This window comes from Aurantimonas sp. E1-2-R+4, from assembly GCF_036549515.1.
Classification (GTDB): domain Bacteria; phylum Pseudomonadota; class Alphaproteobacteria; order Rhizobiales; family Rhizobiaceae; genus Aurantimonas; species Aurantimonas coralicida_A.
In genome coordinates, this window is record NZ_JAZHLK010000009.1 from 1 (window position 1) to 101204 (window position 101204).

Annotated in this window: 92 protein-coding genes and 1 pseudogene; 62 read left to right on the plus strand and 31 right to left on the minus strand. The window is 64.8% G+C overall.

The features are described from left to right. The first annotated feature begins 204 nt into the window (after positions 1-204). From VQ045_RS06205 to VQ045_RS06295, 19 genes and pseudogenes are all read left to right on the plus strand, one after another. Positions 205-519: a hypothetical protein gene (locus VQ045_RS06205; protein ID WP_331829488.1), complete on the plus strand. Its 315-nt coding sequence runs from the start codon at positions 205-207 to the stop codon at positions 517-519. A gap of 134 nt (positions 520-653) precedes the next feature. Beyond that, a complete protein-coding gene (locus VQ045_RS06210; RefSeq protein WP_442879827.1) occupies positions 654-1874 on the plus strand; it encodes a DNA-packaging protein in 1221 nt (406 codons plus the stop codon). A 46-nt stretch (positions 1875-1920) separates the two neighbouring features. Further along, entirely contained in the window at positions 1921-3129 is a 1209-nt protein-coding gene (locus tag VQ045_RS06215) for a phage portal protein (protein ID WP_442879828.1), read from the plus strand. A gap of 157 nt (positions 3130-3286) precedes the next feature. Further along, positions 3287-3628: a DUF6107 family protein gene (locus VQ045_RS06220; protein ID WP_327625140.1), complete on the plus strand. Its 342-nt coding sequence runs from the start codon at positions 3287-3289 to the stop codon at positions 3626-3628. Next, a complete protein-coding gene (locus tag VQ045_RS06225; RefSeq protein WP_327625139.1) occupies positions 3625-4116 on the plus strand; it encodes an HK97 family phage prohead protease in 492 nt (163 codons plus the stop codon). Before VQ045_RS06220 ends, VQ045_RS06225 begins: the two co-directional genes overlap by 4 nt. A 59-nt stretch (positions 4117-4175) precedes the next feature. Continuing rightward, positions 4176-5426, plus strand: a complete 1251-nt coding sequence (locus VQ045_RS06230; RefSeq protein WP_331829490.1) for a phage major capsid protein — start codon at positions 4176-4178, stop codon at positions 5424-5426. A 65-nt stretch (positions 5427-5491) separates the two neighbouring features. Next, a complete protein-coding gene (locus VQ045_RS06235; RefSeq protein ID WP_331829491.1) occupies positions 5492-6049 on the plus strand; it encodes a head-tail connector protein in 558 nt (185 codons plus the stop codon). Then, positions 6049-6381, plus strand: a complete 333-nt coding sequence (locus tag VQ045_RS06240) for a phage head closure protein (RefSeq protein ID WP_327625135.1) — start codon at positions 6049-6051, stop codon at positions 6379-6381. The genes VQ045_RS06235 and VQ045_RS06240 overlap by 1 nt, the downstream gene beginning before the upstream one ends. Then, entirely contained in the window at positions 6381-6635 is a 255-nt protein-coding gene (locus VQ045_RS06245; RefSeq protein WP_327625134.1) for a hypothetical protein, read from the plus strand. The genes VQ045_RS06240 and VQ045_RS06245 overlap by 1 nt, the downstream gene beginning before the upstream one ends. Before the next feature lie 86 nt (positions 6636-6721). Next, positions 6722-7132, plus strand: a complete 411-nt coding sequence (locus VQ045_RS06250; protein ID WP_327625133.1) for a DUF3168 domain-containing protein — start codon at positions 6722-6724, stop codon at positions 7130-7132. A gap of 129 nt (positions 7133-7261) precedes the next feature. Then, a complete protein-coding gene (locus VQ045_RS06255; protein WP_327625132.1) occupies positions 7262-7675 on the plus strand; it encodes a phage major tail protein, TP901-1 family in 414 nt (137 codons plus the stop codon). Between the two features lie 2 nt (positions 7676-7677). Then, entirely contained in the window at positions 7678-8022 is a 345-nt protein-coding gene (locus VQ045_RS06260) for a gene transfer agent family protein (RefSeq protein WP_327625131.1), read from the plus strand. Between the two features lie 5 nt (positions 8023-8027). Beyond that, on the plus strand, positions 8028-8264 hold the full coding sequence (locus tag VQ045_RS06265; protein WP_442879829.1) for a rcc01693 family protein: 237 nt from the start codon (positions 8028-8030) through the stop codon (positions 8262-8264). Positions 8265-8268: 4 nt separating this feature from the next. Next, positions 8269-8841 (plus strand): phage tail tape measure protein, encoded by a 573-nt coding sequence (locus VQ045_RS06270; protein WP_442872886.1) that lies wholly within the window; start codon positions 8269-8271, stop codon positions 8839-8841. 3 nt (positions 8842-8844) lie between these two features. Continuing rightward, entirely contained in the window at positions 8845-9486 is a 642-nt protein-coding gene (locus tag VQ045_RS06275) for a DUF2460 domain-containing protein (protein ID WP_331829493.1), read from the plus strand. Beyond that, complete coding sequence (locus VQ045_RS06280; RefSeq protein ID WP_331829494.1) at positions 9483-10373, plus strand: DUF2163 domain-containing protein; 891 nt, start codon at positions 9483-9485, stop codon at positions 10371-10373. Before VQ045_RS06275 ends, VQ045_RS06280 begins: the two co-directional genes overlap by 4 nt. Then, positions 10370-10801: an NlpC/P60 family protein gene (locus VQ045_RS06285; protein ID WP_331829495.1), complete on the plus strand. Its 432-nt coding sequence runs from the start codon at positions 10370-10372 to the stop codon at positions 10799-10801. The genes VQ045_RS06280 and VQ045_RS06285 overlap by 4 nt, the downstream gene beginning before the upstream one ends. 3 nt (positions 10802-10804) lie before the next feature. Continuing rightward, positions 10805-12958: pseudogene (locus tag VQ045_RS21960) on the plus strand (baseplate multidomain protein megatron); the annotation flags it as partial. Positions 12959-13174: 216 nt separating this feature from the next. After that, positions 13175-13756, plus strand: coding sequence for a hypothetical protein (locus VQ045_RS06295; RefSeq protein WP_331829496.1), 582 nt, complete (start codon positions 13175-13177; stop codon positions 13754-13756). Here the strand turns inward: VQ045_RS06295 and VQ045_RS06300 are convergent. Next, positions 13739-13972, minus strand: a complete 234-nt coding sequence (locus VQ045_RS06300) for a DUF6471 domain-containing protein (protein WP_331829497.1) — start codon at positions 13970-13972, stop codon at positions 13739-13741. The genes VQ045_RS06295 and VQ045_RS06300 overlap by 18 nt on opposite strands. A 137-nt stretch (positions 13973-14109) precedes the next feature. On the opposite strand from VQ045_RS06300, the gene VQ045_RS06305 reads away from it, so the two are divergent. Both VQ045_RS06305 and VQ045_RS06310 read left to right on the plus strand, forming a co-directional pair. After that, positions 14110-15066: an IS1595 family transposase gene (locus VQ045_RS06305; RefSeq protein WP_331829498.1), complete on the plus strand. Its 957-nt coding sequence runs from the start codon at positions 14110-14112 to the stop codon at positions 15064-15066. Between the two features lie 111 nt (positions 15067-15177). After that, the gene (locus tag VQ045_RS06310; protein ID WP_331829499.1) at positions 15178-15450 is read left to right on the plus strand and encodes a hypothetical protein; all 273 of its coding nucleotides are present in this window, start codon (positions 15178-15180) and stop codon (positions 15448-15450) included. 231 nt (positions 15451-15681) lie between these two features. Here VQ045_RS06310 and VQ045_RS06315 read toward each other — a convergent pair whose 3' ends face one another. Then, positions 15682-16191 (minus strand): hypothetical protein, encoded by a 510-nt coding sequence (locus VQ045_RS06315; RefSeq protein WP_331829500.1) that lies wholly within the window; start codon positions 16189-16191, stop codon positions 15682-15684. Positions 16192-16263: 72 nt separating this feature from the next. On the opposite strand from VQ045_RS06315, the gene VQ045_RS06320 reads away from it, so the two are divergent. From VQ045_RS06320 to VQ045_RS06380, 13 genes are all read left to right on the plus strand, one after another. After that, a complete protein-coding gene (locus VQ045_RS06320; protein WP_331829501.1) occupies positions 16264-18003 on the plus strand; it encodes a phage tail protein in 1740 nt (579 codons plus the stop codon). A 33-nt stretch (positions 18004-18036) separates the two neighbouring features. Next, on the plus strand, positions 18037-18243 hold the full coding sequence (locus VQ045_RS06325; RefSeq protein ID WP_327625125.1) for a hypothetical protein: 207 nt from the start codon (positions 18037-18039) through the stop codon (positions 18241-18243). A gap of 617 nt (positions 18244-18860) precedes the next feature. Next, a complete protein-coding gene (locus VQ045_RS06330; protein ID WP_253963704.1) occupies positions 18861-19532 on the plus strand; it encodes a response regulator transcription factor in 672 nt (223 codons plus the stop codon). Then, the gene (locus tag VQ045_RS06335; RefSeq protein WP_331829502.1) at positions 19513-20898 is read left to right on the plus strand and encodes an ATP-binding protein; all 1386 of its coding nucleotides are present in this window, start codon (positions 19513-19515) and stop codon (positions 20896-20898) included. The genes VQ045_RS06330 and VQ045_RS06335 overlap by 20 nt, the downstream gene beginning before the upstream one ends. Before the next feature lie 101 nt (positions 20899-20999). After that, positions 21000-21404: a hypothetical protein gene (locus VQ045_RS06340; protein WP_331829503.1), complete on the plus strand. Its 405-nt coding sequence runs from the start codon at positions 21000-21002 to the stop codon at positions 21402-21404. Between the two features lie 142 nt (positions 21405-21546). Continuing rightward, positions 21547-23043, plus strand: a complete 1497-nt coding sequence (gene ccmI / locus VQ045_RS06345) for a c-type cytochrome biogenesis protein CcmI (RefSeq protein ID WP_331829504.1) — start codon at positions 21547-21549, stop codon at positions 23041-23043. Further along, entirely contained in the window at positions 23040-23537 is a 498-nt protein-coding gene (gene ccmE / locus VQ045_RS06350; RefSeq protein ID WP_327625121.1) for a cytochrome c maturation protein CcmE, read from the plus strand. The genes ccmI and ccmE overlap by 4 nt, the downstream gene beginning before the upstream one ends. Beyond that, positions 23534-25519, plus strand: a complete 1986-nt coding sequence (locus tag VQ045_RS06355; RefSeq protein WP_327625120.1) for a heme lyase CcmF/NrfE family subunit — start codon at positions 23534-23536, stop codon at positions 25517-25519. The genes ccmE and VQ045_RS06355 overlap by 4 nt, the downstream gene beginning before the upstream one ends. 3 nt (positions 25520-25522) lie before the next feature. After that, entirely contained in the window at positions 25523-26017 is a 495-nt protein-coding gene (locus VQ045_RS06360; RefSeq protein WP_327625119.1) for a cytochrome c-type biogenesis protein, read from the plus strand. A gap of 189 nt (positions 26018-26206) precedes the next feature. Next, complete coding sequence (locus VQ045_RS06365) at positions 26207-27727, plus strand: Do family serine endopeptidase (protein WP_327625118.1); 1521 nt, start codon at positions 26207-26209, stop codon at positions 27725-27727. Positions 27728-27869: 142 nt separating this feature from the next. Next, complete coding sequence (locus VQ045_RS06370) at positions 27870-28586, plus strand: response regulator transcription factor (protein ID WP_327625117.1); 717 nt, start codon at positions 27870-27872, stop codon at positions 28584-28586. Positions 28587-28608: 22 nt separating this feature from the next. Continuing rightward, positions 28609-30021 carry a sensor histidine kinase gene (locus VQ045_RS06375; protein WP_331829505.1) on the plus strand — a complete coding sequence of 471 codons (1413 nt, stop codon included), beginning with the start codon at positions 28609-28611 and terminating at the stop codon, positions 30019-30021. After that, a complete protein-coding gene (locus VQ045_RS06380) occupies positions 30008-33010 on the plus strand; it encodes a bifunctional [glutamine synthetase] adenylyltransferase/[glutamine synthetase]-adenylyl-L-tyrosine phosphorylase (RefSeq protein ID WP_327646543.1) in 3003 nt (1000 codons plus the stop codon). Before VQ045_RS06375 ends, VQ045_RS06380 begins: the two co-directional genes overlap by 14 nt. Positions 33011-33035: 25 nt before the next feature. Here the strand turns inward: VQ045_RS06380 and VQ045_RS06385 are convergent, their stop codons facing one another. Further along, positions 33036-35399: a PAS domain-containing sensor histidine kinase gene (locus VQ045_RS06385; protein WP_327646545.1), complete on the minus strand. Its 2364-nt coding sequence runs from the start codon at positions 35397-35399 to the stop codon at positions 33036-33038. Between the two features lie 132 nt (positions 35400-35531). Next, positions 35532-38180, minus strand: a complete 2649-nt coding sequence (gene pepN / locus VQ045_RS06390; RefSeq protein ID WP_327625113.1) for an aminopeptidase N — start codon at positions 38178-38180, stop codon at positions 35532-35534. A gap of 228 nt (positions 38181-38408) precedes the next feature. On the opposite strand from pepN, the gene VQ045_RS06395 reads away from it, so the two are divergent. The 3 genes from VQ045_RS06395 (at position 38409) to VQ045_RS06405 (ending at position 43834) form a co-directional block, all read left to right on the plus strand. Continuing rightward, positions 38409-40709 carry a xanthine dehydrogenase family protein molybdopterin-binding subunit gene (locus VQ045_RS06395; protein ID WP_331829506.1) on the plus strand — a complete coding sequence of 767 codons (2301 nt, stop codon included), beginning with the start codon at positions 38409-38411 and terminating at the stop codon, positions 40707-40709. Positions 40710-40791: 82 nt separating this feature from the next. Then, complete coding sequence (locus tag VQ045_RS06400) at positions 40792-41736, plus strand: DMT family transporter (RefSeq protein WP_331829507.1); 945 nt, start codon at positions 40792-40794, stop codon at positions 41734-41736. A gap of 109 nt (positions 41737-41845) precedes the next feature. Continuing rightward, on the plus strand, positions 41846-43834 hold the full coding sequence (locus tag VQ045_RS06405; protein WP_331829508.1) for a PhoX family protein: 1989 nt from the start codon (positions 41846-41848) through the stop codon (positions 43832-43834). A 51-nt stretch (positions 43835-43885) separates the two neighbouring features. Here VQ045_RS06405 and VQ045_RS06410 read toward each other — a convergent pair whose 3' ends face one another. Then, a complete protein-coding gene (locus tag VQ045_RS06410) occupies positions 43886-45166 on the minus strand; it encodes an MFS transporter (RefSeq protein WP_331829509.1) in 1281 nt (426 codons plus the stop codon). Positions 45167-45399: 233 nt separating this feature from the next. Between VQ045_RS06410 and VQ045_RS06415 the strand changes: the two genes are divergently transcribed. Beyond that, positions 45400-46053 (plus strand): hypothetical protein, encoded by a 654-nt coding sequence (locus VQ045_RS06415; RefSeq protein WP_331829510.1) that lies wholly within the window; start codon positions 45400-45402, stop codon positions 46051-46053. 255 nt (positions 46054-46308) lie between these two features. Here the strand turns inward: VQ045_RS06415 and VQ045_RS06420 are convergent, their stop codons facing one another. Beyond that, on the minus strand, positions 46309-47208 hold the full coding sequence (locus VQ045_RS06420; RefSeq protein WP_331829511.1) for a uracil-DNA glycosylase: 900 nt from the start codon (positions 47206-47208) through the stop codon (positions 46309-46311). Positions 47209-47273: 65 nt separating this feature from the next. Continuing rightward, complete coding sequence (locus VQ045_RS06425; protein ID WP_327625052.1) at positions 47274-47603, minus strand: DMT family transporter; 330 nt, start codon at positions 47601-47603, stop codon at positions 47274-47276. 220 nt (positions 47604-47823) lie between these two features. Here VQ045_RS06425 and VQ045_RS06430 point away from each other — a divergent pair, with 220 nt between their 5' ends. Then, positions 47824-49485 (plus strand): electron transfer flavoprotein-ubiquinone oxidoreductase, encoded by a 1662-nt coding sequence (locus VQ045_RS06430; RefSeq protein WP_331829512.1) that lies wholly within the window; start codon positions 47824-47826, stop codon positions 49483-49485. 46 nt (positions 49486-49531) lie between these two features. Here VQ045_RS06430 and VQ045_RS06435 read toward each other — a convergent pair whose 3' ends face one another. From VQ045_RS06435 to VQ045_RS06455, 5 genes are all read right to left on the minus strand, one after another. Then, positions 49532-49870 carry a type II toxin-antitoxin system HicB family antitoxin gene (locus VQ045_RS06435; protein WP_327625055.1) on the minus strand — a complete coding sequence of 113 codons (339 nt, stop codon included), beginning with the start codon at positions 49868-49870 and terminating at the stop codon, positions 49532-49534. Then, entirely contained in the window at positions 49867-50121 is a 255-nt protein-coding gene (locus VQ045_RS06440) for a type II toxin-antitoxin system HicA family toxin (protein WP_327625057.1), read from the minus strand. The genes VQ045_RS06435 and VQ045_RS06440 overlap by 4 nt, the downstream gene beginning before the upstream one ends. 98 nt (positions 50122-50219) lie before the next feature. Then, complete coding sequence (locus tag VQ045_RS06445; RefSeq protein ID WP_327646547.1) at positions 50220-51260, minus strand: endonuclease/exonuclease/phosphatase family protein; 1041 nt, start codon at positions 51258-51260, stop codon at positions 50220-50222. A 7-nt stretch (positions 51261-51267) separates the two neighbouring features. Then, positions 51268-52770, minus strand: a complete 1503-nt coding sequence (locus tag VQ045_RS06450) for an AMP nucleosidase (protein ID WP_327625059.1) — start codon at positions 52768-52770, stop codon at positions 51268-51270. A gap of 44 nt (positions 52771-52814) precedes the next feature. Continuing rightward, on the minus strand, positions 52815-53003 hold the full coding sequence (locus tag VQ045_RS06455) for a hypothetical protein (RefSeq protein WP_327625060.1): 189 nt from the start codon (positions 53001-53003) through the stop codon (positions 52815-52817). A gap of 183 nt (positions 53004-53186) precedes the next feature. Between VQ045_RS06455 and VQ045_RS06460 the strand changes: the two genes are divergently transcribed. Beyond that, on the plus strand, positions 53187-53900 hold the full coding sequence (locus tag VQ045_RS06460; protein WP_327625061.1) for a glutathione S-transferase N-terminal domain-containing protein: 714 nt from the start codon (positions 53187-53189) through the stop codon (positions 53898-53900). A 92-nt stretch (positions 53901-53992) separates the two neighbouring features. Here VQ045_RS06460 and VQ045_RS06465 read toward each other — a convergent pair whose 3' ends face one another. Both VQ045_RS06465 and VQ045_RS06470 read right to left on the minus strand, forming a co-directional pair. Further along, the gene (locus VQ045_RS06465) at positions 53993-54331 is read right to left on the minus strand and encodes a DUF2147 domain-containing protein (RefSeq protein ID WP_327625062.1); all 339 of its coding nucleotides are present in this window, start codon (positions 54329-54331) and stop codon (positions 53993-53995) included. A 133-nt stretch (positions 54332-54464) separates the two neighbouring features. Then, the gene (locus tag VQ045_RS06470) at positions 54465-54812 is read right to left on the minus strand and encodes a DUF2147 domain-containing protein (protein WP_327625063.1); all 348 of its coding nucleotides are present in this window, start codon (positions 54810-54812) and stop codon (positions 54465-54467) included. Positions 54813-55178: 366 nt separating this feature from the next. Here VQ045_RS06470 and VQ045_RS06475 point away from each other — a divergent pair, with 366 nt between their 5' ends. Further along, positions 55179-55451, plus strand: coding sequence for a sel1 repeat family protein (locus VQ045_RS06475; RefSeq protein ID WP_327625064.1), 273 nt, complete (start codon positions 55179-55181; stop codon positions 55449-55451). 9 nt (positions 55452-55460) lie between these two features. Here VQ045_RS06475 and VQ045_RS06480 read toward each other — a convergent pair whose 3' ends face one another. From VQ045_RS06480 to ku, 4 genes are all read right to left on the minus strand, one after another. Continuing rightward, positions 55461-56576, minus strand: a complete 1116-nt coding sequence (locus VQ045_RS06480) for a pyridoxal phosphate-dependent aminotransferase (protein ID WP_331829513.1) — start codon at positions 56574-56576, stop codon at positions 55461-55463. Between the two features lie 121 nt (positions 56577-56697). After that, positions 56698-57234 (minus strand): gamma carbonic anhydrase family protein, encoded by a 537-nt coding sequence (locus tag VQ045_RS06485; protein WP_331829514.1) that lies wholly within the window; start codon positions 57232-57234, stop codon positions 56698-56700. A gap of 72 nt (positions 57235-57306) precedes the next feature. Continuing rightward, positions 57307-59892, minus strand: coding sequence for a DNA ligase D (ligD, locus tag VQ045_RS06490; protein WP_331829515.1), 2586 nt, complete (start codon positions 59890-59892; stop codon positions 57307-57309). 11 nt (positions 59893-59903) lie between these two features. After that, positions 59904-60854: a non-homologous end joining protein Ku gene (gene ku, locus VQ045_RS06495; RefSeq protein WP_327625068.1), complete on the minus strand. Its 951-nt coding sequence runs from the start codon at positions 60852-60854 to the stop codon at positions 59904-59906. Between the two features lie 207 nt (positions 60855-61061). Between ku and VQ045_RS06500 the strand changes: the two genes are divergently transcribed. The 3 genes from VQ045_RS06500 to VQ045_RS06510 all read left to right on the plus strand — a co-directional run bounded on the left by VQ045_RS06500 (position 61062) and on the right by VQ045_RS06510 (position 66396). Continuing rightward, a complete protein-coding gene (locus VQ045_RS06500; RefSeq protein WP_327646551.1) occupies positions 61062-62183 on the plus strand; it encodes a metallophosphoesterase family protein in 1122 nt (373 codons plus the stop codon). A 3-nt stretch (positions 62184-62186) separates the two neighbouring features. Beyond that, positions 62187-64829, plus strand: a complete 2643-nt coding sequence (locus tag VQ045_RS06505) for an AAA family ATPase (RefSeq protein WP_327625070.1) — start codon at positions 62187-62189, stop codon at positions 64827-64829. A 319-nt stretch (positions 64830-65148) separates the two neighbouring features. Next, the gene (locus VQ045_RS06510; protein ID WP_327625071.1) at positions 65149-66396 is read left to right on the plus strand and encodes a porin; all 1248 of its coding nucleotides are present in this window, start codon (positions 65149-65151) and stop codon (positions 66394-66396) included. Positions 66397-67118: 722 nt separating this feature from the next. Here the strand turns inward: VQ045_RS06510 and VQ045_RS06515 are convergent. Then, positions 67119-69299 (minus strand): lytic transglycosylase domain-containing protein, encoded by a 2181-nt coding sequence (locus VQ045_RS06515; RefSeq protein WP_331829516.1) that lies wholly within the window; start codon positions 69297-69299, stop codon positions 67119-67121. 326 nt (positions 69300-69625) lie between these two features. Between VQ045_RS06515 and dapA the strand changes: the two genes are divergently transcribed. The 3 genes from dapA to VQ045_RS06530 all read left to right on the plus strand — a co-directional run bounded on the left by dapA (position 69626) and on the right by VQ045_RS06530 (position 71642). Beyond that, on the plus strand, positions 69626-70507 hold the full coding sequence (gene dapA, locus VQ045_RS06520) for a 4-hydroxy-tetrahydrodipicolinate synthase (RefSeq protein WP_331829538.1): 882 nt from the start codon (positions 69626-69628) through the stop codon (positions 70505-70507). Between the two features lie 88 nt (positions 70508-70595). Then, a complete protein-coding gene (gene smpB / locus VQ045_RS06525) occupies positions 70596-71069 on the plus strand; it encodes an SsrA-binding protein SmpB (RefSeq protein WP_327625073.1) in 474 nt (157 codons plus the stop codon). A 12-nt stretch (positions 71070-71081) separates the two neighbouring features. Next, on the plus strand, positions 71082-71642 hold the full coding sequence (locus VQ045_RS06530) for a peroxiredoxin (protein ID WP_331829517.1): 561 nt from the start codon (positions 71082-71084) through the stop codon (positions 71640-71642). A 37-nt stretch (positions 71643-71679) separates the two neighbouring features. Here the strand turns inward: VQ045_RS06530 and VQ045_RS06535 are convergent, their stop codons facing one another. Together VQ045_RS06535 and VQ045_RS06540 are read right to left on the minus strand one after the other, a co-directional pair. After that, on the minus strand, positions 71680-72333 hold the full coding sequence (locus VQ045_RS06535; protein WP_331829518.1) for a uracil-DNA glycosylase: 654 nt from the start codon (positions 72331-72333) through the stop codon (positions 71680-71682). Between the two features lie 35 nt (positions 72334-72368). Further along, entirely contained in the window at positions 72369-72965 is a 597-nt protein-coding gene (locus VQ045_RS06540) for a LabA-like NYN domain-containing protein (RefSeq protein ID WP_327625076.1), read from the minus strand. Positions 72966-73221: 256 nt separating this feature from the next. Here VQ045_RS06540 and rpoZ point away from each other — a divergent pair, with 256 nt between their 5' ends. Then, positions 73222-73632 (plus strand): DNA-directed RNA polymerase subunit omega, encoded by a 411-nt coding sequence (gene rpoZ, locus VQ045_RS06545; RefSeq protein ID WP_331829519.1) that lies wholly within the window; start codon positions 73222-73224, stop codon positions 73630-73632. Between the two features lie 109 nt (positions 73633-73741). After that, entirely contained in the window at positions 73742-75961 is a 2220-nt protein-coding gene (locus VQ045_RS06550) for a RelA/SpoT family protein (RefSeq protein WP_327625080.1), read from the plus strand. A gap of 98 nt (positions 75962-76059) precedes the next feature. Here VQ045_RS06550 and VQ045_RS06555 read toward each other — a convergent pair whose 3' ends face one another. Further along, a complete protein-coding gene (locus tag VQ045_RS06555; RefSeq protein ID WP_327625082.1) occupies positions 76060-76758 on the minus strand; it encodes a CBS domain-containing protein in 699 nt (232 codons plus the stop codon). A gap of 436 nt (positions 76759-77194) precedes the next feature. On the opposite strand from VQ045_RS06555, the gene VQ045_RS06560 reads away from it, so the two are divergent. The 13 genes from VQ045_RS06560 (at position 77195) to VQ045_RS06620 (ending at position 93115) form a co-directional block, all read left to right on the plus strand. After that, positions 77195-77920 carry a hypothetical protein gene (locus VQ045_RS06560; protein ID WP_331829520.1) on the plus strand — a complete coding sequence of 242 codons (726 nt, stop codon included), beginning with the start codon at positions 77195-77197 and terminating at the stop codon, positions 77918-77920. After that, entirely contained in the window at positions 77910-78305 is a 396-nt protein-coding gene (locus VQ045_RS06565) for a phage holin family protein (RefSeq protein ID WP_327625085.1), read from the plus strand. The genes VQ045_RS06560 and VQ045_RS06565 overlap by 11 nt, the downstream gene beginning before the upstream one ends. Beyond that, positions 78302-79375 (plus strand): DUF3618 domain-containing protein, encoded by a 1074-nt coding sequence (locus tag VQ045_RS06570; protein WP_331829521.1) that lies wholly within the window; start codon positions 78302-78304, stop codon positions 79373-79375. Before VQ045_RS06565 ends, VQ045_RS06570 begins: the two co-directional genes overlap by 4 nt. Before the next feature lie 171 nt (positions 79376-79546). Then, complete coding sequence (locus VQ045_RS06575; RefSeq protein ID WP_331829522.1) at positions 79547-80983, plus strand: coniferyl aldehyde dehydrogenase; 1437 nt, start codon at positions 79547-79549, stop codon at positions 80981-80983. A gap of 132 nt (positions 80984-81115) precedes the next feature. Next, on the plus strand, positions 81116-82162 hold the full coding sequence (locus tag VQ045_RS06580) for a histone deacetylase family protein (protein WP_331829523.1): 1047 nt from the start codon (positions 81116-81118) through the stop codon (positions 82160-82162). 220 nt (positions 82163-82382) lie between these two features. Then, a complete protein-coding gene (locus VQ045_RS06585; RefSeq protein ID WP_331829524.1) occupies positions 82383-83819 on the plus strand; it encodes a UbiA family prenyltransferase in 1437 nt (478 codons plus the stop codon). Further along, positions 83812-85128, plus strand: a complete 1317-nt coding sequence (locus VQ045_RS06590; RefSeq protein ID WP_331829525.1) for an FAD-binding oxidoreductase — start codon at positions 83812-83814, stop codon at positions 85126-85128. Before VQ045_RS06585 ends, VQ045_RS06590 begins: the two co-directional genes overlap by 8 nt. A gap of 181 nt (positions 85129-85309) precedes the next feature. Beyond that, positions 85310-85747: a transporter gene (locus tag VQ045_RS06595; RefSeq protein ID WP_331829526.1), complete on the plus strand. Its 438-nt coding sequence runs from the start codon at positions 85310-85312 to the stop codon at positions 85745-85747. Further along, positions 85744-86757: an NAD-dependent epimerase/dehydratase family protein gene (locus VQ045_RS06600; protein WP_331829527.1), complete on the plus strand. Its 1014-nt coding sequence runs from the start codon at positions 85744-85746 to the stop codon at positions 86755-86757. The genes VQ045_RS06595 and VQ045_RS06600 overlap by 4 nt, the downstream gene beginning before the upstream one ends. Positions 86758-86774: 17 nt before the next feature. Further along, on the plus strand, positions 86775-88229 hold the full coding sequence (locus tag VQ045_RS06605) for an aspartate aminotransferase family protein (RefSeq protein WP_331829528.1): 1455 nt from the start codon (positions 86775-86777) through the stop codon (positions 88227-88229). 64 nt (positions 88230-88293) lie between these two features. Beyond that, the gene (locus VQ045_RS06610; RefSeq protein ID WP_331829529.1) at positions 88294-89514 is read left to right on the plus strand and encodes a hypothetical protein; all 1221 of its coding nucleotides are present in this window, start codon (positions 88294-88296) and stop codon (positions 89512-89514) included. A gap of 80 nt (positions 89515-89594) precedes the next feature. Beyond that, a complete protein-coding gene (locus VQ045_RS06615) occupies positions 89595-92108 on the plus strand; it encodes a GcvT family protein (protein WP_327646564.1) in 2514 nt (837 codons plus the stop codon). 110 nt (positions 92109-92218) lie between these two features. Next, positions 92219-93115 carry a DUF1194 domain-containing protein gene (locus VQ045_RS06620; RefSeq protein ID WP_331829530.1) on the plus strand — a complete coding sequence of 299 codons (897 nt, stop codon included), beginning with the start codon at positions 92219-92221 and terminating at the stop codon, positions 93113-93115. 26 nt (positions 93116-93141) lie between these two features. Here the strand turns inward: VQ045_RS06620 and VQ045_RS06625 are convergent, their stop codons facing one another. The 9 genes from VQ045_RS06625 to VQ045_RS06665 all read right to left on the minus strand — a co-directional run bounded on the left by VQ045_RS06625 (position 93142) and on the right by VQ045_RS06665 (position 101001). Beyond that, complete coding sequence (locus VQ045_RS06625) at positions 93142-94137, minus strand: GlxA family transcriptional regulator (protein WP_327625101.1); 996 nt, start codon at positions 94135-94137, stop codon at positions 93142-93144. A 232-nt stretch (positions 94138-94369) separates the two neighbouring features. Beyond that, on the minus strand, positions 94370-94702 hold the full coding sequence (locus tag VQ045_RS06630) for a hypothetical protein (protein ID WP_331829531.1): 333 nt from the start codon (positions 94700-94702) through the stop codon (positions 94370-94372). Between the two features lie 21 nt (positions 94703-94723). After that, complete coding sequence (locus tag VQ045_RS06635) at positions 94724-95092, minus strand: DUF6481 family protein (RefSeq protein WP_327625103.1); 369 nt, start codon at positions 95090-95092, stop codon at positions 94724-94726. Positions 95093-95198: 106 nt separating this feature from the next. Further along, complete coding sequence (locus tag VQ045_RS06640; RefSeq protein ID WP_331829532.1) at positions 95199-97268, minus strand: ASKHA domain-containing protein; 2070 nt, start codon at positions 97266-97268, stop codon at positions 95199-95201. Positions 97269-97385: 117 nt separating this feature from the next. Beyond that, entirely contained in the window at positions 97386-97745 is a 360-nt protein-coding gene (locus VQ045_RS06645; protein ID WP_331829533.1) for a hypothetical protein, read from the minus strand. Between the two features lie 175 nt (positions 97746-97920). Next, positions 97921-98874: a methyltetrahydrofolate cobalamin methyltransferase gene (locus VQ045_RS06650; RefSeq protein WP_327646569.1), complete on the minus strand. Its 954-nt coding sequence runs from the start codon at positions 98872-98874 to the stop codon at positions 97921-97923. A gap of 51 nt (positions 98875-98925) precedes the next feature. Next, positions 98926-99825: a methylenetetrahydrofolate reductase gene (locus tag VQ045_RS06655; RefSeq protein ID WP_331829534.1), complete on the minus strand. Its 900-nt coding sequence runs from the start codon at positions 99823-99825 to the stop codon at positions 98926-98928. Next, positions 99822-100121 carry a virulence factor gene (locus VQ045_RS06660; protein WP_331829535.1) on the minus strand — a complete coding sequence of 100 codons (300 nt, stop codon included), beginning with the start codon at positions 100119-100121 and terminating at the stop codon, positions 99822-99824. Before VQ045_RS06660 ends, VQ045_RS06655 begins: the two co-directional genes overlap by 4 nt. 235 nt (positions 100122-100356) lie before the next feature. Continuing rightward, complete coding sequence (locus tag VQ045_RS06665) at positions 100357-101001, minus strand: exopolysaccharide biosynthesis protein (RefSeq protein WP_331829536.1); 645 nt, start codon at positions 100999-101001, stop codon at positions 100357-100359. Positions 101002-101204 lie beyond the last annotated feature (203 nt).

The window sequence follows — 101204 nt, forward strand, 5'->3', positions numbered from 1 at the left end:
TCTAACGACAGATGGCCGGCATACCGACCCACAATGGAGCACTTCGAAACACCCAAAAATCTTTCATTTTCAAGCGATGTTACCCCGTGGGTACGCGAAGTGCAATATGCGGAATATAAACCGGTAAAAACGACGCCTGGCCGGTCCGCAGTAGGGCGGCCGAGGGTGGCAGCCGGCGCAGGGACAGACAGGACGCGAGAATTCGTGGCGGCCAAGGAGCGCATCGACCTCCTCGTCCTGATGACCCGCACATTGGAAAAGCTTCTGGAACTGCGACGGCTCGAAATGCTCGCCGCCCAAGGCGGTGACGAGGACGAGGCCGAGACGGCGCGGCTTCGCGAGGAGTTGTTGAACCGGCTGCGCAGCCTCGATGCGCGGCGGCGGGCTGGACCGGCGCTGTTCGACACCGCTACGGGCGCGTTCGCCGGCGACGCCGCGACGCCGCCGAGCGACGGGGCGGCCCCAACGCCGGAGAAGCGGGGCACCGATGAACCGGCCGGCGTGCCGGCAGGGGCCTGATGACGGACGCTGCGGAGCGGGAAGGGAAGATAGAGGGCGGACAAAAGGACGCCCGACCTTTGTCGGACACCGAATTCTGGGACCAGACCGGCGATACCCTTGAGCAAACTTCGGCATCCGCGCTTCGGGCGGCGATGCCGATGTGGCCGTCCTATGCAAGGCCAGCTCAATTGCCGCCGCCCGGCGCGTGGCGGCAATGGCTGCTGATCGGCGGCCGGGGATCCGGCAAGACCCGAGCTGGTGCGGAATGGGTGCGGGCGATGGCGGCGGGCGATGGGCTATTCGCCACCCGGCCGCATGGCCGGATCGCACTGATCGCCGAAACGCTCGGTGATGCGCGCGAGGTGATGGTCGACGGCGAAAGCGGGCTAATGGCCGTCTCGACAGGACCGCGGCCGGTTTTCGAGGTGAGCCGCCGCCGGGTGGTGTTTGCGAACGGTGCGATCGCCCAGATCTTTTCGTCGGAGGATCCGGACGCGCTGCGTGGCTACCAATTCGATGCGGCCTGGGGCGATGAATTCGCCAAATGGGTCCATGGCGAGGCCTGTTTCGACAATTTGCAGTTCGGATTGCGACTTGGCGAGCAACCCCGGGCGCTGTTCACGACGACGCCGCGGCCGATCCCGCTCTTGAAGCGGCTGATCGCCGATCCGGCGACGGTGACGAGCCACATGCGAACGGCGGAGAACGCCCGCAATCTCGCGCCTGGCTTTTTGGCCGCGATGGATGCCCGTTATGGCGGCTCCCGGCTCGGGCGACAGGAACTGGAAGGTCTGATGATCGAAGCGCGGGAGGACGCGCTGTTCGATCTACAAGCGATCGAGCGCGCGCGTGTGAGGGCCGCGCCGGATTTGCGACGCATCGTGGTGGCGATCGATCCGCCGGCGACGGCGACGGCGCGCTCCGATGCCTGCGGCATCGTGGCGGCCGGGTGTGCCGCCGACGGCATCGTCTACGTCCTTGCGGATGCCTCGCGCCAAGGGGCCAAACCGCATGAGTGGGCAGGGACGGCGGTGGCGCTTTACGAGCGGCTGGCGGCCGACCGCATCATCGCGGAAGTCAACCAGGGCGGGGATATGGTCGAGGCGGTGATCCGGACCTGCGCACCGCAAGTGCCGTTCCGTGCCGTGCGGGCAAGCCGCGGCAAATGGGTGCGGGCGGAGCCAGTGGCGGCGCTTTACGAACAGGGCCGCGTGCGCCATGCGGGACGGTTTCCCGAGCTCGAGGATGAAATGGCCGATTTCGGTCCCGATGGGCTGACGGGCGGCCGGTCACCCGACCGGCTCGACGCACTGGTTTGGGCCGTGACGGCTTTGATGGGACCGGCGCGGGAACCACGGGTTCGTGGCTTTTAAGCCGGGCGGCGCCGAAGACGATAACCTGGAGACATCGATGGGACTGATGACGACGATCGCCGGTTGGCTCGGCGGCGCTGAGACGCGCGCGCCCGTCGGTGCGAATGCCGCGGGACGCGAAAGCAAGGCTGCGGGCTATGCCGGCGGCACGCTGGTGTTCTCGGGCACGGCCGATCCCGGCGCCTGGAGCGAACGATCCTACGAGGCGCTGGCGCGGCTCGGTTTCATGCAAAACCCGATCGTCTACCGTTCGGTGCGACTGATCGCGGAGACCGCGGCGGCCATTCCCTTTGTTCTTTACGACGGTGCGAATGAGGTCGTCCGGCATCCGATCCTCGATCTGCTGCGCAGGCCGAACACCGCGACGGATGGGCCGAGCCTCATCGAGACGTTGTGCGGCCATCTGCTCCTGTCGGGCAACGCCTATCTCGAGGTGGCAAACTTCGAAAGTGAGATCAAAGCGCTGTATTCGCTGCGTCCGGATAGGGTCCGGATCATCGAAGGGCGCGACGGATGGCCGGATGGCTACGAGTACAGGGCCGGCCATTCGGTCCGCCGCATCGCCGCCGAAGGCAGCGACGGCCGGCCAAGCGCGCTCCTGCATGTGCGCCTGTTCCATCCGCTGGCGGAGATGGCCGGCTATTCGCCGCTAGCCGCCGCGCAAACGGCGCTCGACCTGCACAACGCCGCCTCGCGCTGGAACAAGGCGCTGCTGGATAATTCCGCCCGTCCGTCCGGGGCACTGGTCTACCAGCCCACCGACGGCGGCAATCTCGCGCCGGAGCAATTCGACCGCCTCAAGGCTGAGCTCGAAAGCGGCTATGCCGGATCGGCGCGCGCTGGTCGGCCGATGCTGCTCGAAGGCGGGCTGGACTGGAAGGCGATGGCGCTGTCGCCGAAGGACATGGACTTCATCGAGGCCCGCAACGGCGCGGCGCGCGACATCGCGCTGGCCTTCGGCGTGCCGCCGATGCTGCTCGGCATACCGGGCGACCTGACCTACGCGAACTACGCCGAGGCGAACCGCGCCTTTTTCCGGCTGACCGTGCTGCCCTTGATAACCCGGTTGAGCGGAGCGATCGGCGACTGGCTCGGCGGCCATTTCGCGGCGCCCGAGCTTAGGCTCGGCGTCGATCTCGACCAGGTGGACGGCCTAAGCGCCGAACGAGAGGCGCTCTGGGCGCGGGTCGGCGCGGCGGACTTCCTGACGCGTTCGGAAAAGCGCGTGGCCGTTGGGTACGGGGCAGAGGAGTAACGCCGAAATCGAGGCCAAAAAAGAGCGGCAACCGATCAGTTCCGCTCCAAAGGCCTGTTTCGCCAACAAGATTTCAGGACGACAGAACGATGCAAACGACCCATGCGATTGTTAACGTGAAGCCTCGTGGCGGCGCTGCCGGCGCCAGGTGGCCACGATGAGCGCCGAGCCGCTGTCGGCCCTGGCGCTGTGGGTCGCCAAGATCGCAGGCGCCGTCGCGGGGTCGGCCATTTCGGTCGCCTATCTATTGCCGCACGGACGGCGCGAGGCGGCGTCGCGATTTCTCATAGGGATTGTCACCGGCGTCGTCTTCGGCCCGCCAGCCGGGCTGATGCTGGCCGAGCATCTGGGTCTCGACGAGACCCTGAGCTCGACGGAGCTGGTGCTGATGGGGTCGGCCTCGGCCAGCCTTTGCGCCTGGTGGGCGCTCGGCATTCTCGCGCGCTTCGCGGAACGGCTGTTCAGCGTCCGGGACAAGGCGCCATGGAGGGACCGATGACCTACGAACAGGCGTCGACCGAACTCGTCGGACCCGACGCTTCCGGTCGTCTGCGGGGCTACGCCGCGATCTTCGGGGACGCGGATCTTGCGGGCGACGTCATCGAGCCCGGCGCGTTTACCGGATCCGTCGTGACGCGGGGCGTGTCGGGCATTCGCATGCTCTGGCAGCACGATCCCGGCCGCCCCGTCGGAACCTGGGCACTGATCCGGGAAGACCGGACGGGGCTCTATGTCGAAGGCCGGCTCGCGCTTCGCACGCAAGCCGGTCACGAGGCGGCCGAACTGATCGCCGCCGGGGCGCTGGACGGGCTGTCGATCGGCTTCAAGACCAAGCTCGCGCGGCGGGCGGTCGGACCGATCCGCCGACGCCTCGTCACCATCGACCTGTGGGAGATCTCTCTGGTGACCTTTCCGATGCAGGAACGCGCACGGCTCATGGCCGGGTCGATCTGGCCCGGCCGGAAACGGCGGGCTGTGGCCGCCTGAGCGCCGATCGCGACGCGACAGTCCGCTGACCATCCATCCCAAGCAGAACGGAGAACCGCATGAGCGACATTTCCAACGCAGCGCCGGAGACGAAGGCGCACGGCCCCGAGGCGGGTTCGGCTTTCCATGACTTCATGGAGGCCTTCGAGAGCTTCCGGGAAGCCAATGACGAACGCCTCGGCGATATCGAGAAGCGCATGAGCGCCGACGTCATCACCGAGGAAAAGGTCGACCGCATCAACAAGGCGCTCGAAGAGCAGGAGCGGCGCTTCGAGCGGTTGGTGCTGAAGGAGACCCGCCCGGCGCTCGGCGGTTTGGAGCGCCGGCAGAACGCCGGTCCGAGCGAGCATAAGCAGGCCTTCGAGCGCTATGTCCGCGCCGGTGACGAACAGGGCATGCGCCGGATCGAGGAAAAGGCGATGTCGAGCCTGAGCGGAGCCGACGGCGGCTTCCTGGTGCCCGACGAGACGGAAACCGAGATCGGCCGGCGCCTCGCGGCGATCTCGCCGATCCGCTCCATCGCCACGGTGCGCACGGTCTCCGCCGCGGTCCTGAAGAAGCCCTTCGCGATCTCCGGGGCGCAGACCGGCTGGGTGGGCGAAGCCGACGCCCGGCCGCAGACGACGGCGCCGCAGCTCGCCGAACTCACCTTTCCGACCATGGAACTCTACGCCATGCCGGCGGCGACGAACGCGCTGCTCGATGACGCGGCGGTCGATATCGACCGGTGGATCGGCGAGGAGGTCGAACAGGCCTTCGCGGCCCAGGAGGGCACCGCTTTCGTCAATGGCGACGGCATAGCCAAGCCGAAGGGCTTCATGACCTATCCAACGGTAGCAGAAAGCGCCTGGGCGTGGGGTTCGATCGGCACCGTCGCCACCGGCGCTGCCGGCGGTTTCGCGGCCAGCGGCGCGGCGGACGCAGTGCTCGATCTCGTCTATGCGCTGAAGGCCGGCTATCGGCAGAACGCCAGCTTCGTCATGAACCGGCGCACGCAGGCGGCCGTGCGCAAGTTGAAGGACGCTGACGGCACCTATCTGTGGCAACCGCCGACCGGCGCCGGCGCACGGGCAACGTTGATGGGCTTTCCGATGGTCGAGGCGGAAGACATGCCCGACATCGCGATGGGCGCGAAGGCGATCGCTTTCGGTGATTTCGGCCGGTTCTACCTCGTCGTGGACCGGCAGGGTGTGCGGGTGCTGCGCGATCCTTACTCGGCCAAGCCCTACGTCCTCTTCTATACGACCAAGCGCGTCGGCGGCGGCGTCCAGGACTTCGACGCCGCCAAGTTCCTCGACTTCTCGCTCTGAGCTTCCCCTGACAGCACCGGCCGGGCAGGACTCTTGCCCGGCCGTTTCCTTTTCCGGAGACGATGATGACGATGATCGACCTTGGCGGTGGCGTCGAGCCGATGACGGCCGCCGATATCAAGATCTGGGCCAGAATCGACCGTGTGGACGAGGACGGGCTGATCGCGAATCTGATCCGCGCCGCCCGCGAAACCATCGAGGCGACCACCGGCCTCGTTCTGGCGCGGCGGACGTTTCGGCTGGCGCTCGACCCGGTTCCGAGCGATGGATGGGTCGAAGTCCGGCTGAGCCCGATCGTCGGCGTGACGTCGATCACCGCCTATGGAGCGGACGGCACGCCGACCGTCTTCGGCGCCTCCGAGGCGGTCGTCGAGCGCGTTCTCGGGATCGAGGCGATCCGGCTGTCGCTAGCAGTGAGGATGGCGGCGGCGAACGGCGTGGAGGTCGAGTTCGAGGCGGGGTTCGCGGTCGGCATGGTTCCGGAGAACCTGCTTCTGGCGCTGCGAACCATCGTGGCGGCGTCGTATGAGTTGCGGGCCGCTGTCGATCCTTCCCAACAGCCGGCCGTCCTTCCTCCGCTGGCCCGCTCGCTGCTCGCCCCCTATCGCAGGGTCCGAATCTGATGGCGCCGCTGTTTCTCGACCCGGCGCTGCTGCGCAAACGCGCAGTTCTGGAAACCGCCGATCTTACGCCGGATGGCGCCGGCGGCGCGTCGACCACATGGCGGGAGCTTCGCGAGCTCTCGGTGCATGTCGAGCCGGTCTCGGTGGTCGCTCGCGAGCGCTTCGATCAGCATGAGGTGGTGGTGACCCATCGGGTGATCTGCCGCTGGACGACCGACGTCGAGCGCGGTCGCGCGTTTCGCCTGGGCACGCGCCGCCTCGCTATCCTTTCGGTGCATGATCCGGACGAGACCGGGCGGTTTCTGGTGTGCCGCTGCGCGGAGGAACGCTGATGCGTATCGAAGCGCGGCTCAAGCGCCTTCGTCTCGGCGCGGCCGCCCATCGCGTGATTGGCGCGGCGCTGGGCAAGGTGCGGCGTACGGGTGGAGAAGCGAGGATTCAATCTCTGCCTTCAACATCGCGAATCCTTAACATTCCCGAGGCATGGTCGATGCTACACGCCGAAGTGTCCGGCAGAACGCTACAAGGCGGGAACGGCGACGCAGAAGCCCCGTTAACGACTCACGACGAGGTTACGAAAATTTAAACCAAACGGTCACGAGCGCCCCTGACAGGAAGGTGCTACACTCCATATATCAACCTGTCAGAAAACGTGAGCGAGGATTTCTGGCCATGGCACATCCCAGCGCTGAATTACAGACGACGATCTTCCAGACACTGACCTCAGACCAGGCCCTGACGACCCTGCTCGGCGGGCCGAAAGTGTTCGACCGCCGTCCGGAACGAGCGAGTTTTCCCTATCTGACGTTCGGCCGAACGGCGGTCGTCGATTGGTCCACAGGGACCGAGGATGGGGCGGAGCATATCCTGACCCTGCACGTCTGGGCGAAGGGCGGCGGCAAGCGCGAGACTTATGAAATCATGGACAAGGTTGCCAGCAAGCTGAACGACGCGACCCTGCCGCTGGAAGGGCACCATCTGGTCAACCTCCAGCTCCAGTTCGCCGAGGCGCGGCAGGAGCCGGACGCGCCGACTTACCACGGCATCCTGCGGTTCCGGGCTGTGACCGAACCGCTGGCCTGATCGCGGGGGCCTATCCGAGATAGCGGCGAGCGCCGCGTCGACATCGATGAAATCAAATCATGGGCGGTCCTTCGGGGCCGCCTTTTTTGTTGGCCGGCTCGCCGGCCGCGCGGGAAAGGACAACGCGACATGGCCGCCCAGAAAGGCAAGGACCTGCTTCTCAAGGTCGACGACAATGGCGACGGCAGCTTCACGACGGTAGCGGGGCTTCGAACGCGGCGGATCGCGTTCAACGCCGAAAGCGTCGACATCACCGACACCGAAAGCGCCGGGCGATGGCGCGAGCTGCTCGGCGGAGCCGGGGTGCAGCGCGCAGCGCTGTCCGGGGCGGGCATCTTCAAGGATGCCGCCTCGGACGCCGCGCTCAGGCAGATCTTCTTCGACGGCCGCGTCGCGCCGTTTCAGGCGGTCATTCCGGATTTCGGCACGATCACCGGGCCGTTCCAGGTGACGGCGCTCGAATATGCCGGCGAGCACAATGGCGAGGTCACCTTCGAGGCAACGCTGGAATCGGCCGGCGCGCTGACCTTCGCGGTGCTGTGAGGATGGCGGTCAATCGGCGGCGCGGCGAAGTTTCCGCAATCATCGATGGGCGTGAGCGCACGCTCTGTCTGACCCTCGGCGCGCTCGCCGAACTCGAAGACGCCTTTGCCTCGGACAATCTGGCGGCGCTCGCCGAACGCTTCGGCGGCGGGCGGCTCTCGGCGCGCGACCTGATGCGCATTCTCGCCGCCGGATTGCGCGGGGCCGGGACGGATGCCAGCGAAGCCGACGTCGCCGCGATGCAAGTCGATGGCGGGGTCGCCGGGGCGGCGACCGTGGCGGCGGCGCTGCTTTCGGCCGCTTTCGGACAGCCGGAGGAGGCGAGCGAGGCACCCGCAAACCCTTGAGCGCCGTGCCGGTAGCGCAAGGGGCCTCCGGCACGGCTTTCCCTTGGCAGGAAGCGATGGAGGCAGGGCTCGGGCTGCTGCGGCTTTCGCCCCAATCCTTCTGGGCGATGACGCCGCGCGAGCTGGCCGCCGCGCTGGCGCCCCTGACCGCGACCGGCGGCGCGATACCGCCGCAACGGGCCGATCTGGCCGCGCTGATGCGGCGCTTCCCCGACTGGGGCACATCACAAGCACAGAGGTGAACGGATGGAACCGGACGAGACGTTGAACGTCGCGATCGTGGCGGACACAAGCGGCTTCGAGCGGGCGATGGGCGATCTGACTCAAAGGGCGAACGCCTTCGGCTCGGCGATCACCTCCGCGCTGAAGGGTGCCGTTGCCGGCGGCCGATCCTTCGACAGCGTGCTGCGCCAGCTCGGGCAGCGCATTTCCACCATCGCACTCGACGCGGCGCTGCGGCCGCTGACCAACATCGCGTCGAGCTTCATCGGCAAGGCGGTTGGCGGATTGACCGGTGCCCTGACGGCTTCAACCCCGACGGGCATTCTGCCCTTTGCCAAGGGCGGCGTCGTCGCGGCGCCAAGCTATTTTCCGACCGGTGGCAAGCTCGGCCTGATGGGCGAGGCGGGGGCGGAGGCGATCCTGCCGCTGAAGCGCGGCGCCGACGGGACCCTGGGCGTCGCAACACCGGCGGCGGGCGCAGGACCGTCGATCGTCTTCAATGTGACGACCCCGGACGCGACCAGCTTCAAGCGCTCGGAGGCGCAGATCCAGGCGATGCTTGCGCGCGCCGCGAGCCGTGGCCGGCGGGGGTTGTAGGAAATGGCCATCGAAGCCTTCAGCGAAGAACGGTTTCCGCTGCGCGTCTCATTCGGCACCAGCGGCGGGCCGGAGCGTCGGACCGAGATCGTGCGCCTGTCGACCGGCTACGAGCACCGCAACCAGCGTCATCGCCATTCGGCCCGACGCTACGATGCCGGCTCGGGGGTCAGGAGCCTCGCCGACCTTGCCGCGGTGCTCGACTTCTTCGAGGCGCGGCGCGGCAAGCTCACCGGGTTCCGCTTTCGCGATCCGCTCGACTGGCGCTCGTCGAATTACGGGCAGGCGGTCACGGCCTTCGACCAGATGATCGGTATTGGCGATGGCGCGACGGCGGACTTTCCGTTGCTGAAAATCTATGGTGACGGGGACGCGGCCTATAGCCGGCCGATCGAAAAACCCGCGCCAGGGACCGTCCGGATCGCCGTCGATGGCACCGAACTCGCCGCCGGCGCGGACTTCAGCGTCGATACCGCCAGCGGCGCGGTGACCCTGTCGGTGCCGCCGGCCGCCGGCCTATCGATCACCGCCGGCTTTGAATTCGACGTGCCGGTGCGCTTCGACATGGACCAGCTCGCCGTCAATGTCGCGGCCTTCGAGGCCGGCGACATCCCATCCATTCCGTTGATCGAGGTGCGGCCGTGAGGCAGATCCCTTCAGGGCTGGCGGGGCGTCTGGAGAGCCCGGCGACGACGCTGGCCCATTGCTGGCGCCTGACCCGGCGCGACGGCGTGGTTCTCGGCTTCACCGACCATGACGAGGCGCTGACCTTCGACGGAACCCGTTTCGAGGCGGCGACAGGTTTGACCGGCGGCGAGGCCGAAGAGGCGCTGGGGCTGGCCGCGCCGACGCGCGAGGTCGAGGGCGCGCTGTCCTCGACGGCGATCGGCGAGGCCGACATTCGCGCCGGCCGCTTCGACGCGGCGCGGGTCGAAACCTTCGTGGTCGACTGGCAAAATCCCGCCGACTTCGTGCTGATGGATGTCGCCGAACTTGGTGAGGTCAAGCATGGCGAGACCGGGTTTGCCGCAGAATTGCGCGGCGTCGCGGCCCAACTCGACCGGGTGCGCGGACGCCTCTATCGGCGCCGCTGCGATGCGGTCTTCGGCGATACCCGCTGCCGGTTTCCGGCGTCCGATCCGCCTTATTCCATCGAAGCCGCCGTCAATGGCGGGGAGGGCGGAACGATCCTGATCGACGGCGATCTGGGCGGTGCGCCGGGAGATTTCGATCACGGACGTTTGGCGTTTCTCGACGGCCCCGCAGTGGGGCTTGCCGCCGATATCGTTGCGGCGAGCGAAACCGGGCTCGGCACGGTTCGCCTTTCGCTCTCCGAGTCGATCGACGCGGGCTTCGTTGCCGGCGACCGGTTGCGGCTGAACCAGGGCTGCGACAAGCGCTTTTCCACTTGCCGCGACCGTTTCGCCAATTCCACGAATTTTCGTGGCTTCCCGCATATGCCGGGCAGCGACGCGGCGCTGGCGGTGGCCAAGGCGGACGGCATCCATGACGGCTCGCCGGTGGTGCCATGAGCGAGCTTGCGCCGTCTCGCGCGCTCGCCGCAGCCCGCGCGTTTCTTGGTACGCCCTATCGTCATCAGGGCAGCCGGCAGGGCGTCGGCTGCGACTGTCTCGGCCTGTTGCGCGGTGTCTGGCGCGCGCTCTATGGGCAAGAACCGGAAGATCCCGGTCCCTACGGCGTCGACTGGTCGATCCGGGGCGGCCCGGACCGGCTGCTGGAGGCAGCGCGGCGGCATCTCATCGCGGTCGATATCGCCGATGCCCGGCCGGGCGACGTCGTGCTGTTTCGATGGCGCGGCGGCGCACCGGCGGCGCATTGCGGCATTCTCGACGAAAGCGGCCGGCTGATCCACGCCTATGAGGGCGCAGCGGTGGTTTCCTCGCCGATGCCGCAGGCCTGGACCCGCCGGATCGCCGGCGCCTTTCGTTTTCCGGAGTAGGTCATGGCCACGATTCTTCTGCAGGCGGCCGGCGGCCTGGTTGGCGGCGTGCTCGGCGGTCCGCTCGGCGCCGTTCTCGGCCGCGCGGCCGGCGCGCTCGCCGGGGCATCGCTCGACGCCTCGCTGTTCGGCGGCACGCGCCGCAGCGAGGGGCCGAGGCTCGGCAACAGCCGCATCATGGAAGCGGACGAGGGCGCCGGTATCGCCAAGGTCTACGGCACGGCGCGGGTCGCAGGTCAGGTGATCTGGACGACGCGCTTCGAGGAGGTCGCGACCACCGAACGGCGCGGCGGCAAGGGCGGCGGCTCGCGCATCGAAACGACGACCTACAGCTATTACGGCAATGTCGCGGTCGGGCTTTGCGAAGGGCCGATCGCTGGCGTCAGGCGGGTGTGGGCGGACGGCGAGGAACTCGATCTTACCGAGACGGTCCACCGTGTCTATCGCGGCGACGAAACGCAAGAGGCCGATCCGCTGATCGAGGCCCGGCAAGGGGCCGGCAACGCGCCCGCCTATCGCGGGCTCGCCTATATCGTGTTTGAGCGGATGCCGCTGGAACGCTGGGGCAACCGCTTGCCGCAGATCTCCTGTGAAATCCTGCGTCCGGTCGGGCGGCTCGAAACCGACTTGCGGGCGATCACCATCATCCCGGGCGCCAGCGAGCACGGTCTCGACCCTATGCCGGTGCGCGAACGGCTCGGCGCGGGCGAGGACCGGGTCGTCAACCGCAACATCCTCCACGGCTCCAGCGACTGGACGGCCGCGCTCGACGAGCTCGGCGCGCTCTGCCCGTCGCTCGATCGCGCCGCCCTCGTCGTTTCCTGGTTCGGCGACGATCTGCGCGCCGGACGTTGCGACCTTCGGCCGGGCGTGGAGATCGTCCAACGCGATGAAACCGAGGTCTGGCGCGCCGGCTCCGTCGATCGGGCCGGTGCGCGGCTGGTCAGTTCCATCGACGGCGGGCCGGCCTTCGGCGGCACGCCCAGCGACCAGGGCGTGCTGCGGGCGATCGCCGATCTCAAGGCGCGTGGGCTGACGGTGACCTATTACCCCTTCATCCTGATGGACGTGCCGCCGGGCAACGGACTTGCCGACCCCTATGGCGGCGCGGAGCAGGCGGCGTTTCCCTGGCGCGGGCGGATGACGCTCGACATCGCCGTCGGTCGCGCCGGTTCGGCCGACGGCACCGCGGCGGCACGGGCCGACATCGCGGCCTTGCTTGGGACAGCCGCGCCGCAGCACTTCACACTCACGACAACCGGCGTCGAATATACCGGGCCGGACGAATGGTCTTACCGACGCATGATCCTGCATCAGGCGAAGCTCGCGGCGGCGGCCGGGGTCGATGCGTTCGTCATCGGTTCGGAGATGCGCGGGTTGACGCGAATCCGCGATCAGGACGGCCGCTTTCCCTTTGTCGAGGGGCTGATCGCCATCGCCGGCGAGGTCAAGGCCATGATGCCGACGGCCGTCGTCACCTACGCGGCCGATTGGAGCGAATATTTTGGCTACCAGCCGACGGACCGCTCCGGCGACGTCTTCTACAATCTCGATCCGCTTTGGGCCTCGCCGTCGATCGACGTCGTCGGCATCGACAATTACCTGCCGCTGGCCGACTGGCGGGACGGGGACGTAGACGCAAACCCGGCGGGACCGCCCTCGCAATACGACCGGGACGGACTGCGGGCCGGGATCGGCGGTGGCGAATATTACGACTGGTACTATGCCAGCGATGCCGACCGGGCGGCACGTATCCGCACGCCGATCACCGACGGCGCGGCCGGCAAGCCGTGGGTCTACCGCGCCAAGGACGTGACGAACTGGTGATCGAACCCGCATGTCGAGCGCCGCGCCGGGGTCGAGACTGCCGAGACCTCCGCATGGGTGCCGATGGGCAAGCCGGTGTGGTTCACCGAGCTTGGCTGCCCGGCGATCGACAAGGGCGCGAACCAGCCGAATGTCTTCGTTGATCCGAAATCATCGGAGAGCTTCGTGCCGCATTTTTCCGCCGGTGGCCGCGACGACCTCGCCCAGCGGCGGTTCCTCGAAGTGCAGCTGGCGTATTGGGACCCGGTGTCGCCGGACTTTGCGGCCGCCGCCAATCCGATCTCGCCGGTCTATGGAGGCCGGATGGTCGATCCGGCCGCGATCCATGTGTGCGCCCTTATGTAGCAAACGCACCAAGCCGTGCGCCAAGCTGCAAAGGGCTAGACGAAAGGGTTCAACGATGAACCGTCTGGCATTTCGTGCGCAAGGCAGCCTTGCGACTCCACAACGACCGCGCGTGCCGCTAGTTTGTGGCTTATGCTCAAATCATTATTCCGGCGAATTCCGTACCTTGAGGCCTTTCGGGCCTTTTTGGAGCAATGGGGCTTGTGGGGTTACCTGCTCGCAGCCGCAGGTCTTGTGATGGCGGGCCTCGTGGGGTTTTGGGGCTGGCTTGAATCTGCCTTGCCATACTGGGCAATATCTATGTTGTTCCTTGCATCGCTTTGTCTTTTGCTGATTGCATTTAATTTTGGGGTCGACGCCGTCCGTAAGATTACCGCGAATCGGATAGACCACGGCGCAGCGGCCGATGATCTAATCAGTCTGAGCGATGAAATGGTTAGAGCCATAAATGATTATGTTCGTGAGCGAGCCCTGCGCCAATCCGGAACGAATACAGATGATGCTGATCCGCACGCCGCATGGCAGCGGTCAGTTCTTGAGGGAAACTTACTAGTTATGTATATAGGAGAGAAATTTGGGCGACGCATAATGGCAGCTGTCATCGTGCTAAAAAGGTTGGAGATACACCTTCCTTTTCACCTATCTCATATAAGCCAACACAACGTAATGGGGACGGCCTCTTTCTTCGGCGCAGTCGGGCAATTGATAAAATCAGGCAATTTGTCTGTCGCCCAAAAAATGGACGATCAGACCGATTGGGATATTTCAAACCTCATCCGATAACGTGACGTTTCGCACCCCGATCCCTGCCAAGCATTGCAACATAAAGCCTGCGGTAAACTTTCCCCGACTGACCTTATTGCGTAGGTTCCGCTCATTCTCTTCAACGCCGATCCCTGCCAACCGTTCGACGAGCTGCGCATAGGTGACGCCACGCCGGGCCATCTCGCCTCGAATGATGCCCTTTGCCTTCTCTTCCCAGTCCGTCCGTTCGACCATGATCCTCGCTCCGCTTTGGGTTACGACCGAACACATAGCGGTTTATAGGGCGAATGTCATCATTTTTGATGCTAAAGTCCTTGACGTAGTGATATGCCATCATCATATTAGGTGCACAAGCACTGGATATGATGACAATGGCGCAGCACTTTCTCCTCTCGGCTCAAGCCCGCACCCTTTCCCTCAAGGCCATCTACAAGGCCGGCGAGGACAAGGCGTATGAGCAGTTCAAAGCGATCCGCTGGGCTTCCACGGGTGGCGAGCCGGTTTGCCCGCGCTGCGGCTGCCTCGATGCCTACAGCATCACCAGCCGTCGCCGCTTCAAGTGCGTGGCCTGCTATCACCAGTTCTCGGTGACGAGCGGCACGATCTTCCATTCCCGCAAGCTGGCCTTTGCCGATTTGCTCGCCGGGATCGCCCTGTTCGTCAACGCGGTCAAAGGCGTCTCGGCTTTGCAGATGGCCCGCGATATCGACGTTCAATACAAGACGGCCTTCGTGATGTGCCACAAGCTGCGGGAAGCGATGTCCAACGAGACGGCGGGCTTCACGCTTGATGATGAAGTCGAGATCGACGGCGCCTATTTCGGCGGTCATGTGAAGCCGGCGAACCGGAAAGAGGATCGGGTCGACCGTCGCCTCAAGGAACACCAGACCGGCACCCGCCGCGTCGTCATCGCCCTTCGCGAGCGCATGGGCCGCACCATGACCTATGTCCGCAATTTCGAGCATGAAGGCGTCGAGATCGCCCGCCAGCTCGTCGCAACCGGCTCGACCGTCTATGCCGACGAAGCGACGCACTGGGATGTCTTGGAAGCGTTCTTCCCGACCGAGCGCATCAATCACTCGGAAGCCTACAGCGAGGGACACGGCAAGCACACCAACTGGGCGGAAAGCTTCTTCTCCCGCCTTCGCCGCATGGTGCGCGGTCAGCATCACGGCGTGTCGCCGAAGTACCTCGCCGCCTACGCCGCGAACGCCGCATGGTGCGAGGATCACCGTCGCCGCGACAACGGCGGCAACGCCTTCGCGCTGGTCGGCAACTCGCTTCTGTCGCCGGTCAGCCGGTCATGGTGCGGGTATTGGCAGCGGTAACGTTTCCAGCCGTACACCAGATTGTTCATTCATATGTGAGATTGCGTATGCGTTCGTATAGCTTATATGGTTCGATTGGACTTGACCCGTCCGATTGTTAGGAGAATGAAAATGGGAGAGAAGATCCGCGTTATCTTCTATCAGGAAGGCGACGCATGGATGGCGCAAGGCATCGACCGCGACATTTGCGTTCAAGCCGACGAACTCGACGATCTCTATGGCCGTCTTGAAGTGGCCGTTCGCTTGGAGTGCGAGGAAACCGGTACACTTGAGCACATCCCGGCTGCGCCAGATCATTTTGTTCGTATGTGGGATGGTCGATCAGGCCAATACACGCCCAAAAACCGAGATTCCTCACAGTACGAAGTGGGCATGGCTGCTTAATGGCGTTCCCTTTCGGATCGCACCCCCGGCTTGCTGATTATATTGGGCAGGCTCGGAAGGATCACGGCGCTACTGCACAAAGCGGTAGCGCCGCAGATTCCACCGGAAAGCCTCACGAAGTTACACGGATAACAGTTCCGTCAACGGGGCAATCAGTCGTCGTTTCTGGTACGCGGCAAACCGACTTTCTAACACCGTCAATGATTGGTTATCTGGACCGCCGTTTGGGAATTAGCTCCCCGTGGTTTTCTGTCGAGCCTGCGGACGATCAGCCGCCGATGTAATCCGCCAGACCCTCGCATCCCCTTCCCAGCCGTCTCGCACCACGCCGCCTTGCCGCTCCAATCGGTGAAGCATTTTCCGCACGGCTGACAAGACGATGGTCGGTTCCGGCTCGTGGTCGTCGTGCAGTTTGAACAGCGGCGTCACCGCCTCGGCAAGCTGAGTGGTCGTTGCCGCCCCTGTAGAGCGCAGGGCTGCGAACATGACCCGATGACGCTCCAACACCTGCGACCGCTTTGCACGGGGTGTGGTGGCCCGCTGTAGCGGCTTTACCTTGTGCCCGTCCGTGACGCCGAACATCGCCAGCACGGCGTCCAGGTGGCCTAGATCGCGGTCTATCGCATCAAGGCGTTCGGTCGCTTTAACCCGCTCGCCAGCCATTTCAGCGCGTTTCGTGAGAAGCCCGGAGATCGTCAGCTTATAGCTGTCCGTTCGGGTTGCCCGGTGCTTGCGTTCCATCCCCTGATTATCGCCCGGCGAGGGTGTTCCGGGCTATAGGGATGTTGGTGCATCTGCTACATAAGGGCGCATGTGTGGACCTGGGACGCGCGGCCCTATCCCGCCTTCCCGACGCGCGGCGACCTGTGGAGCGACGGCGGCAATTGGCGCCGGGGCCACTGGCTGAGCGGCCGCCTGGCCAACGCGCCGGCCGACGTCTTGATCGCCGCCATCTTGGAGGACCACGGCATCGCGGATTACGACGTCTCGGCCGTCGATTCCTGCGTGACCGGTTACGTCGCCGCCGGTCCCGGCACGGCGCGCGAGACGCTCGAGGATCTTCTGCGGCTGACCGGCACCGTCGTGCATGTCGCGGCCGGGCGACTGATCTTCCGTTCGCTCGCGTCGCTGCGCTCGAGCCGAGAGATCGGGACTTTCGCCGACGAGGACGGCCCCTATGTCGAGATGCGGCGCGGCGAAGCAAGCGAGCGGCCGGAGGAGATCGCGCTTGGGTTCCTCGATCTGGCGCGGGCCTACCAGCCAGGATCGGCCGAAGCGGTGCGGGCCAGCGCTGCTCATCCCCGCAAGGAGCTCGTCCAGCTTCCGGTGGTGCTCGACGAGGCGCAAGCGAAGGAATTGGCCGCGGCGATGCTGCGGGAGGCGAGCGGCGTGGCCGAGACCGCTCGGTTCGGCGTTGCACCGTCGCTCTTGTCGCTGGAGTCAGGCGATGTTGTCGGCCTCGCGGAGCGTCCCGGCGCCTGGTTGGTGAACCGGATCGAATCGGGTGCCTCCCGCCGTATCGAAGCGCGGCGTCTGCCGGCGCGTAGGGGCTCGCTTGCCGACCAGGGGGAGCCTCCAACCCCGCCGCGGCCGCCGGCTCTCGCGATCGCCTCGCGGCCACTGGTGCATCTCCTCGACCTGCCGCTTCCCGAGGGAGGGCAGGGCATTGATGGTGCGCGGTTCGCGGTGCAGGCCAAGCCCTGGCCGGGCTATTCCATCGCCACATCCCGGCAGGGCGGCGCTTTCCTGGAGCGAGCGACGGCGACACGCCCGGCAACCACTGGCTGGTTGATCGCGGCGCTGGGTCCGGGGCCGGAAGGACGTCTGGATCGCGGGAACACGATTACGCTGCGGCTCGACAGGGGCGCGCTCTACGCAATTTCTAGGGGCGAACTGCTGGATGGCGGCAATCTCTGCGCGGTGTGGAACTCGACGGGGGCTTGGGAAGTGCTGCAATTCGAGAGGGCGGCGGAGATCGCGCCCGGCGTCTTCGAGTTGCGGGATCTGCTGCGCGCCCAGGGCGGCACCGAAGACGCGATGGTCGTGGGAGCACCAACTGGGGCGGCGTTCGTCTTGCTCGACGCGGCCTGCGAGCCGCTTGGACTGACGACGTCGGACGTCGGCCGCGAGATGGAAGTCCGCGTGGCTCCGCTCGGCCGGGCGCTTGACGATCCCGCAACGGTGACGATCACCGCCACGCTTGGTCGGCGCGCGGTCAAACCGCTGTCGCCGGTGCATGCGAAAGCCGCCTTCGACGCGGCGGGCGCGGTGGCCTTGTCGTGGATTCGCCGAACCCGCGTCGGCGGCGACAATTGGGATGGCCCCGACGTGCCGCTCGGCGAAGAACAGGAACTCTACCGCATCGAGGTCGGCGACGGATCGGGGGCCGTTTTGGTGCGCGAGCCCGCAACGCCGGCATTGGTGCTCACGGCTGAAGAGCAGACCGCCGTGTTCGGCGCGCTGCCCGCCGAGCTTGTCGCCACCATCGCCCAGGTCAGCCCGGTCTGGGGCGTGGGGACTGCTCGGCAGACGATTTTTTCCCGACCGGCGTGACCGCCGGCGCAACAGCAAGGAAAGGAACGGAAAATGAACGAGGCAAAGCCGTGGTATCAATCGCGAACCGTATGGGGCGGGCTTGTCGCTTTCGGGGCGGCGATGGCTGGACTGTTCGGCCTGGAAGTCGATTCCGCGACGCACGATATGCTGGCCGTGTCGCTGACCAACGGCGCGGCGGCAGTCGGCGCGGTTGTCGCGATCCTGGGGCGGCTAGCGGCGCAGAAAACCCTCCGCTAGTTGCGGCATGAAGATCAGCGGACGACCCCGCTCGGTCGTCCGCCATTCATTCGTCGTTCAGCGACGATGTACTAGGACGGGAGCAATCGCCGATCCTTCTCGGCGGCGCTGCCATCCTCCAGCCGGACCCGAAATGACAAGATTTCGCACTCTCCTCGCCAGCCTAGTCACGATCCTGATCGTCGGGTCCGCTCCCCTCGCGGCGGCCGCGCCAGCTGCCGCTCAACTCCTGGATAGCCCTTTTTCGGGTCGCGGCATTGGTTCGGGATTCGGTCTGGATGTCTCTCCGGGACCGGGATTGAGGTTAGAGCGGGGCCCACGTCGAAATGGCGAGGGCGCTTTCGAAACCGCCGCCGCAAGCTGCTCGGGAGCCGCAGAGCAAGCGGCCGCCCAGACCGGCGGCCAGGTTCTCTCGGTCTCCAGTCGCGAGCAGGGCGGTGAGACGGTTTGTGTCGTGACCCTTCTCGTGCCAGGCAAGGACGGTGGCCCCAGGCGCAAGACGACGGTGACGATACGGCCCTGATCGCCGTATTGTCAGAGCGGCGAGAGGCGTTGACTTCAGCCGCGGTCGCGGCGATTCGACAGGATAAGACGAGAGCGAGAAGACGAGGCCGGGCATGCGCATCCTAGTGGTCGAGGACGATCAAACCCTCAATCGGCAACTGACCGAGGCGCTGACCGGCGCCGAGTATGTCGTCGACCGCGCCTTCGACGGCGAGGAGGGACACTTTCTCGGCGACACCGAACCCTATGACGCGGTCATTCTCGATGTCGGTCTGCCGGTCATGGACGGCATCAGCGTTCTGGAGCGATGGCGTCGCGACGGCCGGACCATGCCCGTGCTGATCCTGACCGCCCGCGACCGTTGGAGCGACAAGGTCGCCGGCATCGACGCGGGCGCCGACGATTACGTCACGAAACCCTTTCACGTCGAGGAAGTGCTGGCCCGCATGCGCGCGCTGATCCGCCGCGCCGCCGGCCATGCCTCGTCGGAGATCCATTGCGGTCCGGTCCGCCTCGACACGCGGGCGTCGCGTGTGTCGCTCGACGGGACCCCGCTGAAGCTAACCTCGCACGAATATCGGCTACTCGATTATCTGATGCATCATCAGGATCAGATCGTCTCCCGAACGGAGCTCATCGAGCACCTGTATGATCAGGATTTCGATCGCGATTCCAATACGATCGAAGTGTTTGTTGGACGGTTGCGCAAGAAGCTCGGTGTCGATGTGATCGAGACCGTCAGGGGACAAGGCTACAGGATGAGCGATGGCCATTCGGGCCGCTAACTCTCTCACCGTCCGGGTCATCGTTCTATCCAGCGTCTGGGCCCTTTTGGCCCTTGTCGTCGTCGGGGGGCTGATCTCCACGCTCTACGAGCGGACGGCGACGCGCGGCTTCGAGGACCTGCTCGCCGCACAGCTCTACAATCTCGTCAACAGCGTGACGGTCAGCGAGACCGGCTATCTGTCCGGCTCCCCCGATCTCGGCGATCTGCGTTATTCCCAGCCGCTGTCCGGGTGGTATTGGGAGGTCATTCCGGCGAGTGACAACACCAGGGGACGGCTGATCTCCAGTTCCCTCGGAATTCTCGACATCGCGTCCGAACCGACGTCGCAAGTTCCCTTCGATCCCCTTTATCGTCGGAGTTACGACGCGAGCGGCCTCGATGGTGAGTTGTTGAAAGTCGTCGAGACGGAAGTCGTGCTCGACGCTCAGAATCACGCGGCGCGGTTTCGTGTGATGGGCAATGCCGGTGTTGTCGCCGCCGACGTCGCCGACTTCAATCGTACGCTCGTCTATTATCTTGGTGCCGTGGGAGTCGGAACGATCCTTGTCAATGTCCTGGCTATCCTGGCGGGACTCAGTCCACTCGGTGCCGTCCGCCGCTCGCTCACCAATGTGCGCGCTGGAAAGGCGGAACGGCTGGAAGGCCGGTTTCCCGCCGAAATCGAACCGCTGGCCCTTGAGGTGAACGCGCTGATCGACAACAACCGGCGCATCGTCGAGCGGTCGCGAACGCAGGTCGGCAATCTGGCGCATTCGTTGAAGACTCCCATAGCGGTTCTCGTTAACGAGGCCGCCTCGCTGGGGGGATCGCAGGGCGAGTTGATAGCCGATCAGGCGGAGCGCATGCGCCAGCAGGTGCAGCATTATCTCGACCGGGCGCGGGTCGCTGCCCTGACCGACGCGACCGTTTTCCGCGCGCCGGTCGGACCGGCTCTCGAACGGCTGGTGCGGGTGATCGCCAAGCTCAATCCAGCCCTCAACCTCAAATTCGATCCGGCCTCGGCCGAGGGCCTGGTCTTTGCCGGCGAGCGTCAGGATTTCGAGGAGATCATCGGCAATCTGCTCGAGAACGCCGGCAAGTGGGCAGCGGGGCGGATCGTCGTGACCGGCAAGCCCGTTTCCGAGGACCGCTTCGCGACCGTCATCGAAGATGATGGTCCGGGGTTGACCGAGGCGCAGATCATTGAGGCGCAAAAGCGCGGCCGCCGCCTCGACGAAGCAACGCCCGGCAGCGGACTCGGCCTGTCGATCGTTTCCGACATGGTGGCCGAGTATCGCGGGGCACTGGAATTCAGCCGCTCGGATCTCGGCGGCCTGCGGGTGACGATCGTGCTGCCACGCGCTTTGGGCGGCGGTGCGGCTTGACATCATAGACCGAACCGACGAACTGCGGCACGCGGATTGCTCCGGACCCCGCACCCTGTCGTTTCAGTCCCATCGGACTGCCGCACTCGGATGAAATCGTCATGCGCATCGTGTTGAAGCTGCTCTTTCCCCTCCTGATCCTTCCTTTCGCGGGCTGTCTCAGTGCCGGGTTTGGGGGCGCCTCGCTTACTCCGGCCTCAGCCGGCGTCCAGGCGCTCGACGGCGGCTTGGTCGGCCAGAGCGACGCGGCGAAATCCTTTTCCAGTGCGGCTCGCGCCAAGGCGCTGGAGGCTGAATTCCAGGCTTTGCAATACGGTTCGGCGGGGCAGGCGGTGCAGTGGTCCGTCGATGGCTATAGTGGCGAGGTTGTGCCGACACAGCTCTACCGCGTCGGATCGCAGGATTGCCGGGGCTACTCCCATACGTTCAAGGGCCAGGCACAGCCGGTCAAAGCCGTCGGAACCGCCTGCAAGACCACGAATGGGCTCTGGAAGCCGGTCACCTGATCCGCTCGCCCCGTTCCTGACGAAGTGAATGGGCAAATCGGCCCAGGTCTGCTAGAGGGCTCGTCGGACGGAATCTGGTTTTGAGACGGCCGGCCATTTGGGGCAATTTGCTTCGATCCCCGGCGTTCGGTGTAAGGGTGTCATGGCGTTCTGGATTATCGCAGCTGGCATGACCATTGCCGCGACTTTGGCGGCACTCTGGCCCTTGTTTCGCGCCTCCCCGGATGAGGCGGCCACGCGTGCCGACCACGACGTCGAAGTTTATGCCGCGCAGCTTCGTGAACTGGACGCCGATGTCGAGCGGGGCTCCATCGCCGCCGATGAGGCGGAAACCGCGCGGGCGGAGATCGGCCGCCGATTGCTGAAGGCGGCCGGCGGCGTGAAGGGCAGCGGCGATGGCGGCGCAGCAGGCTGGATGCGTCCGGGCGTCGTTGCCGCAATTAGCGTCGTCGCGATTGCGGTGCCGCTTGGCTCGGCGGCTCTTTACATGACATTCGGGGTGCCTGGCCTGCGGGATATGCCGCTCGCCACGCGGCAAGCACCGTTACCGGTGCCCGGCACGGATATCGAGGGCCTCGTCGCCACCGCCGAGGCGCAGCTTCGTTCCAATCCCGACGATGGTCGCGGCTGGGATGTGCTTGCGCCGATCTATCTGCGGCTGGTCCGCCCGGACGCCGCCGCCATCGCGTTCCGGAACGCCATTCGTCTGCTCGAGCCGACGGCGTCCCGCCTAAGCGGCCTCGGCGAGGCGTTGACGCGGGCTGCCAACGGCGAAGTGACGGACGATGCGAAGGCGGCGTTCGCGCAGGCGCTCACCATCAATGGCGATTATTTGCCGGCGCATTTCTTCCTGGCGCTCGATCTCTCCCAAGAGGGTGATTACGCCAAGGCCGAGGCGGCTTGGGCGAAGCTCATCGACATCAGCCCCAAAGACGCGCCCTGGATGCAGATCGCCGACGCAGCGCTTGCCGACGCCCGCCAAAAGACCGGCACCGATGCGCCGTCAACCGCCGTCGTGAAGAACTCCGATCCGAAAGCGCCGGGGCCGAGCGAAGCCGACATGGCCGCCGCCTCCGAAATGTCGGTCGATGACCGTCAGGCTATGATCAAGGGTATGGTCTCGCAGCTGGCAGCCCGGCTGGAATCAAACCCGGACGATCTCGAAGGATGGAAACGCTTGATCCGGTCCTATACGGTTCTGGGAGACAGCGAGAAAGCGGCTCAGGCTTTGACGACCGCCTCCGATGCCTTCGCGCCCGATTCCGCGGCTGGCCAGGAGATCGCGGCACTTGGCGAAGAATTGGGGCTGACGCCGGCGGAAACGGCGCGATCCGCACCGCCTCGACCGAGCGAGGAGGATGTAGCCGCCGCCTCCGAAATGTCTGCGGACGACAGGCAGGCGATGATCCAGGGAATGGTCTCGCAGTTGGCAAGCCGGCTGGAATCCAACCCGCGGGACGTCGAAGGGTGGAAGCGGTTGATTCGCTCCTATAAGGTCTTGGGCGAGACGGACAAGGCGAGCGATGCGCTGCGGACGGCGTTTCAACATTTTGAGGCGGACACTGCCGCGGGCCGGGAAATCGCCGCTCTCGGACAGGAACTCGGCCTGGCGGACGCGGAGGCGACACAGACCCAATGACACGGAAAGCGAAACGGCTCACTTCCATCGCGGCCATCCTCCTCGTTATCGGCGCGGCGGCCGGCCTCGTCCTGACCGCGCTGTCGGATTCGGTGGCGTTCTTCAATTCACCCACCGACATCGTCGCCAGTGCACCGGCGCCTTCGCAGCGTATCCGGCTGGGTGGCCTCGTCGAAGAGGGGTCGGTCGTGCGCGGCGGTTCGCAGAAAGTGACATTTCGGGTCACCGACACGATCGAGAGCGTGCCGGTGACCTATACCGGGCTTCTGCCAGACCTTTTCCGTGAGGGGCAGGGCGTCGTCACCGAAGGCACGCTCGGACCGGACAACGTCTTCGTTGCGGATACGGTCCTGGCCAAGCACGACGAGAACTACATGCCGAAGGAAGTCGTCGACGACCTGAAGGCGCGTGGCTTGTGGGAAGAGGGCACGGGCGTCGTCAAGTCCGATACGGAGCCAGCACAGACACCGACGGCAACCGGAGCGAGCTCATGATCGTCGAAATCGGCCTCTACGCGCTGATCCTGTCGCTGTCGCTGTCGCTCGTCCAGTCGCTCTTGCCAGTCATCGGCGCGCGGACGGGCGATGCCCGGCTGATGGAGACGGGGACCATCACCGCCACCGGCGGGTTCGTGCTCCTCGCCATATCGTTTTCGGCCCTGACGACCGCCTATGTGACCTCGGACTTCTCGGTCGCCAACGTCTTCGAGAATTCCCATTCGCTGAAGCCGATGCTCTACAAGGTCACCGGCGTGTGGGGCAATCACGAGGGCTCGATGCTGCTCTGGGTGATGATCCTGGCGTTCTTTGGAGCGCTTGTCGCCCTGTTCGGACGGGATCTGCCGGCTACCCTCAAGGCGAACGTCCTCTCCGTGCAGGCGTGGATCACCAGCGCTTTCCTCCTGTTCATCCTGTTTACCTCCAACCCCTTCGCTCGCCTCGCGCCGGCTCCGATGGAGGGGCGGGATCTCAACCCGATCCTTCAGGATATCGGCCTCGCGATCCATCCGCCGCTTTTGTATCTCGGTTACGTCGGCTTCTCGATCGCCTTCTCCTTCGCCGTCGCTGCGCTGATCGACGGGCGGATCGACGCTGCCTGGGCACGCTGGGTGCGGCCCTGGACGCTGGTTGCCTGGATCTTTCTCACCGCCGGCATCGCGATGGGCTCTTACTGGGCCTATTATGAGCTGGGCTGGGGCGGTTGGTGGTTCTGGGACCCGGTCGAGAACGCCTCCTTCATGCCCTGGCTGTCGGGCACGGCGCTGCTGCATTCCGCCGTGGTCATGGAGAAGCGCTCGGCGCTGAAGATCTGGACAATCCTCCTGGCGATCCTGACCTTCTCGCTGTCGCTGCTGGGGACGTTCCTGGTGCGCTCGGGTGTGCTGACGTCGGTGCATGCCTTCGCCACGGACCCGGAGCGCGGCATCTTCATCCTGATGATCCTCTGTCTGTTTATCGGCGGGTCGCTGGCGCTGTTCGCGATACGGGCCTCAACACTGGAGTCGGGTGGGTTATTCGCGCCGATCAGCCGCGAGGGCGCGCTGGTCTTCAACAATTTGTTTCTCACCACAGCGGCGGCGACCGTGTTGATCGGCACGCTCTATCCGCTGGTGCTCGAGGTCATCACCGGCGAGAAAATCTCGGTCGGGGCGCCGTTCTTCGATCTGACCTTCGGGCCGCTGATGGTGCCGCTTTTGTTTGCGCTTCCGTTCGGGCCATTGCTGGCTTGGAAGCGGGGCGATCTCCTCGCCGCCGCGCAGCGGCTTTATTTCGCCATCGGCGCGGTGATGTTCACGGTGATCGTGGTCGTCGCGGTGACCTCCGGCACGAAGATTCTGGCGGCACTCGGTTTCGGCCTCGCGGTCTGGCTGCTGGTCGGCAGCCTGACGGATATCTACGGCCGGGCCAACTTCGCCAAGGTGGGCTGGCGCAAGGGGCTGTCACGCCTGAGGGGCCTGCCGCGCTCGGCCTTCGGCACGGTTCTCGCTCATTTCGGCGTCGGGGTTCTGGTGCTCGGCGTCGTCACCGTGTCGTCGTTCGAGACCGAGGACGTGCTTTCGATGGCTCCGGGCGACAGCGTGGATGTCGGTGGCTACACGCTGCGATACGAGGGTATCGCGCCGCGTCAGGGGCCGAATTTCGAGGAGCAGGTCGGTACGTTTGCGCTGAGCCGCGACGGCCGCGACGCCGGCACGCTGGAAAGCGGCAAGCGCTTCTATCCGGCACGGCAGGCGCCGACGACCGAAGCCGGCATCCGCACCCGCTGGTTCTCTCAGCTCTACATCGCGCTGGGCGATCCGGCCGACGACGGCAGTTCGACCGTCGTGCGCATCTGGTACAAGCCGTTCATCACGCTGATCTGGATCGGCTCGGTCCTGATGGCTCTGGGCGGGGTGATCTCGCTGGCCGATCGGCGGCTGCGGGTCGGCGCACCGGCGCGCAGCCGGAAGCGAACGGCCGTGATGGCGAAGGTCTGAGCCATGATTAGGCGCTTTCGATATCTGCTTTCGGTCTTCGCCTTGCTCGCCATTCTGCTGCCGGGCGGGTTGACGGTCGGGCCCGCCTTCGCCGTCAATCCCGACGAGGTCTTGAGCGATCCGGTGCTCGAAGCCCGGGCGCGGGAACTTTCGGCGGGTTTGCGCTGCCTGGTCTGCCAGAACCAGTCGATCGACGATTCCGACGCCGATCTTGCAAAGGACCTGCGCCTTCTGGTCCGCGAACGCCTTGTCGCCGGTGATACCAACGACGAAGTCCTCGATTATCTGGTGTCGCGTTACGGTGAATTCGTGCTGCTCAAGCCGCGCTTCGACTGGGCGACGCTGGCGCTCTGGGGCGCGCCGATCATCCTGCTGCTCGGCGGCATCGGATTCGCTCTGATGGCCCTGCGTAGCCGCAGACGCGAAAGCGGCACGCCGCCGCGGCTTTCGGCCGAAGAGGAAGCCGCCATTGCCGACGTCGTCAAGGCGCGACAGTAGGTAAAAAACGACGGAACACGGGCGGCCGCGCTGACCGGCGCTCGTCGTCACGTCGCAACCTTACGAAGATTTCACGCAGTCGAAAAGCTCCTGTAACCTCGGACCCCCTATCTCTGGTCGCATCGATGGCGAGTTTGGCGTGTACGCCGGTTCGCCTGGGATTTGAACGACCTAGCGAAAGGGTTTTCGATGCGGAACGAGACGAAGAGCAAGACCAAGCGTGGCGGTCTGATCGCCGGTGCGCTGGCCGCCGGCGTGGCCGGACTGGCCTTTTCCGGAGGTGTTGTGACCAACACCATGCCGGTTTTCGCCCAGCCGGTTCAGGTCGAGGCGCCAGCAAAGAACTTCGGCTTCGCCGATGTGGTCGAGAAGGTTTCCCCGGCCGTGGTTTCGGTGCGGGTCACGCAGAACATCTCGCCTGCGGTTGCCGACGGTCAGGATATGGCCAGCCCCTTCGACAATCTGCCGGAGGATCACCCGCTTCGCCGCTTCTTCGACATCCCCGGCCAGAACGGCATGCCGGAGGGCATGCGCCCACGCCGCCAGCCGCGCCAGTCGATGGGCCAGGGGTCCGGCTTCTTCATCTCCGATGACGGCTATCTCGTCACCAACAACCATGTTGTCGGCGACGGCAGCAAATACACGATCGTCATGGACAACGGCACCGAATACGACGCCCGGCTGATCGGCACCGACAAGCGCACCGATCTCGCGCTGCTCAAGGTGGACCGGGACGACAAGAAGTTCACCTATGTCGAGTTTGGCGATGACGAGGCGGTTCGCATCGGCGACTGGGTCGTGGCCGTCGGCAATCCGTTCGGCCTCGGCGGCTCGGTTACGGCCGGCATCGTCTCGGCGCGCGGCCGCGACATCGGCGCCGGCCCCTATGACGACTTCCTGCAGATCGACGCGGCGGTAAACCGGGGTAATTCCGGCGGTCCGGCCTTCGGCCTCGACGGCAAGGTCATCGGCGTCAACACGGCGATCTTCTCGCCGTCCGGCGGCAATGTCGGCATCGCCTTCGCGATTCCAGCCTCGGTCGCCAAGGACGTCGTCGCTTCTCTGCGCGACGGCGGCAATGTCGAACGCGGTTGGCTGGGCGTCCAGATCGCCTCGGTGACGGACGATATCGCCGAAGCAGTTGGGCTCGCCGACGAAAAGGGCGCGATCGTTACCTTGCCGGAGACGGAAACGCCGGCGTCGAAGGCCGGGGTCGCGACCGGCGACGTGATCACCGCGGTCGATGGCGAGACGGTGGATGGCCCGCGTGAGCTGGCTCGCAAGATCGGCAACTACAAGCCGGACACCAAGGTCGACATCACCGTCTGGCGTGCCGGCAAGGCGCAGGACATTTCGGTCACGCTCGGTAATCTCGCAAGCCTCGACGAGGCGTCGTCGGCTGAAGAATCCAGCAGTCGCAAGGCTCCGGTCGATCCGTCCTCCTTGTCCGGTTACGGGTTGACGCTGACGCCGTCCGAGGACGGCAAGGGCGTGGTCGTGACCGATGTCGATCCGGACTCATCGGCGGCCGACAAGGGCGTCGAAGCGGGCGATGTCATCATCGCGGTGAACGGCAAGAGCGTTGCGAGCCAGAAGGAGGTGCAGGCCGCGCTTGCGGATGCCTCGAAGAACGGCCGCAAGGCTGCGCTCTTCCAGCTGAAGAACGGCGACCAGAACCGCTTCGTGGCGTTGCCGATCGACAAGGGCTGATCCCTGCTCCGGGTCGGTAACCTTCCCCGGTCGCCGGCCGGTTCCCGATGGGTGGCGAAGGGGCGGGCAGCTCGCAATGAGTTGCCTTTGCACCTTCGCCGCTTTTCTTTTGCGCAAAATGGATCAGATAAGGGAGCCGATCATGTCCTCTTCCACGGCCCTTGGAACATCGACCGAATCCATGCGCATCCTGATCATCGAAGACGACCGCGAGGCGGCGGCGTATCTGGTCAAGGCGCTGCGCGAGGCCGGTCATGTGGCCGACCATGCCGGCGATGGCGAGACCGGCTTCCATATGGCCGACACCCGCACCTACGACGTGTTGATCGTCGATCGCATGTTGCCGGAGCGTGATGGCCTCTCGGTGATATCCGGGCTGCGCGAAAAGGGCGACGGGACGCCGGCGCTGATCCTCTCGGCGCTGGGCCAAGTCGACGACCGGGTTACCGGGCTGAGGGCCGGGGGCGACGATTATCTGGCCAAGCCCTTCGCCTTTTCCGAACTGCTGGCCCGGGTCGAGGTGCTCGGCCGGCGCCGCGGCGGTAAGGACGTCGAGACCAGCTACCGCGTCGGCGATCTCGAACTCGACCGCCTTTCCCACGAAGTCCGGCGCGCCGGCAAGGTGGTGGTGCTCCAGCCGCGCGAGTTTCGTCTGCTCGAATATCTGATGAAACACGCCAACCAGGTCGTTACCCGCACCATGCTTCTGGAAAACGTCTGGGACTATCATTTCGACCCGCAGACCAACGTCATCGACGTCCATATCTCGCGGCTGCGCTCGAAGATCGAGCGGGACTTCGATTCCCCGCTGCTGCATACCGTTCGTGGTTCCGGCTACATCATGCGGACCGGCGAATAGAATAGGTAAGAGGTTTCGGGGCATGGAGCGACTGAAGGCGCTGATGCGCATGACGGCCGTTCGCATGTCGGCTGTCTACCTGCTGCTTTTCGCCGTCTTCGCTGTCGTTCTCGTCTTCTATGTCACAGCCACGGCGTCAGGAATTCTGGAGAGCCAGAGCCGCGTGGCGATTTCCGAGGAACTCAGCGACCTTGCGCAGGTCTACCGTACCACCGGTATCATCGGCCTCGTGCGGACCGTTGACCGGCGGGCCCGCCAACCGGGGGCTTCGCTCTATCTGGTCACCGACGCGACCGGCCGGATCATCGCCGGCAATGTCGAGAACCTTCAGGCCGGCGTCCTCGACGAAGCAGGCTTCACCGAAAAGGTCTTCGCGTATGAGCGTTTCGCCGAGAATGCCGACGATCGCTATCATCTCGCTCTCGCCGAGGTCGTCCGCCTGCCGAACGGCATGCGCGTGCTTGTCGGACGCGACCAGACCGAACAGGAACGCTTTCGCCAGATCGTCCGCAGCGCGTTGATCCTGGCGCTGGCGCTGATGGGTGCCGGCGCGCTGTTCGCCTGGCTCCTGGTCGGTCGCCGCGCCTTGCAGCGGCTGGACCGCATGTCGGCGTCGAGCGCCCGCATCCTGGCCGGCGATCTGACCGAGCGGCTGCCGGTGACCGGCGCGGGCGACGAGTTCGATCGATTATCGGAAAACCTCAATACGCTGCTGGCGCGGGTTGCCCTGTTGCAGGAAGGGCTCCGGCAGGTCTCCGACAATATCGCGCATGATCTCAAGACTCCGCTGACGCGGTTGCGCAACCGCGCCGAGGCGGCATTGACGACGGCGTCCGGTGAGGGCGATCCGCGCGAGGCGCTGGAAGGCACGATCGCCGAGGCGGACCAGATGATCCGCACTTTCGACGCGCTCTTGATGATCTCGCGGGTCGAGGCCGGCTCGCATCCGGTTCTCAAGGATCGGGTCGATATCGCCACGATCGTCGCCGATGTCGGTGAACTCTACGAGCCACTGGCCGAAGAGGCCGGCGCCCGCCTCGTCATTGACGCGGCCGCACCAGTGATCGCCTCGGTCAGCAGGGAGCTGATCGCCCAGGCGCTGTCCAATCTTCTCGACAACGCACTGAAATACGCAACCGGCGACGGCGGCACGGTGATCGCGATCCGGCTCGCGGAGAACGGGGGGCTGTGCCGGTTGGTGGTTTCGGACAATGGTCCCGGCATCCCCGCCGAGCAGCGCCAACGGGTGCTGGAGCGCTTCTATCGTCTCGACCAGAGCCGCTCGCTGCCGGGCTCCGGGCTCGGTCTGTCGCTGGTTCAGGCCATCGCCCGTGTGCATGGCGGAACGTTGACGCTTGAGGATGCCGCTCCGGGCCTTACAGTGATCCTGGAGTTCCCTCTCGACGGAAAGACGCTTCTGGATGGCGAAGGATGAGGCAAGAGGTCTCGGGATCGGCGGCGGCCACCGATTGGCGCCGCTAGACCCGGACAAGGCGGCGGCGTGGCTCGCCGATCTGAAAGCGGCGGCCGCGGCGGGGGAGTGCCCAAGGCTCGTGGCGTTCCTGACAGAAGGTGGCCCGGAGGCCGAACGTCTTGGGGCCGTGCTCGACCTCTCATCCTATCTGAACACCCAGATGCAGCAGCATCCCGAGTGGCTGGAGGCGTTGTTCGACCAGGACGCGAAGCAGCGCATCGCCGAGCGGATCGCCCCGTTGCGAAAACTGCCCGCGACGGATCAGGGCGAAAGCGCGCTAATGAGGGAGCTTCGGCTGATCAAGCGCGAGGTCTCGCTGCTGATCGCCTTGCGGGATCTGTTCGGTGCCGCGACGCCCGCCGAGACCACCGCCGATTTGTCCGATCTCGCCGAGGCCGCGATCGGCGCGGCCTTGCGTTTCTGTCTTGCCGACGCGCACCGCGCCGGCAAGCTCGTGCTGCCGCATCCGGAGGACCCGGAGACGGGGTGCGGGTTGTTCGTGCTCGGCATGGGCAAACTCGGCGGGGGCGAGCTCAATTATTCGAGCGACGTGGACCTCATCGTCTTCTTCGAGGAATCGGCCGGCATCTGCGCCGACCCCACGGAAGCGGTCGACACGCTGTCCAAATTGGTGCGTCGGTTGGTGCGGATCGTCGGCGAGAGCACGGCCGACGGCTATGTGTTTCGCACCGACCTGCGGCTGCGGCCCGATCCGGGGGCGATGCCGCTGGCGATCTCGGTCGACACGGCGCTCACCTATTACGAGGGCAGCGGGCGCAATTGGGAGCGCGCCGCGATGGTCAAGGCGCGGCCGGTGGCGGGCGACCGCGCGGCGGGAGAGGCGTTCCTTCAGGAACTGACGCCCTTCGTCTGGCGGAAATATCTCGACTTCGCGGCGATCGCCGACATCCAGGCGATGAAGACGCGCATCGATCGACATCGCGGCTTCGACGACATCGGCGTTGCTGGGCACAATGTGAAGCTTGGGCGCGGTGGCATCCGGGAGGTCGAGTTCTTCGTTCAGGCCCAGCAACTGATCGCCGGTGGCCGCGCACCCAGGCTGCGCCAGCGCCGCACCGACAAGGCGCTCGCCGAGCTCGCCGCCGGGAGCTGGATCGTGGAGGAGACGGAGGCCGAACTGGTCTCGGACTACTGGTTTCTTCGCCGCATCGAGCACTGCATCCAGATGGTGGCCGACGAGCAGAGCCATACCTTGCCGGAGGATGAGGAGGGGGTCGAACGCATCGCCCGTCTCGCCGGATTTGAGGATCGCGCGGCGTTCTCGAAGGCGCTGCTGGAACGGCTCAGCCGAGTCGACCGGCGCTACACGCGGCTGTTCAGCGACGGACGCGACCGCGAAACCAGTGCGATCGAGGAAGCGGGATTCAAGGCACTGCTGGCCAGCGAGGACGATCCAGAAGCACTCGCCCGATTGCGAGAACTCGGTTTTTCCCGTCCCGAGGACGTCGCGAGAATTGTACGTTCCTGGGGCTACGGACGCTATCGCGCAACCCGTTCGGAGACCGCGCGGGAACGCCTGACCAAGGTTCTGCCGATGCTGTTGAAGGCGTTTTCGGGTGCGAAAGACCCCGATGGCGCCATCGCCGCCTTCGACACGTTCCTGGCGGGACTGCCGTCGGGGATTCAGTTCTTTTCGCTGATCGCCTCCAATCCGCGCGTCCTCGACCTTCTCGCCCTCATCATCACGTCGGCGCCGGCGCTGCGCGACACGATCGCCGCGCGTCCGCACGTCTTCGATGCGCTGCTCGATCCGGCCTTTTTCGACGAGGTACCGGACCGCGACCTGATGTCCGAACGTCTGGCGATGTTCCTGACCGAGGCCGACGGCTACGAGGACGTGCTTGCCCGACTGCGGATTTTCGCGTCGGAACAGCGGTTCCTGGTCGGGGCGCGGTTGCTCAGCGGCGTGGTCGATGTCGGTGGGGCAGGACTAGCCTTCTCGAACATCGCCGACGTGGTGCTGGAGGCGACGTTGGACGCGGTCACGGAAGCCTTTGCCGTGCGTCATGGTCATGTCGCTGGTGCGAAAATCGCCCTGCTCGGTATGGGCCGGCTCGGCAGTCGCGAGTTGACGGCGGGCTCGGATGTCGACCTGATCCTGCTTTATGACCACGATGAAGAGGCCGAAGAATCCGACGGCGAAAAGCCTTTAACGTCAGGTCTTTATTTTGCCCGTCTCACGCAACGCTTGATTGCGGCGCTGACGATCCCGATGCGTGAGGGTGTGCTTTACGAGGTCGATTTCCGGCTGCGCCCTTCAGGCAATATGGGGCCGCTGGCAACCCGCATCGACTCGTTTCGCCGCTACCAGCTGGACGAGGCATGGACCTGGGAACGGATGGCGCTGACGCGCTCCCGGCCGATCGCCGGTGATCCGGAGCTTTGCGCGGAGGTGACCCGAACCATTCGCGATATCCTTTGCCAACCCCGTGACGAGGCGACGACGACCCGTGACGTCGGCGACATGCGCCGGCGCATCGAACGCGACAAGCCGGCGAAGGGGGCGCTCGACCTTAAGCTGCGACCGGGCGGCCTCATCGATCTGGAATTTCTGGCGCAGTGGGCATTGCTGAGCGGTCGCGCCGATCTCGACCTTGTCGGTGCGCCGACGGCGGACGTCCTCGATGCGGCCGATCTGGCCGCCGGTGTTGAGGCAAGGTGCGATCTGGCGGCCGCCATGCGCCGCTACACCTGCGTCATCCAGATCCTGCGGCTCGGGCCAGGCGGCGTCCAGGGAGTGGAGGATCTGCCGCCGGGGCTTGCCGACCGCTTGGTTCGGGCGCTCGAGACTGACGGGACGGATGGGCTGGAGCCGCTTCTGGCGGAGACGGCGACCGCCGTCCGAGCGGTTTTCGATGCGCTGTTGCCCGTTGCGGATTCCAAAGAGCCGCAAGTAGAGGCGGCCGGCCCGGGGTTTCGCCGGGCTTGAGCGCGGAAGCAGGGCGACTTGGCGGTCAGGCGTCCAATGTTTCGGCCGCCTCGATTTGCGTTACCGCCGCATGGGCTGCGTTTGGCGGGGCGATCGGAAGGCGGATCGCCACGACAGTTCCCACGTCGACGCATGAACTGATCCGCATACGGCCACCTTGAAGCTCGACGAGAGACCGGGCGATGGCGAGGCCGAGCCCGGTCCCCTTGTTGCTACGGGTCAATTCGTTCTCGATCTGCTCGAACGGTCGACAGAGGCTGGCTAGCGCGGCTTGGGGAATGCCCATGCCGGTGTCGGAGATGGTGATCAGCGCAGCGTCGTTCACGGCCCGCACTCTCAGCCGGACCGTACCGCCCGGGTCGGTGAATTTGACCGCGTTGGACAAGAGATTGAGAAGGATCTGCTTGGTTGCCCGGCGGTCGGACTGGAACGACAACTGGTCCGGGGCGCTCCCCTCGAAGCGGATCGTCTTCTGTTCGGCCTGGACCTCGATGATCTTGGTGGCCTCCGCGACGATTTCCGCGATGTCGATTTCCTCGGGAGAGAGGACGAGGCGCCCTGCCTCGATCTTGGCCATGTCGAGGATGTCGTCGATGAGCCGCAACAAATAGTGGCCGCTCTGATGGATGTCTTCGGTATATTCGCCGTATTTTTCGCAGCCGATCGGGCCGAAGGTCCCCTGGCGCATGATCTCGGAGAATCCGAGAATGGCGTTGAGCGGCGTTCGCAGCTCATGCGACATATTGGCGAGGAAGGTCGTCTTGGCGCGCGAGGCGCCCTCCGCGCGCTCTTTTTCGACGGCGTAATTTCGATTCAGATGGGTCAGCTGGACGGCCTTCTTCTCCGCGTCCCGCCGCGCAATCGACAAATCGTCGATGACCGCCATCAGGCGTCGCTCGGAGTCCGACAGGCGCGCCTGGTGCAGTTTGAGCTGCGTCACGTCGGTGCCGATTGAGACGAATCCGCCATCAGCGGTGCGTCGCTCCGACAGCAGCAGCCAGCGGCCGTCGGCAAGCAGCGCCTCCGAGGCACGCTCGCCCTCGGCGAATGCCGGGCTGGTGACCGTGTGGCTATTGATCGGCTTGCGGGCCTTGGCAATGACCGCGTCGAGCGGCGTCCCGCGCGCGACGTCCGCCTCGGTGAGGCCGAAGGTCTGGCGGTATTTGGAATTGCAGAGGACAAGACGGTTGCGATTGTCGCAGAGGACAAAGGTTTCCGAGATGTTCTCGATCGCGCTGTTGAGCTGCTTGTTGGCTTCGTCGGTGAGGCGGGCGAGTTCCTGTTGCTCGCTGACGTCAAGCGCGATGCCGATCAGATGGACCTCGTTCTCGCCGGTGCGCGTCACCTGGGCACGCGCACGGAGCCAGACATAAGCGCCATCGCTGCGGCGCATGCGGAAGTTGTGATCGAGGCTGGTGATCTTTCCGGCGGCGACGCACCGGGCGACATCGAGCAGGTTGCCGTCGTCGGGATGGAGCAGTGGCGCGACATCACCGAAGGCAAGGACACTGTCCGTCGGTTGCAGGCCGAGCATTTCGTACATCGAGCGTGACCAGTACATTCGCCCGCGGGCGATGTCCCAGTCCCAAAGGCCGCACTGGCCGCGCGACAAGGCGGTGTCGACCTTCTGATGGGTCTCCAGATACAGAGCGTCGGCGTCCTGGGCGCGCGTCGCCTGGCGGAAATAAGCGTAGAGAATGACCAGCATGATGATGCTGGTGAAGGCGAACAGCGTGACGTTCAACGAGACCGCGCTGCGCCAATCGGCAAGCAGGTCGACGTCGGGCTGGATGAAGGTGACGGTGCCATGACCGCCGGCCAGGGTCGCGCTGGCGACAAAGGCGGCCTCGCCCTGGAACCGCGTATGCTGCACGCCCGCGCGCTGCCCGAACATCAGTAGCGCCTGCGACTCGTCCAGCAAGAGCATCAGATCATCGCCGAGGAGGTGTTCGTAGCCCGGCATGACCGCGGTGATCAGCCCACTGGCATTACTGACGACGGCAAAGCGTCCCTGCTGGATCAGTGCGGCCGGAACCGCACTGGTCAACAGCGCGTCCGCGTCCGCCATCTTCGGATCCGACGCATAGGCGACCAGGCTTTCCGCCCGCATCAGCGTCGTGGCGATCTGGAGATCGCGCAGTGCGGCTTCCTCCAATGCGAAACGCTCTTCGACGAGCGACGCAAAGCGCGCGATCGCGGCGATCGCCAGAAACAGAATGATCAGGATGGGAATGGCCCGGCGGAGCGCCTTTTCGGAGCGCAGGAGTTTCTCGTAGGTCGGACCCGCCAGCATCTTGGCGTGCCCGGCGATCTCCGTCTTGGCGGTCAGCAAAGCCTCGAATCGGGACAATAGTCCCCCGGCCGGCGCGTTTGACGCGTCCGCTCTCATGCTTAACCCCTCGTAACCGCATCTCAACGATTCAGTATGCCGCACATCCGAATCACCGCCAATTGATCAGAGGCGAATCACCTTGTCCAGAGCTGAATTGCGACAAGATTATGGAGTCAATGAACAGATCGCCTATCGCAAAGATCGTCCCAAGATATCTCGCAGGTCGGTCGAGATGTCTTTAAGTTCAAGCAGTTGCCGCAATGTCGCACTCGCCTTGTCGCGGCGAGCGGGCTCCAGGCTTCGCCAGGAGCGGAAAGTGGTCGCGATCCGGGCCGCGACCTGCGGGTTCAGGCGGTCGATCTCCACCAGTTGCCCGGCAACCCAGCGGTATCCGGCGCCATCGGGACGGTGGAACGCCAGCTGGTTCGCTGCCGCGAACGTACCGACAAGCGCCCGGACGCGGTTCGGGTTTTTCAGGGAAAACACTGGATGCGAGGCGAGGTCGGCGACAATCTCGACCGCCCTCGGGCTCGGGATCGTCGCCTGGATCGCAAACCATTTGTCGATGACGAGACCATCCTGCTCGAAGCGGGCGTAGAAATCGCTCAGCGCAGACGTGGAGGCCGGCGTGTCGGGAAAGCGATGTACCAGGACTGTCAGGGCGGCGAGGCGGTCGGTCATGTTTCCGGCCGCCGCATACTGGTCTTCCGCCGGGCCGCAATCCCCGGTCGCGGTGGCGAGATAGCCGAGCGCGGCATTGGCGAGAGCCCGCCTTCCCACGCTCACGGCATCAGGGGAGAAAGCCGTGCCGGTTTGCCGGTCGCCATGGAGACGGGCGAACAGCGAAGCGCCGCGCTTGCCCACGTCGCGCCGGGCCACCTCGACGACGGCGTGAACGGCGTCGGGATCGACATTCTCCGCAAGCATGCGGGCGATTTCGGCCTCGCCGGGCAGGGCAAGCGCCTGGGCGCGGAATGCCGCTTCCAGGCTTTCGTCACCGGCCGAGCCGAGGATGGCATCGATGATCTCGGGTGCCAGCGGGGCCTGGGCCGCCTGGGATGGACCCCGGCTCGCCTTGGTCAGCGCCGCGCCGACGAGATCGTTGAGGATGCGCCAGCGGTTGAACAGGTTCGGGTCGAGACGGGCGAGGGCAAGGCGGTCGGCCTCGCTCTGGGCGTGATCGAGCGTCACCGGTGCCGAAAAGTCCCGGAGCACGGACAGATACGGGCGCTCGCTCAGATCTTCGAAGACGACGCTGTCTTCAGCCTCGGTCAGATGAATGACATCGCCTCGCAAAGCCGCGCCGGACACCGGTGCGGCATCCTTGTCCTGTCCGTTGGAGCCGACGAGGCCGAAGCGAATCGGAATATGCACCGGCGCGGTTCCGGTGGCTGCGGTGCCTTGCTGGAGCGTCTGCTTGAAACCGACCGTCAGACGCTCGGTCGCCGCGTCGTAATCCTCCGTGACGGTGAGGGTGGGCGTTCCCGCCTGGCCATACCATCGCGCAAGGTGGGACAGGTCCTCGCCGGTCGCGGCCTCGAAACAGGCGATGAAGTCCTCGATCGTCGCGGCGTCGCCGTCGTGGCGGTCGAAGTAAAGGTCCATGCCCGTTCGAAAACCGTCGCGGCCAAGGATCGTCGCGATCATCCGGACCAGTTCGGCGCCCTTGTCGTAGACCGTCGCCGTGTAGAAGTTGTTGATCTCGCGATATTCCGTCGGCCGGACGGGATGTTGCAGCGGTCCCTGGTCCTCGGGAAACTGATGCGCCTTCAGCCGCCGCACGGAGCTGATGCGCTGAACCGTGGCCGATCGTTCGTCGGCACTGAATTCCTGGTCCCGATAGACTGTCAGCCCTTCCTTCAGGCAGAGCTGGAACCAGTCGCGGCAGGTGATCCGATTGCCGGTCCAGTTGTGGAAATATTCGTGCGCTATGACCGTTTCCACGCCGGCATAATCGGTGTCCGTCGCCGTCTCGGGGTCGAGCAGGACATATTTGTGATTGAAGACGTTGAGACCCTTGTTCTCCATCGCGCCCATGTTGAAATCGGCGATCGCCACGATGTTGAAGACGTCCAAATCGTATTCGCGGCCGAAGCGCCGTTCGTCCCAGATCATGGACCGCCGTAGCGCATCCATGGCGTAGCCAGCCTGCGCGGCGCGGCCCTTTTCCGTGTAGATGCCGAGGCTGACGGGTTTGCCGCTCGCGGTGGTAAATCGCTCGTGGATCGAGTCGAGATCGCCGGCGACTATGGCGAAAAGATAGGACGGCTTGTTGAAAGGATCGTCCCAGACGGCGAAATGCCGATTGTCGGGAAGGGTGCCCGTCTCCGCCGGGTTGCCGTTCGACAGCAAAATGGGAGCGACCACCCGGTCCGCCTCGATTCTGACCGTGTAAGGCGCCAGCACGTCCGGGCGATCGAGGAAGTAGGTGATGCGGCGGAAGCCCTCGGCCTCGCATTGGGTGCACCAGATGCCGTTGGACCGGTAAAGCCCCATCAGTTTCGTATTGTTTTCCGGCACAAGCGACGTCGCGACGTCGAGCGTAAAGCGTCCGCCAGACGGCAGACCGGTGATTTCCAGCCGCCCGGGAGACGCCTCGTACCGGTCGCCATCCAGCGGCGTGCCATCCAGTGCCAGTCCCGTCAGCGTCAATTCGTCGCCGTCGAGGACCAGCGGGGCGGCGGCGTCGGCTCCCTCGCGCCGTTCAAGCTCGAGCGTCGTGTCGATATCGGCGCGACGCTCGAACAGCCGTATCGTCATCGCCACCGAATGCAGGACGAAGTCCGTTGCACGGTAGTCTTCGAGCTTGATGGTCTGACCGTCGTCGGTGCGAAGCATAGGGCGGTTCCTTTCGTATTGCAGCGGGAGGTAACCCCAAGCGGACGAATTGCCAACCGACCGATGGCGTCGTCGGTCGGCCGAGCGCCGGCATTCGGGATGGTGTCGACCCTCGACGGAAGTGGTTCGACGCAATAAGTGAGGCGTTCGAAACGCCGGTTGTGGCCTCGTCCCTACTCGCGCGCCGAACCGCAACGGCAGCGCATCCCCGTCCAGGAGCTTGTTCCCATGAACGTGATGACCCCGAAATTCGGCCTTGGCGCTTCGGCCCTGCGGAAGGAGGACGACGCCTTCATCCGGGGGAGGGGATGTTACACGGACGACGAAACCCGGCCCGGCATCCTGCATGCCGTGGTGGTGCGCTCGCCACATGCTCACGCGAATTTCACGATCACGGATGTCGAAGCCGTCCGTTCCGCGCCGGGCGTGCATCTGGTGCTGACCCATGCGGACGTCGCTGAACTCGGCGATGTGCCCTGTCAGGCATTGCTGGAACAGCCGGACGGCAGCAAGGTCTCGGCCCGCGACATTCCGGTGCTCTGCCGCGATGTCGTTCGGCATGTCGGCGATGCGGTGGCCTTCGTAGTCGCCGAATCGGCGACCCAGGCGGCGGACGCCGTCGAGCTCCTCGTCGTCGACTATGAGCCCCTGCCGGTCGTTGCCGATATCGAAACGGCGACGGCGAACGGCGCGGCGCCGGTATGGCCGGACAGTGACGGGAACATCGGCGGCCATCTCAACATGGGGGACAAGCAGCGGACCGAGGAGGCGTTCGCGAACGCGCCCCGGGTGACTGAGATCACGCTCCGTCAAAACCGTCTCGTCTGCAATTATATGGAACTTCGCTCCGCCCTTGGAGAGTGGTCGCAGGACGAGGACCGCTGGATTTTGACGACCGGCAGCCAGGGCGTTCACGGTATTCAGTCGGTGCTGGCCAAGAAAGTGCTCAAGGTCGACCCGTCGAAGGTGCGGGTCGTGACCAAGGACGTCGGCGGCGGTTTCGGGACCAAGGCGTTTCTGTACCGCGAACACGTTCTGGTGCTGGTGGCGGCCAAGCGCCTCGGCCGCCCGGTCAAATGGACCGGTGACCGCGGCGAGCATTTCGTCTCCGACGCGCATGGCCGCGACAATGTCGTTACGGCACGCATGGCGACGGACGAGGACGGGCGCTTTCTCGCTCTCGACATCGACCTCTACGCCAATATGGGGGCGTATCTGTCGCAGAACGGGCCGTTCATTCCCTATCTCGGCATGTCGATGGCGCCAGGCCTCTATGATATCGAGGCGGTCAATGTCGATTGCCACCTGGTCTACACCAACACCGTTCCCATCGATGCCTATCGCGGCGCCGGGCGTCCGGAGGCGTCCTATCTGATCGAACGGTTGGTCGATCGATGCGCGCGCGACATGGGGCTGGCCCGTGAGGAAATCCGGCGGAAGAACTTCATCCGCCCCGACCAGCTTCCTTATACGACGGCGGTCGGCCGCATGTACGACACCGGCGACTTCCAGGGCCATCTCGCCGAGGCGATGCGGCAGTCGGGCTGGCAGGAGTTCGAAGCGCGCCGGGAGAGCGCCAAGGAACAAGGCAAGCTTCGCGGCATCGGAATGGCCACCTATGTCGAAGCCTGCGCCTTCGCCGGCTCCGAGCCGGCCTATGCCGAATTGACCCCGGCGGGGCGCATCGAACTGAAGATCGGCACGCAGTCCAACGGGCAGGGCCATGCCACGGCCTACGCCCAGTTCGTCGCCGAGGCGCTGAATCTCGACTACGATCTGATCGACGTGAAACAGGGCGATACCGACGACACGCCGACCGGCGGCGGAACCGGCGGCTCGCGGTCGATCCCGCTCGGCGCGGTGTCGGTGCGGCGGGCGAGCCAGACCCTGGCGGACAAGATCAAGAAGCTGGCGGCGAACGAATTGGAGGCATCGATCGGCGATATCGAGCTCGACGGCGGAACCGCCCGGATCGTCGGCACCGACCGTTCGATTGATTTCGCCGCCATCGCGGCGGCTGCCCCGTCGGCCGAGGACCGCAAGGCCGTCGGGGAGTTCAAGCAGGACGAGGCGACCTATCCGAACGGCACCCATATCTGCGAGGTCGAAATCGATCCGGAGACCGGGACGATCGAAATCCTCGCCTACACGATCGTCGACGATTTCGGGGTGACGGTGAATCCGATGCTGCTCGCCGGCCAGATCCACGGCGGTGTCGCGCAAGGCATCGGCCAGGCCCTGCTCGAAAACGCGGTCTATGACGAGGACGGTCAGCTCGTCACCGCAAGTTTCATGGACTATGCCATGCCGCGTGCCTGGGACCTGCCGTTCTTTGCCTTCAAGACCCGGAACGTCCCGTCGACGACCAACGCGCTCGGCATCAAGGGCGCCGGCGAGGCTGGTACCATCGGCGCCGCCCCCGCGGTGATGAACGCGGTCGCCGATGCGTTGCGGCCCGCCGGCGTCGACCATATCGACATGCCGGCAACGCCGTTGCGGGTTTGGGAGGCGTTGCAGGCAGCTCGCTAAGGACTCCGCAGAGGGAAGCGACACAACGACCGGCCGGGTGCGTCCGCGCCGACAGCAAAATTGAGGCAGGAGAGGGGAGAGGATGGACAGTCGGCCGGCATCCGCCGAGTCGCCGATGCGCGGCATTCTTCTGAAATGCCTGTCGGTCGTGGTGTTCGTCGCCATGCAGACTTTGATCAAGGCGGGCGGCGAGGGCATCCCGGCCGGCGAGATCGTATTCTTCCGGTCGTTCTTCGCCCTGGTTCCGGTGGTTCTCTATCTCGCCTGGCTCGGCGATCTGAAGACTGCGCTCAAGACCGACAATCTGCCCGCCCATATCGGCCGGGGGCTGATCGGCGTCACCTCGATGGGGCTCGGTTTTTACGCGCTGACCCGACTGCCCTATCCCGAGTGGATCACCATCACCTATGGCGCGCCGCTGCTCACGGTCGTCTTCGCCGCCGTCTTCCTCAAGGAGGTCGTGCGCCTCTATCGCTGGACCGCGGCACTGATCGGTCTGGTCGGCATCGTGGTGGTGACGTTGCCGAAGCTGACCCTGGGCGGCGACGCCGTCGACGGCGCGGAGGCGATCGGCATTATCGCGGCCGTGATTTCGGCTGCGGTGGCGGCCGTCGCGATGATCCAGATCCGCCGACTCGTCCGCACGGAGAAGACCGCGACGATCGTGGTCTATTTCTCGCTGACGTCGTCCGGCATCGCGCTTTTCTCGATCTTTTTCGGGTGGGTGCTGCCGACATGGGAACAGGCGGTGCTGTTGGTCCTGGCGGGGCTGTGCGGCGGCGTGGGGCAGTTGCTGCTGACCTCGGCCTACCGCTTCGCCGATACCTCGACCATCGCGCCGTTCGAATACACTTCGATGCTGCTGGCCATCGCTATCGGCTATTTCGCCTTCGATGAGGCCGCGAGTTCGACGACGCTCGCCGGCGCTGCCATCGTCATTTCCGCCGGCATCTTCATCATCTGGCGGGAGCATCAACTGGGTATCGAGCGCTCGAAGGCCCGGCGGGTGACGCCGCCCAGCGGTTGAGAGAGCGCCGACAGCGCACCGTCATCGCATCGTGACATTGGCCCTTTAGGTGAGAGCAGAACCATTGCAAGATGGATTGTTCTTAACCTTTCAATAAAGGGGTCATTCGATGAACGAACATGTTGGAAACGGCACGGTCTTCCGGACCACGCAGCTTGAGGACGCGGCGGGCGAGGGTCATAATCCGACCGACAATCGCACGATGGGCGAGATCATTGCCGCGCGCTTCTCACGTCGTGACTTTCTGCGCGGTTCGTTGGCCGCGACGGCTATCGCAGCGACGGTGAGCCCCCTAGCGCTTGTCGCCGCCGACGAAGCGAAGGCGCAGAGCGCATCGGGATCGCGCTTCGACTTCACCGAAGTCGAAGCTGGCGTCGACGAAACCCACCATGTCGCCGAGGGCTACGATGCCGACGTGCTGCTGCGCTGGGGCGACGGGATCTTTCCTGACTCGCCCGAGTTCGATCCGACGGCCCAGACGCCGGACGCCCAGAATCGGCAATTTGGCTACAACAACGACTATGTCGGCTACGTCCCGATCGACGGCTCGTCCGAGCACGGCCTGTTGGTCGTCAATCACGAATACACCAACGATCATCTCATGTTCCCGGGGATCGTTACGGTGGACGGCGACAAGCTCGTCGTCGCCGAAGCCGACGAGAACCAGGTCAATGTCGAAATGGCCGCGCATGGCGGCTCGGTCGTCGAAATCCGCAAGGAGGGCGGCAAGTGGCAGATGGTGAAGGACGGCGCGAACAACCGCCGGGTCACCGCCGAAACCGAGATGGAACTCACCGGCCCCGCGGCCGGCGATCCGCGCATGCAGACCAACGCCGACCCGACTGGCCGCAAGGTTTTCGGCACGTTCAACAACTGCGCCGGCGGTGTCACTCCCTGGGGCACCTACGTGATGGCCGAGGAAAACTTTCACGGTTATTTCATGGGCGAATTGGCCGCGGATCACCGCGAGGCCAGGAACTACGAGCGCTACGGCGTGCCGGACGCGACCTATGCGTGGGGCAAGTTCCACGACCGCTTCGACGTTTCCAAGGAGCCGAACGAGCCGAACCGCTTCGGCTGGATCGTCGAGGTCGACGTGGAGGATCCGAACTCGGTGCCGAAGAAGCGGACCGCGATGGGGCGGTTCAAGCATGAGGGCGCGGAGTCGATCGTCAACGGGGACGGCCGCGTCGTCTTCTATCTCGGCGACGACGAGCGCTTCGACTATGTCTACAAATTCGTCACCGTGGGCACCTACAACGCCGACGATCGCGCTGCCAACATGGATCTGCTGGCGGAGGGCACGCTCTATGTCGCAAAGTTCGCCGAGGACGGAACGGTGGCCTGGCTGCCGCTGACCTTTGGCGAGGGACCGCTCACGGCCGAGAACGGCTTCGAAAGCCAGGCGGACGTGCTCGTCGAAACCCGCTTGGCCGCCGATTTTCTCGAGGCGACCAAGATGGATCGCCCGGAGGACATCCAGCCCAATGGCTCCAATGGCCGCGTCTACGTCATGTTGACCAACAACACCAAGCGCGAGGAGCCGAACCCGGCCAATCCGCGGGTCGACAATGCCTTCGGCCACATCATCGAGATCGCCGAGGACGGGGGAGATTTCGCCGCGACGACGGGCAAATGGGAAATCCTTCTCAAATGCGGCGATCCGTCCGTTGCCGAGGTTGGCGCGACGTTCTCTACCGAGACGACCAAAAACGGCTGGTTCGGTATGCCGGACAATTGCGCAATCGACAGCGAGGGCCGGCTGTGGGTCGCGACCGACGGCATGTCGCCGAAGAAGACCGGGCGCACCGACGGCTTGTTCGCCGTCGATACCGAGGGCGAGGCGCGCGGCACGTCGAAGCTGTTCTTCCGGGTGCCGGTCGGCGCCGAGATGTGCGGGCCGCTGCTATTGCCCGACATGCAGACCGCCTTCGTCGCGGTTCAGCATCCGGCGGATGGCGGCGAGGACTGGGAGGGCTTTGGCCGTCCGTCCTATTATGAGGATCCCTCGACCCGCTGGCCCGACTTCAAGGACGACATGCCGGTGCGCCCGTCGCTGATCGCCATCACCAAGCAGGGCGGCGGCAAGATCGCCTAATCGCGTATTTCGCTAAGGTTGAATGGGGGCGGCTCGCAGGGGCCGCCCCTTTCATTTGACGGGCAAGGGCTCGGCTTCGTCGAATTCCTGTGGCGCCTCGGCGCGCGGGTCGAGCGCAAAGCTCGTCGGAGTCTGGGTGCGGGCGAGCGGCGTCGTCTGGAAGTCGGCCCGCTCGTCGGCCGGCAGCGAGACCCGCCGGAAAGTGCGATAGAACGCATAGGCGGCATAGAGTGCCGCAGCCGTTCCGATCGACTGGAAGATGCCCCGCGGGCCGAAGGTCTCCATGAGATAGGCGGCGTAGAGCGGTCCGATCATCGTCCCGATCCCATAGAGGATGAGCAGGCCACTGGAGATCTTCACGAAGTCCTCGTCGGCGGCGTAGTCGTTGGCGTGGGCAACGGCGAGGGAATAGGTCGGGTAGATGATGCCGCCCAGCATGAAGGCGACGACGAAAAGTGCGATGGCCCCGGCGTCTGCGACGTACACGCCCGCCGTTGCCCCCGCGACGCCGATCAGCCCGGCGGCGGTCATGACATAACGCCGGTCGACCCTGTCCGAGATGCGTCCGAGCGGCACCTGGAACACGATGCCGCCAGCCATCGCCGCGACGACGAGGGTGGCAATCTCCGTCGTGGAAAGACCGGCCTTCTGACCGAAAACCGGCGCCATATTGTTCCATGCGCCGGAAAGAACGCCGGCCAATAACACGCCGATGAAAGCCACCGGCGAATTGCGGAAGATCAGACGCAGATCGATTTTCACGGTGGTCAGTGGCTTCGGGGAGGGGGCCTGCGACATGGCCGTCGGGATCACCGCCAGTGCGAACAAAATGGCGCAGAGCATGAAAGGAATGGCGAGTTCGGGTCGGCTCAATGGCATGACGTATTGACCGCCCATCATCGCCGCCATGGTGACGATCATATAGACCGAAAAGATCGTCCCTCGGGTCTCGTTGGTGACGCGCTCGTTGAGCCAGCTTTCGACGACCATGTAGGTGCCGGCCAAGGCGAAGCCGGCGAGGGCGCGAAAGAAGATCCAGGCGATTGGATCGAGGAAGATTGCGCATAAGAGCACCGAGATCGCCAGCAACGCGGCGAGACTCGAAAAGGTCCGCACATGCCCAGCCCGGCGCACGATCAGCGGCATCACGAAGCAGCCGAGCGTGAAGGCGATAGCGTAACTGGTGCCGAAAGCGCCGATTTGATAGCTCGACCAGCCCTCGATAGAGCCGCGAACCGGCAGGAGGATGCCCATCAAACCCGCGCCCGCCATCAGAAAGAAGGTCGAGAGAAGCAGCGAGACGATCGGCAGGATCTGGACGGGCACGGGCATAAAACTCGCCTTGGCTCAAGATGTCAGGGCGGCAGTCTGCCGACGCCGCGTTTCGGCGGGACAGCTAGGCCTTTGGAAGTGATTTGGCGAGGGCAAATCGTGACAAGAGCTTTCTCAGTCGGGCTTCATATTGCCGAGACAGATAAATCGGGATCGGCTAAGTTGCTGCCACCATGTGCGCTAGGATTCGGCAAACGATTCATAAGTCTCTGCTGCGGGCCCCGGGCGCGCTTTTGACGGTTCTGTTTCTCGCCGTGGCTGTGGCAGGGGTATGGGAGCCAGTGAAGCAGAATATGGAAGATTGGGTAGTGTGGGGGTGGCCTTACATGACTTCAATATGGTTCATCTTCGGCCTAATAGTTGTGCTTCTCTTGTGGTCGACTGCCATTTTCCACACAATGGAAAAAGATGATGCTTCACTTGAAGGTATCAAAGTTCCAAAGGGTATTCCAATGTCTGGCGATGATAATCGAAAGGGTTTTTTCAATAAGGCTCCGAATTTTGGCGTTCAGTCGTATAACGAAGCGCCGCAGCAGCGTCATGCGCCGCCTGATCTTACAGCATCAATAAGCCACTTGGCGGGTAGCGATACAACAATCCAGGTTAGGATTTACGGGCAGGATCATGAGATGCAAACGCTGGGGCGAGAGTTGGTCCAAGCGATCGCCGGCGCGGGTGTAAATGCCCTGCTTTTTGAAGGGGATCATGGTACTCGGTACCTTAGCGGCGTAGTGATCGAGCCTGCACCGAACGCAGCTTCCAGAGAAGCTGCTGTGCTTTTGGCAACGCGATTGTCAGATGGTGGTTTAAAGGTCGCGCTCACCGATGGTCCGCCCGTGTGGAAAGACCAGACTTTCATTCGCATCGGTGTAGGCGCAAATGGCTAGCGATGAGGGGCGCGCGAATGGCATTTCGGCGGAGGGAAGGTCTGAGACCCCGCAGAAGCCGCACTCGTAGTAGCAGCGGACGTCACGCAGTGGAACTTCGCCCTCCTGCCGATTTTCGCGCATTCATGGTGCTTTCCGCAGCGCGTTTCCATGTGTTCGAGACGTTTGTCAGCCAAATCGAAGCGGCGCCGGAACTCTTTCGACTTCGGTCCTTCGGTATCAGGGAGTAGTCGAGGCTACTTTCTTTTTCGGCGTTCAGCCCGCCCCGCGTTCCTCCGCAAGCCGGGTTTTCAGCGCCAGCAGGTCACGCCAGCTCAGTCGCTTTTGCGCGGGCTGGCGCAGCAGATAGGCGGGGTGAAGCATCGCCGTCGCGTCGATGGCCTGGTCGGCCTCGACTCCGAAACTATAGCGCGTCCATTGTCCACGGATGCGCAGAATACCCTCCTGCGAGCCAAGGAGCGCCTTGGAGGCGGGCGAACCGAGGCAGACGAGGATCTTCGGTTGCACCAACTCGATATGGCGCTGCACGAATGGCAGGCAGATCAGCGTCTCGGCGGGTGTCGGTGGCCGATTGCCGGGCGGGCGCCAGGGCACGGTATTGGTCACCCGGACGGCTTCCCGCTCCAGTCCGATCGCCGCCAGCATCCGATTGAGCAGCTGGCCCGAGCGGCCAACGAAGGGGACACCCGCCGCGTCCTCCTCCCGGCCGGGGGCCTCTCCGACAAACATCACGTCGGCGGTCTCGCTGCCGTCGCCGAAGACGGTCGACTTCGCGGTGATACGCAGATTGCAGCCGTCGAAGGCCTCGAGCGCGACCTGCAGCTCGGCGAGGTCGGCGGCCGAGCGCGCGCGTTCCCGGGCGTCGGCAACGGCGATGTCGTCCGGCACGGCGACGCGCGGGGTTGGAAACGCGGCGCTGTCCGACGGGCGCGCGACGGGCTTCGCGATGGCCGCCGGCGTGCGAGCGGGGCCGGCGGATTCGGGCCGGGTCTGTGGACTTGCGTTGCGCGCGCGTCTCGCTTCGATCTCGACTTGGGTCTCGGCGAAACGGTCGCGCGGCCGCTCGTCCAGAACGACGTCGATCCCGGCCGCGCGATACCATTCGAGCAGGGCGATGGCCGCGTGGTTGTTGGTCGATTGAATCTCGGCGCTCATGGCGTCTTCCTAGCCCATTCGGGCACGCGGCGCGACGGCTTGCCCGGGAACTTGCGCGCGTGCTCTCAATGGCCGACGGTCTGCGAAAACACGTTGATGACGATGACGCCCGCGAGGATCAGGGCCACACCGGCGAAGCCGGCGAAATCGATCGACAGCCGGAACCAGAACAGGTCGATGAGCGCCAGAAGCACGATTCCGGTGCCCGACCAGATGGCATAGACGATGCCAACCGGCAGGGTGCGAAGCGGCAGCGACAGGAAATAGAAGGCCAGCACATAGGCGCCGACCGTTACCAGCGACGGCACGAGGCGGGTGAAGCCAAAGGAAGACTTCAGCGCGGTCGTTCCGATGATTTCGCAAACGATCGCAACACTCAGATAGAGAAAATTCAAATCCGCCCCCCGCGCGATCGACACCGCTGTCTAGCACCGCCACGCGCGCTGCGGTCAAGCGGGACGGAGCCCAATAGAGCTTCGCATCACCGGATTGACGTCAAGGGCGATCACGATAGAACTCGTCCGGACACGCGGGAGCGCTAGTGTAGGGCGATCGGTGCGGTCGCTGGCCATGCAGCCGCAGCGATCGGCGGGAACCGGGACAAGGGATGAGACGATGAGTGAAGCCGAAACTCTGCCCGAACGCGAATCGATGGACTTCGACGTGGTCATCGTGGGAGCCGGTCCGGCCGGATTGGCGGCTGCCATTCGCCTGAAGCAGCTCGATCCCGAACTGACGGTGGTGGTCCTGGAAAAGGGCGCGGAAGTTGGCGCTCACATTCTGTCCGGCAACGTTCTCGACCCGTCGGCGCTGGATCGTCTGTTGCCGGAATGGCGACTGGAAGAGACGCCGATCAAGGCCGAAGTAACCGACGACCGATTCTATTTCTACGGCCCGCAAGGCTCGATCCGCCTGCCGAACTTCCTGATGCCGAAGCTGATGGGCAATCACGGCAATTTCGTCGTTTCGCTCGGCCTCGTCTGCAAATGGATGGCGGAAAAGGCCGAGGCGCTCGGCGTCGATATCTATCCTGGCTTCGCCGCGTCCGAGATTCTTTATGACGAGTCGAACGCGGTGATTGGCGTCGCGACCGGCGACATGGGCGTGACACGCGAGGGTCAGCCCGGACCAAGCTACCAGCGCGGCATGGCGCTGATGGGCAAATACGTGATGATCGGCGAAGGCGTCCGCGGCTCGCTCGCCAAGCAGCTGATCAAGGCCTATGGGCTCGACGAGGGACGCGAACCGCAAAAGTTCGGCATCGGCTTGAAAGAGCTCTGGGAGATCGAGCCGTCGAAGTCGAAGCCTGGCCTCGTCCAGCACTCCTTCGGCTGGCCGCTCGACGGCGGCACCGGCGGCGGATCGTTCCTCTACCATCTCGGCGACAATCAGGTTTACGTCGGCTTCGTCATGCACCTGAACTACAAGAACCCGTATCTCTCGCCTTTCGACGAATTCCAGCGGTTCAAGACCCACGCCGACGTGGCCAAGCTGCTCGAGGGCGGCAAGCGCATCGCCTATGGCGCCCGCGCGATTACCGAGGGCGGGTGGCAGTCGGTGCCGAAGTTGGTGTTCCCAGGTGGCGCGCTGATCGGTTGCTCGGCCGGCTTCGTCAACGTGCCGCGCATCAAGGGCGCCCACAACGCCATGACATCCGGCATGCTGGCGGCGGAAAAGGCGGCCGAGGCGATCAAGGCCGGCCGTTCGCACGATCGGCTGGCTGCGTATGAAGACGAGTGGCGCACGTCCCCGATCGGCGACGACCTGAAGCCGGTCCGCAACGTCAAGCCGCTCTGGTCGAAATACGGCACGATGCTCGGCATCGCGCTCGGCGGCCTCGATATGTGGACCAATTCGCTGTTCGGATTTTCCTTCTTCGGCACGCAAAAGCACGGCAAGCCGGATTACGCCTGCCTGGAGCCGGCGGACAAGCACGAAAAGATCGCATACCCGAAACCCGATGGCGTCTTGACCTTCGACAAGGTCTCGTCGGTCTATCTGTCCAACACCAATCACGAGGAGGACCAGCCGGTCCACCTGCAGGTGAAGGATCCGGCGCTGCAGCATTCGTCCGAATGGGCGGTCTATGCCGGCCCGTCGCAGCGCTATTGTCCGGCCGGCGTCTATGAATGGGTCGAGGAGAACGGCGCCGAGACGTTCGTGATCAACGCCCAGAACTGCGTCCACTGCAAGACCTGCGACATCAAGGATCCCAACCAGAACATCAACTGGGTTCCGCCCCAGGGCGGCGAGGGGCCGGTCTATCAGGTGATGTGAGGCGAGCCTGACCTGGTCGCGATCCTGCGGCTACTTTTCTGGTCGATCAGGCGGCAATTTCCGAGGCTCTGCGCAAGACCTCTTCCGCCCACTGGTTGAGGCTCTTGCCGGAAAGCTCCGCGGCACGCGCCGCCTTGGCGTGGATCTCCGGCGATATGCGGAACATCACGCGACCCGAATAGGGCTTTTGCGGCGCCTTTCCGATTTTCGCGCAAGTTTCGACATAGTCATCCACGGCATCGTGGAAAGCCGCCTTGAGTTCTGGAACGGTGTCGGCGTGAAACGTCACACCGTCATCGATCCCGGCGATGCGGCCGAAGAAAATCTCGTCCGCATCGTCGTATTCGACACGGGCCGCGTAGCCTTTGTAGGACATCGTGTTCATGGCTCGATTCCAATCTTGATGAGGTAATCGCGGGCCGCTCGTATCTGGTAACGTTTGGCTTCCTTGGCGGGGTGCGGCCGATGAAATGTTGCGACGGCGCCGTCGGAGTTGAACCGCACGCGCGACCCGGAACCTTCAACCAACTCACATCCGACGGACATGAGAAGCGCTTCGATGGACGCCCAATCCAGGGAACCGGAAACGGGCTCCGCGAAGATGGCGACCAGCGTCCTGCGATGCTTGCTATTCATGCAAGCAATATCGTGCTCGGTGCGATGGAATGCAAGCGGAAAATGCTAGCATGAAAGGGGAGGGCATACCGCGCAAATGCGACGTCGACGAGGCCGGATCAATCATCCAGAGCGCGTCGTTCCACTATCGATCGCTGCGGTTCGACAATGCCGGGCAGGGCGCTGTCGACACCGAAGGTCACCAGCAGCGGGAGATGGTCTGAGCCGGTCGCCGGTTGCCGCGCGACGTCGAGAATGTCGATACCGGGCGAAGCGAGAATATTGTCGATCGGCAGTCCCGCATAGGGCGCGAGCCGTCTGGTGAAGGGCTGGAAGAACCAACTTGGCCCGACATTCGGCACGATGTCCGTGCCGCTCGCGGCGGCGTAGGTCCTGAGCGCAGCGCTCCAGGGGGCGGCGTTGAAGTCGCCGGCAATGAGGACGGGCGTCCCGAGCCGGCGAAGTCGCCGGAGACGGTCTTGAAGCTGCCCGAGCTGGCGCCACTGCTTTCCCGGCCAGGGCCAGGTCAAATGTTGGGTGGCAATGGTGAGCGCTTGTCCGTTGAAATCGACGGTTCGGCTGGCGAATGTCCCGGGACGATCGCAATCCCCCGGATCGTCGCTCGCGAAGGGCCGACGCGACAGGATGACGACGTCGAAATAGGCGCGGGGGCCGGTGCAATCGAACCGGTAGGGATATCGCGCGGAGAGGGATTGCAGCAGCGGCCGCCACTCTTTCCGCGCCTCCTGCAGGGTCACGACGTCGGGTGAAAGCTCCCCAATGAGCCGAATTGCCGCTGTGCGATCGGTGGCGCTCCAGCGCAGATTCATTTGCAAAAGCGTGTAGCGAGCCGTGCCGCCGGGCGCCGACGCCAATGAGGCGGCGGGCAGCATGGCCGGATAAACCGAGAAAAGACCGAACGCGCCGAGAATGATCGCCGCCAGACCCGCCGTGACAGGTCGGATGACAAGCAGCGCGAGCCCGGCGAGCAACAAGAGCACGGCGAGATGCGCGCGAAAATGGGCCAGCGTATCGAAGAACGGGACGATGTCGCCGAAATAGCCGCTGGCGAACGCCAAAGCCGCGGCAAGCGCGAGCGCCTGGGCAAGGGCGCGGCTGACGCGGCGCCGGTCGGAGGGGCGGGGGCGAGCGGCCGACATGAGGCGCCTACTGGAACGCGGTCTCGAAGAACGAGCGGAGCTTGCGCGAATGCACCCGCTCGGAAGGCACCTCCGACATCAGCTCGAGGGCGCGCATGCCGATCCGCAAATGCTGTGAGACCTGCCGCTTGTAGAATTCCGTCGCCATCCCCGGCAATTTCAACTCGCCATGCAGCGGCTTGTCGGAGACGCAGAGCAGGGTGCCGTAGGGAACGCGGAAACGAAAACCGTTCGCCGCGATCGTCGCCGATTCCATGTCGAGGGCGATGGCCCGAGACTGCGACAGGCGTTCCACCGGCTCCTTGTGATCGCGCAATTCCCAATTGCGGTTGTCGATCGTCGCGACGGTGCCGGTCCGCATGATCTTCTTCAATTCGTAGCCCGACAGGCCGGTGATTTCCTCAACCGCTTGCTCCAGCGCCACCTGCACCTCGGCCAGCGCCGGGATCGGCACCCACAGCGGCAGGTCGGCGTCGAGAACATGGTCCTCACGCACATAGGCATGGGCAAGTACGTAGTCGCCGAGCTCCTGGCTGTTGCGAAGTCCCGCGCAGTGTCCGAGCATCAGCCAGGCATGCGGCCGCAGCACCGCGATATGGTCGGTGATCGTCTTGGCGTTGGAGGGGCCGACGCCGATATTGACCATGGTAATGCCGTGGCCGTCATCGCGTTTCAGATGATAGGCGGGCATCTGCGGCAACCGAAGCGGCGCCATGCCTTCGGCCGGCTCGCGCGTGCCGGCCGGGGTGACGACGTTGCCAGGCTCGACGAAGGCGGTATAGCCGCCGCCGCCCTCCGCCATCATTTCGCGCGCCAGCATGCAGAACTCGTCGACATAGAACTGGTAGTTGGTGAACAGGACGAAGTTCTGAAAATGCTCCGGTCGGGTCGCGGTGTAATGCGACAGCCGGTGCAGCGAATAGTCGACCCGTTGCGCAGTAAATGGGGCGAGCGGCAGCGCTTCGCCGTCGCGCGGCTCGAAATTGCCGTTGACGATCCGGTCGTCAGTCGCCTCCAGGTCGGGCACGTCGAAGATATCGCGCAAAGGGCGATCGAGTTTCTCGGCCAACCCTCCGTCGACGTAGGATCCTTCCCCGAAGGCGAAATGCAGCGGGATCGGCGTGGTCGAATCGCTAACCGTGACGGGCTGACCGTGATTGCGGATCAAGAGATCGATCTGCTCGATGAGATAGTGGTGGAAGAGGTCGGGTCGCGTGATCGTTGCGGCATAGCGGCCGGGTCGCGCGACGTGCCCGAAGGCGAGGCGCGAATCGACCTTGGCGTGGGTCGCCGTCGTCAGCGAGATCTCGGGGTAGTAGGCGCGGTAGCGCTTGCCCCCGAGGCCCTTCTCCAGAACGCCATCGAATGTGTCGGACAGGAAGGCGACCGACCGGTCGTAAAGCCGGGTGAGTTCGGCCACGGCCTCCTCCGCGTCGTTAAAGGGCCGTGGCGGCGCTGGCTCGGGGCTCTGGTAGTTGGGATCGGCCGGCAAGGGAAAGGGCTTGGTCATGCCTTGGTTTAGCCGGCTGGCGTGGCGCGGAGAAGACGAGCGACCTAAAATTTCGCCCGCGTCGTCGTTGGATCGCGTTCGAGCGGACAGACGATACCGATCCGGTAGCCGCAATCGCTTCCCGCAACCGAGGCAAAGGCGCTGCCGGGGCGGTTGACGGAGTTCTGGGCCAGAAAACTGAAGCTCACCCCAAAGAGTGCGATCAGCGCGGTGATGATTGTCAATCGCGTCATCATGGCGTCGTCCTAAACGATTTTCCTCATGTTTGCACGGGTTGCCTGAACCGAAGCTGAAGCGGTGTCGCCGGCCGGATGCCGATGATGAACGCAGCGTCCGGCGAAATACGGCTTTGCGCTTCGCCGTCGTGGCGCTAGGTCGGTGGGTAACGCCAACCCGGGATGACAGGAATTTTTGCGATGCCGACGCAGACCGATCCGATCAAGCTGTATTACTGGCCGACGCCGAACGGCTGGAAAATCTCCATCATGCTGGAGGAACTCGGCGTTCCTTACGATATCGAATACGTCAATATCGGCGCGGGCGACCAGTTCAAACCGGACTTCCTGGCGATTTCCCCGAACAACCGGATGCCGGCGATCGTCGATCCGGAGGGGCCGCGCGGCGCGCCGATCTCGGTGTTCGAGTCAGGCGCAATCCTGCAATATCTCGGGCGCAAGTTCGGCCAATTCTATCCGACCGAGGAGCGGGCCCGGGTCGCTGTCGAAGAATGGCTGTTCTGGCAGATCGGCGGCCTCGGCCCGATGGCGGGCCAAGCCCATCACTTCCGCAATTACGCGCCGGAGCAGATCGCCTATGGCATCGACCGTTATACGAATGAGGTGAACCGGCTCTACGGGGTCATGAACCGACGCCTGAAGGACAACGACTATCTCGGCGGCGCCGACTACTCTGTCGCCGACATGGCGGCGATCGGTTGGGTGGTGCCGTACAAGAACCAGGGTCAGGATCTGGAGGAGTTCCCGAATCTGCGGCGGTGGTTCGATGTCGTCAAATCGCGCCCGGCGGTGTCCAAGGGTTTGGACATCGGCAAAGAGGAGCGCGAGAAAATGAACCTGGCCACCGACAGCAACGCCCAGAGCGTCCTGTTCGGCCAGCGCGCCCGCGCCTGACTACAAAGGCGGGCCGCGTTCGTCGCGGTCAGCCAGAGATGCCGGCCCGCAAACTGCGGCGGGTCGGTTCACGAAAAGTCGCGCCGGCGGTCTCAGACGCGGACCCAGATTTGCGTCTTGCAGAAGATTTTCAAGGCGCAGCCGGTCAGCTTCAGCTGTCCACCTTCCACGCGCGCGCTGCCGTTATAGGTCCGGTCCTCGCGCGGATCGGTGACGGTGCCGATATATTCCACGCCGGCCCCCGACATCTGCCCGACCGACTTGCCCTTGTGCTCGCCGGTAATGACCTTGGCGCAATAGGCGTCGCCGCATGACGTCACCCTGACGATGCCGCCTTCCGGCGCGCGCCATTTGCCGACGATCGGCTCGGCCGACAGCGTCGGCGACGTGATAGCCGCGATAGCCGTGACGGCGAGAAGTAGCTGGCGCATGCTCTGTTCCTGTTCGCTGGGACGTCCCCAGGCGAACAGTATTGGCGGATTTGGGCAGCACGGTGGCCCGGCTCGGGAGTGCCGGCATCACGCGACCGAGCGCATCGTGAGAGTTTCCAGTAGTCGGCCGCCGTCAGAGACGGTTGAGGCTCTGCGATCGGCAGAACAGGCCGCCGAGCACACAGCCCGAGATCGACAGCGTGTTGCCGGAGAGGCTGCCCTTGCCGGAATATTGCTTGCCGCCCTTGGTGTAGTCGGTCACCGAGCCGGCATATTGACCGCCGCCCTTGGGCTGCATCTGGCCGAAGGTTTTGCCCTTGTAGGGGCCGTTCGTATAGGTCAGGCAAAAGGCGCCGCCGCAGGGCGCGATCTTGGCGTCATAGCCGGACGGCATCCGCCATTTGCCCTCGATCGGATCGGCGTGGGCCGCTCCGGCCATGGCAAGGCTGAAGCACGCGGCCGCAAGGAATACTCGTCTCATTTCTTCCTCCCACGGAAACAACCGGGCGACAGGCTGCCGTCCGCCATATTCCCTTGACGTAAGCGTAATTGAATCGCGGAAAATCGCAAGTGACCCGGAGCGGGGCAAAGAGCCGGAAACGCCGCGCCGGGCGCTGGCCCTTGTGGAAACGCGGTTAGCGTTCGGTAAAGCCAAGAACCGACTGATTGGAGTTGATTTTCGGAATAACCTATTTGTCTCATACTGTTACGCAATATGACGGAAGCTTTTCCGTCGGCGATGTTTAAGTCTAATTAAGCTCGAACTTTAATCGCCTTTTCAGTCGTGCCGGTCATTCTGACGCTATCGGACAGCAGCCCGATCAATAGCGACAGGGACGCAAAGACAATGGCTCGCATCGACTTCCAGAACTATTCCGAACCGACGGTCAACGGCGCCGCATTCGTCGACGCCGACATCCTCCTCGACCTTGGTATGCGGGCGGCCTCGGGCCGCGATGGCGCGGTGAATTTCATCGCCGCCCACATGTATTTCAATCTTGCCGACCGCAAGGGCGCCGAGGATGCGGCCTTCCATCGCCAGGATATCGCCGGACAGATGTCGAAGTCGGAGATCGCGGCGGCGCTACGCGCCGCTCGCGAATGGCTGACCCTTCACTGAGCGTCGACGTCACCCGGCCTTGGGCGCGCCGACTTCATCGATCGCGCCGGCAAGCGCGGTCTCGAACAGGGCGAGATCCTCGTCCCGTCCGACCGTGACGCGGATCATCCGATCGAGCGGAGCCACACCCGGCATCCGAATGAAGACGCCGCGGCGGATCACCGCCTCGAGCAGCGCGCGGGCATAATCGCCATCGCCGCCGCAATCCATGGCGACGAAATTCGCCGCCGAGGGCAGGGGCGTCAGCCCGGCCCGCAGGGCGATAGCGGCCAGCCGATCCCTCGCCGCCACGATCCTCGCCACCGCCGCGCGCAGATAATCCTGATCCTTCAACGCCGCCAATGCCCCGGCTTGCGCCACGCGCGACACGCCGAAATGATTGCGCACCTTGTCGAACTGAACGACGGTGTCGGCCTCTCCGATCGCATAGGCGATCCGCATGCCGGCCATGCCGTAGGCTTTGGAGAAGGTGCGAAACCGCAGGAGATTGGGCCGCATCAGAGTGATGGGCGGCAGCGCCGACGCCGGCGCCAGATCGCTATAGGCCTCGTCGAGAACGAGAATCGCCTCCTCCGGAATTTCGTCGATCAGGCGCTCGACTGCCCTCGCCTCGTGCCAGGAGCCGGTCGGATTGTCTGGGTTGGCGAAATAGACGAGTTTCGGACGCAGTTCCCTGGCCCGCTCGATCAGACCATCGATATCCTCATGATCGTCCGACCGGTAGGGGACGAAGTCGACGGACGCCCCATAGCCGGCCGCGTGATAGTTGAAGGTCGGATAGGCGCCGCGTGACGTCACCACGACGTCGCCCGGCGTGCAGGTGAGCCGCACCAGATAGCCGAGCAGCCCGTCGATGCCTTCCCCGACCGTTATATTGTCGAAGCCGATGCCGAGATGGTCGGCGAGCGCCTGTTTCAGCTCGAAATTCTCCGGGTCGCCATAGGCCCAGCTTCCGCGCGCCGCCTCGGCCATGGCCCCGACGGCGTTCGGCGACGGGCCGAAGACGCTTTCGTTGGCGCCGAGCCGCGCCTTGAACGGCACCCCGGTGCGGCGCTCGATCGCCTCCGGGCCGACGAAGGGGATAGTGGCGGGAAGTGACCGGGCGAGGCTGGTGAAGAGTGTCATGGCGATCCGGATCAAGGGCTAAGCGCACAAAGCGGAATCAATTGGCTACGAGGAGTGGCTGTGATGTTGATTCAACGCGGCGGTCGCCTGTCGGTCCGTCCGTTGCGGCGACGTCCAGGTATCACTCGGGATCGATGCGCTCGAGCCCTTTGGCGAAGCGTCGCGCGTTGGCGACATAGTGCTCGGCGGCGGCCTTGAGCCCGGCGACCGCTGCATCATCGAGCGTGCGCGCCACCTTGGCCGGCGCCCCGACGATCAGCGAATTGTCGGGAAACTCCTTGCCTTCGGTCACCAGCGCATTGGCGCCGACGATCGAATTCTTGCCGATCCGGGCGCCGTTGAGGACCGTCGCTCCCATGCCGATCAGCGAATTCTCGCCGATAGTGCAGCCATGGACGATGGCGCCGTGGCCGATCGTGCAGCCGGCGCCGATGGTCAGCGGAAAGCCGGGGTCGCTGTGCAGGGTGCAATTGTCCTGGATGTTGGTGTTCTCGCCGATCGTCATCCATTCATTGTCGCCGCGCAGCACCGAGCCGAACCAGATATTGGCGTTTCTGCCGAGGCGCACCCTCCCGATGACATGGGCGCCGGGCGCAACGAAGAACTCGCTCTCGGGCGAGGTTTCGGGGCGGTCGCCGTCGAGTGCGTAAAGGGGCATCAGCAAATTCCTCCGGTTGCGGCGGCGAAACTGCGTCAGGCGCGGGTCGGAATCAAGCGTTTCGCCGATCCGTCAGCCGGCGACGGCCGACAGCATCGCCCTGGTGATGGACTGGCGCACCGAGCCATAGTCAGACCACGGGTCGGCGTCCTGTAACCGCTGCAGCACAGCATCAATGTCGAAGCCATTGGCCGCGTCGAGCGATTCCAGCTCATCCCACCCGACGGGCGTTGCCACCGGCGCCCCCGCGCGCGAGCGCGTGGAGTATGGAGCGATGGCCGTCGCGCCGCGCTCGTTGCGCAGCCAGTCGATGAAAATCCGGCCCTTGCGCTTGGCCTTGGACATGGTGGCGACGAAGCGCTCCGGCTCGGTGTCGGCCTGGGTTTGGGCAAAGCCCTTGGCGAAGGCCTTCAGCTCCGTCCAGCCTTGCCGCCGTTCGAGCGGCACGACCACGTGCACGCCCTTGCCGCCGGTGACCATGGCAAAGCTCTGGAGGCCGAGATCGGCGAGCCGGTCGCGAAGATCGAAGGCCGCCGTCTTCACGTCGGCAAAGCCCAGGCCTTCGTCCGGGTCGAGGTCGAAGACCAGCCGGTCGGGCCTTTCCAATCGGTCGTTGCGTGCGCCCCAGATGTGGAATTCCAGCGTGCTCATCTGCACCGCCCCGACGAGAGCAGCGGCATCGGGCATGGTCAGATAATCGGCGGCGGCGCCATCTTTTTCCGGCACGGCCACGGTCTTCACGGGGTCGGGGAAGCCACCGGTGTCGTGCTTCTGGAAAAAGCAGTGCTTGTTGCGCCCCTGCGGGCAGCGCACCAGTGAAACCGGGCGGTTTCCGGCATGTTCGAGCATACGCTCCGCGACGGCCTCATAATAATGCGCCAGATCGAGCTTGGTGACGCCCTGACTGTCGTAAACCACGCGATCCGGGCTGGTGAGCCTGACACCGGCGACGGTGGCGGGCGCGCTGCCGGAGCGACGGGAGACTGATGGGGTGGCGCTGGTCGCCCGTTCTGAGTCCGCGACTTGCGTCCGTTTCGGTCGTTCGTCTGCCACGGCTTCGGCCTCCTTGTCCTCGCGCAGGCCCCTGAACACGCCGTGGCGGATATGGCCGTCGGCGGTGAGCTCGGCGAAGTCGATCTCCGCGACGAGCTTCGGCGTGACGAAACGGGCGCCGCGCTCGACGTCCTTCGGCAGCGCATCGAAGGGCGAGGTCTGGCGGGAGAAGGCGTCGAAGCGCTCCGCGAGGTCCTCCAGTGTCGGTTGATCGAAACCGGAGCCGACCCGGCCGCGATAGCGCAAGCCGCCGTTCTCCATCACGCCGACGAGAATCGAGGAGAAGGCGCGACCTTTCTTGTCCGAGGGTGACCAGCCGCCGATGACGAATTCCTGCCGCCTGGTGCATTTGACCTTCAGCCAGGATTTGCCGCGTCCCGATCGGTAGGGCGCGTCGGCGCGCTTGGCGATAATACCCTCGTGACCCGCTCCGCAAATTTTCTCAAACACCGCCGGGCCGCTGCCCAAAACGTGCTCGCTATAAAGAAGCAGATCGGAGGGCGTACGATCCAGCAGCGCCTTCAGCGCGGTCTTGCGCTGGGCGAGCGGCCGGTTGGTCAGATCCTTGCCGTCCAGATGCAGCAGGTCGAAGCAGAAACAAGCAAGGGGGCCACCCTCGCTGAGATGCCGTTGAAGTGTCGAGAAGTCGGTTTTTCCGTTGTCATCGAAGGCGACGATCTCGCCATCGATCAGGGCATTGCCGCAATCAAGATGCTTCGCGGCCTTGGCGACCGGCCCGAACTTGTCGGTCCAGTCCTTTTCGTTGCGGGTCCAGCACCGCACCTGCCCTTTGCCGACCGCGATGATGACGCGGTAGCCATCATATTTCATCTCGTGCAGCCAGTCGCCGCCGTCGGGAGCGGCGTCGACCAGCGTGGCCAGCTGTGGCGCATGGAATCGCGGGAGCGGCAGGGAGGGGGAGGACTTTGCTTCCGGCTTCGTCTCGGCCGCCTGCTTGGCGCCGGTTCGGCTGGATTTGGTCGCGGGCTCGCCGGGGCGCCGGGTCTCGGCCCAGCTTTCGTCGCCCTTGGCGATCGCCGCCATAGTGCGGCCGGTCTTGATGCTGGTGTCGGCGCTGAGGAGGTTGCGGCGCCGGTCGACCGCCTCGTCCTTTTCCTTGATCAGCAGCCAGTTCTCGCGCGTCTCCTTTTCGCGTGGCTTCATGCGCACCAGCGCCCAGTTGCCCCGCATCCGCTCGCCGGACAGGCGCATCTTCAGGCTGCCTTTCTCGAAACCCTTTTCCGGGTCTTCCAGCGGCTCCCAGGAACCCCGGTCCCAGAGCATGACCGTGCCGCCGCCATATTGGCCCTTCGGAATGGTGCCCTCGAAGGTCCCGTAATCCATCGGGTGGTCCTCGGTCCTGACCGCCAGGCGCTTGGCGGCCGGATCGAGGCTGGGGCCCTTGGTCACCGCCCAGCTTTTCAGAACGCTGTCCCATTCGATGCGGAAGTCGTAATGAAGCCGGGTCGCGGCGTGCTTCTGGACGCAGAAGAACAAGGCGCCATCGCCGGGAGGCGGATTTGCCGATCCCGAGGGTTCACGGGTCTTGGAGAAATCCCGTTTCTCACGGTAGGTGCCGAGGAGCTCGTCGCCCTTTGCTGCCATCGCGCCGATCCTCAGGCGCTTTTGCGCCGGCTGGACGGACTCTTCGTGGCCGGTTTCGCGGACTTCGCGGATTTGCCCGAGGCGGCGGCGGGCGACTTTGTCGCCCGTGCTTTGGCGGGTGGCTTCCGATCCCTCGCTGCCGCAGCCTTCACCCCGGCGGAACCGCCGTCGCCTTCCAGGCTCTTCTTCAACGTCGCCATCAGGTCGACCACGTTGCTGCCTCGGTCGGATGGTGCCGGTTCGTCTTCCTCGATGGCGATCGTCGCCTTGCCACCCTTCTTGCGCTTCTCGGCGATCAGTTTCTTCAGCGCGTCGGTGTAGTGGTTCTTGAAAGCGGATGCGTCGAAGGGCGCGGATTTCTTGGCGATGAGCTGGGTGGCGACGTCGAGCAGGTCTTCGTCGGTCTCCGCATCGGAGATGTCGGAGAAGATCGAATCCGATTTGCGGACCTCGTCCTCATAGTGCAGCGTCTCGAGCAGGAGGCCGTTGCCGCACGGGCGCAGCGCAATGAGATACTCCTTGCCGCGTAGCGAGAGCTGGCCAAGGCCGGTCTTCTGCGACTGGCGTAACGCGTCGCGCACCACCCGGAACGCATCCTCGGCAAGTTCGTCCTGGGGCACGACGTAATAGGGTTTGTCGAAATACAGCGGCGGGATGGAGCAGGTATCGACGAACTGGACGAGTTCCAGCGTCTTTTTCGTCTCCAGCTTGACGTCCTCGATCTCCTCGTCGGTCAGGAGAACATATTCGTCCTTGCTGATTTCGTAGCCCTTGACGATCTCGTCCTTGTCGACCGGACCGATCCCCTCGACGACCTTGTCGTAATGAATGCGCTTGCCGCTCTCCCGGTGGATCTGGCGGAAGCTGATCGACGCACCGGTCTGGGTGGCCGAGAACATTTCGACGGGAATCGAGACAAGCGACAGGCGAATCTGCCCTTTCCAGATGGGACGTGGCGCCATTTTTTTAACTCCGGACACGATGACTGCCGCTACGGGAGACAGAACGGCGTGAAGGCCCGACTCGTTCCGGCGAGCCGTGAGCATTCCCGCGCCGCCCGGCAGGCGTCCCGGGGGGCCTGAAAAATCGAGGCGCGCTTCGTCCCCTCTTGCCAAGGGCAGGTGCGCGGTTAAGCAGAGACAATCGATGAATCAGCCAAGGCGCTGCCCTTGATCCGAATCCTTCACACCGCAGACTGGCAGATCGGCAAGCCGTTCGGCAATTTCGAGCCCGACCGCCGGGGCGAACTGCGCGCCGAGCGTTTCGCCGCCGTCGCCCGCATCGCCGCGCTGGCCGAGGAGCGCGGTTGCGACGCCGTGCTCGTAGCCGGCGACGCCTTCGACGACAATACCGTGCCGGATCGTGACCTCAACCGCACGCTCGACGCCATGGCCGGTTTCGGTGGCCCATGGATCATGCTGCCCGGCAATCACGACGCCGCGCTGAGCGTTTCGGTCTGGACCCGCCTCCGCCGGCTAACGACCAGGGCGACGATCGTGGTCGCGGACCGCCCCGAACCGGTGGTTCTGAAGGACGGGGCGCTCGTCATCTTCCCGGCGCCGCTGACCCGCCGCCGCGAGGGGGCGGATCTCACCGAATGGTTCGATCACGCCGCGACGCCCTCGTCTGCGGTTCGTGTCGGTCTTGCCCATGGCGCGGTGCTCAACCGGCTGCCGGAGAAGGCCGAAGCCGGCAATCCGATCGCCGACGACCGGGCCGACAAGGCGAAGCTCGACTATCTGGCGCTCGGCGATTGGCATGGCTTCGTCGAGATCGCGCCGCGCACCGTCTATTCCGGGACCCCGGAGCCGGATCGCTACCCCGCCAACGCACCGGGTCATGTCGCGATCGTGGAGATCGACGCGCCGGGCGTCGCGCCCCGGATCGAACGGGTCCGCGTCGCGCGTTTCGATTGGCGGTCGATGGATGTGCGACTGGACGGCGGCATCGGCGCGCTCGACGATGCGCTTGCGGCGTTGACGCGTCCGGGCGAGACGCTGCTCGACCTGACGCTGTCCGGCAGCCTGTCGCTGCGCGAGCGGGTTCGGCTCGATGAAGCGCTCGCAGGCTGGCAGGCGCGCCTGTTCGATCTGCGCTTGTCGGACGAGGGCCTTCTGGACGAGCCGGACGAGGAGGATCTCGACCATATCGACGTCGGCGGATTCGTGCGCGTCGCGATCGAACGGCTGCGGGCGAAGGCAGCCGATCCGCAAGACCCCGAGCGCGCGGCGGCCCAGCTGGCGCTGCGGATGGCCTATGTCGAACATCGGCGCCTCTCGGGGAGCGATTAGCCGATGTACCTGAAATCGCTCCAACTGACGGATTTCGCCGGTGTCGGCTCGGTCGATCTGCCGCGGTTCGAGCCCGGGCTCAATGTCGTGGTCGGCGACAACGAAGCCGGCAAATCGACGCTGTTGACCGCGCTCAGGGCGGCCTTCTTCCAGAAGCATCGCGCCGGCGGTGAGGCCGTGAAGATGCTGGCCCCGTACAATCGTCAGGCGCGGCCGGAAGTCGCGGTGGAATTCGATATCGACGGCACCGCCTATACGCTCCGCAAGGCATTCGTTCAGCGTCCGTCGGCCGACCTGTCCTGGCCGGGCGGAAGCCTGTCCGGCGACGCGGTGGAAGAGCGGCTGGCCGAGCTGTTCCGTTTTTCCCATCCCGGCCGCGGCGATTCCAAGCTCAGCGAGCATCAGGGTGCGTTCGGCTTGTTGTGGGTCGAGCAAGGGCGCTCGACCGGCGGCCTCGATATCGGCGTCGGCAAGGATGCCGTCACCGCCTCGCTGGAGGGGGAGGTCGGCCAGATCCTCGGCGGTGAGCGCGGCCGGTCGCTGGTCGCCGCCACAAAGGCGCTGCAGGATCGCTTCTTTACCGACACGTTGCGCGTGGCCTCGGCCTCGCCGATCCGCCAGGCGGAAGAGCGGCGCGAGGCACTGCGCACGGAGCTCCAGGCGAAGCTGGCTCTTCGCGCCGACTATGACGAGAAGCTCGACCGGCTGCGGCGCCGGCGCGAAACGCTTCTGTCCTACGAGCGCGACGACGCGGTCGCCAAGGCGGAAGCCGCGGTCGAGGCGGCGGAGGCCGCGTCCCGGGCCGCCGAGAGTCTCGACCGGGAACGCGGCGAGGCCGAACGGGAGCTTCGCCACGCGCTTGCCAAGCGCGACGGCGCCGCCGAAATCCTGCGCCAGCGCGACAAACTCATCGAGACAAGAGGACGCGCGACGCAGGCGGCGGAGGCAATCGCCGCATCCCTCGATGCGTTCCGCGCGCGGGCGGTCGAGGAGCGCTCGGAGGTCGCGCGGCTCGAAGCGCGGCGGGCCGAAGCCAAGGCCGCCGCCGATCAGGCGGAGGCGGCGGACGAGGCGATTCAGCTTCGGGCCGAACTGTCCCGCAAGCAGGACGAGCTGGCCAAGGCTCGCCAACGCATCGAAGCCGCGCGCGGGATCGAGGAGGAGTTGGCCGAGTTGCGCCGCGCCGCGAGCGGGGCCGGCCTCGATCAAAAGGCGCTGGCGGCGATCGAGGCGGCGGAGCAATCGCGCCGCGAGGCTGCGATCAGACTCTCTGTCGCCGCGCCAAAGCTTCGGTTTGAACCGTCGGCCGGTCAGGCCGTGCGGGACGCGGCTGGCGAGGCGGTGGCGACGGAGGGATCAGTCGATATCACCGGCCGCAGCGTTTTCGATCTGGAAGGCTTCGGCCGGATCGTCATCGAGCCCGGCGCCGACGCGGGGGCTGTGGCCCGCGATGCCGCGACGGCGGAGGCCGCATGCGCCGGGCTGTTCTCCCGGCACGGGGTTGCCTCGCTGGAGGAGGCGCGCCGGCGCGTTCAGGCCGCCGAGGAGAGGCGGATCGCGGCGGACACCTTGAAGGCACGGCTCGGTGCCATCCTGCCCGAAGGCCTGTCCGAGGCTGCCGCCGCGCTCGAGCTTCGCGAAGGCGAGATCGCCGAGCGCAGCGCGACGATGGGGGCGCCCACCGAGGAAAACGAGACGAAGGCCGACCCATCGGACAGTCGAGCCGCGCGCCGGACCGCAAGGGCCCTGCTGGAGGCCGCGGATGCCGAACTCGACGGTATGCGCCGCAGGGCGGCCGAATCTTCCGCCCAATTGGCGACGGCTGAGGGCGAAGCGGGGTTTCGCCAGGCGGAGGCCGAGCGGCTGCGGCGCGAGCATCTGGAGGCCGAAGCGAAGCGGAGCCGGGCGGCGCTGGCCGAAGACCTGGCCGCCGCGGAAGTCGAGCGGACCGCCAAGGCCGTGGTTCTCGATCAGCGTCAGCGCGAACTGGCGGGCGTCGATCCCGAGACTGTCGCCTTGACCCTTCAATCCAAGCGCCGGGCACTGGTCGAGATTCGCCGCCAGGTCGTGGCCCTGCGCGAGGAAGCGGCCGCGCTGGAAGGTGAACTCGGCGGCCACGGGCTGACGGCGCTTGGCGAGGACATCGACCGGATCGAGGGCGAGGTCACCGTCCTCGAACGACGCCTGGGCCGTCTCAACGTTGAGGCCGAGGCGTCGAAGCTGCTGCATTCGACGCTGCTCGCCGCCCAGCGCGAGGCGCGCGAACATTGGCTGGGACCGATCAAGACGCAGGTGGCTCCCTATCTGCGGCTGATTCATCCAGGAACCGAGATCGAGCTCGACGAGACGACGCTGGAAATTAGGGGGCTGCATCGCGCCGGGGTCGAGGAACATTTCCAACGCCTTTCAGCCGGCGCGCGCGAGCAGGTGGCCGTGGTCACACGAATCGCGCTGGCGCAGGTTCTGAAGAAGGGCGGCCATCCGGCGACGGTGATTCTCGACGATGCGCTGGTCAATACGGACGAAAAGCGCCTCGAGCGCATGCATCTGGTGCTGCAAAAGGCGGCCGAAGACCTGCAAATTATCGTCCTGACCTGTCGGGAACGGGATTTTCGCGGACTTGGGGCGCCGTTGTTCAGAATCTGAAGGCGGCGAGCCGAGCCGATTCGGCCCCCACGCCGTTTTTCGGGGCTATTTGGCGCTCATTTTGGCTGTTTTCGCCAATTCCTTAACGGCGGGTAAACGAAAAAGTGGCATCGCCGCAACAGGGGTGTGTCCAAAGCGTCCCATCCGACCCATTGTGGCAATTAGGCGATTGCATCCGATCCGGCGCTGGATAATGTCGCGTCAGAAAGATCGCGGGGACAAAACGCTTCGGACTTTCGCAGAAGGGGATGGGGCAGGGAAGGCTGTCCTTCATAAACAAGGCCCAACCCTAACCTATAATTTGACTGGAGGTCAGAACATGAACATTAAGAGCCTTCTTCTCGGCTCCGCTGCGGCACTCGTCGCAGTCTCCGGCGCCCGCGCTGCGGACGTTATCGTACCGGTCGCCGCCGAGCCTGCTGACTACGTCCGCGTCTGCGACGTTTACGGCACCGGCTTCTACTACATCCCGGGCACCGAGACGTGCCTGTCGGTCAGCGGTTACGTCCGCTTCAAGTACAGCGTGCAGGATCTCGACCTGTCGAACAGCACGCTCCCGGCCTACATCGACCGCACTAACGCCGAAGGCGACGACTACGCTGCCTACAGCTCGGTTCGTGGTCGTCTGAACTTCGACGCTCGCGAAGAGACCGAACTCGGCACCCTGCGCGGCTTCCTCCGCGTTCAGGCTACCAACATGGCCGATGGCGACGCCAGCTTCGACATGGACCTGGGCTACATCCAGCTCGGTGGCCTCACCATGGGTTACCTCGACTCGCTGTGGTCCGAGGGTGACGGTCTCTTGACCGACACAGACTCCTCGATCGGCGACCTCACGGTCAACCGGGTGTCCTACACCTACGCCGCGAACGGCTTCTCGGCCGCGGTTTCGCTCGAAGACGACGCAACCGGCGATTTCGCTCCGGACGTGGTCGGCAAGCTGGCCTATTCGGGCGGCTGGGGCTCGATCTACATCGCCGGTTCGTATGACGAGGAGGTGCTTCTGCCCTCCCCGCTCGTCTTCGGTCGGGTCGGTCTGCGCGGCCATCTCGCCAACATCGATGTGTCCGAAATGGACGGGTTGATCGTCAACGACGGTGAGGGTGCATTCGCGGTCAAGGGCGGCCTGTCGCTCAAGGACCTCGTAATGACCGACTCCGAGCTCAAGATCGAAGGCAGCTACGCCTTTGATCCGTCGGCTTACTCGACCCTCAGCGTGTTCTCGGGTCCGTTCGGCGTGACGCTTCCTGTCGAGTGGTCGGCTGGCGCCGGTTATGCTCAGTCGTTCGGCAAGCTCGGCGTGGCCGTGTCCGGCCTCTACGGCGAGACCTTCGATCTGTCGACCGGCAACACGGCGTTCGCCTATGGCGCTCCGCTCCCGGGCAACGCGCAGTTCTACCAGATCGTCGGCAACGTCGGTTACGAGATCACCAACAACTTCGACATGCTGGCTGAAATCTCGTACACGGATCTCGAGTTCGACAACTCGCCGCGTGCGATTGCCACTTTCGGTACGGACAACGTCAGCCAGACGGCTGGTTTCCTGCAGTTCATCCGCTCCTTCTAATCGATCGAGCATTGCAGATAAGGGAGCCCGGCGTTCGCGCCGGGCTCTTTTTTGTGTCGATTTTTGCGCGGATAGATGCCTCCGCCGGACCTGTTGCCGGGCGAACCGCGGCTGCTAGACTATGGAATGGCTATGCCGCCTGCGCGGAGCGCCAAACCCATCGGTTCTCGTCAGGAAGCTTCTCCTCCTTGTGACGGGAGCGCTGGGGTTCGGTGCCATTGCCGCGGGCAAGGCCCGGCCGGGCGATGGTCTCGCGAGACAGGGCAGCCAGACTGAGACAGCGCCGATACGGGGATGACGGAGCCAGGGCACTCCGGGCGTGAGGACGTCGATCCCTCCGCAACCACGTCTCCTCTCAAGCCAAAAGATAGAAAACCGAAATTCCGTTCGCCTGCTGCTCAAGCGGGCAGGGTATGTTGCCGAGTCGCGAGGGCCATGCCGGCCAAGCCTTTGGCGAGAGACGGTGCTGCTTCCACGAAAGGTGCGGTGTAGAAACCGGAGACCGGCAGTCGAGCGATCGCTGCTGGAGCACGGCAGCTGTCATTTCGATCAGATTACCGGCTGGGGCGCATCCGAATCGCGCTGGATCGCGCAAACGGTCGGCTTTGCCGGAACCGGTCGGGCGCGATGGGGGAGCAAGCTGGCGCGGGAGTTCGCAGGCGATCAGAGACAGCCGGCGCCGTGGGACCCGTCACTGATGCAACGGGTCCCTGGAGCCAGGATCAACCGGTCCGCCCGAAACGCAGATCGCGTTCGACGTCGACGCTCGCGCCGAGCCGCATCTTGTAGACCTGATAGTTCTCGATGATGCGCTGGACGTAGTTCCGCGTCTCGGTGAAGGGGATGCGCTCGACCCAGTCGATTACCGCGTCCAAGGACTTGCCGCGGGGATCGCCGAAGCGCTCGATCCACTCGCGTGCCCGCCGTGGCCCGGCATTGTAGGCGACGAAGGTGAGGACATAGGAGCCGCCGAAATCGGCGATCTGCTCGCCAAGGAAACGCGCGCCGAGCGTGGCGTTGTAACCCGGGTCGCTGGTCAGCCGCTCGGGGGAATAGGGTAGACCGGCCTTGCGCGCGACGCTCTTGGCCGTTCCCGGCATCAGCTGCAACAGGCCAAGCGCGCCGGCGGGCGAGCGTGCCTTTGGATTGAACGCGCTCTCCTGGCGGGCGATGGCGTAGGCCAGGGCCTTGCCGGCGGACGAAATGTTGGCGCTTGCCGGGATAACACCGATCGGAAAGGCCAGGGCCGGCGCGTCAACGCCGCCCCGATTGGCGAGTTTACCGACCTGGAGAACCAGGGCGTGGTCGCCGCGTCGTTCGGCCATGACCGACAGCAGTGCGAGTTCGCCGGGGCTGTCGAGTTCGCCGGCGAGCGCGCGATAGAGACTGTCGGTCCGCCAGTCCGATCCGATCTGCTGCAGCCGCTGGATGGCCCGCACGGCACGGCGCTGCTCGAAGCGGCGGCGATCGGCGTCGCTCGGGCGCGGGAATGCAATGGCCGCCGGTTGCCGTCCGAGCCGGGCGGCGGCAAGCTGACCATAATAGGTGGAGCCGTAGCGTGCTGCTGTGGCGTAATGGTTTGCCGCGTTGCCTCCGGCGCCCGCCTCCGCGGCGCGACCCAGCCAGTAATAGCCGCGCGAGAGCGACAACGGCTTGTTCGACAATTGCGCGATGCGCGCGAAATGCTGGGATGCCGTGCGCGGATCGTTCAAGAACCTGAGCGCGATCCAGCCGGCGTGGAATTCGGCCTCGACCGCCTCGCTGGGGCTCTCGGCGGAATGACTGCTTGCCACCCGATAGGCGAGTTTCGGCTGGCCGAGATCGAGGAGGTCGCGGGCGACGATGCGCCGCTCGTTCCACCAGGCATCCGGATCGACCAACGAGGCGGAATCGCGTGGCGCTCCCACGAGAAGATCGGCCGCCTCGTCGATCTTGCCTTTCTTGCGATTGTATTCGACCAGCGCGAAACGATAGCCCGAATCGCCGCGCTGGGCGTTCGGAACCGCGGCCAGCAGCTTTCCCGCATTCCCGTCGCCGCGGACCACGGCGGCGCGAGCGGCGTAGAGCTCCTTGGCGCCGGCGAGTCCCGCGACACGGCCCGCGTCGGTCACACGGTCGCCATAGAGCAGCTTGTCCATGCGATATTTGTGGTCGGCGCGCGACAGCAGCGTCTGGAAGTCGGCCAGCAGCGCGCGTTCGATGTCCTTGTCGAGCCGCTCCTCGCGCCAGACCGTCGCGACAAGAGCCCTCGCTCGGCCCGCGTCACCGGCGGCGATATAGGCTCTGGCCAAGGCCATGGCGCCCTCGGGGCTTTCCGGCTGGCCACCGGCGAAAGCGCGGATCACGTCGCCAGCCGGCAGCCGCTCGCGATAGAGCGCCTTTTCGCTGTTGATGCGAAGCGTGACCATGCCGGGCCAATCGGCGAGATCGGTCGCCGTGCGGGCGATCTCGACTGCGGGGACGTCCTTGCCACCTTGAAGGGCGATCGCCCAGGCCAGAATGTCCCTGTCCAGGGAGCCCGGCATCATACCCTCGCGAATCGCCCGTGCCTTGACCGGGTCGCGGTCGGACAGCGCCTGGAGACCGTCCTTCAGTTCGCCCTGCATGGGCCGAACCGAAGCGATCCGGGGCATTGCCGCGATCGACGCGGTGAAGGCGCCGGCGGCAACGGGAATCGCCGGAGCGGCCGCCGACCGCAGAACCGGATTCGGCATCGGAGCGCGAACGGCACCGCCGAAACGGGCCGGATCGATGGCGATGCCTGCGGCGCGCTCCATCGGGCGCATCGTCGGCTTGGGACCCGTCAGTGGCAGGATCGCCTCGTCGGCGAAGCTCGATACCGGCAGCATCGAGACGGCCAGAACGCTGATCAAAATTCGTCGGGTGGAAAGCTTTGCCGTCATGGCCAACCTTTTGGAGTCCTCGGCGCCAATGGTTCGGCGCCCAATCCGGTTCCGGCGGCTCGTCGGCTGGCCGGATTGGATTGCAAATCTCTCACGGACACGATTAAAGCGCGGTTACCGAGGCAAGGTCGAGACGCTCTTGCAGGCCGCCCCCGGATCGGCTTGTTTCGCTGTCGGCGCTTCAATATGGTGCCGCGTTTGTAGCACCGCTCTGGGGCGGGATTGCGGTCGCTCGCTCTTGTCCGGACGAGGCAGGGGACTGACATCGGCGGGCTGTGCCGATACCACGCCAGCGCCGAGGGAAAATTGTGGGAGTGACGGAAAGTATGTTCAAGGGTTCGATGCCGGCGCTGATCACGCCTTTTGCCGCGGACGGCTCGCTCGACGAAGCGGCGTTCGGCGCGTTCGTCGACTGGCAGATCGCGGAAGGCTCGAACGGCCTCGTGCCGGTCGGCACGACCGGCGAGAGCCCGACGCTGAGCCACGACGAACACAAGCGTGTGGTCGAAATCTGCATCGAGGTGACGAACCGCCGGGTTCCGGTCATCGCCGGAGCGGGGTCGAACAACACTGCCGAGTCGATCGACCTGGCGCAATTCGCCGAAAAGGCTGGCGCCGATGGTCTGCTGGTCGTCACGCCCTATTACAACAAGCCGAACCAGAAGGGACTCTACGCGCATTTTTCGGCCGTTGCCGAGGCGGTGTCCCTGCCGATCCTCATCTACAACATTCCCGGCCGCTCGGTCATCGACATGACGCCGGAGACGATGGGCCGGCTGGCGGCGGACTGTTCCAACATCGTCGGGGTCAAGGATGCGACGGCAAAGGTCGACCGCGTCTCCGAACAGCGCATCACCTGCGGCACGGAGTTCATCCAACTCTCCGGCGAGGATTCGACCGCGCTCGGCTTCAATGCCCATGGCGGGCACGGCTGCATCTCGGTGACGGCCAATGTCGCGCCGCGCCTGTGCGCCGACTTCCAGGCGGCGTGCCAAGCGGGCGATTACGCGGCCGCTCTTGCCTTGCAGGACAGGCTGATGCCGCTGCACAAGGCGCTCTTCCTCGAGCCGAATCCGACGGGAGTGAAATACGCGCTGTCGAAGCTCGGCAAGGTCGATAACCGGCTCCGATCGCCGCTCGTGCCTGTGGACACGGCGACCGGAGAGGCCATCGATGCCGCCCTTCGCCATGCCGGGATCTTGAACTGAATTTTCCGCCGTCCGTCGCGCCGTGGCGTTCCCGTGACTATATCGGCCGTGTGAGGGGCGCGCGCATCGCGCGCGCGCGAGGTGGTTGATGGCCAAGAAGAAAAAGACGACGGGCTCGAATGTCGCGGCGGAAAACCGCAAGGCCCGCTACAATTACGAGATTCTGGATACGCTCGAGGCCGGCTTGGCGCTGACTGGTACGGAAGTGAAGTCGCTGCGCGCCGGCCGGGCGTCGATCGCCGAGTCCTATGCCACCGAAGAAGGCGGCGAGTTGTGGCTGATCAACTCCAACCTGCCCGAATACCTCCAGGCCAACCGCTTCAATCACGAGCCGAAACGGCGTCGCAAGGTGCTGGTGCATCGCGCCGAGCTCAACCGGCTCGCCGGCGCGGTGCAAAAGGATGGCATGACGCTGGTGCCGCTGCGAATCTACTTCAACGATCGCGGGGTGGCCAAGCTTCAACTCGCTGTCGCCAAGGGCAAGAACGCGCCGGACAAGCGCCAGACCATCAAGGAGCGCGACTGGAACCGGCAAAAGCAACGGATCTTGAAGGAAGGGTAGGGCGGGTTCCCCATGGATGATTTCGCGCTGCTTCCTGACGACCTGACCCCACCCGCCGACGACGGGGCGGCGGAGCATCTTGCCGGCATGGCGCTTGCGTCGGTGGCGCTCGAAGCGACCGATGGCCGGACGATCGATCTGTCGGCGATCGGCGGTCGCCTCGTTCTCTATGTCTATCCGATGACGGGCAAGCCCGGCATCGACTTGCCGCAAGGCTGGAACGAGATGCCCGGCGCGCGGGGCTGCACGCCACAGAGCTGCGCGTTTCGGGACCATTTCGCCGAATTGCGCTCCCTTGGCGTCGATGCCGTGTTCGGCCTGTCCGGCCAATCGTCCGACGACCAGCGGGAAGCCGCCGAGCGCCTGCATCTGCCCTTCGCGCTGTTGTCGGACGAAGAGGGTACCTTTCGCCGCGCGCTGCGACTCCCGGCCTTCGAACTTGGCGGGCGCGTCTACCTCAAGCGGACCACGCTGATCATCGACGAGGGGCGAATCGCGAAGGTTTTCTATCCGGTGTTCCCGCCCGACCGGAACGCCGCGGACGTGATCGCGTATCTTTCCGTCGGACGCTGACAGTCACCGACGAACAGATGCTATCCCGGCGTTGCCCTCAACCATCCAGATAATCCCGCACCCTTTGGAACACGGCGACGAACATGTCCTCGGTCAGGCGGCGCGTGTTGGTGTTGTAGCGCGAGCAGTGATAGCTCGAAAATAGCTGGCTTCCGCCGAGCTGGCGCTCGCCCCCGTGGCTGAATGGCGCGCTCGCCAGACGGCCGCCGAGCGCGCGAACCGTCGATTCGTGCGCGATCTTGCCGAGGGTCACGATGGCGCGAAGTTCGGGAAAGTCGGCGATGGTCGCGGTCAGGAACGGGCGGCAGTGGTTGATCTCCGCGCCGACCGGCTTGTTCTGCGGCGGGACGCAGCGGACGGCGTTGGTGATCGCCGTCCCAAACAGCTCAAGCCCGTCGTCGGTGCGGGCGGCGAACTGGTCGTTGGCGAAGCCGAAGCGCGACAGCGTCGCGTAGAGCAGGTCGCCGGCATAGTCGCCGGTAAACGGGCGCCCGGTGCGGTTGGCGCCGCGCACCCCCGGCGCCAATCCGACAACGAGCAGGCGAACGGGCTTGGCGCCGGAAGCGGGCAGCAGCGTTTTCACCGGCGCGTTGTGCCAGGAGGGCTCGCTCGCGCGCAATTCGTGGCGGAAGGCGACCAGCCGCGGGCAGAGCGGACAATCGCGCGCCGGTTCCGATGGAAGGGTGGACATTGCGACGGGCTCTCTAGCGAGGGCGAGCGGCCAGCTCAATAGTCCTCGTCGGAAGCGTCGGCTTCGTCGACCTCGGTGCGACGGGATATCCGGTTTTCGCGCTCGGCCGGGTTGCGGCCGATTTCCGCCCGGAGGCTCGCCAGATCGATGAAATGGTCGGCCTGCCGGCGCAGATCGTCCGAGATCATCGGTGGGGAGGTGGTCAGGCTGGAGACCACCGAGACCTTGCGGCCCTTGCGCTGCAGCGCCTCGACCAGGGAGCGGAAATCGCCGTCGCCGGAAAACAGCACGAAGTGATCGACCGTATCGGCCAGCTCCATGGCATCGACCGCCAGCTCGATGTCCATATTGCCCTTGATCTTGCGCCGTCCCGCCGCGTCGGTGAACTCCTTGGCCGGTTTGGTCACGACGCGGTAGCCGTTGTAGTCGAGCCAGTCGATCAGCGGCCGGATCGACGAATATTCGCTGTCCTCGATCAGGGCTGTATAATAGTAGGCGCGCAAGAGGTAGCCGCGCTTCTGGAAGCTGACCAGCATCTTCTTGTAATCGATATCGAAGCCGAGGCTTCTGGAAGCGGCGTAGAGATTGGCGCCGTCGATGAGGAGGGCGATTTTTTCACGTTGGTCGAACATCGGTAATGCAGCTTTCGGTAGCGCTCAAATCGGTGATGGCAATTGTTCGGGTCGTCGTGGCCCAGGGGCGCAATCGACGGTTATCGAGGTGTTTGGCGAATTTCGCGCGACCATAATCGGCGCGTCCTGGCAGCACAACGGGCATTGTCAGATTCGGAAAACCGCGACCGCATCTCCATAAGCCCTTGTCCCGCGACGGCAAACGGTCTATGCGAGCCGCTTAATCTCATCGAATTCGTACAGCCAGGAGACAGGCATGGCCCGCGTCACCGTAGAGGATTGCGTCGATAAGGTCGAGAACCGCTTCGAGCTGGTTCTGCTCGCCAGCCACCGGGCGCGCCAGATCTCGCAGGGGCAGTCGATCACCATCGATCGCGACAATGACAAGAACCCCGTCGTCGCACTGCGCGAGATCGCAGACGAGACCTTGTCGCCCGGCGATCTCAAGGAAGATCTGATTCACTCGCTGCAAAAGCACGTCGAGGTGGACGAGCCCGAGCCGGCACCGACACCGGAGCCGCGCGGCATTGCCGGCCAGCCGGCGGCAGCGCAGGCGACCGGCGCGCAGGAGGGCGACGATCAGGTCTCCTTCGATCACATGTCGGAAGAACAGCTTCTCGCCGGGATCGAGGGGCTCGTCCCGCCGGAGCGGACAGACGATTATTGAGTTTTGTTTGCGCCGCACTTTCGGCGGCGCCCGGAACAGTCCTATATTGAAGGACGCCTTCCCGATCGGGGAGGCGTCCTTTTCACATTAGGATCGTCGCCGTAGCCAAATGATGCGACAATATGAACTCGTCGAGAAAGTCGCGGCCTACAAGCCCGATGTCGATGAAGCGCTCCTCAACCGCGCCTATGTCTACGCCATGCAGAAGCATGGCGCGCAGACGCGCGCCAGCGGCGATCCGTACTTCTCGCATCCGCTCGAGGTCGCCGCGATCCTGACCGAGATGCACCTCGACGAGGCGACGGTCGCGGTGGCGCTGCTGCACGACACGATCGAGGACACGGACGCGACCCGCAAGGAGATCGACCAGCTCTTCGGACCGAAGATCGGCCAGCTCGTCGAAGGCCTGACCAAGCTGAAGCGGCTCGACCTCGTCTCGAAAAAGGCGGAGCAGGCCGAGAACCTGCGCAAGCTGCTGCTCGCCATCGCCGACGACATACGCGTCTTGCTCGTCAAGCTCGCCGACCGCCTGCACAACATGCGCACCCTCGGTCACATGGCGGCGGACAAGCGGGCCCGGATCGCCCAGGAGACGATGGACATCTATGCGCCGCTGGCCGGGCGCATGGGCATGCAGGACATGCGCGAGGAACTGGAAAACCTCGCGTTCAAACACGTCAATCTCGAAGCCTATGAGACCATTACCGCGCGGCTGGACGAATTGCGGGATCGGCACGCAGAGCGCATCGCCAGCATCGAACAGGACCTGACCGCGCGCCTGAAGGACAGCGGCATCGAGGCGACCGTCACCGGCCGGCAGAAAAAGCCCTATTCGGTGTTCTCGAAAATGCAGCGAAAGGCGCTGTCGCTCGAGCAGCTCTCCGACATTTTCGGTTTCCGCGTGGTCGTGCCCACGGAAGAGGATTGCTACCGCACGCTCGGCATCGTGCATCGGACCTGGCCGATGGTGCCCGGTCGTTTCAAGGACTACATCTCGACGCCGAAGCAAAACGACTACCGCTCGATTCACACCACCATCGTCGGGCCGTCGCGTCAGCGTGTCGAGCTGCAGATCCGCACATCCTTGATGCACGAGATCGCGGAATTCGGTGTAGCGGCCCACTCGCTCTACAAGGATCTCGGCGAGGATGGTGACGCCAAGGTGCATCTATCGAAGGATTCGAACGCCTATGGCTGGCTGCGACGGACGATCCAGTTGCTCGCCGAGGGCGACAATCCGGAGGAGTTCCTGGAGCACACCAAGCTCGAGCTCTTCCAGGACCAGGTGTTCTGCTTCACGCCGAAGGGGCGGCTGATCGCATTGCCGCGCGGCGCCACCCCCATCGATTTCGCCTATGCCGTCCATACGGACGTCGGCGATACCTGCGTCGGCTGCAAGATCGATGGGCGGATCATGCCGGTGGTCACCGAACTCGCCAATGGCGACGAGGTCGAGATCATCCGGTCAAAGGCCGCGACGCCGCCGCAGGCCTGGGAGAACGTCGCGGTGACGGGCAAGGCGCGCTCGGCGATCCGGCGGGCGGCCCGAATCTCGATCCGCCGGCAATATTCCGGTCTCGGCCAGCAGATCCTCGAGCGGACCTTCGCCCGGTCGGGCAAAACGTTCAGCCGCGATATCCTGAAGCCGCTGCTCGGTAAGCTCGGCCAGCGCGAGATCGAGGACGCGCTCGCCGCGGTGGGCCGAGGCGAACTGAACTCCTCCGATGTCCTCAAGGCGGTTTTCCCGGACTTTCAGGACAGCCGCGTGACCAGACGCTCGCCGCGTCGGGAAGAGGAGGGCTGGTTCAACCTCAGAACCGCCGCCGGCATGATCTTCCGCATGCCGGGGCGTTCGAAGACGAAGCAGAAGAAGGACCGGAACGCTATCCCGATCCGCGGCGCGCGTGACGACATGCCAGTGCATTTCGGACCTGACGGTGCGGTGCCGGGCGACCGTATCGTCGGCATCATCGAGCCCGGCAAGGGTATCACCATCTATCCGATCCAGTCGCCGGCCCTGATGGACTATGATGACCAGTTGGACCGTTGGGTGGATGTCAGATGGGACATCGACGAGGCGCTGAACGAACGTTTTCCCGCCCGGATCATGATCTCCGCCATCAACGAGCCTGGCTCACTCGCCGAGATCGCCGAGACGGTCGCGGCCAACGACGCCAATATCCACAATCTGTCGATGGTGACGACGGCGCCCGATTTCACCAAGATGGTCATCGAGTTGGAGGTTTGGGATCTCAACCACCTCAATCAGACGCTGAACCAGCTTCGCGGCAAGCCCTGCGTGTCCGAGGTCGTGCGCGTCAACGGGTGACGCCGGGACATTCTTCCAGGCGGCTTCGAAGTCGACCAGGCGCTGGATGATGCTACGCTGCGCTCACGCTGCGGTCCGTTCCGGTCGGTTGGCGCGCGCTAGATGGCGCCGTAATAGACCTCGATCGGGATGCGATGGTCCTCGACCGAGCGGACACCCGGGGTGTTTTCAGCCAGAACGCGCGAGGCCTCCTGCTCTTCCTCGGTTCGGTATCGACCCCAGAAGGCGACGGTTCCGTCGGTGACGGTGACATCCCAGGCGCCGACTGAAGCCCAGGGCTGTTGGCGCAGTTTCTCCAGAATTTCCTCGCGTATGCCGCTGTCGCCGGCCGCGGTGGCGGCGAGCTGGCTGTCGCGCGCCGTCGCCAATGCCCGGATCAAATTGGCGCGACTGACGATTCCGACGAGCTTGCCTTCGTGAACGACCGGAACCCGCTTGATGCGCCGTTTTTCCAAAAGATCGGCAACCTCCGCCAGCGGCGTGTCTTCCTCGACCGTGATGACGTTTTTCGTCATCACGGCTACGACATGTCTGGCATGCGCCTTGGTGTAGTCGGCGGCCGTTGCCGCTGAGTCGGTGAAGATGTTCAGCCACCAGGAACGCGGGCGGGCGGCGGTGCCGAGCTCCTCGCGGCGCATGAGATCACCCTCGCTGACGATGCCGACCAGTTTGTCCCCATCGACCACGGGAAGGGCGCTCACGCCATGGTCGGTCAGTAGGGTCGCGACGTTGCGGACCGTATCGTCAGGCGCCACGGTGAATACCTTGGCGGTCATGACGTCCTTCGCCGTCAGCATGGGCAAGCTCTCCATCCTTCTCGTCATCGGCTGCGCTTTTCGCCGATCCCGTGGACGCGCCGCCTATTCTTCGGCGAGAAGCATCGGGATGAACGAAGCACCGTCAATATAGCGACCGGCGCCAGCGCTTGAGTTGTCCTGGATCAAACCAGGCATCCACGCGCCCGATTCCGCCTCGGCGACGAAGCGGGGATGTGGGGAGGGGCCAGACATGTCGGATTTCCGAAGCCAGCCACGGATCATGGAACCGAAACGTGGTTATCAAGCTTATCGCCACATGACTGGAACACGGGCACGTAAAGGCTTGACGCCGCCTTCGCGGCCGCCCCTCAGGAAGGAAACACCGTTGTCATGAACAGCATCATCTATCTTGTCGGGTTGATCGTCGTGGTCCTCGTCATCCTCTCCCTCCTCGGGCTTGCATAAGGATCTCCCAATGACATCCGATATCAACAAACCGTCGCTACCCGCCAAGGCAGAAGACGACAAGAACCGCGCAGCGGACGCGATCGATCGGGAGACGCGATCGGTGCGGGACGAGGCAGCGAAAGCCGGCCAAAGTATTCGCGACGAGGCGTCCGACCTTGCCGAGAAAGCCAAGCAGCGGGCGAGCGAGAGCGCCGACCAAGGCAAGGAAGCCGTGGCCGGGAGCATGGACGATTTCGCCGCCGCCGTGCGCAAGGCCTCCGACGAACTCGGCGATCGCGATCAGTCGATGGCCGCGAAGGTCGTCCGCGAAGTCGCCTCCGGTCTTGAGGATGCGTCGCGCTCCCTGCATGGGCGTAGTGTCCAGGATCTCACCCGCTCTGTCGCCGGCTTTGCCCGACGTCAGCCGACGGCTTTTCTGGTTGGCGCCGCTTTAGCTGGGGTCGCTCTGGGACGGTTTGCCCGGGCCTCCAGCGAACATGAGCATGACGACGATCGCGGCGCGAACGACCGGGGTCCGGTCGGGCGGCCGGTTCCCACCGCTGTACGTCCGGCCGGTACAATGGGCGCGCGCCCGTCACCGTCCGCCTCCGCCGCGTCGGTCGGAGCTTCCGGCGTGACGGCCTCGTCTTCGGCCGGCGTCTCTTCCAGCACCGCACCGCTCGGCGGCACGCAGACCCGGACGCCGTCCGGCACGACATCCACCAACACCAGCGGAGGCAATCATGGCCGTTGAACCCAGAGACAACCGGTCCGTGCCTGAACTGCTGTCGGATCTGCTGCGCGAAACCACCGATCTCTTCAAGACCGAGGGAGAGCTGATCCGCTCGGAAATATCCGACAAGATCACCCAGGTGGAAATCGGTGGCGGCTCGATCGCAGCCGGGGCGATTTGCCTGCTCGTGGCGCTCTTCGTCCTCGCGCAAGCCCTCATCGTCGCGCTCGGCTCGTTCATGGGCGATGCCTGGGCCGCGCTGCTCGTTGGCGTGGTCATCGCCGGTATCGGCGTGGCGCTACTCTTCAAGGGGCGGAATGACCTCAGCCCCGCTAATCTTACGCCTGACCGCACGGCCCGCCAGCTGCGCAAGGATGGCCAGCTCGTGAAGGAGCAGACCCGATGAGCAACGATACCGATCGATTGGAACACGAAGCCGAAAGCCACCGCTCGCGGGTGGATTCGACCCTCGACGAATTGCGCGACCGATTCTCGGTCGGCCAGATCGTCGACGAGGTGTCGAGCTATCTGAAGGAAGGACAGGGTTCCGACATGGCGCGGAATTTGGGGCGCCAGGTGCGCGACAATCCGCTGGCCCTTGGCCTGATCGGCGCTGGCATCGCCTGGCTGTTTACCGGTGATAGTGCCCGAGCCGAGGGTCGCCATTTGAAGGGGCGCTACGATCAATGGCGCGACGACCGAGACTACGACGAACGCTTCGACGGGGCATTTTCGGGCGGTTCGCAGCCGGCCGGCGGCTACCGTGCGGGCACGTCGGAGCCATTGTCGCGGGGGACGTCATCGGGCTCGCCTCGACCGAATCCCTATCCGGTTACCGGGGGAGCTTCGCGGCCATCCGTAGGAGGCAGTGGCACCAGTGGATCGGACGGTCCGGGCATGACGGATAAGGCCAAAGCGGCGGCGTCCAGCGCGGGCGCAAGCGTCTCCGATGCCGCGAGCCGCGCCGGCTCGTCTATCTCCGATGCCGCCAGTTCGGCTCGCGATACGGCCGCTCGGCTTGGCCATGATGCGTCCGAGGCCGCCTGGAGGGCTGAGGAAGCCGCGGCCCGGCGCGCCCGCGAAGCAGGTCGCGGCATCTACCGTGCCGGTCGCAGCGCGCGGCGCACCTTCCTCGATACGCTCTACGAGGAGCCGCTGATCATGGGCGGCGTTGCCCTTGCGCTCGGCGCTGCAGTGGGTGCTGCGCTTCCCTCGACACGCCGAGAGGACGAGCTGATGGGCTCGGCCCGCGACAAAATGCGGGACGAGGCCTATGCCTACGGCCAGGACACGGTCGAGCGTGCCGGACATGTCGCGGAGAAGGCCTACGAGGCTGCCAGCAATGAGGCCGACAAGAAGGGCCTGATGCCGAAAGGCGGCGCTGGCGGTGAGACGTTGGCCGAGAAAGCCTCCGGCATCGCCAAGGCCGCGGCTGACGCAGCCAAGAGCGAAGCGAAGAAGGAAGGCCTGTCCTGATCGCTATATCGGGCTGCCAAGAAGGCTGCTGATGCCGATACCGGCCACGTCCTTGCGACGTGGCCGGTCGCGTCTTGTGCACAGGGCCGCCGGTCTATGGTAGCGGTTGGCGCTTTGCCTTTCCCGTTATAAAACCGGGAGCAACCGCGACCGGAACACGCTGGACCCGCCATGTCACAGGATGCCGAAGCAACCGCCGACGGGGCCGTTCCCGACCATGACTTGGACGCTGTATTCCAACGTCAGCGTCAGGCATCCCGGCGGATAGCGGCCTCGGATTTGGAGGCGCGGCAGGAGTCGTTGGGTCGTCTGCGCGGCATGGTGACGGACAACCGGTCCGCGATCGCAGAAGCGATTTCGCAGGATTTCGGCAATCGGTCGCGCGACGAAACCGACATGCTCGAGGTCGTTCCCACCCTGGGGGCCATTCGGTATGCCCGACGCAAGCTCGCCGGCTGGATGAAGCCGCAGCGCCGCCATGTCGATCTGGCGTTCCAACCGGCCAGCGCCTGGGTGCGGCATGAGCCACTCGGTGTCGTCGGCATTATCGCGCCATGGAATTATCCCCTGCTGCTGGCCCTATCGCCGCTCGTCGACGCTCTGGCGGCGGGCAATCGCGTCATGGTGAAGCCGTCGGAACTGGCGCCGCGCTTTGCCGATCTTTTGCAGCGCCTTATCGCCGAACGTTTCGACCCCGAGCAAGTCGCCGTGGTGATCGGCGGCGTCGAGGCGGCGCAGCGCTTTTCGAGCCTGCCCTTCGATCACCTCCTGTTCACCGGCTCCACCGCCGTCGGACGAAAGGTCATGCAGGCGGCGGCGGAAAACCTGACGCCGGTGACACTCGAACTCGGCGGCAAGTCGCCCGCGATCGTCTGCCCGGACTATCCGCTCGACAAGGCCGCCAGCAGCATCGCCTTCGGCAAGTTCCTCAACGCCGGGCAGACCTGCATCGCGCCCGACTATGCGCTCGTCCCGAACGACAAGATCGCTGCCTTCGCGGAGGCCGTCATGGCCTCGGCGCGCCGCGCCTATCCGGCGATCGCGGGCAATGACGACTATTCGGCGATCATCGGCGACCGGCATTACCAACGGCTTCGCGATGCCGTCGAGACAGTCCGCTCCGAGGGCGCCACCGTGCTGTCGCACGAGGACACCGGCGCGGATTCCGGCCGCAAGATTGGTCCCACCGTGGTCTTCGGCGCGGCGCCGGAGAGCCTGCTGATGACAGAGGAGATCTTCGGTCCTGTGTTGCCGATCGTCGGCTACGACAGCCTGGACGACGCCATCCGCTACGTTGCCGCACGGGATCGCCCATTGGCACTCTACTGTTTCAGCGACGACAAATCCGCGCAGGCGAAGGTGCTCGACGGTACGATGTCGGGCGGGGTGACGCTCAACGGCACGCTGCTGCATGTTGCACAGGACAGCCTACCCTTCGGGGGTGTCGGGACGAGTGGGATGGGCGCCTATCATGGCTTTGACGGGTTTCGCCGCCTGAGCCACGTCCGATCGGTTTACAAGGTCGGCGCTTTCAACGTGTTCGAACGTCTCGGCCCCCCTTGGGGGAAACTCGCCGGGATGGCGTCACGGCTGTTGAGCCGGCGCTGACGTTCCGACATCCTGATCCGCGCGATGGGCACTCGGGTTTCTGTACGGTAAGGACCCGCGCCTGCTCGCTTCGAGATTTTCAATCTGTCGTAGCTTGGTATTAGGTCTCACCGCAAATCCCGGATTCGCCCCATGCGCCTGTTCTTCACCCCCGATCAGCTTGGCCACAAGCCGACCCAGTACGGCGTTCACGGGCGGCTGGTGCGCCCGCTCGAAAACCCCGAACGCGGCGAGACGCTGATCGCCTCGTTGCGCACCCTCGGGACCGAGGCGGAGGCGCCGGGCGATTGCGGTCTCGATCCGGTGCTTGCCGTTCACGCGGATCACTATGTGAGCTTCCTCGAAGGCGCCTTCGCGCGATTTCAGGCGCTGCCGAATGCCGGGCCGGAAGTCCTGCCCAACGTGCATCCCTATTTCTCGGGCGCCACCCGGCTGGGAGCGCGGCCAGCACCGAGGACCACGGGCATCCTGGGACAGACCGGCTGGTATATCGGCGATCTGTCCTGCGCGATGACCGCGCGAAGTTTCGACGCCGCGCTGGCATCGGCGAGGAGCGCGGTCGCAGCCGCCCGGGCTGTCGCCGATGGGGAGTCCGCCGCCTATGCGCTGTGCCGGCCGCCCGGCCACCACGCCTATCCGGACCGGGCGAACGGGTTCTGCTTCTTCAACAACGCGGCGATCGCCGCGCAGGAGCTGCGGCAACGCTACGCCAAGGTCGCGATCCTCGACTTCGATACCCATCATGGCGATGGTACCCAGGCGATCTTCTACGCCCGCGACGATGTCTTCGTCGGCTCTGTCCACACCGACCCGTCGGCCTATTATCCGCATTTCTTCGGCTATGCGGACGAGCACGGCGAGGGACCCGGCGAGGGCTTCAACCTGAACCTGCCATTGCCGTTCGGCGCCGGCGATGCGGCTTTCGTCGCGGCGGTCGAGCGCATGGCCGAGGCGGCGGACCGGTTCGGGGCGCAGGCGCTGGTCATCTCCGCCGGCTGGGACGCCCATCGCGACGACCCGCTGTCGAAGCTGGATGTCTCGACGGACGCCTATCCGGCGATCGGCTCCGTCCTTGGTCGCCTGAAGCTGCCTTCCGTGATCGTCCAGGAGGGCGGCTACTCGCTCGCGGCGGTGGCCGAGGCGGCGCCTGCCTTCGTGGCGGCGTTTGTAGCGGCATAACCGATCGCGGCAGCCGTTAGGCTGGGCCGCGACGGGGGCATCAAACGCGGCTTGCCTCTGCGGTATGGCCTTGAATTGTTGTTTACCGTCTTCGCAAGTTCTTCTTGGTAACTGGCGGCAAATCCCCAAGAATTCACCGCGTTGAAACCGCGGCCGCGCATAACGGTCCCGAGAACGTCGCGCCATCTTGTCCGCGCGGCGCGGCAGGAGGGCTGGATCGTTGGACGCCAGAGCACCGCAGACGGACAATACGATCTTCGTCGATCTCGACGGAACGCTGATCCGCAGCGATCTGCTTTGGGAGACGCTGTTTCTCGCGCTACGTCAAAGGCCGCAGATCCTTTATCGCCTCCCGCGCTGGTTGGCCGCCGGCAAGGCGCGTCTCAAGGCCGAACTTGCCGCTGCGGTGGATTTCGACGCGGCACTGCTTCCCTATCGTGAAGATGTCGTCGCGCAACTTCGTCAAGCGCGGGCGAACGGTCGGCGCATTGTTTTGGCGACCGGCGCGAACGAAAAGCTCGCCCATGCGGTCGCCGATCACCTGGGGGTGTTCGACGCGGTCATGGCCTCCGACGCGACGGTCAATCTCACGGCGGAACGCAAACTCGACCGCATCATGAGCGAGTGCGGCGAGGGCCGCTTCGATTATCTCGGCAATTCCCACGAGGATCTCTGCCTGCTCGACAAGGCGGATGAAGCGACCGTGGTCGCGCCCGATCGGGCCGCCGATCGCTGGCAGAAGCGCAGCGGCGCGCATCGCATCGACGAAGATGGTGGCTGGCTGAGGCCCGCCATCAAGGCGCTGCGCCCGCACCAGTGGATGAAGAACCTTCTGATCTTCGTGCCGATGGTACTGTCGCAGGAATTTTTCAATCTGGAGATGCTCGCCGGGGCTATCCTGGCCTTCGTCAGCTTCTCGCTTGCGGCGTCAGCGGTCTACATCGGCAACGACCTCGTCGATCTCACTGCCGACCGCAAGCACAAGTCCAAGCGGTACCGTCCCTTCGCCAGCGGGGCGCTGGCAATTCCCACCGGACTGAAACTGGCGGCGGGGCTGTTGGTCATGTCGTTGGCGATCGCCTGGATTTTGCCGGAGCACTTTCTCGCAGTCCTGGGCCTCTATCTGGTGACGACGACCGCCTATTCGCTGTTCATCAAGCGCATGTTGCTGATCGATGTCCTGGTCCTGGCGGGGCTCTACTCGCTCCGCATCATTGCGGGATCGGAAGCCTCCGGCGTTGAGACGTCGTTCTGGCTTCTGGCCTTTTCCCTGTTCTTCTTCCTGTCGCTCGCTTTGGTGAAGCGCTTCACCGAGCTTCAGGATTTCGGTACTGGTGCGCACCGTTCCAAGACCGGTCGCGGCTATGTCGATGCCGATCTGGAAACGCTGGCCCAGGCCGGTCTCGCTTCCGGCTTTGCCTCGGTCCTCGTCCTGGCGCTCTATGTCGACAGCAAGGAAGTTCGCCAGCAATTCACCGAGCCCCATCTGGCCTGGGCGCTCTGTCCGCTGGTTCTCTACATCATCGTGCGGATCTGGATTCTCGCCCGGCGCGACGAGATGCACGAGGACCCGGTCGTCTTCATCCTGCGGGATTGGCGCAGTCAGTTGATGATCGGGCTCGGCGCGATCATGTTCCTGGCCGCCGCCTATGTCTGATGTCGCTTACGAAAGCTGGGGCAGGCTGCGGCCGACAAAGCGCCTTGCCGTCGACGCGGCGAAATTGCCGGGCGTTCCGGCCCGCGGCGACGGCGGGGGTTTCCTGCCGTTCGGCAACGGTCGGTCTTATGGTGACAGCTGCCATAACGATCGCGGAACGCTGATCGACAGCCGCCCGGCGAGCCGCATCCAGTCCTTCGACCCGATCGCCGGCCTGCTGACGGCCGATGCCGGCGTGCTGCTGTGCGAGATCACCAGGCATGTGGCGCCGCAAGGTTGGTTCCTGCCGGTGACGCCGGGAACGCAGTTCGTCACCCTCGGCGGCGCCATCGCCAACGACATTCACGGCAAGAACCACCATCGCCGGGGCACATTCGGCCAATGGGTGGAGGCCTTCGATCTCGATCGCTCGGACGACGGTCGCATCGTGTGCAGCAAGACCAGCAACCCGCGCCTGTTCGCCGCGACCATCTCCGGCATGGGCCTGACCGGCCTGATCCGGCGCGCGACGATCCGGTTGCTCAAGGTTCCTTCGCTGTCGATCGTCGAGACGACGACGCGCTTCGATCGACTGGACGACTATTTCGAGATCGCCGAGGACGCCGACAGGCGGCACGAATACGCCGTCGCCTGGATCGACTCGCTCGCCAGCGGCGCCTCGCTCGGCCGCGGTCATTTGATCGCCGGTAACCATGCGGCGGAGGGTGATATGACCGGGATCGCCCGCGGACCGTTGGCGGGCGTCCCGTTCACGCCACCGTTCAGTCCGCTTCGGGGGCTGGCTCTGCGCGCTTTCAACGAAGCCTATTTCCGCAAGGCCGGGAAGGGGACGACCGAGCAGATCGTACCGTTCGATCAGTTCTTCTATCCACTTGACCGGATCGGCGGGTGGAACCGGCTTTATGGTCCGGGCGGGCTGCATCAGCACCAGAGTGTCGTGCCGCCGGATACAGGCCGCGACGCCGTCCGTGCGCTGATCGAATGCGCCCGTCGCCACGATCACGGCTCGTTCCTCACGGTGCTCAAGCGCTTCGGCGAGCAGGTCAGTCCTGGGCTGATCAGCTTTCCGCGCGCAGGCTACACGCTCACCCTCGACTTTCCCCATCGCGGCGAGCGAACGCTGCGCTTGTTGGCGGAGCTCGACCGGATCACCATCGACGCCGGCGGCGCCGTCAATCCCTATAAGGACGCGCGCATGTCGCCGGAAACCTTCGCGGCCGGCTTTCCCCGTTGGCGCGAACTCGAAGCGCTCCGCGATCAAGCGATGGTTTCGGACTTCTGGAGGCGAGCTGCCCTAGGGGACGGCTGACCGCTCAACAAAAATATAAAATTACACCGACAGTATCAATAAAATATTTACCGTAAAAATCGCGAATTTCCACAAAATACGCCTGATTCAAGCCAGTTTAACCCATATCTCACAGATTTATACTATGAAGCATTCTAGCGGCGGCGTTGAAGACGTAGCTCATTCCGATAAGGCGGCATCGATGGCGAAGTTTCTTCCCTTTATCCTGTTCACGGTGTTCACCAACGCCGCGGCGCAGGTGATGCTGAAATACGGCATGATCCAGCTCGGCACCCTATCGTTCGCCGGCGTCAATCCGGTGATCAAGATCCTGCAGATCGTCTTCAGCCCCTGGGTCTTCCTCGGGCTTTGCACCTTCGTCATATCGATGGCCTCGCATCTCTTCGTCCTGTCCAAGGTCGAGCTGTCCTATGCCTATCCGTTCCTGTCGCTCGCCTATGTTGTGGTGGCCGTCTTCGCTTATTTCGTCTTTCGCGAAGACCTCAACGCCATGCGCGTCGGCGGCATCGCCCTGATCTGCCTCGGCACGGTGTTCATCGCCCAGGGCGGCTCCAAGATCCACGGCGAGGGCGACATCGCCGCACTTTCCACAGACTCCGCACACGAGGTTTCCCGATGAAGCATATCCTGTTCGGCGGCGACGGTTTTGTCGGCCGCCACCTGGCCGAAAAGCTCGTGCAGGACGGCGAAGAGGTCGTCGTCGCCGACATCCGCAAGAGCGATCTGGCCCACTATCGCAACTGTACCTTCGTTGCGACCGACGTGACCGACACGGACGCGGTCCGGCGCGTGCCGATCGGCGCCGACGACATGGTCTACAATCTGTCGGCCAAGATGCTGTCGCCGATCATGCCGCGGGCCAAGCGCTACGACTTCTTCTATCCGGTGAACTTCTTCGGCACCAAGCACATCATCGAAGCCATGCATGCCGTCGGCGCGCCGAACCTCGTGCATTTCACCACCGACATGATCTACGGCCATACGGTCACCCACCCGATGACCGAGGAACATCCGGTAGCCCCGCTCGGCGAATACGGCCAGTCGAAGCTCGATACCGAGTATCTGGCAGGCGAGTGGCGCGAGCGGGGCATGAACATCACCTTGTTCCGCCCGCGTCTGATCATCGGGCCGGGCCGGCTCGGCATTCTGGAAAAGCTGTTCAAGCTGATCGACCGCAACCTGCCGGTGCCGATGATAGGATCGGGCAAGAATCCCTATCAGTTCATCTCGGTGTTCGACTGCGCCGAAGCGGCGCGACTCGCCTGGAAGGCCGGTGTGCCCAACGAGGCCTACAATCTGGGTTCCCTCAACCCGCCGCCGGTGCGGCGCCTGCTCGGCGATCTGGTCAAGCACGCCGGTTCGAAGTCTCTTCTCGTGCCGACCCCGGGCTTTGCGGTCAAGCGGACGCTCGACCTGCTCGACCTGTTGAACGTGCCGTTGATGGATCCGGAACAGTATCTCATCGCCGACGAGCTCTGCGTCCTCGACGTGTCGAAGGGCGAGCGCGATCTCGGCTGGATTCCGCAATATCGCGACGAGGACATGCTCATCGCCGCCTATTCGGAATACCGGGCCAAGTTCGAGGGCCGTCAGACCGCTTCCACCGCTTTCACCCAAGCCGCCGAATAAGAACCAGGAGAGCCGATATGCTCGATCGCCCCACGGTCACCGCTCCCGCGCTCGATGAGCCTTTTCGGCGCGGACCGGCCAAACCCGATCTCATGACCGTCGAGGAGGCCAAGGCGCTCGACGTGCAGACGATGGCCGACCTTTTCAAGGATCACATCAATCCCGGCCAGTTCCATTTCATGAAACTGCTCGGCTTCAACAAGGTGAAGGTCGAGAGCGCCGAGGGGATGTATTACATCGACCAGAACGGCCGGAAGATCCTCGATTTCTTCGGCGGTTTCGGCTCGCTCGCCTTCGGTCACAACCATCCGCGCATTCTGGCGGCGCGGCAGCGCTTCCAGAACGAAAAGCGCCACGAGATCGCGATCGCGTTTCTCTCTCAATATGCGGCGGCGCTCGCCAAGAACCTCGCCGCCTGTTCGCCCGGCGACCTCGACATGGTGTTCCTCGGCTCGTCCGGGTCGGAAGCGATGGAGGCGGCGATCAAGGTCGCCGAGCGCGCCTCGGGCCGCAAGAACTGCAAGATCGTCCATGCCGAGAATTCGTTCCACGGTAAGACCAAGGGCGTCCTCTCGCTGACGGATTCGCCGCTCTACCAGGGTGAGTTCAAGCTGGTCGGCAACACCTGCAAGGTCCCGTTCGGCGATCTCGAGGCGCTGACCAACGCCATTCGCAGCGATCCCGACATCGGCGTCGTCGTGCTGGAAACGGTGCAGGGCGGCGGCGGCATCATCGGCGCCCCGACCGCCTATTGGCAAGGCGTGCGGGCGTTGTGCGACAAGCACAACGTCCTGTGGGTCGCTGACGAGGTGCAGTGTGGCTACGGGCGCACCGGCCGCTTCTATGCCTTCGAGCATCACGGCGTCGTGCCGGATGTCACCGCCCTTGCCAAGTCGCTCGGCGCCGGCAAGGCGGCGGTGGGCGCGATGATCGCCAGGCGCGAGGTCTATATGAAGGCCTATGGTTCGCCGAAGACGGCGATGATCCACGCCCAAGCCACCTTCGGCGGCATCGGCGAAGCCTGCGTCACCGCGATCGAGGGCCTCAATGTCCTCTATGATGACGATTTGATCGGCAATGCCGACGAGGTCGGGGCGCATCTGCTGGCCCGCCTCAAGGAGATCAAGTCGCGTTACCCCTCGATCATCAAGGACGTGCGGGGCCAGGGGCTGATGGTCGGCCTGGAGTTCCATGATTTTTCGCGCACATTGCCGCTGGCACTGCGCCCGATGGTGGCGATCCTCGACGAAAAGCTCAAAGGCTCGCTGTCGGGCTTCATCGGAGCATTGCTCCTGCGCGACTACGATGTGCTGGTCGCCTTCACCGAATACAACCGCAACGTCATCCGGCTGGAGCCACCGCTGATTTGCGGCGAGGAGCATGTCGACCAGTTCTGCGACGCGCTCGATGCGCTGCTGGCACGCGGCATCGTCGCGATCGTCAAGGACTTCATCAAGTCGCAAATGACCTGACCAGCCGACGCCGCGCTCGCGCGGCGTCGCCATCTTCGTTTCAGCACCCGCGACGGATTGAGCCATGAGCCTTGCCGAGAACATCGCGACGCCGGTCGATTGGCAACCCGTGCGCCATCTGGGCTCGCGATTGCGCGCCCTGCTGTCGCCGCGCGTCGTCGGGGCCGCGGCAATCGCGGTGTTCGCACTGGTCGTGCTGGCCACGGCCGTCTTCGCGCTGGTCAAGCCCGAATACAATTGGGACATGGCACCCTACATCGCAGTCTCGCTGGAGGACCGCATCAGTGATCCGGTCGAACTTCACCGCGAGGCCTGGGCCGGCATCAAGGCGCGGGCGTCCGAGGGGCAGTGGTACGAACTGAGCGAAGGCAACGCCTACAATGCCGACCTGTGGCAGAACCCCGACCACTTCGTCTCGCAACTGCCGATGTACCGGGTCAAGATCGGCTATCTGCAGACGATCCGCTTGCTCGATCGCGTCATCGATCCGGTTTTTGCCACGATCCTGGTCAGTTCCCTTTCCGCCCTTGCCGTCGGTCTCTTCCTCCTGTTCTGGATGGTTCGGCATGGATTTGCCGAATCCGGCCTGCTGCTTGCTCCGATTCTGCTGCTGGCCGGCTATTTCGACATGGGTCTGCTAGCGACACCGGACATGTATATGGCTGCGTTCGGGTTGGTCGGCATCTATCTCATGATCAAGAACCGGCCATGGGCCTCGGTGCCGTTTCTCGTCGCCATGTACCTCGTGCGGCCAGACGGGATCATCTTCCTGTTCGCGCTGCTGCTGGCGGCCCTGGCCTTCGGCTACGCGCGGCTGCCGGCACTTGCTGCCTTCGCCGTGGCGGTCGTTGCCTATCCGCTGATCGCACAAGCCGCGGGCCACCCCGGCTGGTGGCCGCATTTCTATTTCTCCAACGTGGCGCTGCAGAACGACATGGCGGGTTTTTCGCCGGCGTTCAGCGTCATCGACTATCTTCGCGGCGTCGTTCGTGGGGTCAGCGTCGCCTTGCGCATGAACAACTGGCCGGCAATCATGGCTTTGCTGCTCTTGGGATGGCTGATGCTCGTCCTCAACGGCCGCGCGCCGGCGCGCCGCGCCGCCATGATGCTGACGGCGATCGTCCTGTGCTTCCTCGGCAAGTTTGTCACCTTCCCGCTGCCGGACGATCGGGTCTACTTCATGTTCGTCGCGGCCTTCGCGATCATCCTGCTCGAAGCGTGGAAACCGCGTCTGTCGGAGTTGCCCCCGCCGCGCGCGGCATCGCGGATGTCGCAAAGAGGCTGAAACCGCCCGGAGCATTCCGCTAGGGTTGGTCCCGAGAGGCGGTGTGTCCGCCGGTGAGGGTTAAGCTCGGAGCGGCAGGCATGAATTCACGGGCGCGCGCGGTGGTGATCGGCGGTGGGGTGGTCGGGGTCTCGACGCTCTATCACCTGGCGAAAAAGGGCTGGACCGACAGCGTCCTGATTGAACGCAAGGAATTGACCTCGGGCTCGACGTGGCACGCGGCCGGGCTCCTGCCGCTGTTCAATATGAGCTATTCGGTTGGCCAGCTGCACAAATATTCGGTGCGCTTCTACCGTGAGCTTCAGGAGGAGACCGGCATGAATGTCGGCTTCTCCAATGTGAGCAACATCCGTCTCGCCCGCACCAAGGACCGCTGGGACGAGTATATGTATTATGCCGGGGTTGCCGAGACGCTCGGCGTGCCCGTGAAACTGCTCAGCCCCGACGAGTTGAAGGAAGTCTGGCCGCTCTGCGAGACCGATGGCATCCTCGGAGCGCTACAGCATCCCGAAGACGGCTACATCCAGCCGGCGGACCTGACCCAGGCGCTGGCCAAGGGCGCCCGCGATTTCGGCGCCACCATCCATCGCAACACCGCCGTCACAGCCATCGAACAACTCGCCTCCGGCGAGTGGAAGATCACCACCGACAAGGGCGAGATCGTCGCCGAACACGTCATCTCGGCGACCGGAAACTTTGCCCGGCGGACCGGCGCGATGGTCGGGCTCGCCGTGCCGGTCATCCCGGTCGAGCACCAATACATCGTCACCGAGCCGCATCCCGCCATCGTCGAGCGCAAGCGCCAGGGCCTGCCGGAGATGGGAGTCCTGCGTGAGAGCGATTCCTCCTGGTACATGCGCGAGGAGAACGGCGGCCTCATTCTCGGCCCCTACGAGGTCGGCGCGCCCTGCTGCTATCTCGACGGACCCGACAAGGAGAGCGAGTACGAACTGTTCCAGGAGGATCTGGACCGCCTGATGCCGCATATCGAGACCGCGATCGCGCGTGTGCCGGCGTTTGGCGAGGTCGGTATCAAGAAGGTCTATAACGGCGCCATCGCCTATACGCCCGACGGCTCGCCCATCGTCGGCCCGGCGCCGGGCCTGAAGAACTTCTGGCTCAACGAGGGCCATTCCTTCGGCATCACCGCGGCCGGCGGAGCCGGCTGGCAGATCGCCGAATGGATCGTCGACGGCGAACCGACCGTCGACATGATCGGCGTCGATCCGCGCCGTTTCGGACCTTACGCGGGCGAGGGCTATCTCCGCGCCAAGAACGAGGAGGCCTATGCCAACGTCTTCTCCGTCCACTACCCCGATGAGGAACGCGCCGCCGCGCGGCCGTTGAAGACCTCGCCTTCCTATGAGCGTCAGAAGGCGCTCGGCGCGGTGTTCGGGTCGGTCTATGGCTGGGAGCGGGCGAACTGGTTCGCGCCGGACGGCTACGCGGTGCCGGAGGCCGAACTCGACGTCGGCGCCGATGTCCTGATGAAGCACAACCACGCGCCGGTCGATCACACCGGTCGGATTCGCGAACGCTGGTCGTTCCGCCGCTCGAACTATTTCGAGCTGGTCGGCGACGAGGTGAGGGCGGTGCATGAGGGAGTGGGCCTGCTCGACATGACGCCCTTCGCCAAGGCCGTCGTCACCGGGCCGGGCGCCGCGAGTTGGCTCGACGGCCTTCTCGCCAACCGCATCCCGAAAAAGACGGGCCGCATCGCGCTGTGCCATCTACTGACGCCGGCAGGCGGCGTGCGCTCGGAGTTCACCGTCTTCAAGGCCGGTGAGCAGAGCTATTATCTCGTATCCGGCGGCGGTTATGAATCCATCGACCACGACATCCTGCAAAAGGCGCTGCCGGACGACGGCAGCGTTCAGATGTATCCGGCCACGACACGCCTCGGCGTCCTGGTGATCGCCGGGCCGCGCTCGCGCGATGTTCTCGCCAAGCTGACGCGCACGGATCTCACCAACGCGGCGTTTCCCTGGCTGACCGGCCAACGCATCTCGGTCGGGCCGGTTCGCCTCGACGCGCTGCGGGTCAATTTCGTCGGCGAGCTTGGCTGGGAGTTGCACCACCCGATCGAAATGCAGAACGCGCTCTACGACATGTTGTTGGAGGCCGGCGCGGAGTTCGGAATCCGGCCCTTCGGCATCCGGGCGATGGGCAGCATGGCGCTGGAAAAATCCTATCGCCAATTGCCGCGCGAACTCTCCATCGAATACAATGCGTTCGAGTCCGGTCTTGAGAGATTCGTTCATCCAAACAAGGGCGACTTCATCGGCCGTGACGCGGTGGTCAAGGCGCGCGAGGCCGGTCTGCGCTGGCAGTTCGCGACGCTTGAAGTCCATGACGTCGGCGACGCGGACGCGCGCGGCTCGGAGCCGATCTACGCCGACGGGGAACTGGTCGGCCGGGCGACGAATGGCGGCTACGGCTGGCGGGTTGGCAAGAGCCTGGCGCTGGCCATGCTGAAGCCGGAACACGCGGGCGAGGGGACGCGGCTCCAGATCAAGATCCTCGGTACGCTTCACGATGCGACCGTGGTCGGCGAGAGCCCGTTCGATCCGAACAATGAGCGGCTGCGCGGATAAGCACAGGCACTCTCGCGGTCGGACCGGATAGTCCGGCAGGTGCACAGGTCGGGCGGATCGTGACAATTTTTTGTCTTGCGCGATGGCGCAATTGGCGTGACGATTTCGTCATGCGCTGCCGACTCGTCGCCTTCGTCGCTGTCTTCCTCCTCGCGGTCATCGCGGGGATAGATGGCTTTGCGTCGGCGACGGCGCAACTGCGTAGCCTTGGCGACTTGGGTACAAACGACCAACGGGCACCACAAGAAGGCCAGAAAGTTGACGTCGAACTCGTCCTCGCGGTCGATGTCTCATGGTCGATGGATCATGGCGAGCAGGAGATCCAGCGGGAAGGATATGCCGCGGCATTCCGTAGCGAGCCGGTCCAGCGAGCGATCATGGAAGGCGGCTACGGCCGGGTCGCGGTTACCTATATAGAGTGGGCCGGGATGTTCTCCCAATCGATCCTCGTGCCGTGGACGCTGATCGATTCCAAGGCGAGCGCTGAAGCGTTCGCCTATCGTCTGGCAAGCGAGGAGCCGGAGCGCCAGCGGCGAACCTCCATCGCATCCGCGCTCGATTTCATCGCGCCACTGTTCGATCGCAACGGCTTCGATGGTCGCCGGCGTGTCGTCGACATTTCCGGCGATGGACCGAACAATCAGGGGCGCATGGTCACCGCCGCGCGCGATGCGGCGGTCGCCCGCGGCATCACGATCAACGGCCTGCCGCTGATGACGTCAGGCGGAGGCTTCGGCTGGAGTTCGATCCCCGATCTCGACCGCTATTATACGAACTGTGTGATCGGGGGACCCTCGGCCTTCATCATCCCGGTCAACGATTGGTCGCAGTTTCCCGAGGCGGTGCGCCGTAAACTGGTGCTCGAACTCGCCGGCAGCTGGCCCGACGATCAAGCGAATGACCCAGCAACCGTTATTCCAGCGCAGAACGCCTCGGCCGCCGACTGTCTGATCGGCGAACGGCTGTGGCAACAGCGCCAGCAACGTTGGATCGAGGATTTCCAGTAGGGCAGGGCCGGGGGAGGCGCCCCCGATCAGGCCGGAGATGGCGCGGCGCGTCCGGCCCGTTCCTGCTGCGGCGAGCGCGAATAGAGTTCGCGGTAGCATTTGGAAAAATGCGACGCGGAGACGAAACCGCTGGCGACGGCGATCTCGACGATCGGCAGTTGCGATTGCATCAGCAGGTGCCGGGCTCGATCGAGCCGAATCTCCAGATAGTAACGCGCTGGCGAGCGGCCCATCTCCTTGTCGAAGAGACGCTCGACCTGCCGGCGGGAGAGGCCGACGGCGCGGGCGATCTCGACCAGCGACAGCGGATCGGAGAGATTGGCTTCCATGATTTCGATCACCCGCAGAACCTTGGCATGTTGAACGCCGAGCCGCGCGCGCAGCGGCAGTCGCTGCCGGTCCTGCGGGCCGCGCACTCTGTCGGTCAGCGCCTGCTCGCAGACCCGGTTGACCACGTCCTCGCCTTGGTCCTCGCCGATCAGGGCGAGCATCATGTCGAGTGAGGCCGTGCCGCCGGCGCAAGTGTAGATGTTGTGGTCGATCTCGAAGAGATCGGCATAGACGTCGGCGCGCGGGAAGGCTTCGGCAAAGCCCGGCATGTTCTCCCAATGGATGGCGCAGCGGCGGTCGGCGAGGAGACCCGCCCGCGCGAGAATCCAGGCGGCGGTGCACAGGCCGCCGACAGAGATGCCGCGCTGATGGGCCTCGCGCAGATAGGAGAAGGCCGCCTTGTCGGAGAAATCCTCGACCAATACGCCGGAGCAGGCGAAGACCATGGATGGCCGTCTTTCGCCGGGCAGCGCCCGGCGCTCAGCCTCCACGGAACTTGTCACCGCCACTTCGACGCCGTTCGACGCGCGCACCGGCGCGCCGTCGGTCGAGGCGAGGCGCCAGCGATAAATCTCGCGGTCAACGATGCGGTTGGCGATCCGCAGCGGCTCGATCGCGGTCGCGAAGGCGATCATGGAGAAATTCGGAACGAGCAGAAACACGATGGTCCGCTTGGGCGCGGCCTCGCTCATCGTATCGTCAATTCTGGTCGTTTGGCCGCTCCCAAAGCGCGGCTGACCAGTCGGGGCTGACGCGATCCTCATCGGCAAATGCCTCCGACCCTAACGCGACCGGCGATGGTCTCGCTTCCACGACATTGCGACCACGCGGTCGAATCGCGCGAGATTGCGCGGGATTGTTTCCGCGCGCAAGCGACGTCTTTCACTTTCAGGCCGGAGCATAGCCAAATTGTCGGTGGGCTGATTATCCCGGCAGATCGTCTTCGGGATTGCCGCTGTCATATTCGAGCAGCAGTCGGTCGGCGCGGCCTTGGGCATCGACGCCGAGGCGTCGCCTGACACATCTGCTGCGAAAGGCGGCGTCCATGAGCTCGGATTCGCTCATTCCCAGATGAGCCACGAGATGCAGGAGCGTACGTTTGCCCTGACCGCCGCCAGCCGTCTTTTCGTCGCGCAGATACTGCTCGAGGCGCAGACGCTTCTGACGGCGTTCCCACACGTATCGACCAAAAGCCCATACCGCGACCGTCGCCGTGAGGATTGCCGCGATATTCGACAATGCTCCCAGCAGGGTCATGGCAAAAGCCTCATCGCTACTCTACTTCTTGCGGGCCTTGCGAGCGGCGTATTTGGCGTCGCGGGCCGCCTTGCGGGCGGCTTCGTCGGCGACCATCTGCGCCATCGGCCGGTTTTTCTCGGCCTTGGCGGCTTCTTCCGCGGCCAGGCGCTCGGCTTCCTTCTCGGCCTTGCGAGCGGCTGCCTCGCGGGCTTTGGCTTCGGCCTCGGCGCGCTTCTTGGCCTGACGCTCCTCGCGAGCCGCGACGATGGCGGCGCGCTCGGCGCGGCGGGCTTCGGCGGCGGGGTCGTTCTGCTTCGCCTTCATCTTTTCGAGAAGGGCGGCTTTCGCTTCTTGCGCGGCTGTGCGGCGTTCGACGAAATCCGCACCCTTGGGTTTCAAAACTGACATGGACCAATCGTAATTCGTGGAAAAGGGTTCGCTCGCTCGTTTTTCGGGCGTCGACGCCTTGGGGGATAAGCCGCCAGCGGCGCCGCGTCAATCGCAACGGTCTGGTTCAACGGGGAGGGCGACCGCCGCGACGGCGTCGGGGCGCGTCACCTTCGGCTTCGCCGGAGCGCCGGATCGGCCGGCCCTCGGCATCGCGGTTGGGCAGCCTCTGCACCTTGACCAGTTCGGGATAGGCGTCGCGCTTGTTCGGAAACGCCATGGCGGCGACGAAATGATCCTGGAAGGCGGGCTCCAGCGCGGTCTCGACCTTCTGGATGCGCTTGACCACCGCCTCGATCTCGCGGCGATAGGACCGGTTCAACAGCGCCATGCGCGCGCCGGCGCCCGCCGCATTGCCGACCGAGCCACATTTTTCCACGTTACAGTCGGGCACCAGTCCGAGGACCATGGCGTATTTCGGCTCGATGAAGGAGCCGAAGGCGCCGGCCAGCGCGATGCGGTCGATGGTGTCGGACTCACCTGCAGCGCCGAACTTGTCGATCAGCAGCTTGATGCCGGCGTAAAGCGCCGCCTTGGCGAGCTGGATAGCGCGCACGTCGGTTTGCAGGATGCTGATCGTCCGGGCGGACGTCGCGTGGAGGACATAGGCGAAGGTGCGCCCCTCCGGGACAATGCGGGACGAGCGGGCGGCAAGCGATCCGTCGATGATTCCGTCTTCGGTGATGATGCCGGCGAGAAACATTTCCGCGATCACCTCGATGATTCCGGAGCCGCAAATGCCAGTGACGCCGGTCGATTGCGCGGCGGCGGCAAAGCCCGGATCGTCGGACCAGCCATCCACCCCGATGATCTTGAAGCGGGGCTCCAGCGTCTCCGGATCAATGCGAACGCGCTCGATGGCGCCCGGCGCGGCACGCTGCCCGGAGGAAATTTCTGCGCCTTCGAAGGCCGGACCGGTCGGCGAGGAAGCGGCCAGAAGCCGCTGCCGGTTGCCGAGCACGATTTCGGCATTGGTGCCGACATCGACGACGAGCATCGTCTCGTCCTGGCGATGCGGGCCTTCCGAGAGCGTGACGGCCGCCGCGTCCGCGCCGACATGGCCGGCAATGCAGGGCAGGAGATAGGCGCGGGCCGCCGGATGCAGGCTGAGATCGAGGTCGCTGGCCGGCACGGCCAGAGCGCCCGACACGGCCAGCGCGAAGGGCGCCTGGCCGAGTTCGGTGGGATCGATGCCGAGGAAGAGATGATGCATGATCGGATTGCCGACGAAGACGCAATCCATGATGTCGGCCGTGTCTACGTTGGTTTCGGTCGCGACCTCCTCGACCAGCCTCTGGATCGCCTCGCGCACCGCCTTGGTCATTTCCGGCCGGCCACCGGGGTTCATCATCACATAGGAGACGCGGCTCATCAGATCCTCGCCGAAGCGGATCTGCGGGTTGGGCGTGCCGGCCGAGGCAATGGTCGCGCCCGACAAGAGCGACGACAGATGCAGCGCGATCGTCGTCGAGCCGATATCGACGGCGATGCCGTAGGCCTCGTTCTTGAGACCGGAATAGAGTCCCATCAGGCGTGGGCGTTCGTCGTCGCGATCCTGGGCGATTGCGCAGGTGACCTTCCAGGCGCCGTCGCGCAGCGTCTTCTGGACATGGGGAAGAATCCCCGGATCGACGATCGGCGCCGAGATGCCCCAATCCTTTTCCAGCGCCACGAAAATGCGATCGAGATCGCCCAGCGGCGCGTGCATGTCGGGCTCGACGACCTCGACGTAAAGCAGCCTGATCGCCGGGTCGCGCGGAAATTCGCGCGTGTCGACCGCCTTGCGGACGACCGCCGCGTTGACCGCCATGTCGGACGGCAGGTCGATTACGAGGTCGCCTTCGATTGTGGTGGAGCAGGAGAGCCGGCGGCCGGGCTTCAGGCCGCGTTTGGCGGCATAGCGCTCTTCCTTGGCCGACCAGGCCGAGAGGTGATCGGCCGCCGAGGTGATCTTGTGCTTGGCGAAGATACCCTCGGCGACCTCGATCTGGCAGCGGCCGCAAATGCCGCGCCCCCCGCAGACGCTCTCGACATAGACGCCGAGCGAACGCGCCGCCTCGATGACCAGCGTGCCTTTCGCGAAGCGGCCGCGCTGGCCGGACGGCATGAACAGGACGAGGGGATCTTGCTGGGTCATCGTGCCGCCATCAGCCTGGAACCGTGCCGGCCCTCGCCCTTCGAGGCTCGCTGCGCTCGCACCTCAGGATGAGGGCGCTGACGGACGCGCCATCAGCGCCGGAAAGCCGCGGACATGTCACTTCGACAATCTCTTGCGATTGGCGCGCACGCGCTGGGAATAGGGTTTCAGGCCGGCGGACAGGATCGCGTCGCCATGGTTGGAATGGCTGCCGCGTCCCGTCACGGCGCCGAGCGTGGCCTCGGTGACGGCTTCCATCGCGGCCATATTCATGGCGACGAGCGACTCGCCCGCCGCTTGCAGCTTCTCAGCGACCATGCGCGACATCTCATCGTGGTCCGTGGCCGTCGGGGAAGCGGCCGACATCCAGAATTGCATCATGCGGTTGCCGATCACGAAGGGTGACAGCATCATCAGCGTCGACATTTCGGAGCTGCTCTTGGGAGCAACGGAAAGCGACAGGCGGCGGCGGGTCATCAAGCGAATTCCTTTCGGGGTGTCCCTTCGGTGGGGACTGTCCCGCGAGAAACGTTCGGCGACACCAAACAGTCGCAGCAGCGGCCAAGTTTATTTCGCACTTGCGAAAAGAATAACGCCGGTCGCGGACGGTCCGTAGCCTTTGATGCGGCGCTCGCCGAGCCGCCGGCCGCCATCAGGACTGCGCCATCCGGGCTTCCCGACCGCCGCGTCGCCGGCCGCTGCCGGATGGCGCGGCGGCTGAACCGGCTGCGACCATCGTCGCGGCTGGTTGGACATCGCGGTAGTTGCGGATCCAGCTTCCGCAGGACGGATCGTTGCCCATCAAAACGTTGGCGGCGCGAACCGCCTCCATCTCCTGCGGCCGGCAGGGATTCATGATCGCCGAGGTCATGCCGGCGGCAATCGCCATCGGCAAGAAGGCGGCGTTGATACCGTGGCGGTGCGGCAGGCCGAAGGAGATGTTGGAGGCGCCGCAGCTCGTATTGACGCCGAGCTCCTCGCGCAGGCGACGCACCAGGGCGAAGACCTGCCGGCCCGCCGTGCCCATCGCACCGATCGGCATGACCAGCGGGTCGACGACGATGTCGCACGGCTTGATGCCGTAGTCGGCGGCATGCCGGACGATCCGCTTCGCGACCTCGAAGCGCACGTCCGGATCTTCGGAAATGCCGGTTTCGTCGTTGGAGATGGCGACGACCGGCACGTCGTATTTCTTGATCAGGGGCAGGATCGCCTCGAGCTTTTCCAACTCTCCGGTGACGGAGTTGACCAAGGGCCGCCCCTCGGCGACCTCCAGCGCTGCCCGGATGGCGGAGGACACCGAGGAATCGATCGAGATCGGCAGATCGGTGAGGCTTTGGACGAGGCGGATGGTCTGAACCAGCAGCGGCGGCTCCGAGACATTCGGGTCGACGGCGGTGACCCCGGCGTTCACGTCGAGCATGGTCGCGCCCGCGGCAACCTGCTCCAGCACGTCCCTGGTGACGGTGTCGAAATTGCCGGCGACCATTTCGGCGGCGAGCTTCTTGCGCCCGGTCGGATTGATCCGCTCGCCGATGACGCAGAATGGTTCGTCGAAGCCGATCACGATCTCCCTCTTGGCGGAGGCGACGACAGTACGGGTCATGGGCGGTCTTTCCGGTGAAGAGGCTGAAGGAAGATTCGGTTCGGCTGGCGCTCAGCCGTGCTGGAGCTTGAGGTCGCGGCTGAAGGACGAGGCTTGGTTCGGCCAGGAGCCGCGCTCGGTGAGCCATTCAGCGGATTTCACCAGGCCGCCGAAGGGAAAGACATGAATCTGCCGGACGGGAGAGTCCAGCGTCGCCTGCCAATGCCGCTCGATCGGCCCGACCACTGCTTCCGGTGAATGGGTGGTGGCGAGCGCGGTCAGGGCCAGCGCCCGCTTCTTCAGGAAGGCGACGGAGTTGCCGACACCGCACATCGCGGCGTATTTGATCAGCGTGGTGATCTTGGCGGGTCCGGCAACGCCCAAATGGATCGGCAGGCCGATGCCGGCCTCGCGGATGGCCAGCGACCAGCTGATGAACTCGTCGGCGTCGAAACCGAACTGGGTAACGATGCGCATATGCGCCCCGGTGCGCTCGCCGAAATCGCGTTTGAGCCGCAACGCCTCTTCGGCGGTCGCGGCCGAGAAGTCGGGCGAGCCCTCGGGATGGCCGGCGACACCGACATCGCGGATTCCGTAGCGGTCGAAGAGGCCGCTCTCCAGAATCTCCATGGTCGAGGTGAACGGTCCGGCCGGACGATCGAGGCCGCCACCGATCACCAGCATGTCGTCGACGCCGGCCTCTTCGGCATAGGCCCGGATACGGGTCTCCAATTCGTCGCGACTGCGGATGCGGCGCGCCGGAATATGCGGGACCGGCGCATAGCCGAGGTCGGAAATTCGTTTCACCGCGCGGATGAAATCCTTGACGGAGTCGACACCGACATCGGTCAGATAGACCTTGGTTCCGGCGGGAAACAGATCGGGCAACTCGCGCGATTCCAGCGCCTGCTTGGGGGCGACCTCGATCGAGGCGGGGATATGATGCCGCGGCAACGGCAGATCCTGTATCATGGCTCACGCCCCTCGTTGGCGACCAGCGCCGCGAGGCGATCCCGGTCGTAGCGTTGATCGAGTTCGGTCAATCTGTTCGTGGCCTCGGCTTCGAGGTCGTCCGCTTCGCAGGCCGCGCTGTCGCGTCGCCACTCGGCGAGATAGGCCTCGGAATCCTGGGCGCCGACGCGCATGGCGCAGCGGTCGATCGCCTCGATGAAGCGTATCGGCAGTTCGCGACGCGCCGCCTTGCGGCCCTGGCGGACGATCACCTGGGCGGGAATATCCCGCCAATAGACGATTTGCGTTTCGGCCATGCCGCATCTCCCACGCCCGGCAATGTGCCGGGAGACGCTGTCGGAGGATATGCCGGACGCGACGACGCGCGGCGGCTTTGCGACATTCGGCGCCTGACGAGCGATCCGGAGATTTTTTTGAGGATCGGGAGCGATCGAGTGGCCATGGCGACGTAGCCGCTGCTTGGCCGAGGCCCCCGAATCCAACCAGTGCCAAATTCGACCCTGTCCGGCACGCGCCATCCGGCCGGATCGGTCAGAAAATCTGCATGACCGCGAGGGTCGCGGCACCGTAGACACCGCCCAGAACGGCGACCGATGCTACTCCGAGAAGGATGGAGGCAATCAGCCAGAGACCGTCGCGGGCGGTGATCGCCACTCCGGCGAGAGCGATAGCGACGCCGGGCGCCATATTGGTCAGTGGAAAGGGAAGCGCCACCAGTGCCGCCATCAGAAAGCAGAACCAGCCGACCGCGACAAGCAGCACCCATTCAGGCTCGGGCCAATAGCGATGCCGTGCGAGGCGCTCGATCCAGCGCAGCGTCGGTCCGATCTTGCGCATCCCCATGCCGAGCGTGTCGGCGCTGAGGCGGATGCGATGGACACGGCCAGGCAGCCAGAGCCGGTGGCGGCCGATCGCGAGCTGCAGCGCGAACAGCATGAGCGGGATGCCGAAGAGCAGCGAGGCGCCCGGCGGGAGCGGAACCAGATTGAGCCCGCCGAGCAGAATGAAGAATGCCCCATACGCTCGCGAATCGAAGGCCTGGGACAATTCGCCGAGCGTCGGACCGGTCCGGTCGCGATGGGTGTAGCCCCGCAGAATGGCGGAGATGCGTCGCTGCCGCTTGGCCCCGCGTCGCCGCAGCGATCGTCGAATGTTTGAGAAGGCGGCGGGTGACACGGTGGATACTCGGTAAACTGGGTTTGCGGAACGGATCGCGGAGCTGAATGGCATGAGGCAGGCAATGCCAAACCGCCGGCACGGCCTCCCCCGGGGATGTCCCGAAGTTTGTTGAACTTCGTTGAGCGGCGATGCCGGGTTGAACGTTACGCGGCCCTCGATGCAGGGGCAATGAACTTTTCGGCATTTTGGCGCTGATGGGC

Coding starts and splice junctions, on each gene's coding strand:
- VQ045_RS06505 (WP_327625070.1), top strand. CDS start 62,187: ATGTACCTGAAATCGCTCCAACTGACGGATTTCGCCGGTGTCGGCTCG.
- VQ045_RS06635 (WP_327625103.1), bottom strand. CDS start 95,092: ATGTCAGTTTTGAAACCCAAGGGTGCGGATTTCGTCGAACGCCGCACA.
- VQ045_RS06375 (WP_331829505.1), top strand. CDS start 28,609: ATGGAGCGACTGAAGGCGCTGATGCGCATGACGGCCGTTCGCATGTCG.
- VQ045_RS06535 (WP_331829518.1), bottom strand. CDS start 72,333: ATGTCCACCCTTCCATCGGAACCGGCGCGCGATTGTCCGCTCTGCCCG.
- VQ045_RS06395 (WP_331829506.1), top strand. CDS start 38,409: ATGAACGTGATGACCCCGAAATTCGGCCTTGGCGCTTCGGCCCTGCGG.
- VQ045_RS06410 (WP_331829509.1), bottom strand. CDS start 45,166: ATGCCCGTGCCCGTCCAGATCCTGCCGATCGTCTCGCTGCTTCTCTCG.
- VQ045_RS06480 (WP_331829513.1), bottom strand. CDS start 56,576: ATGACACTCTTCACCAGCCTCGCCCGGTCACTTCCCGCCACTATCCCC.
- VQ045_RS06475 (WP_327625064.1), top strand. CDS start 55,179: ATGGCTCGCATCGACTTCCAGAACTATTCCGAACCGACGGTCAACGGC.
- VQ045_RS06610 (WP_331829529.1), top strand. CDS start 88,294: ATGAGCCTTGCCGAGAACATCGCGACGCCGGTCGATTGGCAACCCGTG.
- ccmI (WP_331829504.1), top strand. CDS start 21,547: ATGGCGTTCTGGATTATCGCAGCTGGCATGACCATTGCCGCGACTTTG.
- VQ045_RS06600 (WP_331829527.1), top strand. CDS start 85,744: ATGAAGCATATCCTGTTCGGCGGCGACGGTTTTGTCGGCCGCCACCTG.
- VQ045_RS06275 (WP_331829493.1), top strand. CDS start 8,845: ATGGCCATCGAAGCCTTCAGCGAAGAACGGTTTCCGCTGCGCGTCTCA.
- VQ045_RS06330 (WP_253963704.1), top strand. CDS start 18,861: ATGCGCATCCTAGTGGTCGAGGACGATCAAACCCTCAATCGGCAACTG.
- VQ045_RS06240 (WP_327625135.1), top strand. CDS start 6,049: ATGGCGCCGCTGTTTCTCGACCCGGCGCTGCTGCGCAAACGCGCAGTT.
- VQ045_RS06215 (WP_442879828.1), top strand. CDS start 1,921: ATGACGACGATCGCCGGTTGGCTCGGCGGCGCTGAGACGCGCGCGCCC.
- VQ045_RS06625 (WP_327625101.1), bottom strand. CDS start 94,137: ATGAGCGAGGCCGCGCCCAAGCGGACCATCGTGTTTCTGCTCGTTCCG.
- VQ045_RS06270 (WP_442872886.1), top strand. CDS start 8,269: ATGGAACCGGACGAGACGTTGAACGTCGCGATCGTGGCGGACACAAGC.
- dapA (WP_331829538.1), top strand. CDS start 69,626: ATGTTCAAGGGTTCGATGCCGGCGCTGATCACGCCTTTTGCCGCGGAC.
- VQ045_RS06450 (WP_327625059.1), bottom strand. CDS start 52,770: ATGACCAAGCCCTTTCCCTTGCCGGCCGATCCCAACTACCAGAGCCCC.
- VQ045_RS06300 (WP_331829497.1), bottom strand. CDS start 13,972: ATGGTCGAACGGACGGACTGGGAAGAGAAGGCAAAGGGCATCATTCGA.
- VQ045_RS06250 (WP_327625133.1), top strand. CDS start 6,722: ATGGCACATCCCAGCGCTGAATTACAGACGACGATCTTCCAGACACTG.
- VQ045_RS06640 (WP_331829532.1), bottom strand. CDS start 97,268: ATGACCCAGCAAGATCCCCTCGTCCTGTTCATGCCGTCCGGCCAGCGC.
- VQ045_RS06430 (WP_331829512.1), top strand. CDS start 47,824: ATGAGTGAAGCCGAAACTCTGCCCGAACGCGAATCGATGGACTTCGAC.
- VQ045_RS06385 (WP_327646545.1), bottom strand. CDS start 35,399: ATGAGAGCGGACGCGTCAAACGCGCCGGCCGGGGGACTATTGTCCCGA.
- VQ045_RS06370 (WP_327625117.1), top strand. CDS start 27,870: ATGTCCTCTTCCACGGCCCTTGGAACATCGACCGAATCCATGCGCATC.
- VQ045_RS06555 (WP_327625082.1), bottom strand. CDS start 76,758: ATGCTGACGGCGAAGGACGTCATGACCGCCAAGGTATTCACCGTGGCG.
- VQ045_RS06380 (WP_327646543.1), top strand. CDS start 30,008: ATGGCGAAGGATGAGGCAAGAGGTCTCGGGATCGGCGGCGGCCACCGA.
- VQ045_RS06435 (WP_327625055.1), bottom strand. CDS start 49,870: ATGAACACGATGTCCTACAAAGGCTACGCGGCCCGTGTCGAATACGAC.
- VQ045_RS06620 (WP_331829530.1), top strand. CDS start 92,219: ATGCGCTGCCGACTCGTCGCCTTCGTCGCTGTCTTCCTCCTCGCGGTC.
- VQ045_RS06540 (WP_327625076.1), bottom strand. CDS start 72,965: ATGTTCGACCAACGTGAAAAAATCGCCCTCCTCATCGACGGCGCCAAT.
- VQ045_RS06570 (WP_331829521.1), top strand. CDS start 78,302: ATGAGCAACGATACCGATCGATTGGAACACGAAGCCGAAAGCCACCGC.
- VQ045_RS06405 (WP_331829508.1), top strand. CDS start 41,846: ATGAACGAACATGTTGGAAACGGCACGGTCTTCCGGACCACGCAGCTT.
- VQ045_RS06335 (WP_331829502.1), top strand. CDS start 19,513: ATGGCCATTCGGGCCGCTAACTCTCTCACCGTCCGGGTCATCGTTCTA.
- VQ045_RS06645 (WP_331829533.1), bottom strand. CDS start 97,745: ATGACCCGCCGCCGCCTGTCGCTTTCCGTTGCTCCCAAGAGCAGCTCC.
- VQ045_RS06445 (WP_327646547.1), bottom strand. CDS start 51,260: ATGTCGGCCGCTCGCCCCCGCCCCTCCGACCGGCGCCGCGTCAGCCGC.
- VQ045_RS06550 (WP_327625080.1), top strand. CDS start 73,742: ATGATGCGACAATATGAACTCGTCGAGAAAGTCGCGGCCTACAAGCCC.
- VQ045_RS06595 (WP_331829526.1), top strand. CDS start 85,310: ATGGCGAAGTTTCTTCCCTTTATCCTGTTCACGGTGTTCACCAACGCC.
- VQ045_RS06210 (WP_442879827.1), top strand. CDS start 654: ATGCCGATGTGGCCGTCCTATGCAAGGCCAGCTCAATTGCCGCCGCCC.
- VQ045_RS06510 (WP_327625071.1), top strand. CDS start 65,149: ATGAACATTAAGAGCCTTCTTCTCGGCTCCGCTGCGGCACTCGTCGCA.
- VQ045_RS06565 (WP_327625085.1), top strand. CDS start 77,910: ATGGCCGTTGAACCCAGAGACAACCGGTCCGTGCCTGAACTGCTGTCG.
- VQ045_RS06255 (WP_327625132.1), top strand. CDS start 7,262: ATGGCCGCCCAGAAAGGCAAGGACCTGCTTCTCAAGGTCGACGACAAT.
- VQ045_RS06485 (WP_331829514.1), bottom strand. CDS start 57,234: ATGCCCCTTTACGCACTCGACGGCGACCGCCCCGAAACCTCGCCCGAG.
- VQ045_RS06420 (WP_331829511.1), bottom strand. CDS start 47,208: ATGAGCGCCGAGATTCAATCGACCAACAACCACGCGGCCATCGCCCTG.
- VQ045_RS06460 (WP_327625061.1), top strand. CDS start 53,187: ATGCCGACGCAGACCGATCCGATCAAGCTGTATTACTGGCCGACGCCG.
- ku (WP_327625068.1), bottom strand. CDS start 60,854: ATGGCGCCACGTCCCATCTGGAAAGGGCAGATTCGCCTGTCGCTTGTC.
- VQ045_RS06340 (WP_331829503.1), top strand. CDS start 21,000: ATGCGCATCGTGTTGAAGCTGCTCTTTCCCCTCCTGATCCTTCCTTTC.
- VQ045_RS06325 (WP_327625125.1), top strand. CDS start 18,037: ATGAACGAGGCAAAGCCGTGGTATCAATCGCGAACCGTATGGGGCGGG.
- VQ045_RS06575 (WP_331829522.1), top strand. CDS start 79,547: ATGTCACAGGATGCCGAAGCAACCGCCGACGGGGCCGTTCCCGACCAT.
- VQ045_RS06470 (WP_327625063.1), bottom strand. CDS start 54,812: ATGAGACGAGTATTCCTTGCGGCCGCGTGCTTCAGCCTTGCCATGGCC.
- VQ045_RS06605 (WP_331829528.1), top strand. CDS start 86,775: ATGCTCGATCGCCCCACGGTCACCGCTCCCGCGCTCGATGAGCCTTTT.
- VQ045_RS06630 (WP_331829531.1), bottom strand. CDS start 94,702: ATGACCCTGCTGGGAGCATTGTCGAATATCGCGGCAATCCTCACGGCG.
- VQ045_RS06225 (WP_327625139.1), top strand. CDS start 3,625: ATGACCTACGAACAGGCGTCGACCGAACTCGTCGGACCCGACGCTTCC.
- VQ045_RS06220 (WP_327625140.1), top strand. CDS start 3,287: ATGAGCGCCGAGCCGCTGTCGGCCCTGGCGCTGTGGGTCGCCAAGATC.
- rpoZ (WP_331829519.1), top strand. CDS start 73,222: ATGGCCCGCGTCACCGTAGAGGATTGCGTCGATAAGGTCGAGAACCGC.
- VQ045_RS06360 (WP_327625119.1), top strand. CDS start 25,523: ATGATTAGGCGCTTTCGATATCTGCTTTCGGTCTTCGCCTTGCTCGCC.
- VQ045_RS06530 (WP_331829517.1), top strand. CDS start 71,082: ATGGATGATTTCGCGCTGCTTCCTGACGACCTGACCCCACCCGCCGAC.
- smpB (WP_327625073.1), top strand. CDS start 70,596: ATGGCCAAGAAGAAAAAGACGACGGGCTCGAATGTCGCGGCGGAAAAC.
- VQ045_RS06310 (WP_331829499.1), top strand. CDS start 15,178: ATGGGAGAGAAGATCCGCGTTATCTTCTATCAGGAAGGCGACGCATGG.
- VQ045_RS06230 (WP_331829490.1), top strand. CDS start 4,176: ATGAGCGACATTTCCAACGCAGCGCCGGAGACGAAGGCGCACGGCCCC.
- VQ045_RS06365 (WP_327625118.1), top strand. CDS start 26,207: ATGCGGAACGAGACGAAGAGCAAGACCAAGCGTGGCGGTCTGATCGCC.
- VQ045_RS06440 (WP_327625057.1), bottom strand. CDS start 50,121: ATGAATAGCAAGCATCGCAGGACGCTGGTCGCCATCTTCGCGGAGCCC.
- VQ045_RS06355 (WP_327625120.1), top strand. CDS start 23,534: ATGATCGTCGAAATCGGCCTCTACGCGCTGATCCTGTCGCTGTCGCTG.
- VQ045_RS06315 (WP_331829500.1), bottom strand. CDS start 16,191: ATGGAACGCAAGCACCGGGCAACCCGAACGGACAGCTATAAGCTGACG.
- VQ045_RS06245 (WP_327625134.1), top strand. CDS start 6,381: ATGCGTATCGAAGCGCGGCTCAAGCGCCTTCGTCTCGGCGCGGCCGCC.
- VQ045_RS06465 (WP_327625062.1), bottom strand. CDS start 54,331: ATGCGCCAGCTACTTCTCGCCGTCACGGCTATCGCGGCTATCACGTCG.
- VQ045_RS06515 (WP_331829516.1), bottom strand. CDS start 69,299: ATGACGGCAAAGCTTTCCACCCGACGAATTTTGATCAGCGTTCTGGCC.
- VQ045_RS06615 (WP_327646564.1), top strand. CDS start 89,595: ATGAATTCACGGGCGCGCGCGGTGGTGATCGGCGGTGGGGTGGTCGGG.
- VQ045_RS06560 (WP_331829520.1), top strand. CDS start 77,195: ATGACATCCGATATCAACAAACCGTCGCTACCCGCCAAGGCAGAAGAC.
- VQ045_RS06400 (WP_331829507.1), top strand. CDS start 40,792: ATGGACAGTCGGCCGGCATCCGCCGAGTCGCCGATGCGCGGCATTCTT.
- VQ045_RS06305 (WP_331829498.1), top strand. CDS start 14,110: ATGGCGCAGCACTTTCTCCTCTCGGCTCAAGCCCGCACCCTTTCCCTC.
- VQ045_RS06235 (WP_331829491.1), top strand. CDS start 5,492: ATGACGATGATCGACCTTGGCGGTGGCGTCGAGCCGATGACGGCCGCC.
- VQ045_RS06285 (WP_331829495.1), top strand. CDS start 10,370: ATGAGCGAGCTTGCGCCGTCTCGCGCGCTCGCCGCAGCCCGCGCGTTT.
- pepN (WP_327625113.1), bottom strand. CDS start 38,180: ATGCTTCGCACCGACGACGGTCAGACCATCAAGCTCGAAGACTACCGT.
- ccmE (WP_327625121.1), top strand. CDS start 23,040: ATGACACGGAAAGCGAAACGGCTCACTTCCATCGCGGCCATCCTCCTC.
- VQ045_RS06580 (WP_331829523.1), top strand. CDS start 81,116: ATGCGCCTGTTCTTCACCCCCGATCAGCTTGGCCACAAGCCGACCCAG.
- VQ045_RS06650 (WP_327646569.1), bottom strand. CDS start 98,874: ATGACCCGTACTGTCGTCGCCTCCGCCAAGAGGGAGATCGTGATCGGC.
- VQ045_RS06590 (WP_331829525.1), top strand. CDS start 83,812: ATGTCTGATGTCGCTTACGAAAGCTGGGGCAGGCTGCGGCCGACAAAG.
- VQ045_RS06660 (WP_331829535.1), bottom strand. CDS start 100,121: ATGGCCGAAACGCAAATCGTCTATTGGCGGGATATTCCCGCCCAGGTG.
- VQ045_RS06455 (WP_327625060.1), bottom strand. CDS start 53,003: ATGACGCGATTGACAATCATCACCGCGCTGATCGCACTCTTTGGGGTG.
- VQ045_RS06655 (WP_331829534.1), bottom strand. CDS start 99,825: ATGATACAGGATCTGCCGTTGCCGCGGCATCATATCCCCGCCTCGATC.
- VQ045_RS06260 (WP_327625131.1), top strand. CDS start 7,678: ATGGCGGTCAATCGGCGGCGCGGCGAAGTTTCCGCAATCATCGATGGG.
- ligD (WP_331829515.1), bottom strand. CDS start 59,892: ATGGCAGCAAAGGGCGACGAGCTCCTCGGCACCTACCGTGAGAAACGG.